At 31.7% G+C, this 115,343-nt stretch carries 109 protein-coding genes, 1 tRNA gene, 1 pseudogene, 2 riboswitches and 1 other annotated feature (1 of these 114 running past the window's edge); of the genes and pseudogenes, 38 read left to right on the top strand and 73 right to left on the bottom strand.

Translation table 11 applies throughout. The annotated features are described in order from the left end of the window. From GC105_RS08315 to GC105_RS08285, 7 genes are all read right to left on the bottom strand, one after another. Nucleotides 1-3,303, bottom strand: part of the annotated coding region (locus GC105_RS08315; protein ID WP_152803598.1) for an Ig-like domain-containing protein (this coding region is incomplete at its 3' end). Its footprint begins 3,283 nt before the window's first position; 3,303 of its 6,586 annotated nt are in view. A gap of 823 nt (nt 3,304-4,126) precedes the next feature. Further along, nucleotides 4,127-4,888 carry a hypothetical protein gene (locus tag GC105_RS08310; RefSeq protein ID WP_207706961.1) on the bottom strand — a complete coding sequence of 254 codons (762 nt, stop codon included), beginning with the start codon at nt 4,886-4,888 and terminating at the stop codon, nt 4,127-4,129. A gap of 467 nt (nt 4,889-5,355) precedes the next feature. Continuing rightward, on the bottom strand, nt 5,356-5,505 hold the full coding sequence (locus GC105_RS08305; protein ID WP_152803595.1) for a DUF2292 domain-containing protein: 150 nt from the start codon (nt 5,503-5,505) through the stop codon (nt 5,356-5,358). A gap of 621 nt (nt 5,506-6,126) precedes the next feature. Further along, nucleotides 6,127-6,258, bottom strand: a riboswitch (cobalamin riboswitch). Nucleotides 6,259-6,649: 391 nt separating this feature from the next. Next, nucleotides 6,650-7,405 (bottom strand): ABC transporter ATP-binding protein, encoded by a 756-nt coding sequence (locus GC105_RS08300; RefSeq protein WP_152803593.1) that lies wholly within the window; start codon nt 7,403-7,405, stop codon nt 6,650-6,652. Continuing rightward, nucleotides 7,392-8,474 carry a FecCD family ABC transporter permease gene (locus tag GC105_RS08295; protein ID WP_152803592.1) on the bottom strand — a complete coding sequence of 361 codons (1,083 nt, stop codon included), beginning with the start codon at nt 8,472-8,474 and terminating at the stop codon, nt 7,392-7,394. Before GC105_RS08295 ends, GC105_RS08300 begins: the two co-directional genes overlap by 14 nt. A gap of 4 nt (nt 8,475-8,478) precedes the next feature. After that, nucleotides 8,479-9,558 (bottom strand): iron ABC transporter substrate-binding protein, encoded by a 1,080-nt coding sequence (locus GC105_RS08290; protein WP_152803590.1) that lies wholly within the window; start codon nt 9,556-9,558, stop codon nt 8,479-8,481. A 100-nt stretch (nt 9,559-9,658) separates the two neighbouring features. Further along, entirely contained in the window at nt 9,659-10,186 is a 528-nt protein-coding gene (locus tag GC105_RS08285; RefSeq protein WP_152803588.1) for an FmdE family protein, read from the bottom strand. A 682-nt stretch (nt 10,187-10,868) separates the two neighbouring features. Here GC105_RS08285 and GC105_RS08280 point away from each other — a divergent pair. From GC105_RS08280 to GC105_RS08255, 6 genes are all read left to right on the top strand, one after another. Further along, a complete protein-coding gene (locus GC105_RS08280) occupies nt 10,869-11,696 on the top strand; it encodes a metallophosphoesterase (protein ID WP_152803586.1) in 828 nt (275 codons plus the stop codon). 137 nt (nt 11,697-11,833) lie between these two features. Continuing rightward, a complete protein-coding gene (locus GC105_RS08275; RefSeq protein ID WP_152803584.1) occupies nt 11,834-12,688 on the top strand; it encodes an ABC transporter ATP-binding protein in 855 nt (284 codons plus the stop codon). After that, complete coding sequence (locus GC105_RS08270) at nt 12,685-13,374, top strand: fluoroquinolone export ABC transporter permease subunit (RefSeq protein WP_425481522.1); 690 nt, start codon at nt 12,685-12,687, stop codon at nt 13,372-13,374. Before GC105_RS08275 ends, GC105_RS08270 begins: the two co-directional genes overlap by 4 nt. A 1-nt stretch (nt 13,375) precedes the next feature. After that, the gene (locus GC105_RS08265) at nt 13,376-14,080 is read left to right on the top strand and encodes a hypothetical protein (RefSeq protein WP_152803580.1); all 705 of its coding nucleotides are present in this window, start codon (nt 13,376-13,378) and stop codon (nt 14,078-14,080) included. Between the two features lie 270 nt (nt 14,081-14,350). Beyond that, complete coding sequence (locus GC105_RS08260; RefSeq protein ID WP_152803578.1) at nt 14,351-14,611, top strand: type II toxin-antitoxin system prevent-host-death family antitoxin; 261 nt, start codon at nt 14,351-14,353, stop codon at nt 14,609-14,611. Next, nucleotides 14,601-14,918, top strand: a complete 318-nt coding sequence (locus GC105_RS08255; RefSeq protein WP_152803576.1) for a type II toxin-antitoxin system RelE/ParE family toxin — start codon at nt 14,601-14,603, stop codon at nt 14,916-14,918. The genes GC105_RS08260 and GC105_RS08255 overlap by 11 nt, the downstream gene beginning before the upstream one ends. Before the next feature lie 239 nt (nt 14,919-15,157). On the opposite strand, the gene GC105_RS08250 is transcribed toward GC105_RS08255, so the two are convergent. After that, nucleotides 15,158-15,655, bottom strand: a complete 498-nt coding sequence (locus tag GC105_RS08250) for a TetR/AcrR family transcriptional regulator (RefSeq protein ID WP_193708333.1) — start codon at nt 15,653-15,655, stop codon at nt 15,158-15,160. On the opposite strand from GC105_RS08250, the pseudogene GC105_RS08245 reads away from it, so the two are divergent. Further along, a pseudogene (locus tag GC105_RS08245) lies at nt 15,650-16,018 on the top strand (alpha/beta fold hydrolase); the annotation flags it as partial. The gene GC105_RS08250 and the pseudogene GC105_RS08245 sit on opposite strands and share 6 nt — an antisense overlap. A gap of 83 nt (nt 16,019-16,101) precedes the next feature. On the opposite strand, the gene GC105_RS08240 reads toward GC105_RS08245, so the two are convergent. The 3 genes from GC105_RS08240 to GC105_RS08230 all read right to left on the bottom strand — a co-directional run bounded on the left by GC105_RS08240 (nt 16,102) and on the right by GC105_RS08230 (nt 20,886). After that, nucleotides 16,102-16,989, bottom strand: a complete 888-nt coding sequence (locus GC105_RS08240; RefSeq protein ID WP_152803572.1) for an SPL family radical SAM protein — start codon at nt 16,987-16,989, stop codon at nt 16,102-16,104. Between the two features lie 437 nt (nt 16,990-17,426). Further along, nucleotides 17,427-19,154, bottom strand: a complete 1,728-nt coding sequence (locus tag GC105_RS08235; RefSeq protein ID WP_152803570.1) for an ATP-dependent metallopeptidase FtsH/Yme1/Tma family protein — start codon at nt 19,152-19,154, stop codon at nt 17,427-17,429. A gap of 151 nt (nt 19,155-19,305) precedes the next feature. Further along, nucleotides 19,306-20,886: a nitrite/sulfite reductase gene (locus GC105_RS08230; RefSeq protein WP_152803568.1), complete on the bottom strand. Its 1,581-nt coding sequence runs from the start codon at nt 20,884-20,886 to the stop codon at nt 19,306-19,308. A 235-nt stretch (nt 20,887-21,121) separates the two neighbouring features. On the opposite strand from GC105_RS08230, the gene GC105_RS08225 reads away from it, so the two are divergent. Then, nucleotides 21,122-21,331 (top strand): DUF3892 domain-containing protein, encoded by a 210-nt coding sequence (locus tag GC105_RS08225; protein WP_152803566.1) that lies wholly within the window; start codon nt 21,122-21,124, stop codon nt 21,329-21,331. 140 nt (nt 21,332-21,471) lie between these two features. On the opposite strand, the gene GC105_RS08220 is transcribed toward GC105_RS08225, so the two are convergent. From GC105_RS08220 to GC105_RS08175, 10 genes are all read right to left on the bottom strand, one after another. After that, nucleotides 21,472-21,984, bottom strand: coding sequence for a hypothetical protein (locus tag GC105_RS08220; RefSeq protein ID WP_152803564.1), 513 nt, complete (start codon nt 21,982-21,984; stop codon nt 21,472-21,474). 133 nt (nt 21,985-22,117) lie between these two features. Beyond that, nucleotides 22,118-22,552 carry an RrF2 family transcriptional regulator gene (locus GC105_RS08215; RefSeq protein ID WP_343029990.1) on the bottom strand — a complete coding sequence of 145 codons (435 nt, stop codon included), beginning with the start codon at nt 22,550-22,552 and terminating at the stop codon, nt 22,118-22,120. A gap of 411 nt (nt 22,553-22,963) precedes the next feature. After that, a complete protein-coding gene (locus GC105_RS08210; RefSeq protein WP_152803561.1) occupies nt 22,964-23,128 on the bottom strand; it encodes a lmo0937 family membrane protein in 165 nt (54 codons plus the stop codon). A gap of 139 nt (nt 23,129-23,267) precedes the next feature. Further along, nucleotides 23,268-23,804 (bottom strand): flavoprotein, encoded by a 537-nt coding sequence (locus GC105_RS08205; protein ID WP_152803559.1) that lies wholly within the window; start codon nt 23,802-23,804, stop codon nt 23,268-23,270. A gap of 6 nt (nt 23,805-23,810) precedes the next feature. Beyond that, nucleotides 23,811-24,575 carry a phosphopantothenoylcysteine decarboxylase domain-containing protein gene (locus tag GC105_RS08200; protein WP_152803557.1) on the bottom strand — a complete coding sequence of 255 codons (765 nt, stop codon included), beginning with the start codon at nt 24,573-24,575 and terminating at the stop codon, nt 23,811-23,813. A 17-nt stretch (nt 24,576-24,592) separates the two neighbouring features. Next, entirely contained in the window at nt 24,593-24,976 is a 384-nt protein-coding gene (panD, locus tag GC105_RS08195; RefSeq protein WP_152803555.1) for an aspartate 1-decarboxylase, read from the bottom strand. 4 nt (nt 24,977-24,980) lie between these two features. Next, nucleotides 24,981-25,832 carry a pantoate--beta-alanine ligase gene (panC, locus tag GC105_RS08190; protein WP_152803553.1) on the bottom strand — a complete coding sequence of 284 codons (852 nt, stop codon included), beginning with the start codon at nt 25,830-25,832 and terminating at the stop codon, nt 24,981-24,983. Further along, nucleotides 25,833-26,663 carry a 3-methyl-2-oxobutanoate hydroxymethyltransferase gene (gene panB, locus GC105_RS08185; protein WP_152803551.1) on the bottom strand — a complete coding sequence of 277 codons (831 nt, stop codon included), beginning with the start codon at nt 26,661-26,663 and terminating at the stop codon, nt 25,833-25,835. A 4-nt stretch (nt 26,664-26,667) separates the two neighbouring features. Then, entirely contained in the window at nt 26,668-27,525 is an 858-nt protein-coding gene (locus GC105_RS08180; RefSeq protein ID WP_152803549.1) for a Rossmann-like and DUF2520 domain-containing protein, read from the bottom strand. Between the two features lie 351 nt (nt 27,526-27,876). Then, complete coding sequence (locus GC105_RS08175) at nt 27,877-28,782, bottom strand: diacylglycerol/lipid kinase family protein (protein WP_193708331.1); 906 nt, start codon at nt 28,780-28,782, stop codon at nt 27,877-27,879. A 524-nt stretch (nt 28,783-29,306) separates the two neighbouring features. Between GC105_RS08175 and GC105_RS08170 the strand changes: the two genes are divergently transcribed. Continuing rightward, nucleotides 29,307-29,843: a phosphatase PAP2 family protein gene (locus GC105_RS08170; protein WP_152803544.1), complete on the top strand. Its 537-nt coding sequence runs from the start codon at nt 29,307-29,309 to the stop codon at nt 29,841-29,843. A gap of 21 nt (nt 29,844-29,864) precedes the next feature. Here the strand turns inward: GC105_RS08170 and GC105_RS08165 are convergent, their stop codons facing one another. Next, a complete protein-coding gene (locus tag GC105_RS08165; protein WP_246169782.1) occupies nt 29,865-30,689 on the bottom strand; it encodes a HesA/MoeB/ThiF family protein in 825 nt (274 codons plus the stop codon). A gap of 43 nt (nt 30,690-30,732) precedes the next feature. Next, on the bottom strand, nt 30,733-31,119 hold the full coding sequence (locus GC105_RS17230; RefSeq protein ID WP_152803540.1) for a NifB/NifX family molybdenum-iron cluster-binding protein: 387 nt from the start codon (nt 31,117-31,119) through the stop codon (nt 30,733-30,735). 431 nt (nt 31,120-31,550) lie between these two features. On the opposite strand from GC105_RS17230, the gene GC105_RS08155 reads away from it, so the two are divergent. Further along, entirely contained in the window at nt 31,551-31,793 is a 243-nt protein-coding gene (locus GC105_RS08155) for a hypothetical protein (RefSeq protein WP_152803538.1), read from the top strand. Nucleotides 31,794-31,803: 10 nt separating this feature from the next. Beyond that, entirely contained in the window at nt 31,804-32,004 is a 201-nt protein-coding gene (locus GC105_RS08150) for a YwbE family protein (protein ID WP_152803536.1), read from the top strand. Nucleotides 32,005-32,097: 93 nt separating this feature from the next. On the opposite strand, the gene GC105_RS08145 is transcribed toward GC105_RS08150, so the two are convergent. The 4 genes from GC105_RS08145 to GC105_RS08130 form a co-directional block, all read right to left on the bottom strand. After that, a complete protein-coding gene (locus tag GC105_RS08145; RefSeq protein ID WP_152803533.1) occupies nt 32,098-32,706 on the bottom strand; it encodes a TetR family transcriptional regulator in 609 nt (202 codons plus the stop codon). Nucleotide 32,707: 1 nt separating this feature from the next. Next, the gene (locus tag GC105_RS08140; protein WP_152803531.1) at nt 32,708-36,406 is read right to left on the bottom strand and encodes an efflux RND transporter permease subunit; all 3,699 of its coding nucleotides are present in this window, start codon (nt 36,404-36,406) and stop codon (nt 32,708-32,710) included. Nucleotides 36,407-36,526: 120 nt separating this feature from the next. After that, complete coding sequence (locus GC105_RS08135; protein WP_152803530.1) at nt 36,527-37,858, bottom strand: hexokinase family protein; 1,332 nt, start codon at nt 37,856-37,858, stop codon at nt 36,527-36,529. A 145-nt stretch (nt 37,859-38,003) separates the two neighbouring features. Then, nucleotides 38,004-39,200: an aldo/keto reductase gene (locus GC105_RS08130; RefSeq protein WP_152803528.1), complete on the bottom strand. Its 1,197-nt coding sequence runs from the start codon at nt 39,198-39,200 to the stop codon at nt 38,004-38,006. Between the two features lie 157 nt (nt 39,201-39,357). After that, nucleotides 39,358-39,444: riboswitch (cyclic di-GMP riboswitch) on the top strand. Nucleotides 39,445-39,513: 69 nt separating this feature from the next. On the opposite strand from GC105_RS08130, the gene GC105_RS08125 reads away from it, so the two are divergent. Continuing rightward, nucleotides 39,514-41,379, top strand: a complete 1,866-nt coding sequence (locus tag GC105_RS08125) for a FapA family protein (protein ID WP_152803526.1) — start codon at nt 39,514-39,516, stop codon at nt 41,377-41,379. 204 nt (nt 41,380-41,583) lie between these two features. Here the strand turns inward: GC105_RS08125 and ansA are convergent, their stop codons facing one another. The 10 genes from ansA to GC105_RS08075 all read right to left on the bottom strand — a co-directional run bounded on the left by ansA (nt 41,584) and on the right by GC105_RS08075 (nt 47,793). Beyond that, nucleotides 41,584-42,591 (bottom strand): asparaginase, encoded by a 1,008-nt coding sequence (gene ansA, locus GC105_RS08120; RefSeq protein ID WP_343029989.1) that lies wholly within the window; start codon nt 42,589-42,591, stop codon nt 41,584-41,586. A 197-nt stretch (nt 42,592-42,788) separates the two neighbouring features. Further along, complete coding sequence (locus tag GC105_RS08115) at nt 42,789-44,387, bottom strand: complex I subunit 5 family protein (RefSeq protein ID WP_152803524.1); 1,599 nt, start codon at nt 44,385-44,387, stop codon at nt 42,789-42,791. After that, on the bottom strand, nt 44,388-44,735 hold the full coding sequence (locus tag GC105_RS08110) for a sodium:proton antiporter (protein WP_246169781.1): 348 nt from the start codon (nt 44,733-44,735) through the stop codon (nt 44,388-44,390). It lies immediately after the preceding gene. Further along, nucleotides 44,732-45,121 (bottom strand): MnhB domain-containing protein, encoded by a 390-nt coding sequence (locus GC105_RS08105; protein ID WP_152803520.1) that lies wholly within the window; start codon nt 45,119-45,121, stop codon nt 44,732-44,734. The genes GC105_RS08110 and GC105_RS08105 overlap by 4 nt, the downstream gene beginning before the upstream one ends. Then, a complete protein-coding gene (locus GC105_RS08100) occupies nt 45,111-45,377 on the bottom strand; it encodes a Na(+)/H(+) antiporter subunit B (protein ID WP_152803517.1) in 267 nt (88 codons plus the stop codon). Before GC105_RS08100 ends, GC105_RS08105 begins: the two co-directional genes overlap by 11 nt. Further along, nucleotides 45,367-45,921 (bottom strand): Na(+)/H(+) antiporter subunit B, encoded by a 555-nt coding sequence (locus GC105_RS08095; protein WP_152803515.1) that lies wholly within the window; start codon nt 45,919-45,921, stop codon nt 45,367-45,369. Before GC105_RS08095 ends, GC105_RS08100 begins: the two co-directional genes overlap by 11 nt. Before the next feature lie 4 nt (nt 45,922-45,925). After that, a complete protein-coding gene (mnhG, locus tag GC105_RS08090) occupies nt 45,926-46,225 on the bottom strand; it encodes a monovalent cation/H(+) antiporter subunit G (RefSeq protein ID WP_343029988.1) in 300 nt (99 codons plus the stop codon). Then, on the bottom strand, nt 46,222-46,482 hold the full coding sequence (locus GC105_RS08085) for an MrpF/PhaF family protein (protein WP_152803513.1): 261 nt from the start codon (nt 46,480-46,482) through the stop codon (nt 46,222-46,224). Before GC105_RS08085 ends, mnhG begins: the two co-directional genes overlap by 4 nt. Then, nucleotides 46,482-46,970: a Na+/H+ antiporter subunit E gene (locus tag GC105_RS08080; protein WP_152803511.1), complete on the bottom strand. Its 489-nt coding sequence runs from the start codon at nt 46,968-46,970 to the stop codon at nt 46,482-46,484. Before GC105_RS08080 ends, GC105_RS08085 begins: the two co-directional genes overlap by 1 nt. A gap of 187 nt (nt 46,971-47,157) precedes the next feature. Further along, nucleotides 47,158-47,793, bottom strand: coding sequence for a flavodoxin family protein (locus GC105_RS08075; RefSeq protein WP_152803509.1), 636 nt, complete (start codon nt 47,791-47,793; stop codon nt 47,158-47,160). Nucleotides 47,794-47,974: 181 nt separating this feature from the next. On the opposite strand from GC105_RS08075, the gene ytaF reads away from it, so the two are divergent. Next, entirely contained in the window at nt 47,975-48,595 is a 621-nt protein-coding gene (gene ytaF / locus GC105_RS08070; protein ID WP_152803507.1) for a sporulation membrane protein YtaF, read from the top strand. Nucleotides 48,596-48,674: 79 nt separating this feature from the next. Here the strand turns inward: ytaF and GC105_RS08065 are convergent, their stop codons facing one another. The 5 genes from GC105_RS08065 to GC105_RS08045 form a co-directional block, all read right to left on the bottom strand. Continuing rightward, on the bottom strand, nt 48,675-50,423 hold the full coding sequence (locus GC105_RS08065) for an NADH-dependent [FeFe] hydrogenase, group A6 (protein WP_152803505.1): 1,749 nt from the start codon (nt 50,421-50,423) through the stop codon (nt 48,675-48,677). Beyond that, a complete protein-coding gene (locus GC105_RS08060; protein WP_152803503.1) occupies nt 50,420-51,679 on the bottom strand; it encodes a complex I 51 kDa subunit family protein in 1,260 nt (419 codons plus the stop codon). Before GC105_RS08060 ends, GC105_RS08065 begins: the two co-directional genes overlap by 4 nt. Continuing rightward, nucleotides 51,676-52,197, bottom strand: a complete 522-nt coding sequence (locus GC105_RS08055; protein WP_152803501.1) for an NADH-quinone oxidoreductase subunit NuoE family protein — start codon at nt 52,195-52,197, stop codon at nt 51,676-51,678. The genes GC105_RS08060 and GC105_RS08055 overlap by 4 nt, the downstream gene beginning before the upstream one ends. 645 nt (nt 52,198-52,842) lie before the next feature. Further along, nucleotides 52,843-55,401 carry a PEP/pyruvate-binding domain-containing protein gene (locus GC105_RS08050; RefSeq protein ID WP_152803499.1) on the bottom strand — a complete coding sequence of 853 codons (2,559 nt, stop codon included), beginning with the start codon at nt 55,399-55,401 and terminating at the stop codon, nt 52,843-52,845. A gap of 135 nt (nt 55,402-55,536) precedes the next feature. After that, on the bottom strand, nt 55,537-56,124 hold the full coding sequence (locus tag GC105_RS08045) for an HD domain-containing protein (RefSeq protein ID WP_152803497.1): 588 nt from the start codon (nt 56,122-56,124) through the stop codon (nt 55,537-55,539). A 404-nt stretch (nt 56,125-56,528) separates the two neighbouring features. On the opposite strand from GC105_RS08045, the gene GC105_RS08040 reads away from it, so the two are divergent. Further along, nucleotides 56,529-57,737, top strand: a complete 1,209-nt coding sequence (locus tag GC105_RS08040) for an EAL and HDOD domain-containing protein (RefSeq protein ID WP_152803495.1) — start codon at nt 56,529-56,531, stop codon at nt 57,735-57,737. A 58-nt stretch (nt 57,738-57,795) separates the two neighbouring features. On the opposite strand, the gene GC105_RS08035 is transcribed toward GC105_RS08040, so the two are convergent. After that, nucleotides 57,796-58,719, bottom strand: coding sequence for a LysR family transcriptional regulator (locus GC105_RS08035; RefSeq protein ID WP_152803493.1), 924 nt, complete (start codon nt 58,717-58,719; stop codon nt 57,796-57,798). Nucleotides 58,720-58,909: 190 nt separating this feature from the next. On the opposite strand from GC105_RS08035, the gene GC105_RS08030 reads away from it, so the two are divergent. The 4 genes from GC105_RS08030 (at nt 58,910) to GC105_RS08015 (ending at nt 61,934) form a co-directional block, all read left to right on the top strand. Next, on the top strand, nt 58,910-59,158 hold the full coding sequence (locus tag GC105_RS08030; protein WP_152803491.1) for a Sec-independent protein translocase subunit TatA/TatB: 249 nt from the start codon (nt 58,910-58,912) through the stop codon (nt 59,156-59,158). A gap of 24 nt (nt 59,159-59,182) precedes the next feature. Beyond that, complete coding sequence (gene tatA, locus GC105_RS08025) at nt 59,183-59,347, top strand: twin-arginine translocase TatA/TatE family subunit (RefSeq protein ID WP_343029987.1); 165 nt, start codon at nt 59,183-59,185, stop codon at nt 59,345-59,347. A 39-nt stretch (nt 59,348-59,386) separates the two neighbouring features. Continuing rightward, complete coding sequence (gene tatC, locus GC105_RS08020; RefSeq protein WP_152803489.1) at nt 59,387-60,169, top strand: twin-arginine translocase subunit TatC; 783 nt, start codon at nt 59,387-59,389, stop codon at nt 60,167-60,169. A 61-nt stretch (nt 60,170-60,230) separates the two neighbouring features. Further along, nucleotides 60,231-61,934 (top strand): FAD-dependent oxidoreductase, encoded by a 1,704-nt coding sequence (locus GC105_RS08015; RefSeq protein ID WP_152803487.1) that lies wholly within the window; start codon nt 60,231-60,233, stop codon nt 61,932-61,934. A gap of 211 nt (nt 61,935-62,145) precedes the next feature. Here GC105_RS08015 and larE read toward each other — a convergent pair whose 3' ends face one another. The 3 genes from larE to GC105_RS08000 all read right to left on the bottom strand — a co-directional run bounded on the left by larE (nt 62,146) and on the right by GC105_RS08000 (nt 64,946). Beyond that, nucleotides 62,146-62,970, bottom strand: coding sequence for an ATP-dependent sacrificial sulfur transferase LarE (gene larE, locus GC105_RS08010; RefSeq protein ID WP_152803486.1), 825 nt, complete (start codon nt 62,968-62,970; stop codon nt 62,146-62,148). A 192-nt stretch (nt 62,971-63,162) separates the two neighbouring features. Then, entirely contained in the window at nt 63,163-63,786 is a 624-nt protein-coding gene (locus GC105_RS08005; protein WP_152803484.1) for a response regulator transcription factor, read from the bottom strand. After that, the gene (locus tag GC105_RS08000; RefSeq protein WP_152803482.1) at nt 63,783-64,946 is read right to left on the bottom strand and encodes a sensor histidine kinase; all 1,164 of its coding nucleotides are present in this window, start codon (nt 64,944-64,946) and stop codon (nt 63,783-63,785) included. Before GC105_RS08000 ends, GC105_RS08005 begins: the two co-directional genes overlap by 4 nt. Nucleotides 64,947-65,214: 268 nt before the next feature. Between GC105_RS08000 and GC105_RS07995 the strand changes: the two genes are divergently transcribed. The 5 genes from GC105_RS07995 to GC105_RS07975 all read left to right on the top strand — a co-directional run bounded on the left by GC105_RS07995 (nt 65,215) and on the right by GC105_RS07975 (nt 70,899). Further along, entirely contained in the window at nt 65,215-66,147 is a 933-nt protein-coding gene (locus GC105_RS07995; protein ID WP_152803480.1) for an ABC transporter ATP-binding protein, read from the top strand. A 13-nt stretch (nt 66,148-66,160) separates the two neighbouring features. Then, entirely contained in the window at nt 66,161-67,306 is a 1,146-nt protein-coding gene (locus tag GC105_RS07990; protein WP_152803478.1) for an ABC transporter permease, read from the top strand. After that, nucleotides 67,293-68,459 carry an ABC transporter permease gene (locus GC105_RS07985; protein ID WP_152803476.1) on the top strand — a complete coding sequence of 389 codons (1,167 nt, stop codon included), beginning with the start codon at nt 67,293-67,295 and terminating at the stop codon, nt 68,457-68,459. The genes GC105_RS07990 and GC105_RS07985 overlap by 14 nt, the downstream gene beginning before the upstream one ends. Nucleotides 68,460-68,803: 344 nt before the next feature. Continuing rightward, complete coding sequence (locus tag GC105_RS07980) at nt 68,804-69,031, top strand: hypothetical protein (protein ID WP_152803474.1); 228 nt, start codon at nt 68,804-68,806, stop codon at nt 69,029-69,031. A gap of 107 nt (nt 69,032-69,138) precedes the next feature. Then, nucleotides 69,139-69,380, top strand: a binding site (T-box leader). A 151-nt stretch (nt 69,381-69,531) separates the two neighbouring features. Then, complete coding sequence (locus tag GC105_RS07975) at nt 69,532-70,899, top strand: TrpB-like pyridoxal phosphate-dependent enzyme (RefSeq protein ID WP_152803472.1); 1,368 nt, start codon at nt 69,532-69,534, stop codon at nt 70,897-70,899. Between the two features lie 48 nt (nt 70,900-70,947). On the opposite strand, the gene uvsE is transcribed toward GC105_RS07975, so the two are convergent. After that, nucleotides 70,948-72,207, bottom strand: coding sequence for a UV DNA damage repair endonuclease UvsE (uvsE, locus tag GC105_RS07970; RefSeq protein WP_152803470.1), 1,260 nt, complete (start codon nt 72,205-72,207; stop codon nt 70,948-70,950). A gap of 166 nt (nt 72,208-72,373) precedes the next feature. Between uvsE and GC105_RS07965 the strand changes: the two genes are divergently transcribed. The 4 genes from GC105_RS07965 (at nt 72,374) to GC105_RS07950 (ending at nt 75,669) form a co-directional block, all read left to right on the top strand. Beyond that, nucleotides 72,374-72,727, top strand: a complete 354-nt coding sequence (locus GC105_RS07965) for a LapA family protein (RefSeq protein WP_152803468.1) — start codon at nt 72,374-72,376, stop codon at nt 72,725-72,727. Between the two features lie 302 nt (nt 72,728-73,029). Further along, a complete protein-coding gene (gene selD, locus GC105_RS07960) occupies nt 73,030-74,061 on the top strand; it encodes a selenide, water dikinase SelD (RefSeq protein ID WP_152803466.1) in 1,032 nt (343 codons plus the stop codon). 3 nt (nt 74,062-74,064) lie between these two features. After that, a complete protein-coding gene (mnmH, locus tag GC105_RS07955; RefSeq protein WP_246169779.1) occupies nt 74,065-75,171 on the top strand; it encodes a tRNA 2-selenouridine(34) synthase MnmH in 1,107 nt (368 codons plus the stop codon). Nucleotides 75,172-75,210: 39 nt separating this feature from the next. Further along, nucleotides 75,211-75,669 carry an acyl-CoA thioesterase gene (locus GC105_RS07950; protein ID WP_152803464.1) on the top strand — a complete coding sequence of 153 codons (459 nt, stop codon included), beginning with the start codon at nt 75,211-75,213 and terminating at the stop codon, nt 75,667-75,669. A 113-nt stretch (nt 75,670-75,782) separates the two neighbouring features. On the opposite strand, the gene GC105_RS07945 is transcribed toward GC105_RS07950, so the two are convergent. Then, nucleotides 75,783-77,561, bottom strand: coding sequence for a YhgE/Pip domain-containing protein (locus GC105_RS07945; protein ID WP_152803462.1), 1,779 nt, complete (start codon nt 77,559-77,561; stop codon nt 75,783-75,785). Nucleotides 77,562-77,575: 14 nt separating this feature from the next. Further along, nucleotides 77,576-79,654, bottom strand: coding sequence for an MMPL family transporter (locus tag GC105_RS07940; protein WP_207706960.1), 2,079 nt, complete (start codon nt 79,652-79,654; stop codon nt 77,576-77,578). Between the two features lie 212 nt (nt 79,655-79,866). On the opposite strand from GC105_RS07940, the gene GC105_RS07935 reads away from it, so the two are divergent. After that, on the top strand, nt 79,867-80,442 hold the full coding sequence (locus GC105_RS07935; protein ID WP_193708330.1) for a TetR/AcrR family transcriptional regulator: 576 nt from the start codon (nt 79,867-79,869) through the stop codon (nt 80,440-80,442). A gap of 275 nt (nt 80,443-80,717) precedes the next feature. Here the strand turns inward: GC105_RS07935 and GC105_RS07930 are convergent, their stop codons facing one another. From GC105_RS07930 to tkt, 4 genes are all read right to left on the bottom strand, one after another. Then, nucleotides 80,718-81,722, bottom strand: coding sequence for a uroporphyrinogen decarboxylase family protein (locus GC105_RS07930; protein ID WP_152803458.1), 1,005 nt, complete (start codon nt 81,720-81,722; stop codon nt 80,718-80,720). A 163-nt stretch (nt 81,723-81,885) separates the two neighbouring features. Then, a tRNA-Ala gene (locus GC105_RS07925) sits at nt 81,886-81,961 on the bottom strand. 336 nt (nt 81,962-82,297) lie between these two features. After that, on the bottom strand, nt 82,298-84,178 hold the full coding sequence (htpG, locus tag GC105_RS07920) for a molecular chaperone HtpG (protein ID WP_281350096.1): 1,881 nt from the start codon (nt 84,176-84,178) through the stop codon (nt 82,298-82,300). 328 nt (nt 84,179-84,506) lie between these two features. Next, nucleotides 84,507-86,471, bottom strand: coding sequence for a transketolase (gene tkt / locus GC105_RS07915; RefSeq protein WP_152803456.1), 1,965 nt, complete (start codon nt 86,469-86,471; stop codon nt 84,507-84,509). A 194-nt stretch (nt 86,472-86,665) separates the two neighbouring features. Here tkt and GC105_RS07910 point away from each other — a divergent pair, with 194 nt between their 5' ends. Together GC105_RS07910 and GC105_RS07905 are read left to right on the top strand one after the other, a co-directional pair. Beyond that, the gene (locus GC105_RS07910; RefSeq protein ID WP_152803454.1) at nt 86,666-87,361 is read left to right on the top strand and encodes an AzlC family ABC transporter permease; all 696 of its coding nucleotides are present in this window, start codon (nt 86,666-86,668) and stop codon (nt 87,359-87,361) included. Further along, nucleotides 87,355-87,687 carry a branched-chain amino acid transporter permease gene (locus tag GC105_RS07905; protein ID WP_152803452.1) on the top strand — a complete coding sequence of 111 codons (333 nt, stop codon included), beginning with the start codon at nt 87,355-87,357 and terminating at the stop codon, nt 87,685-87,687. The genes GC105_RS07910 and GC105_RS07905 overlap by 7 nt, the downstream gene beginning before the upstream one ends. Nucleotides 87,688-87,721: 34 nt before the next feature. On the opposite strand, the gene GC105_RS17225 is transcribed toward GC105_RS07905, so the two are convergent. Then, nucleotides 87,722-88,024 carry an OsmC family protein gene (locus tag GC105_RS17225; RefSeq protein WP_343029992.1) on the bottom strand — a complete coding sequence of 101 codons (303 nt, stop codon included), beginning with the start codon at nt 88,022-88,024 and terminating at the stop codon, nt 87,722-87,724. A 305-nt stretch (nt 88,025-88,329) separates the two neighbouring features. Between GC105_RS17225 and GC105_RS07895 the strand changes: the two genes are divergently transcribed. Together GC105_RS07895 and GC105_RS07890 are read left to right on the top strand one after the other, a co-directional pair. After that, a complete protein-coding gene (locus GC105_RS07895; protein ID WP_152803450.1) occupies nt 88,330-88,938 on the top strand; it encodes a flavin reductase in 609 nt (202 codons plus the stop codon). 196 nt (nt 88,939-89,134) lie between these two features. Then, a complete protein-coding gene (locus GC105_RS07890; protein WP_152803448.1) occupies nt 89,135-90,847 on the top strand; it encodes a methyl-accepting chemotaxis protein in 1,713 nt (570 codons plus the stop codon). A 168-nt stretch (nt 90,848-91,015) separates the two neighbouring features. Here the strand turns inward: GC105_RS07890 and GC105_RS07885 are convergent, their stop codons facing one another. From GC105_RS07885 to GC105_RS07860, 6 genes are all read right to left on the bottom strand, one after another. Further along, nucleotides 91,016-91,678: a rhomboid family protein gene (locus tag GC105_RS07885; RefSeq protein ID WP_152803446.1), complete on the bottom strand. Its 663-nt coding sequence runs from the start codon at nt 91,676-91,678 to the stop codon at nt 91,016-91,018. 118 nt (nt 91,679-91,796) lie between these two features. Continuing rightward, a complete protein-coding gene (locus GC105_RS07880) occupies nt 91,797-92,222 on the bottom strand; it encodes a CBS domain-containing protein (RefSeq protein WP_152803444.1) in 426 nt (141 codons plus the stop codon). A 107-nt stretch (nt 92,223-92,329) separates the two neighbouring features. Then, nucleotides 92,330-93,499: an NAD(P)-dependent malic enzyme gene (locus GC105_RS07875; RefSeq protein ID WP_152803441.1), complete on the bottom strand. Its 1,170-nt coding sequence runs from the start codon at nt 93,497-93,499 to the stop codon at nt 92,330-92,332. Nucleotides 93,500-93,582: 83 nt separating this feature from the next. Further along, on the bottom strand, nt 93,583-94,404 hold the full coding sequence (locus tag GC105_RS07870) for a Cof-type HAD-IIB family hydrolase (protein ID WP_152803439.1): 822 nt from the start codon (nt 94,402-94,404) through the stop codon (nt 93,583-93,585). Nucleotides 94,405-94,455: 51 nt separating this feature from the next. After that, the gene (locus GC105_RS07865; RefSeq protein WP_152803437.1) at nt 94,456-94,728 is read right to left on the bottom strand and encodes a cysteine-rich small domain-containing protein; all 273 of its coding nucleotides are present in this window, start codon (nt 94,726-94,728) and stop codon (nt 94,456-94,458) included. A 183-nt stretch (nt 94,729-94,911) separates the two neighbouring features. Continuing rightward, complete coding sequence (locus GC105_RS07860) at nt 94,912-96,573, bottom strand: M23 family metallopeptidase (RefSeq protein ID WP_152803435.1); 1,662 nt, start codon at nt 96,571-96,573, stop codon at nt 94,912-94,914. 233 nt (nt 96,574-96,806) lie between these two features. Between GC105_RS07860 and GC105_RS07855 the strand changes: the two genes are divergently transcribed. Together GC105_RS07855 and GC105_RS07850 are read left to right on the top strand one after the other, a co-directional pair. Then, nucleotides 96,807-97,781 (top strand): ArsR/SmtB family transcription factor, encoded by a 975-nt coding sequence (locus GC105_RS07855; RefSeq protein WP_152803433.1) that lies wholly within the window; start codon nt 96,807-96,809, stop codon nt 97,779-97,781. 64 nt (nt 97,782-97,845) lie between these two features. After that, nucleotides 97,846-98,988, top strand: coding sequence for a 1-deoxy-D-xylulose-5-phosphate reductoisomerase (locus GC105_RS07850; RefSeq protein WP_152803431.1), 1,143 nt, complete (start codon nt 97,846-97,848; stop codon nt 98,986-98,988). A 150-nt stretch (nt 98,989-99,138) separates the two neighbouring features. Here GC105_RS07850 and GC105_RS07845 read toward each other — a convergent pair whose 3' ends face one another. From GC105_RS07845 to GC105_RS07825, 5 genes are all read right to left on the bottom strand, one after another. After that, a complete protein-coding gene (locus tag GC105_RS07845; protein WP_152803429.1) occupies nt 99,139-99,729 on the bottom strand; it encodes a hypothetical protein in 591 nt (196 codons plus the stop codon). A gap of 372 nt (nt 99,730-100,101) precedes the next feature. Continuing rightward, nucleotides 100,102-101,130, bottom strand: coding sequence for a 3-deoxy-7-phosphoheptulonate synthase (locus tag GC105_RS07840; RefSeq protein WP_152803427.1), 1,029 nt, complete (start codon nt 101,128-101,130; stop codon nt 100,102-100,104). A 147-nt stretch (nt 101,131-101,277) separates the two neighbouring features. Then, on the bottom strand, nt 101,278-102,033 hold the full coding sequence (locus GC105_RS07835) for a tRNA threonylcarbamoyladenosine dehydratase (protein ID WP_152803424.1): 756 nt from the start codon (nt 102,031-102,033) through the stop codon (nt 101,278-101,280). A gap of 155 nt (nt 102,034-102,188) precedes the next feature. Beyond that, entirely contained in the window at nt 102,189-102,548 is a 360-nt protein-coding gene (locus GC105_RS07830; RefSeq protein ID WP_193708329.1) for a TraR/DksA C4-type zinc finger protein, read from the bottom strand. Nucleotides 102,549-102,756: 208 nt separating this feature from the next. Beyond that, complete coding sequence (locus tag GC105_RS07825; protein WP_152803420.1) at nt 102,757-104,193, bottom strand: diguanylate cyclase domain-containing protein; 1,437 nt, start codon at nt 104,191-104,193, stop codon at nt 102,757-102,759. Nucleotides 104,194-104,661: 468 nt separating this feature from the next. On the opposite strand from GC105_RS07825, the gene GC105_RS07820 reads away from it, so the two are divergent. Continuing rightward, the gene (locus GC105_RS07820; protein ID WP_152803418.1) at nt 104,662-104,850 is read left to right on the top strand and encodes an alpha/beta-type small acid-soluble spore protein; all 189 of its coding nucleotides are present in this window, start codon (nt 104,662-104,664) and stop codon (nt 104,848-104,850) included. A gap of 60 nt (nt 104,851-104,910) precedes the next feature. On the opposite strand, the gene GC105_RS07815 is transcribed toward GC105_RS07820, so the two are convergent. Then, nucleotides 104,911-105,174 (bottom strand): B12-binding domain-containing protein, encoded by a 264-nt coding sequence (locus GC105_RS07815; RefSeq protein WP_152803416.1) that lies wholly within the window; start codon nt 105,172-105,174, stop codon nt 104,911-104,913. Between the two features lie 299 nt (nt 105,175-105,473). Here GC105_RS07815 and GC105_RS07810 point away from each other — a divergent pair, with 299 nt between their 5' ends. The 3 genes from GC105_RS07810 (at nt 105,474) to GC105_RS07800 (ending at nt 108,752) form a co-directional block, all read left to right on the top strand. Continuing rightward, nucleotides 105,474-106,238 carry a threonine/serine exporter family protein gene (locus GC105_RS07810; protein WP_152803414.1) on the top strand — a complete coding sequence of 255 codons (765 nt, stop codon included), beginning with the start codon at nt 105,474-105,476 and terminating at the stop codon, nt 106,236-106,238. Between the two features lie 52 nt (nt 106,239-106,290). Next, nucleotides 106,291-106,731, top strand: a complete 441-nt coding sequence (locus GC105_RS07805; RefSeq protein WP_193708328.1) for a threonine/serine exporter family protein — start codon at nt 106,291-106,293, stop codon at nt 106,729-106,731. A gap of 311 nt (nt 106,732-107,042) precedes the next feature. Then, a complete protein-coding gene (locus tag GC105_RS07800; RefSeq protein WP_152803410.1) occupies nt 107,043-108,752 on the top strand; it encodes a glutamine--tRNA ligase/YqeY domain fusion protein in 1,710 nt (569 codons plus the stop codon). Between the two features lie 89 nt (nt 108,753-108,841). Here GC105_RS07800 and GC105_RS07795 read toward each other — a convergent pair whose 3' ends face one another. The 7 genes from GC105_RS07795 to GC105_RS07765 all read right to left on the bottom strand — a co-directional run. Then, nucleotides 108,842-109,654, bottom strand: coding sequence for a hypothetical protein (locus GC105_RS07795; RefSeq protein WP_207706959.1), 813 nt, complete (start codon nt 109,652-109,654; stop codon nt 108,842-108,844). Between the two features lie 285 nt (nt 109,655-109,939). Continuing rightward, nucleotides 109,940-111,007: a butyrate kinase gene (gene buk, locus GC105_RS07790; RefSeq protein WP_152803405.1), complete on the bottom strand. Its 1,068-nt coding sequence runs from the start codon at nt 111,005-111,007 to the stop codon at nt 109,940-109,942. Beyond that, entirely contained in the window at nt 111,000-111,704 is a 705-nt protein-coding gene (locus GC105_RS07785) for a hypothetical protein (protein WP_152803403.1), read from the bottom strand. Before GC105_RS07785 ends, buk begins: the two co-directional genes overlap by 8 nt. After that, a complete protein-coding gene (locus tag GC105_RS07780; protein ID WP_152803402.1) occupies nt 111,701-112,270 on the bottom strand; it encodes an indolepyruvate oxidoreductase subunit beta in 570 nt (189 codons plus the stop codon). The genes GC105_RS07785 and GC105_RS07780 overlap by 4 nt, the downstream gene beginning before the upstream one ends. Beyond that, a complete protein-coding gene (gene iorA / locus GC105_RS07775; protein ID WP_152803400.1) occupies nt 112,271-114,052 on the bottom strand; it encodes an indolepyruvate ferredoxin oxidoreductase subunit alpha in 1,782 nt (593 codons plus the stop codon). It abuts the gene before it with no gap. Continuing rightward, entirely contained in the window at nt 114,049-114,975 is a 927-nt protein-coding gene (locus GC105_RS07770) for a bifunctional enoyl-CoA hydratase/phosphate acetyltransferase (RefSeq protein WP_152803398.1), read from the bottom strand. The genes iorA and GC105_RS07770 overlap by 4 nt, the downstream gene beginning before the upstream one ends. 154 nt (nt 114,976-115,129) lie before the next feature. Next, the coding region (locus GC105_RS07765; RefSeq protein ID WP_152803396.1) for a helix-turn-helix domain-containing protein at nt 115,130-115,343 on the bottom strand (214 nt) is incomplete at its 5' end.

The raw sequence follows: 115,343 nt of genomic DNA, 5'->3' as shown, positions 1-115,343 counted from the left end.
GGCGATGGATTCATCAGAGCTGATCCAGGTGACTCCTTCTAGGTTGTATATCTCATTGTACTGATTTCCTGTTTTTAGGGTCAGAGAACCTGGCAGGGTCATAATGCTTTCCTTAGGCAGTACACTGCTAAACTTGGCTTCCCGTTTTTCCACAGTGACCTGTACGGAGTTGTCTGCCTGCATAAAATAGTCGTCGTTTACGTTTAGCTCGGCGGTGATAGTGGCAGTTCCCGTGCTAATTGGAGTGAACTCATTTCCTGTAAAGCGAGCCATGCTGGCTGAGAAATAGCCTTTTTCATCAGGCATTACCTTTCCGTACTGGTCTTTGACTACAGTATCAAAGGTACAAGGCTGGTTTAACTCGATTTTGCTTCCAGGAACCCTTACGTCTACATCAGAAGAGACGATTTCCATAGAGGAAGGCACAGAAGGCTTATTTACCACCTGTACTGTGGTACTGTCGCTGATGGAAGTCCCCTCTAAAGTGACGGTCAGGGTGGCGCTGCCTAGCTCTTTGCAGTTGAAAGTTCCGTCGGCGTTTACTTCTACCACCTGAGGATTAGAACTAGACCACTGTAATTTTTGTCCCATAATGGCTTCGCCTTGAGGATTTTTTACCACTACCCCTAAGCTTTCCTTCAGATATACGCCCAACTCTTTGTTTTTTTCTAATATTTCAATACTGCTAGGCGTATCTGCAATCTTTCGCTGGATTTCATAGACCCGCACGTCCCCAGCTTTTTTCCTTGCACCCATAAATACATTGCCATATACCTTCATGGTGTTATATGACGCCAAACTGCTAATGGTGACGGGTATGGTCTCTACCTGATTTCCATAGGGATTGATTACGTGCACAGCAAAGCCTTCAGCTACTAGCTTTTGCAGATACACATAACCCTCGTCATCTACAGCGTAGAGTCTCAAATGATCGCTTTCATAGGTATACCTCCGGGTTCCATCAGGGTTTAATGCAATAATAGCACCTATGGTTCCCTTCGATCCGGTATAGTATGCCAGGGCATAGAGTGTATCCTTTCCATCCATTAACAACTCGCCCAAACTGGCATTCTTCTCGGTCAAGGTGTATCCATTTAAGGGATCTTCAGAAATGACTGCCCCTGTAGCTGGGTTCAAAACTCGTATTTCCTCTTTATTGTAGTTAATATACATCTTGCTATTGTCACTGTTAAATGCTGGAGCGAGTTTAACACTATTATTTGATCCTATATCATAGCTCCATTTTTCAGTACCGGTCATGCCTATTGCTTGAATATTGTCCTTTCTTAACAAATATAGATTTGTCCCATCTGTAACTGGACTATCTGTACTACTATAAGCATAGCTCCAATTTTCACTGCCTTTGTTATTGATATTTAGACTATGTACTTTGCTTTGGGTGGTAATAATCAATTGATTGCCTATAATTAGTGGCTCTACCTTATAAATTGAGTTCTCCTTAATCTCTTTGCTCCACAGAATCTTTCCCTGAGGAGAAATGGCATAGACTAGCGTTCTTCCCTTTAGGTCAACCAATTGTGCGTAAATGGTGCCATCTTGACCAAAAGCGGGGAGAATACTGCCACTGGTGACACTTAATGTTCTCCCAATCTCTATAGGGATACTCCACAATTCGTGACCATACAGATCAAAAGCGTAGATTTTGTAGAGATTGTGATTCGGGTTGTCAGTAGGAAACTGACTACCTACAGCTGTCTCATGGATCCCATAAATCACCCCATTGTTCATAGCAGCTCCTAGGAAGGCATCGCTAAAGGTCATTCTCCTTGAATAGGTCTGGGAGGAAGCAAAACTAAAGGTTCCTGGATCTCCCACAGTTATTTCCAAAGTGCCCTTTACATTTTCATTGGAATCTAGAGTGGCAGTGATGATGCTTTTACCTAATTCCACGGATGTTACTTTTCCAGTATTATCTACCGTCGCTACACTAGGATTTTGAGAAGTCCATGTGATGGTTTCTCCCGAAATGGAAATGCCCTTATCATCTTTTACCGTAGCAGTCAAAGTTTTTGACTGTCCTCGTTGAATCTGGGTATCTCCTGTCATTTCGATGATGGCTGCTTCTCCTGCTTGGGCAATGGTATCCCATTTCCAGGTAGGTAATACAACGATTTTTTCCTCAACATTGGCAACTGCAGTAATTACGATGCCTGTTCCGTAAGAGGTCAAGGTATAGCTTTTTTCAGATACTATATCTGCTCCGCTGATTTTTTCAAATTTCCATCGTGTCTCGTCTTCTCCGTCAGGTACGAACTTGCCATATGTAAATTTGTTGTCATTGCTTGTTATGGTCACATGCCTTGATTCACTGGGATTTACATTGGATATGGTGACGGATTTATTAAATTGAAGGCTAATCTCCTGGGTGATATCCACGCCCTTTGCCCCATTTTCTGGAGTGAATGTGGTGATGGCTAAGGGATCCGTAGTCTCGCCGGAAGTAGTTGCCTTTTGGGTCTCTTTCTTTTCTTCTACGGTAATTTCCTTAGCTGCCTTTACGGAATCCATCTTCGTGGATGTAGCTGTAATAGAGACCTTTCCCCCAGCGACGCCTGTGACTTCTCCGCTTCCCTTCTCCACAACTGCTATCTTTTCATCAGTAGTGGTCCATTGAAGGGATTCCTTCAATAGGGCATTGCTGTGCTGATTTTTTACAGTAGCTTTTAAGGAGATACTTTCTCCCTGGATGACCTTGTCTTCTCCAGTTATGGCTATGGAGGTAATTTCATTGTGGGTTTCTGTGTCAAATATCCAGGTATCTTGTTCTTCTGTAAGTCCTAATCCTGCAAAGGTCTCCTCATGGTCTGTAGCCTTGATCACCTCGTAGATGTTCAGCTGGTAAACATGATCCTCTTGCAGTAAATTTTCTTCTAGGTATGTGAGATCGACTAAGACTTTGTTGGGATCTTTTTCATCTATGGAAAGTATTTCAGCATACTCGCCTTTATCTCCCCCTATGCCGTCATGAGGTTCTACTGGGTCTTGTCCTTCTTCTGGCTCTTCTTGTACTAATACCGGGTCATTGGGTTTGCCATCTCCTTCTTTATCATACAAGAGTTGGATTTGCTTGCCTTCTAGTATGGTTACGCGCTGGTTGAAGGTAAGGCTTAGCTCTTCCTCTACGCCCTCTAGACTGACCTTTGTCTCTGGCGTCAGTGTCTCTAATTTTAGCGGTGTGGTCTCTCCTTCCTTTGCCGATACTGGTATTGTTCCCACAGGCGATAGGATGGAGAACAGCATGACCATGGTTAGCAGGATGCTGATGTGTCTTTTGTACTTCATTTTTTGGTTGCCCCCTTTTTTGGAAAGTTGGTAAGTTGGAATGTTGGACAGTTGGAAAGGAAAGGATTGTCTTTTACCTATTCTTTCAGATCCATTATCTAGATTCCATCTCGTTGGTATTTTTGTTTCATACGGCAGGTTATGATCCTTTCCACTTTTCGATGTTTTTTTTCATCTTATGGTCCTCCATTTTTTGTGACTAGGAGAAAACACGCTTCGCGGATTTCTCTTTACGCGGCCACTCGCCAAATGTAAGCTGCGCTTTCATTTCGTATCCATATACCGAACCAACCTAGTTTTGCCACTTCAGAAATTCGCTTTGCGACTTTCTAAAGTCGCACCACTCGCCAAATGTAAGCTACGCTTCCATTTCGTATCCATATACCGAACCAACCTAGTTTTGCCACTTCAGAAATTCGCTTTGCGACTTTCTAAAGTCGCGCCACTCACCAAATGTAAGCTGCGCTTCCATTTCGTATCCATATACCGAACCAACCAAATTAGCAAGCTATTTGGTTGGTTCGGTATATGGATACTGCGAAAACTTCGCTTTCGCTTGGCTCGTTGGTACACGAAAAGAGGCACGAATCAATGCTCCACTCTTAGTTTTTTAACTAGTGTGGTACATTGATTCGCGCCTCTGGTTGTCCAGTCAGCATATTGGTTCTTAGTTGTTAGCAAATACGAAGATTTCCGTAGATAACAAAATAAGACATCATTATTTTATCCCATTATGATATGGATTTCAAGGTTTATATTTTTAGGCAGAGACAAAGAAAATCCCCTAAGGAAAATTCCTCAAGGGATTTCTTATGAGTTTCTACTACCAAGAATAAACGTCAAAGAACCAAAGTACGCTGTCATCATCTTCTAAAGGTGTTACAGAAGCTGCACGTCCTGGGTCTAATGTGTTTACCCTGTACTGCCATCCATAGAAATCCCAGCCTATGGTTATATCTTCATCATCTTCTATTCTACTGATATATCCGCCATCATGATCAATGGTCACATTCGCTCTTACCCAATTCCAGTCGAAACTACCGATAGGGGTAGCTGTGGTTTCAGTGCTATTTTCAATTTCTAATGCATATAATACAGCATGGGTAGCTGATGGTGTGTTTTTAAGAACGTCTTCAAAAGTACCATCAAAAACATCTTTTAAATCAAATAATGGTACATCGTAAGTATCGTTCAAACCAGAGAAAGTATCTCCAACAATTTCGACATTGACATCTTCTACTTGAGATACAACTGTTGTGCCTTCGACTACCACATATGTAGTAACAGAAGTAGTTGTAGTGTCAGGTTGGGTATAGGTCATGTTGATGGTAGCCGTACCTTCTCCCTTAACTTCAAAGGTAGCTGTATCGGAATCCGTTCCGCCGGATACAATGTCAATGACATCAGTATCTTCATCTATAGACCACTCCATTTGCAATTTTTCATCAGCGGTCAAAGAGTCGTAACCTGGCAATGAATACTGGTATCCTTGTACGGTAATAGCAAAGTTGCTACCGCCAGTATCTGTGACCACGGTATAGTCGTCAGGTGAAATGAAATCAAATTGCCTTTCCCCTGCCGCCATAGCTGAGGTAGCGAACATGCCCATAATCAATGTGGTGGTTACTAAACTTGCTAAAATTTTCTTACTAATTTTTCTTCTTACCATTATAAAGCCTCCTAAGTTTTTTTCCCTATTCAGGGTGTTTGTTGATTTGCTTCATACAAGTTGTGCCTTATGTAATATTTTCTCTTTCTTTTAAATGCCCAATGGAATCATCTCCTTTCTTTTTTGGTATATATAGTAACCTTCCAAAATGGAGGGGTTTTACTGCTAGCTTTTCGGGAATAAAAAGAGCACTACTGTATAAGACCTTCCCTGTCGGGATGATTTTATAAGGTAGTGCCTCCGGTTTTCCGGTCAGCTATTTAGTTGTTAGTTGTTAGTAAATACGTAGTTCCTTCGACTGCGCTCAGTATGACAAGGAGGAAATTAGGTCTTAGGTCTTAGGTCTTAGGTCTTAGGTCTTAGCTCTAGTTGCTTGTATTTAATCATAGTTCAATTGACTTGACGAATTGTTCTACTCGTATGGGGTTGGAATCTTGGATCATAACTTTTATTTCTCCAAATTTCATATTATGTATAAGTTCTAATAGATTCTTTTCCTGAATACTAACTGCTATTGTTATTGGATTTTTCATTTTCTTACACCTTCTATAAATTATTTGTTATAGCATTTACTATTTTAAATTATTTTGGTTAACTTTTGTTTTAATGATGTTCAAATTTGAAAACAAGAATAAGGTTAAATACGTTTTTTAGTCAATTGAAATTAAGTGTCTATTGTCGAACACAGTTCGACCCTACGCGTGGATGGTACATGTTGACGATATTTTACACCCAGGAATTGAAATGCACAATTCCTGGGTCGTGGACATTCGCCAAATGAAAGCTCGCTTTCATTTACGGATTACTTCCCTAATACAGTCAAATTAGCAAGCTATTTGACTTCCTCAGGGGATGGCGCATGTTGGCGTTCTTTCATAGTTTCTACACCCTGGAATTGAAATGCACAATTCCTGGGTCGCGGACATTCGCCAAATGAAAGCGCGCTTTCATTTACGGATTACTTCCCTAATACAGTCAAATTAGCAAGCTATTTGACTTCCTCAGGGTAGTAATCCTACGAAAACAAGTTTTCGCTTGGCTCATTATCATCACGCAAAAAACTCGATTCCGTAAAGAAATCGAGGATATACTTAGCCATATGTTGTGATATATAATATGTATGTCATTGGCATATCTCCTTTCTTCGGAAGGCTGATGCGTTTTTTTGCAAGGTGGTGTCTGACTTGTGGAGTTTGTCCACTTACAGTGACCGGATCGTTTTGGATTTTCACCAAATTCCCTTTATCTTTGAACTTAATCAAAGAACCTTTACAATTTAACTAATATAGTGCATTTGATGTATATGTATTATATAAATTATTTTACACTATTTTCTTATATTTTACAATAGCAATTTATTGTTCTGTAATGTAAAATATTATAAATAATTCAAAAAAATTTTTATTAATCTCTTACTTAGTTAAGTAGGTACATATGATTGAAATAATGGTTGGACATGCAGCTTCTATCACATCATTAACTGTAAACTATTTTAACAACTTCGTAAAAGTTATAATTTCTAAAACCGGATTAATATTTATAAGCTTAATTCCATCTATAACGACTTGAAAAATTATTTTAATAATATCTAAATCTATAGTCTCATCATGCACTTAACAGAACAATATGGTTATCTATTAGAGTAATTACAACTTAATATACTTGAAAGCTACCTGTTTATGTAAGTGGAATCACCACTCGTTGATTGTGGTAGCTCTCAACGGCTACGGGTACTTGGTAAACGGCTCCAATATTTTCAGGTGTCATTACATCTATCCCTCCATAACAATAGATAGAATTGTCTTTTAAAAACAAAAATCTATCACAATATCTCAGTGCTAAGTTTAAATCGTGAATTACAATCACCACAGCAATTTGTTTTTCTTTAGTGATCTCTTGAATGAGCTTTAAAACTTCTAACTGATTTTTTAAATCTAAACAACTAGTAGGCTCATCTAATAATAATACCTTTGGTTCTTGAGCTAAGGCTCTTGCTATCATTACTTTTTGCAACTCTCCTCCACTTAATTCATCAATATATCGTAATGATAACTCTTCAAGATTTAAGCCTTCAATAATGTCTTCCACAATTTCATAATCTCGTTTTGTAGGTGAAATTTTTATATATGGTTTTCTACCAAGCAAAATAGCATCGTACACGGTTATTTGATTTCCCTCATTTTTTTGAGCCACATAAGCTGTATTCTTAGCAATTTCTAGACGACTTAGTTTGAGAAGATCGATTCCGTTTACAGATACTGTGCCTTTTTGAGGTGACATTATCTTATTTAGGCATTTTAACATGGTGCTTTTTCCTGCACCATTATTCCCTAAAATCGCAACACATTCTCCCTTTGTAACATCAAATTTAATTTTATCTAAAATCTTTTTGTTTGATCGATAACTAAATTGCAATGCGTCAATTTTTAGCATTTTGACCAACTCCTTTAAATATTAGATACAAGAATAATGGAGCACCTAAAAACGATGTAATAGCACCAATAGGTAGTATAACCGGCGATATAATCATTCTGGCAAAGGTATCGCTGACTAACAATAACAGAGCTCCCATTATAGCAGAAGAAGGTAATAAAAACCGGTAATCATTCCCCACAAAACGGCGCATAATATGAGGAGCAATCAAACCAATGAAATTAATAATTCCCACAAAGGACACGATAGTAGCTGCACTTACAGATGCAATAGTCATTCCTAACAAACGCACCTTAGGTACATTTACTCCAAGTCCTGTTGCAGTATGTTCTCCAGATTCTAATGCATTGTAGTTCCAACGATTAAAAATAAAATAAATAAATGATAAACCGGTAACAAAAGTTACTACTCCAATTTCTTTCATACTTACTCTTCCTAAATCTCCAAATGTCCAAAATACAATAGCTGCCATCTGTACATCTGAAGAGAAATACTGTAATAATGCTGTTGCTCCTGAAAATAGAGAACTTAGAGCAACTCCGGCTAAAATCATAGTCTCAGGAGTAACATTGCGATACTTTGATAAACCTAGTATCACAAAGGTTACAATCATTGCACCAATAAATGCACAAATAGTCGTTAGATAAGGATTAGAGATTGCCACTGCACCTGAGGTATTGCTCATAATTTGTCCCGCACCTAAGTATGTAATGGCAATAGCTGCACCAAATGCCGCCCCTTGTGATATCCCCAATGTTGATGCTGATGCTAGGGGATTTTTAAGTATACTTTGCATGATACATCCTGCCATGGCAAGACCAATCCCAGATATGATTGCCATTATAACTCTTGGTAATCGAATACCCACTGTTACTATTACGCTTTTTTCTGTACCTAATCCCAATAGGGCTTTTACTACTTCAATAACAGGAATGTCCGCTGAACCAGAACATAATGCGTATAAAGCAACTACTAATGTCATCATAGCTAAAATGATGATCACCAAAACTTTTCGTTTAACATAATGATTATAATCTTCTCTGCAAGCAGTATTTTTTATACTATTCATTTTTTTAATTTCCAATAGTCAGCTGTCCAAAACCTTGTCCTGCTGATACAAAATCTGAATATATTTCTTTTCCAAGTAAAAATTTGAAAATCTCATCTGCTTTTTTTTCAGCATCAATATCTTTAAATTGTTCTGGATAAATAACCGTTCCCGCGTAATAAGCATCAGCCAACGCAATCTCTACATTGGTGTAGTTATTATTATAAGCTAATTGGGTGTACACTCTACCTTCTTTAACTGCATCTAAGGAATTAAAAAAGCCTGGATTCTTTTTATACTGTTCATTTACAAGATCCATATTCTCCGGGTTTAAGAAAATAATATCAGGATTCCATTCCAACACCTGTTCTAAATCTACGGTAAATGCACCACTTTGACCAGTTTGATCTACTACATTATTGGCATTAATTGACATAAACGGTCCGTATTCTGCGCTAGTACCGTCAAAGCCATGTTTTCCTCTGAAATTTAGTCCTCCATTATAAACCGTTGGTTTACTTTCAATATCTTTTGTGCGATCTTTTAAATCCTTTTGCGCCTCATCCATAAATGTATTAATCTCTGTAGCTCGATCTTCTTTACCTAATACTTCACCAATAATTTCAATTGAATCATTCATAATACTATCAAACAATCCAGGATTTGCGATGGCTACAACAGGTATCCCTATTTTAGACGACAATTCATCACATCCATCGTAATCAGAAACAACAAAAATTACATCAGGTTCTAACTTAATAATTTCCTCATCAAAAGGAACAATTCCACCTGCTCCCCCTTGTCCAATAACAGCTAAATCTTTATATTCTGGGTGTACGTATGTATAAGGTCGTGTTAATTCACTAACATTATCCATATCTGTGGCGCCTTTTACCAAATCACTTGCTTCCATATACGTTAATAATCGCATAACTCCTAATGATCCAATACTTTCTATTTTTGCAGGAACCTCAACTTCTCGTCCTAGGCTATCTGTTACTACTTTAGTTTCTGGAGTTTCACCAGTTGATGTAGTTGCAGTACCACAAGCAGTAAAAGTCACAATCATTACCAAACTCAACATTAGTATTGTAATTTTTTTCATTATTCTATTCTCCCTTGTTAACTTTTTATACTTTCCAGCAAATAGTAGTAATTGTTGTATCTACTTTTTTAGGAAATAGATAGTAGATAGTCGGGAATCTTCACTCCCAACCTCTTGTATAGGATTCATAGCAATTTAAACATAACTTTTGTCCATCCGTTAACCTAATCTTATGTTCTGGAGCACCTTCTTGGCATTTTTCACAAATAATTGTTTGAAAAATTCTTGCCTCTTGTGGATCATCAATTAGAGGATAAGTCACTTTAAATATATCTTGATAATTTGATTCCAGTAAAGATTTTTGCCTCTGATCACGATCCATATCTTTGTGAAATTGATTGAGCATTAACCGGACACTTTTCTTTCCTTTACGCTCATAAAAAGTAAACGCCATTTTGCCAGTTCCTTTGTATAGTAGATTACCTTTTCCCATGGTACATCCTGTGATCACCTGAACTGCATCTACTCCACAGGCATCGTTTTCAGTAATACAAACCACTTCTTCATCTTGTGAAAAAGTTAGTTTTAATTCCTCCATTGCCCCTAGTGCCGCCTTAAATCCAATGGCAAGACCTGGGCACTCATGGCCATGAAAGGCAACACATTTTTCCCATAATTCCTGATTCATCTCTTCTCCTCCTATTAATAACCACAAGAAACACGCTTCGCGAGTTTCTTGTGGTTACGCGGACAGTCGCCAAATGTCTACGTCTTCGACGTATTATTATCATAAGATTTCTAGTTTGACTCAGCAAGCTGGCCAAACTTTAAATCCTATGAAAATACGTCTGCAACGTAGCCGCTTGGCTCATTGTCTTCGCGATAAATGTTCTACGTCTTCGACGTATTATTTTCATAAGATTTAAAGTTAAACTCAGCAAGCTGGCCAAACTTTAAATCCTATGAAAATACGTCTGCAAGCAGCCGCTTGGCTCATTGTCTTCGCGATAAATAAAAAACCCACGAAAAATTATCGGAAGACCGACAACCCTTCATGGGTAATATTATAAGATACACAAGTTTTCATAACTTAAATACACATTATCATATTGACATATTATAGTCAAGTACATTAAATGCTGTTCTCACGGGAATCGTATTAAGAGTCATTTATATCGCGCTTTTCAGTTTTGTTTTTTATAAAGTGCAATAATTGCTTGCATAATATTCTATTGAAGAAATTAGATTTTCTAGCTAGATGAAAACAAAACTCAATCCAAGGTAAACATTAGGAACCGTTATTTGTTGTATACTTTCTATAAATATGACATAATTATACCCAAACAAAGGGAAAAACAGGAGATTTATGGATGAAAAAAAAATGTTGCGTTATTGGTGGTGCGCTATTAGGGTTTTTATGGTTGCACTTTGAGAATAATCATATTACTAGGACAAATATCAAATATACCAACGATAAATTACCATCTCTCTTCGATGGGTATACTGTTCTTCATGTGTCTGATTTGCATAATAAAGAATTTGGTCATAATCAATCTAAACTGATAGATAAAACGAAGTCCATTAAACCAGATATAATTGTCATTACAGGAGATTTCATCGATAGTAACAGACCTAATATGGATATTTCTATGACTTATATAAGAGAGGCTATAAAAATCGCTCCCATATATTACGTGCCTGGCAATCACGAAAGCCGCTTTGAGCATTATGAAATTTTGGTCAATAAACTCCATAGTCTAGGCGTCAATGTTTTAGATAATATAAGTATTCCTATCTACAAAGAAGATCAAAACATTTTTATAGCAGGAATACAAGATCCCTCTTTTGTCTCGGAAAACACTACACAATTCGATATGATATTGGATTGTCTTAAGACAACAAAAAAGAACTTCTCTATACTTCTGTCTCATCGGCCAGAAAAATTTAATGTATATGTGAAGCATAATTTTGATTTGGTATTCACAGGGCATGCCCACGGAGGTCAAGTTCGGTTGCCTTTTGTAGGGGGGTTGCTTTCACCCAATCAAGGATTTTTGCCTAAATACACAAGTGGAATCTATCAAAAATTCAAAACCTCTATGATTGTAAGCAGAGGCTTAGGAAATAGCTCGTTTCCCTTTAGAGTATTTAATACTCCTGAATTAGTAGTCGTTACACTGGAATCACCACTTAAATAATAGTATTGACTGATTAAATTCCCAGTAATATAATCTAAAAAGTACTTACTTTTTAACTTCTATATCTTTTTTAAATGATTGGCTATGGGAATTTGCACAAATAATTATATATTAGCTTATATCAGGAGATGAAAACTATGATTACTGTTAACAATTTATCTTTTTCCTATAATAAAAAACAACCAAAAGTAATAAAAGGAATTGATTTCTCAGTAGATAAGGGAGAAATCTTTGGTTTTTTGGGTCCTAGTGGTGCAGGAAAAACGACCACTCAGCGAGCAATCATCGGATTATTAAGAGGCTATGAAGGAAGCATTCAAATCATGGGACGCGAGAGATCTGAATGGAATAATGAAATATTCGAACGTATTGGCGTTGCTTTTGACTCTCCTAATCTTTATATCAAACTAACAGCTATAGAAAATCTAGAGCTAATGGCTTCTTATTATCAAACAAAACCTCGAGATATTCTTAAATTATTAAAAAGAGTGCAGTTATATGAAGCTAAAGATAAAAAGGTTGAAAGTTATTCTAGAGGTATGAAAATGAGGCTTAATTTTATACGTGCCATACTACATAATCCTACTCTTATCTTTCTCGATGAACCTACTGCAGGTCTTGATCCAGTCAACGCAAAAATTATTAAAGATATGATTGTAGAATTAAAACATCAAGGAAAGACCATATTTTTAACTACACACAACATGGAAGTTGCTGACGTCTTATGTGATACTATTGCATTTATTGTAGATGGCTCAATTCCTCTCATTGATTCTCCTAAGAATTTGAAGTTAACCTATGGTAGTCATAAAGTCATAGTTGAATTTATGGAAAGGCAACAAATCACCTCTAGGGAATTTGATTTTCAAGAGATTAAACATAGTAAAGAGTTTCTCGACATTTTACAAAATAAAGAAATAAAAACCATACATAGTCAAGAGGCAACTCTAGAGGATATCTTTATTCAGATTACAGGGAGGGAACTTTCATGAGATTTCTTAATGCATTGAAATCTGATATAATTTTTCAGTTTAAACATGGATTTTATGCAATCTATTCAGTTTTAACCCTTTTCTATGTCTTAATCCTTACTTATATTCCCAAAGAGTTTTCTGACATTATTGCACCTTTGATCATAGTAAGCGACCCATCTTTACTTGGTTTTTTTTTCATAGGAGGAATATTGATGTTAGAAAAAACCCAAGGTATTTTAGATTATCTATTGGTTTCACCACTTCACATCTTTGAGTATCTCTTAGCAAAAATGACTTCTCTAACTTTAATTGCCCTTTTTTCCAGTTTAATTATAGCCTATAGTAGCGGTCTATCGTTTAATCCTTTTGTATTGACCTTAATTATCATTATAATCTCTTCTTTTTTTACCTTACTAGGATTTATTGTTGCACTACAATGCGAAACAATAAATCAATACTTTGTTAAAATAATTCCCTCAATTATTCTTCTTATTGTTCCTTGTATGTTGCTCTTTGTTGTTAATGATCTTTTGATTATAAAGCTAATTCCCAGTGTAGCTAGCATCTATCTTATACTTGGTGTTTTTCAAGGTATCTACTTATGGGAATTTCTAATTTATAGCACTAGCTTAATAATTTTTATAATTTTATGTTTTTCCTACATAAAAAAATATATATTCAAAATTTTATATGGAGGAAAGTAAAATGAAAAATATAAAAATTATACTCGTGGATCTAAAGATTCTATCTCGTGACCCTATCATGATTTTACTATTTGCTATGCCTCTTTTATATTTTTTTATAGTAAAAGTCATATTAAATGTTGCTACGCCTCTAATTTACGACAATTGGAATATTGATATTTTAAATTATAAAAGTTACATTTTAGCTCTATCATTTATTATGATCCCAGGAATGCTCGGAACTGTTACAGCTTTTCTCATGATAGACGATAGAGATGCTAAAATATATGAATTATTATCCGTGACACCTATTGGCTATAAAGGTTATTTATTTAATCGGATGTTGCTCCCATTTATATTTTCTATCCTTTACGCCCTACTAGGAAATTTTTTCCTAGATATAATTCATCTAAACACACTTATTTTACTGTCACTCTTATTATTTCTACCTATAGAAAGTATCTCTATTGGTATGCTACTATTTATCCTTTCAGAAGATAAAGTAAAAGGATTGACTTACGCGAAAGGACTAGGTCTATTGTATATCACATCTCTAGCTCAATTAGTAAAACATCCTATAATTATTGGCACTTCAAGTTTGCTCCCATTTTACTGGATTTGGATGATAATAGATCAACCTTCCATTCTAAATATAAGTACAGGTTTTCTTGTTCATTTATTTTGGCTATTGATTACTTATATCTTAATGAATAAAAAAATAAGATAATAAAGCGAAACTTTATTCAGTAGTTGGTAATTATTATCTCGGAAAAGAATGTATATTAATTTACTAGTCAGAGCTGAAGCAACACTGAAAAACTTGGTTTAAATAACATTTCGTGCGATTGCTGTGGAAATAAAAGTTAGTGAAGATTAATTTCTTGAAAAAGGTATGCTAGAATTTGCTTTTGCATATCAGAAATAACAGATTGCAAGCATGATATAATAATGGTATAGTAATGGTATAATTAAGCCATAATTTAAGGAGGTCCATATTATGCCACACATTATTCCAATTAAAGATTTAAAAAATACAGCAGAAATCTCGGAGCTGTGCCATGTTGCAGAAGAACCAATCTATATTACTAAGAATGGTTATGGAGATATGGTTATTATGAGTGTAGAAGTGTACGAAACTACAATGAAGAGATTAAACATGTATCGTGAACTAGAACTTTCTGAGCGACAGATTGAATCAGGAAAAACGAAAGATTCAAAACAATCTCTTGGTAAGTTAAGAGAAAAATATGAAATATAAACTTACCATTACGGAAAGAGCAGAGGAACTGTTGGATCATATTTTGAATTATATTGTAAATCAGTTGAAAAATCCGCAGGCCGCAAGTAATTTGATGAATGAGATAGAACACATATTTGATAATTTGGAATGTAGCCCAGAGATGTATGCATACTCGGAAGATATTTTTTTGAAATCCAGAGAATATCGAAAGGTAGTAGTTCCACATTATGATTATGTAATTATATTTCGTATTGATGATGATAGTAGAACAGTATACATTGTGGGATTTTTTCATGATTTAGAGCTATATAAAAACAAATTATAAGAAACTAAATTGGGTAGCTTTAAAAAGCTGTTTTGTCGAAGAACATTCATAGGAAGGCGTCTCTATACCAACAATCTAAGTAAATAACAGGTCAAAATAAAGCAAAACTTTATTCAGTAGGGGTTTTCTTCATCCCCTACTAAATATTAGTTCTAGTGAAACATCGAGCCAAGCGAAAACCTCTATGCCGTTCTTCAGTTAAATCTGTAATCGATACAAAAATTCCTGACCCTAGTGTTTTAGTAACAATATAATATTTTTTCAATAGCCTCAATGACTATAGTTTTCATTATGGCGTAATTCATATAAGGATGCTTATGATACACAACTTCATGACAGTAATTTTCAATTATATTGGTAATAATATGAATTTTTTCATGAGCATTAATAATATCTAGCCCTAATGCTGGAAGCAAATCACAAATTCGTTCTGTAACATTCTCTTCTGATTCATAGAAATACTTTGCCACATCTGGGTCAGAGTGGGACATTGCAAGCATTTCTTCATGGGCAAACTTAGATACATTATGTCTCTCTACAAAAGTATCAATAATTTTTTCTAAAAAAACACTAATATTAATAGGTACCGTTAAAGTTCTCAGTTCAACAAATAGAGTATCATAAAAAGTTGATGAATAAAGGTCTAGAGAAGCGATGAAAATATCTTTCTTATCTTCAAAATAGCGGTAGACAATTCCGGTAGAAACACTAGCCTCTTTTGCAATTTCAACATACAACAAACATATTCAAATCGCCCCAAAATGCTCCAGACATTTAATGACATGTTTTTCTTCCAATTTGTAACTCCTGGACTTGCAGATTGGTTCTTGTCCTTGGGAATGCAAGCAGCAAGTTGGTCAACGGCAGCATGTCTAGTGACATTAAAAGATGATACTTTATTTTCTAATCTAAAAAAAATAACAGTTCCTACACTAATTCTTCATGGTATTCATGACAAAGTTTGCTTATTCCCATTAGCCATTGCACAAAAAAATGGTATAAAAAATGCTACACTCATCCCTTTTGAATATAGTGGTCATGGTTTATTCTATGAGCAGAAAGATAAATTTAACAAAGAATTAACACAATTCATCGGTTGATTATTTTCAATTTCCAAAAATGTGCACTAAAAATACAGAAGCAATAGGGGCGGTTCAACCGTCCCTATTGCTTGGTATTTTCATTAACTAAAAAATGATAACTGTACCCCTCCGTAACCTTGCTTATAGTTTTTTATAATATCTTCCATTTTATAAGTAATACCATAACTCCTGCATTCACTTGTAAATAGATTCCACAACTCTTTAGCATTTGGCGAAGGACATTCGTAGGCGTTTCTATATTCTTTAATATACTTGGCTTTCATATTTGGAAATAGTTTTTCCAATTTACTATAATACCATTCTCTTTGATTTTGACGAAGGGTTACCCCAAAACCTGGGTAGATGAATTTTGCACCGCTTTCATGTGAAAGTTTAATGATATTGCTTATATTTTCATCATTATCTTCTATAAATGGAAGTACTGGCATTAACAAAACACCTGCAAAAATGCCCTGTTCTGCTAGTTTATTTATTGCAGCAAATCGTTTTGAGGCTGGAACCACATTGGGTTCGATCTTTTTACACAGTTTATCGTCGGCTGTAGTAATTGTCATTTTGATTAGGACTGGTGAATGTCGTGCTATTTTCTTTAGTAAATCAAGATCTCTTGTAATTAAATCACTCTTAGTGGCAATAGAAACGCCAAACCCATAGCGATCAATTAGTTCCAATGCACCTCTAGTTAACTTATACTCTTTTTCAAAGGGATTATAGGGATCACTCATTGCACCTGTGCCTATGACACCAGTTTTTCGTTTTGATTTAAGATCTCGTGCAATTAAGGCAAGTGCATTTTCTTTTGCCCTCACCTGATCAAAATTTTCTATATGATAACATTCACTGCGGCTATCGCAATAAATGCAGCCGTGATTACAGCCCTTGTAAATGTTCATATTATAGTTGATTCCAAACCAGGGATTGTTAGGTGCATACCCTGAAATAATTGTTTTTGCTTGTATAAATTCCATTTTACATTCCTTCTTCTTGTTTTTGTGCAAAATATATCTATAGATCTTCAAATTAGTATCTTCTATCTTTAGCGAATACGAAAGATCAGTAACTTGAGAGATTCTATCATATGAATTTTCTTTTCAATTCATATCTATTTCTCAAAAGTTTGGATTTATTTAATAGTTGTCTATATTAAGCATTTAACAGCATAATAATACTACCATTTCTTCTGCAGTTATGTATTAACGTCAATTATATAATATCATAGTCAACTCACGACTATATAATATTATTTTAAATGTACAGAACCACAAGAAACACGCTTTGCGAGTTTCTCTCGGTTACGCGGTAGTCGCTAAATGTCTGCAAGGAGCCACTTGGCTCATTACTTCGTGATAATTAGAAAGAGATAGATGCCGAGCATCTATCTCCTTACTTTATTATATGATTGAACTTATGCACTTTTTTTGTTGCTAAATAGTATATCTATATCTGATTCATTCAATGTTTCTTTTAATATTAATTCTTGTGCTATCTGATTTAATAAATCAATATTATTTTCAATGACTTTTTTAGTTTCTTCGTATAATTTTTTCATCTGCTCTCTACATTTTTCCATAACTGCTGAGTCTGCATTCATATTTGCAGCGTCGTGATTAAACAATCCAAAGTCATAATCCATACCAAACTTAATAACATATTCTTTTATTAATCGAGAAGCTTTTTCAATATCATTAGACGCACCTGTCGTAATATTATCTGCTCCAAAAATCAACTCTTCTGCTACTCTTCCTGCTAACATCACTTTGATGTCGCTAAGGATATCTTGTTTGCTCTTATATAATCTATCCTTTGGAATACTCATACTAAAACCACCAAATCCTTTTGTGCTTGGTATAATAGTCACTTTGCTTACTGTATTTTCAGGAAGTAATAACTTGGTTGCTAGAGCATGACCACTTTCATGATAAGCAGTAATCCTGCAATCATCTTTACAAATAGTACTCCTATCCTTTTTAGCTGAGCCTGCAATTACATTGTAAAAAGCTACTTCAAAATTGTCTTGAATAATTTCAGTGCTATTTGAATTTGCTGCTATAATGGCAGCCTCATTAGCTAAACTCTCAAGCATTGCGCCACTAAAATAAACCGTTTCTTTTGCAACTTTATCCATATTAACTGCACTATGTATTGGCTTATCTTTTATATGTAAATCTAAAATTCTTCGTCGTGCATTTATATCTGGAAGACCTATTTCTATTAAACGATCAAATCTACCTGGCCTTATAAGAGCATCATCTAGTGTGTCTAATCTATTTGTAGCAGCTATTACTACTACTCCACTATTATTATTAAATCCTGACATTTCTGTTAATAGTGCATTCAATGTCTGATCCTTTTCATCACTATTTGAGTTAGGACCATTGGCACGTTTTTTTCCTATGGCATCAATCTCATCTATAAATATAACCGCTTTTGTAGATTGTTTTGCTTTTTTAAATAACTGACGAATTCTACTAGCACCAACACCTACATACATTTGTACAAAGTCCGAACCAGATACTGCATAAAATGGCACTCCTGACTCTCCAGCAATTGCTTTTGCCATAAGAGTCTTACCTGTTCCTGGTGGTCCATATAATAATATTCCCTTTGGCATCTTAGCTCCAAGCTTAGAGTATTTATCAGGATCCTTGATAAAGTCAATAATATCTTTTACTAAATCTTTTGCTTCTTCATTTCCAGCCACATTATTAAAAGAATGTACTGATGATTCATCATTTTTTTGTCCATTTGCATTTACAAGTTGAAGTTTATCTTTACTAAAACCTTTTTTCCTGTAAATAAAAAAGATAATCCCAATCAAAGCAACGCTACCAATGGGTAAAATAGCTTCTTGTATCAATCTATTATTTGTAATAGCAACTCCATTTAGCAAAAAATACTCTTTCATTGATTCTTTCTGTGGATTATCTACACGATATACCTTATCATCATTCATAGTTACTTGTAGTATTTCATCGTTTTTAATATTTATTTCTTTCACTTGCTCTGCCTCTAAATAAGAAACAAATGTATTGTAATCTAATTCTTCTATTTTGGGTTGTGTATAAATATACCCTATTCCTAAGGTAATTAAAGTCATCACTACTATGAAAATTATTATATATTGTCGCTTCATAAATTACCTCCTAAGGTTCTTAAGTCTATACTCTATTATAACAAGGGAAGCTCGTAGAATATAGTGACAATATATAGCAGTAGTGTTTATAACTTCCGTAATTTTAAAGACGAAGAAATAATACAATACATGAAATCAGATAGTTATGTACTTATACGATATACTTTTCGAGCATAGTTTCAAACTCATGTTTTTCTGTACTTATATAGTCTATAAACTTTTTATTACTCCATTCCAAGTTAATCGCTAAATCGACTAAGAATTTTGGTATTTCTGTGGCTAATAAATCTCCATACTCTTTTGCTATACAGGTATCATATTGACCTATTTTTCCTCCTATATGAAGAGTATAGACATCTTCTACTTGCCCTTTCACACGTTTTTTCTTTCCATGAAATCCAATTTCACTGACTGGATGTCTTGAACATGAATTGAGACATCCGGAAATATGAAGTGCAGGCAAAACATCTTTTACTAATCCTAGCTCTTGGAAACTATTAAGAATACTCGTTAGAAGTGATTGACTATCTTGAATTCCTATTTGACATGTTGGTATTCCTATACAACATATACTTCTACTAAGTCTTGTGGTCTTTCTTAGTCCTACTGTAATTTCTAATAGTTCTTCTGCTTCTATTGCAGTTAAATTACGTATGTACATACTTTCTTCCATAGATAGCCTAATTTGCACCTGAGAAATATTTTCTAAGAAATCAACTATACGATTAAGGTCTTCTGTTTTTAATAATCCACCTTTTGGATGTAGAACAACAGTATATAAGCCATCTTGTTTTTGAGGGATTACATTTTCCTGTTCTATTATTTCCTTATCTTTTTCTTTACTATCTTTTTTCTCATCATTTTTCAATTCAAACTGGTGATTTTGTGTTTCTTTAACTTTTGCAAGGTGCTTTTTATAACAGTTGAGAAATCCTTCTTCTCCCAGACGTTTTATTATAAAACGCATTCTTGCTTTTCCTTTGTTTTCAAAGTCTCCTTCATCTACAAATAAAGATAATATAGCTTCTACATGAAGCAAAACATCTGTTGGCTCAATTAAATCATCATATTGCACACTAATTCCACTATTTGCTCCTAAACTTCCTCCGATATATAGTTTAAACATTTCCTTATGGCCATTTTTCACAGCAATAAAACCTAGATCAGCAATAGATGCATTTGCCGTATCATTTGAATTGTTTGAAAAAGCAACTTTAAATTTCCTAGGCAGCTTATAAGTATTCATTCTTGAGATAAAATATTTATTTACTAATAATGCATATGGTGATACATCAAAGGCTTCATCTTTTTCTACTCCAGAAAGTGGTGATAATGCTACATTACGAGGGAAATTGCCTCCCCCTCCACGAGTGTACAAATCATTTTCTAAACTTTTGTCCATAATCGAAATAATCTCATCAAATTGTAGATCATGTAATTGGATGGCTTGACGAGTAGTTAAATGTATAGATTTAAGGGAATGATCATTTGCCATATCTTTAATTAATTTCAAAGTCTTGAAATCTAAGATTCCACATAAAATCCTCAAACGTATCATAAATTCTTTTCCTCCACGTTGTGCGTATACCCCCATGCCACCGGATGCCGCTTTAAACTCTCCACTAGCAATAATTCCTTCAACAAATTTATTACCTATCTTTTGAAATGCTCTAATATCACTATTGAAAATTTCCTTTTGCTCAACTATTTTTCTCTCAATTATCTCTTCCATTTTCTACTCCTTATTCATCAGCATTTGATTATTTATACTATTATATTTCCACTTTTTACTTGTGTATTTATATATGTTTAGTATATTTATTATAACTTACTTTGTCAATATGTTTTATATGCTTTTGCTCTCGTTGTCTTCTCTAAAGTTTAATATCAGAAAGTATATTTAAATTTGTATATCTGATTATGTAATTGCTAATAATAAGTGATAATAATGTAGGGAGGGTGAAACTATGGGTGAAAGTAAAAAATTGCAAGTTATAGAAGAAGGCGATGGAGGTAGAAATAAAAGATTCAAAGATATTGAAACTGGCAAAGTTCTCACTGTAGACCAGATAGCAAATAATATCGAAAATTATCCTGGATATCACGTTGTCCATAGAGATGGACAACTATTTATACGATCAAACCCTGATGGAGATAAAAATAATAATTTAGAATAACTATTTACCGTAAATTTTACTTCTAAGTATAAAATGCTTTTAGGCCTAGACCTAAAAGCATTTTATATCAATATATATGTAATCCCAAAATACCACAATACTTACAGACTAAAAACTGAAAAGATTTGATTTAGGCTAAATTATCCAACTACGAGTATTTCTTGTAATATTTGTTCGTAAAAAATAAGATAACATTGGTATCCACGATATTGGTACAGAATATACTCAGGAAATTCATTGGAAACCATTATATTTTCTTCAGATAAATCCAAATTCTTAATCACTTCATTTACAGTAGCATTTATTTTTATTCCATCAGTAAGTTCTCCATCATATATCAATACGGAGGAAACCTCGTCTCCATCAATGCCAAAGGCTATAGAAATATCTTCATAATATAAAATATCTCCACCGTATAATGTACTCTCAAACTTTGGATTCCCATATTTTGATATTAATAATGAGCTAGGTTTGTCTATCAAATTTATATAATTATCTATAGTATTCTCTTGAACACTTACTGCTCTGTTTGCTTCTTTAATTTCTGCTATGTCACCATCCTGATGACTTTGCGTTTTATAAGATATTGTCGTACATCCAAACATAAATGAAAACAAGAATAAGATAAAAGCAAGTGTTAGTAATTTTTTCATCTTTATCACACCTTTTAAATCAACTGTTATCATTATATGCGAATATATATGCGAATATGCTAGTTTTTTGTATAGTACATAATATAACAAAATTATTTAATATACTACATTCGAATAAAAAAATTCGTCAAACTTATATAAAATACATTAATGACTCCTTGTCTTTCTTATACTCGTTAATTAGATCTTCAAGAGACATATTATCTATAACAATATTTATTTGTTGATCAATCTTATCCCAAATATTTTTCTTAATACATTTTTCTATTCTGTTTGTCTCAATTTGTGTTCCTTCACCTACTACAGATAAGTTACCTTCTAATGCTCTTAATATGTCACCTACAAATATTGATGAAGCTTTTTTTGCTAAAACATAACCACCTTGTGCACCCTTAACACTTTTAACTATACCAGCTTTTCTTAAAGTAGAGAAAACTTGTTCTAAATAATTTTTTGATATATCTTGCCTTTCAGCAATATTTATTAAAGATACATGTTCTCCATTTGAATGCAAAACTAAATCTATAACTGCCCTTAGTCCGTATCGACCTTTTGTAGATATTTTCACATTTACACCTCCACATAAACCTAGTTACCATATCTGCTTAATATAATTAATATACCCAAAGGCGGTACTAAAGTCAAGTCATTTGAATTATGTTCTGGTCCTTTAAGAATAATGATATTCTTTATTATATAAAGAGGAGGTTTTAAAGTATATTATATGGAAATATAACCACAATATACTACGTGTCATCACGTACAAATCAAACTAGTATAAACCATTAATGGTTTATACTAGTTTGATCAAAAGTATTAACTATAAAGTGAAACTTTATTCAGTAGGGGTTATCTTCATCCCCTACTGAATATTAGTTGAACAAATCGGGCTTTTACAGGCACTTTATCCCCCACTTATCTTTTTTTATCTTGAAATCTTGAATGGGAATCTTAGTACCTGTTAATGCGGGATAAATTTTTAATCAGTACCTTTACTTTTGTTTTTTCCACTGATCCAATCAACTATAAACACTATAGCAGCTACAATAAGCAGTAGATTTATCAAACCTCCTCCAATTCTGAAAACCAGCCCAAGGAGCCAGAAAAACACAACAACAGCACCAATCCATTTTAAAATTGTCAACAGTATAACCTCCTTTAAATAAAAAAATAATTTCTTATCCTAGTATACCCATTGTTTTCTTTTATATAAAAAAACCTATGATTTCATTTCATAGGTGAATTCATATAGTACGAGGAACAAGTAATTATTAAGAATCTACTTACTTAAGCCGTTCGACTATATTTTCTACGATTTTTTGCCATTCTAAGAGTTTTCCACTTCCTACATCACCACATGCTAACTTCCCTGTTCCAGTTTCTAAAATATTATATCCGTACATTTCTAATTTTCTTATATTATCTTGTAGAATTGGATTTTCCCACATAGCTGTATTCATAGCTGGAGCTATTACCACCTGGGCTTTTGTTGCCATTAATGTAGTAAGAAGCATATCATCTGCTATTCCATTAGCTAGTTTCCCTATAAAATTAGCAGTAGCTGGTACTATAGCAAACAAATTTGTTTTTTTAGCAATGGATATATGCTCTGTATCCCATTTGTCCACTTTATCAAACATTTCAGTTATTACTTTATTTTTAGACAGGGTTTGAAATGTAAGAGGTGTGATAAATTCAGTAGCATTATTTGTCATCATTACATTTACTTCATAGCCTCGTTTTACTAGTTCATTAACTACTTCTACTGCCTTGTAACATGCTATACCTCCAGTTACTCCAATTGTGATATTTTTCTTCATATACTCTCACCTCCTAAATATTTCAGCTATTAACCCTTTAGCTATTTCTTCCTTTGTATTGAAGATATTTCGTGATATTCCACCTTTAATTAAGTGAGCTATATGATTTTTCTCACTGATATCTCTAATATCATTTGCTACAACAATATTACATTGATTCTCTTCCTCTAACTTTGCCGCTGCACTAATCAATTGTTCTTTAGAAACATGGCTTAACAGCTTAAATCCTACTAAAAAAACCTCTTTATCGTATTTTTTAATTGTAGATATTATTTTTGGAGTTCTCTTTAAGTTTATAATGATATCATTTTTTGAAGAGATTTTATGATTTTTGTCTATGGTATTCATAGGCATCTGTAGTATACTCGTCACTTTTTTTCTAAAATCTCTATCCGTAGTATTTCTTATCTCATTAACTAATTCATTAACTAATTGTTCCACTTGTATAGAGTAAGAAGCAGTAAAATCTGAAACTGCCATAGAGTGAATAAAACAATCTATTTTATACTTTTGAAAAAGATAGTCTACTATTTTAATTACACTATCCGTATCTGTGACTTTATAATATTTGATTTTATCCGGTACAACTAGTGGAATCTCCGCATTTGTAGATAATATATAGTGAATTTGCAAGTCTTCATCTATATCTTTATATCTGACTATTTCATTGCATATAATACTCCCAAGCTTACCAGTACTGGTATTAGTAAGCTTTCTAACTTCATCTATATTTTCAATCGTCCCGCCAGCCGTAATTATAATATTTTTCATACCTTACTCCTTACTTCTTATTCCATTTGTCCATGAATTTCTTTTGATTTTACAGAAATTATTTTGTTTCCTTCTCCTATTTGAAGGATCTTAGGTTCATAAATCTTTGCATCTTCTCTACTAATCATTATATAACTAATTATAATAACCATATCTTTTGGTTGTACTAATCTTGCCGCAGCACCATTTACGCAAATTACACCACTTCCTGCTTCGCCTTCTATAGTATATGTCTCAAATCTCTGTCCATTGTTAATATTTACGACCTGAACCTTTTCTCCTGGTAGTATATCAGCACTTTCTAGTAGTTCTTTATCTATAGTGATACTCCCAACATAATCAATATTTGCCTCTGTTATAGTTGCTCTATGTAATTTTGATTTAAGCATTGTCAAGTACATTTCTCTACTCCTTTTCTATTATGACATTATCAATTAGTCTTGTGCTCCCAAATTTCACTGCGACTAAAGCTATTGCTCTCCTATCTATGACATTGATAGTTTCAAAATTTTCTATCCCTAAAATTTCAATATACTCTATCTGTGCTAAATTACTCTTTTGAATTATATTTCTAATAGTTTCTTTTATAGTTTTCACATCATTTATTCCATTGTCAAATACAAGTTTAGCTTGCACAAGAGATTTATAAAGTAATATAGATTGCTCTCTTTCTTTTTTATTTAAATATGTATTCCTAGAGCTCAGTGCGAGTCCATCAAACTCTCTAATTATTGGACATACTACTACATTTATATCAATATGCAAGTCAGAGACCATTTTCTTTATTACCATACATTGCTGAGCATCTTTTTGTCCAAAATAAACATTATCTGGTTTCACTATATTAAACAGCTTATTTACTACTGTAGTTACACCTTTAAAATGAGATGGTCTTGAATGAGCACATAATTTCATAACTATACTTCCTTCTACTTCTACAAAAGTAGATGCACCTTCAGGGTATATTTCCTCTACACTAGGGTAAAACACCACATCTGCTCCAGCAATCATAGCCAGTTTATAGTCATTTTCAATGTTTCTAGGATAATTTTCATAATCTTCACCTGGTGAAAATTGAGTGGGATTTACAAATACACTTACTACTACAAATGTATTATCTACTTTAGCCTTGTTAATTAATGATAAATGACCTTCATGTAAATATCCCATAGTAGGCACAAAACCAATTCTAGACTCACTAGTTGATTTATGTTTTATTAAAATTTCTCTCAGATTTTTTATACTCTCTACTAACATCTATTCATCCCTCAGTATTTTTAATAAATCTTCATTTATATCAAAAGTATGTTTTTCTTCAGGAAAACTTCCTTGTTTTACTTCATTTACATATTGACCTATAAAAGTAGTTATCTCTCTACTTAAGTTACCATACCTCTTAGCAAACTTTGGTGTAAAGTCTGAGTACATTCCTAATAAATCATTCAAAACTAAAACTTGACCATCACAATGTTTGCCTGCTCCAATACCTATTGTAGGTATCGCAATTTTTTCTGATATAAGTTTTGCTAGTTTACCTGGTATTGCTTCAAGTACAATTGCAAATGCACCTGCTTTCTCAAGTGCTATAGCATCGGCAATTACTTTTCTTGCTCTTTGTACTTCATTACCCTGCACTTTAAAACCACCAAACATATTTACTGACTGAGGCGTTAAACCAATATGACCCATAACAGGTATTTGTGCATTAATAATTGCTTTAACTTTATCCGCAATTTCTACTCCACCTTCTAATTTAACACCGTGAACTTTACCCTCTTGAATCAGTCTACCAGCATTTCTAATAGCATCTTCTGTACTTATATGGTAAGACATAAAAGGTAAATCCCCTACGACAAAAGCATTCTTAGTCCCTCTTCTAACAGCCCTACAATGATAAATCATGTCTTCCATAGTTACCTCTAATGTGGATTCATAACCTTGAACAACCATACCTAATGAATCTCCAACTAATATACTATCTATACTTGATCCATCCACAATTTTTGCCATAGAATAATCATAAGCAGTTAGCATTGTTATTTTTTCACCTTTTATTTTTGATTCCATAAATGAATTTACTGTAAACATACTATTACCCCTCCATCAACATATTCTTTATTTCTTTTTTTTTCTCGTCTAAACTATTTACCATCTCTATCATATCTAATGTTTTAAGACCCATATATTTGTAGAATTCAAGATTCACATTAAATTCTAAAGCATTTAAATGTTTTGCAATTGTATTTATATCTCCTCTATTTATTGGACCAGTTAGAGATTTTTTAGTATCTCTATTCTCTATATTATCAAGAGTACTAAGTATTAATGGAGCAAAAGCTGAGTAGATATCCTCTCTAGGATATCCAGCACTTTCTATTAAATCAAATCCCATGTTCAATAAGGTCACTAAGTAATTAGATATTACACAAGCACCTGCATGATATATTTCATTTTTATCTTTTTCTATAATATTATATGGATTTTTTATTACTTCCAGTAAATCTATTATATTTGCCATATTAATTCCATTACCTTCTATAGTAAAATGAGTATTGCTAATGTGTTTTATAGCTTCTTTAGAATCAGCAAAAGCTTGTAATGGATGCATTGAGTAGAGTCCACACCCAAATTGTTTTAGTACTTGAAATGCCTCAGTGGAATGAACGCCACTGGTATGAATAAAAATATGATTTTTTCTAATTGTTTTTATGTCTGCAATATCACTTGCAACTTCCACTATAGAGTCATCATTTGTAGTAATAAAGATTATGTCTACTTCATTAATTATCTGCTCAATATGCGTAAAAACAGTACCATTTATTCTGTTTGCACCATCTATTGCTGAATTAATATTTCTACTATAGTATCCTACCACATTAAGTTTATTATTTTTAAAGTATTGGCCCAATGTCATTCCAACAACACCAGATCCTATAAATCCGATTTTCATTAAATCACCTCCAAAAACAATAAGAAATATACTTCACTTTTTTTCTTCTGGTTAGGCAGACAGTAGCTAAATGTCTGCATGCAGATATTCACTTCTTTATAAATAGAAAAAACCTCTTTTGTGGATAACACAAAAAAGGTATACTTTACATATCACGCATACAGTCTTTGTCTCACAGATCAAAGCTTTTTTATTTAAATAATTTTAAAATCATATATTTTACCATTGTACAACTCCAATTAGGATATTGTCATTAGTATTACAATACATAATTTAATTATAAAAATCAAGTTATTTAAACAAATATTATCATTTTTTTACTGAGGACTCACCTATAATTTCCTTTATTATTTACTGTTTTGGTGGTAATATCATTTTGATACGACTTGGAATTACACTCATTTTTAATGGCATCTGTGGTCCCTCTTCTCCATCCATATCTGTAAGTAAATCAAATGTATCTTCCATATTTTCTATGCTTATGTTTTCGCTTTTTAAATGTAGTACATTTTTATTTGTTGTATGAGTACCTGTTAGTACTTTTGCAAAAATTATTGGCAATTCATTTAGAGGACAAGCTTTTACTGCTATTAAATCAAAGAGTCCATCATTCATTGAGGCCTCAGGAGCTAATTTATGAAATCCACCAGCTCCTTTTCCATTCATAACTATGAAAAAGTAAAACTCATCTTCTATAACTTTTTCATCAGTTGTTATCCTTATTCTCCACTTTTTAAATTTAGGTAATTCTTTAATTCCAGTGAGTAAATATGCAGCCCTACCCATTACATTTTTAAGTTGTCTATCAGTATTTTGTGATACCTCCATAAATAAACCTGCACCACAAGTATTTAAGAAATACTTATCATTAGTTAATCCTATATCAACTTTTTCCATATGCATTAATGAAAGAGAATCTATTGCTTCTACAATATCTAAAGACATACCCATGTTATAGCAAATATCATTCATAGTTCCAGCTGGTATTACTCCTAATGGTATATCTATATTAAGTTCAATTAAACAATTTAATACGAAATTAATAGAACCATCGCCTCCGGCAACAATCAAAGCGTCATATATTTTCATATCTCTACTCTGCAAAGCCTTTGAGAAATCTTCTTCACAGCTAGTTCTATATATATGAATTTCGTATCCCTTATTCTGAAAAGTTTCAAAGAAATAATCTAAGTTCTCACAAAAGCTCTTGTTTCCAGATACAGGATTATAAATCAAAAAAATGTATTTAGTATCCATAATGTATACCTCCCAATTTTGATTCCACATTAATCAATAGTTTATATATGGTTAATTTTACAGTTTTGAGTAATAAGTACCAATTATATCAATAATAGAATACCCAAATATAAAAAAAACAATCAACTTTTTATCCCTATTTAGTATTGAATATTTTTTGACCATAATTTATCATATAATTATTAATCTTTTTTTATTACTTAAATCTTAGTATTACTTATATGTTCTCAATTAAATTTAAAAAATCGCCTTTAGCAAAAAAATTAATACTGTTATATTAACTCTATTTAGAACATATTAATTACTGATGTCGATTAAACATTTTACCTGCAGCAGATTGGCTTGCAGAATTCAGTCATTTTCCGTGCTTGTACGAGCAAAGGCAATGAATTCTATGAACAAGTGCCAACGCCCGAGATCCCAAAGGGGTTGAGGATAATCTGCGTAGGATAAAGTAGCCACTAAGTACTACCACCAGAATTTATGATATAAATCATATTAATCTAAAATAAAGGAGACCTACGATGACTTATCTACAAGGTATAGATGTTAAACTAATTTTATTTATCCATGACAATTTTCACTTTCCTATACTTGACCAAATTATGATATTTGCTTCTTATATTGGAAATAACGGAGCAATATGGGTAATTATAACACTACTACTTATGTCGATTAAAAAATACAGGCATATAGGTATTATGATTTTTTGTTCCCTATTACTCTGCATAATTATTGGTAATATTACGTTAAAACCTCTTATAGCAAGGATACGTCCTTTTAATGTATTTCCTCAAGTTATACTTCTCATCTCAAGCCCAACAGATTTTTCATTTCCTTCAGGACATACTATGACATCCTTCGCATCTGCAACTGTCCTTTACTTGACAAATAAGAAATGGGGAGTAGCGGCCTTAATATTAGCTACATTAATTGCCTTTTCACGGGTTTATTTATTTGTACATTATCCCTCTGATATAGTAGGTGGAGTAATAATTGGAGTTCTCATAGCATTACTATCAGTAAAATTTATTACTTCATTATATAATAAAACTAAGTAATATTGTTTATCAGAATATTATTTATTCTTTATCTACTATTTTCATCTTACATTTAATTTCATATTGTTCTAATTCCAGTATAGTCGGATTCTTACCACAAATAGGACAGTTTTCCGTTTTTTCATATTCGAATTCTTGTAACTCAAGAAAATTGCCATCAAAGTATACCATTCTGCCGTATAATGGTTTTCCAAATCCAACTATTACTTTAATTACTTCTAATGCTTGTATTGAACCAATAACTCCAGTAATCATACCTAACACCCCAATATCACTACAAGAAGGTGTAATTCCGTCTGCAGGAGGAACTGGTTGTAAACATCTATAACAGGGTGTAACATCTGGTACTATAGTAGTAGCTGTTCCGTATGTAGAAACTGCAGCACCTTCAAATAAAATCTTCTTTTGAAAATAACAAGCATCACTCAATAAATATCTTGCAGAAAAATTATCAAGAGCATCCACTATAAAATCATACTCTTTAATAAGCTCTTCTATATTATCTACATCTATTCTAACTGAATAAGTATTAATAGTAACATCTTCGTTTAATTTTACTAGAGTCTCTTTTGCTGCTTGAACCTTCTTCTTGCCAACATCTTCTGTTCTGTATAGAGTTTGTCTATTTAAATTTGACAGACCAACACTATCAAAATCTACAATACCAATAGTCCCCACACCAGCACCTACAAGATATGTGAGAACTGGACAGCCTAATCCCCCTGCACCTACTACAAGGACCTTTGCCTGAAACAGCTTTTCTTGACCTTCTTTACCTATCTCATCCATAATTATTTGTCTTGAGTATCTAATATTATGTCTTGTATTAGCGTTTGAATTTAGCAATGTATCCACCACCATATCTACTTTTTTTATATAATCTATACCATTAAATACTTAATGCTACTTTTTCTATTTCCTCTTCAATTAATCCATATGTTTCAATTACTATCTTTCCTTCTTCTTCTAACACACTTTTAGGATGATTTCCTATTCTCATAATCATTACAAATTTACATTTATCAATAGCTCTTAAAATTGCGCGGAGCTTTTTTTCTGCATCATCACATTCCCCTGGGCCATTACAAAAACTGCTGACTTCTACTTTCTCTATTTCTTGAATACTACCATTATTATATTCATAAATACCAAATCTGGTAGCATGCCCAAAATGTTGATTGATAATCCTATCATCTTTTGTCGCTACTGCTACTAAGAATTTTTTATTCTTTTTTCTTTTTTCTATATTAATTTCTTCTTCTATTATTGTAACCACTCCAATATATATTTTATATGTTATCTATTCTTATTTTATTATTAGTTAACGACAACAGTCAATCCTATATAATTAAAAATATAAAGCGAAACTTTATTCAGTAGGGGTTTTCTTCATCCCCTACTGAATATTAGTTTTCGCGAAACAACGAGCCAAGCGAAAATATATTTTCGTATCACCTTAATGACGGAGCAGTTAAATAGCTTGCTAATTTAACTGTGTAGTTATTAATGTACGTCGATGAAAGTTTACGTTCATTTGGCGAGTGTCGCGGCTTTTACAGGCACTTAATCGCCCACTTTCTTTTTTCTTCTTAAAATCTTGAAGTGAGAATCTTAGTGCATGTTAATGCGGGATAAAACCTATCACTATAAAATAAGAAACAAATAGTGTATACTATTAGTAATTCATAATTAAAAGGTGGTATTAATATGGATGATTTTAATAAGATAAATATACCAAATGATGTCAATCATAAAGATAAATCTAGTGCAGAAGAATTTAAAAATTTGATAAAATCTATTGCTATACTTGAAACCAAAAGTGGGATAGCAAAATTAAAATTAGCAAAACTTGTAATTGTTAAAGGAAGTAATACGATAAAAAAAAATGCAATAAAACTGAGCGAATTTGTAGAAAAATCAAAACAAGAAAACAAAAATACTAAAACATAGGAGTATCCATTTGAAAGGACAAAATAGAAGTGATATTAAGGTTGGTTTATTAGTAGATATTGTATTAAAAAAAGATCAAAATACAGGAAAGTTAACAAGAGGTTATATTAAAAAAATACTTACAAACAGCAATACACACCCTCACGGTATAAAAGTAATGTTAGACAGAGATAATCTAGTTGGAAGAGTAAAAGATATTATAAAAGAATAAACACCAAATATAAAAGATCAAACAAGTGTTGTTTGATCTTTTATATTTGATGGGTAGTATATGGTAGTGTAATAAATTTGGAGTTGTTACTACCTAATTTAATGACTTAATTACTATTTTGTAGGCAGCGTCCATAGCTTCTTTTACACTAGTTTCCTTATATATCATTTGCATAGACATATAATTTGTAAATGAAAATAATGAACTTTTTATTACCATATTTTGATAGTATTGACTTTCTATCTTTTTAATTATTCCCTCTTTATATCCACTAACTAACAAATCATCTATTATGGCTTGTATTCTTAGTATATGTTTATTAAATTCACAGCTATCTTGCTTTTCGCTGATATGAAATTCAGGTAGTTTTCCTAATGTCATTAAGATATTCACTGTAGAAAACTTGTTTTGCAAGTTTTCTACAATTGAATTAAATATTTCATAATATTTTTCTTTAAATCCTTTCTTTGTTGCAATTTTTTTATAGAAGTAATCTATTTCATTATTGAAATTAAACAGTATGGCTTTTTTAATTACTTCTTCTTTCGATTCAAAATAATCGTAGATTGTTCCCTTACCAACTCCTGCTGATGCGGCAATTTCAGAAACAGTTATCAAATATGGATTTGCTCCACCTTTAATTAAATTGATCACTCCATTAAAAATTAATATATCTTTTTGAGAGTATTCTATTGACCTCACCTTATTTACCCTCTATTTGTTTATTTTTTTTATCTTTAACAAAAATATCATACATAACTGGCACAATAAACAAGGTAAGTAAAGTTGCATATATTAATCCACCTATAGCTACTATTGCTAAAGGCTGTAACATCTCAGCACCGGTTCCTACACCAATTGCTAGAGTTGTTAATCCGAGTATTGTTGTAATAGCAGTCATTAAAATTGGTCTTAAACGAACTTTGCCCGTTTCTATTAGGGCTTCTTTTTTGCCTATTCCCTGTTCTCTTAGTTGATTTGTATAGTCGACAAATACTATCCCATTATTAACTACTACACCACTTAACACAAGGAAACCTAGCATTGAAATGATACTTATATCGCTTCCTGTAATAAGTAAGGCCAGTAGTCCACCTGTAACAGCAAGAGGAATAGTAAACATTACTATAAATGGTGATAACAAGGATTGAAATTGTGCTACCATTATTAAATAAATAAATACTATGGCCAACAAAATCATTTTTAATAAATCGAATAATGTTTCATTTATCGTTTCAGTCTCACCAGAAATCTTAACACTATAACCCGATGGCACATCGTATTTAGCAAGCTTTGATTCAAAATCTCTACTCACTATACCAATATTATGTTCATTATCAATATTAGCTAAAACAGAAACATATCTTTCTTGGGCATCTCTTTTAATGGATGGCAATCCTTGTGCTTCAATTACCTCAGCAATATCTCCAATCCTAATTTCCTCTTCTTCACCCTCTACTTCTATAGTTATTTTCATATTTTCTATATCATCTTTAGCAGGTATTTGTTTACTACTATTTACAACTATTATAGGGTATTCTTTGTTATCTACATTAATAGTAGTTGCAGTTTGGCCATCTGAAATTATTTCCCTTACACTATTATACACTTGTACTACAGTAAGTCCTTCTTCCATAGCTTTTTCTTTATCTACTTTAATTCTCAACTCCACTGCATTTTCTTCAAATCCAGTTTTAACATCAACAGTTCCTTCTGTATCCGTTAGAATAAGCGCTATATCATTAGAAATTTCTCTGAGTTTATCAATGTCATTTCCTTTTATAATAATCTCCATACCATCTCCAGCTATAGCACTAATATCCATACTAGAACCAATAGATATATTTACATCTAGATCTTCTGTTCTACTTTTAATTGCTCTTTCAATTTGTCGGTTAGAAATAGGTTTATCTTCATCTAACAAAACATATAGTGACATATTATTTGTAGAAGCACCCATACCCATTCCACCATTACCTTCATTAGAAAAAGCTCCTATTGAGTCAATTCCATCAATATCCATGATTCTATCTACAATAGTGTCGGTCATTTCAATTTTCTCTTCAAATGTACTATCTTTATCCATTTCTAAATTTACTGATAACTCTGTTCCATCCATTTCTGGTATAAAAGATGTCCCCATTGAAAATGTCGAAGCAACTGTGATTCCAAGTAAAACTACTACAAAAGCCATCATAATTATTTTATGTCTCAATGCTTTATTAAGTAATCTTTCATAGACACTTATTATCTTATCAAATGTTTTGTGTTCTTTTTCATTAAGATTATTAAATATTTTAGAAGTCAACACTGGAACTAATGTCAGGGCAATTATTAGACTAGCTAGCAAAGAGTATGCAATTGTTAATCCCATGTCAGTAAATATCTGTCTTGATATACCCTCTGTAAATACTATGGGAAGAAATACAGATACAGTCGTTAATGTTGATGCAATCAACGCTCCTGCAACTTGCCTTGCACCTTTAATTGAAGCTTCGCGAGACGACAATCCCTCATTTTTTAATCTATATACATTTTCTATTACTACCACAGAGTTGTCTACTAGCATACCGACGCCAAGAGCTAAGCCACCTAAAGAAATTATATTTATAGTTACACCAGTGAAATACATCATAGCAATAGCGAAAACTAAACTTATTGGTATAGATAACGCGATAATTAGTGTTGGCTTCACGTCCTTTAAGAAAACTAATAATATTAGTATAGCTAATATTGCACCATAGATTAAATTTTTCATTACTGAATCTACAATAATATCAATATATACTCCTTGATCCATTAGAGTAGTAATTGTTATACTTTCGTCATTTGTTGTGATTTGATCAATTTTATCTCTTATACTATTACTTACTTCTGCTGTTGAGTAATTGCTCTGCTTTTGAAAAGATAAAAGTACAACATCTCTACCATTAACTTTAGCATAAGACTCTTCAGAATTATCTGTCATATCAATTTCAGCTACATCATTTAGATATATTTTTCCAATGCCATCTATCTTAGTATCAAATAGAAGGAGCTTACCTACTTCAGCTTCGTCTTCTATCTTATCACCAACTTTTATTAAATAATCTACACCTTGATCTGTTATATATCCAGCTGGCATAGAGAAATTTTGAGCTGTTAATATACCAGATATCATAGTGTCAGTTATTATTCCTTCCAGATTAGCGTTTTTAAATGCTTCTTCCTTTGAATTTTTAAGTTCAGCTAATGTTTTATTTACAGTAGCTTCCCCTTCCTTTAACTGTGATCTAGCATTGTTAATTTCTGTATGTAATAATGTTTTACCTTGCTCTATCTGTTTTTCTTGTTCTAATACTTCATCTTTATTAGAAATAAGTGTATTTTTTTGTGTTCTAATTTCATTTAAACTTGCATTTATAACTGTCAAACTATCAGTTAAATTTTTCTTTTCTGGTTGTAAACTCGAGATACTATTTCGAATAATCTCTAATTCTTGTTTTTCTTGTTCTGTTATTTCGTCACCTAAATTTTTTAATTCCTCTTGCCTTTTTATCAGTTGATTTTCTCCTAATACTAAAGTGTTAAGAGCTAATTCAACTTGATTTTTATTACTTTGCAACTCAGTTTCTGCTGAATCTAACTGTGTTAATGCAGAATCTAACTCAGATTTTGCTTGTGATATAGCTATTTCACCTTCAGCTAATTGTGCAGTTTGTTTTTCATTTTCTGACTCTAATTGAACTAGACCATTGTTGATCTCTTTCTTCGCTTTTTCTAGTTCATTTTCAGCCTTTGAAAGTTCACTATCAATATTATTTAGTATCTTTTTGTTTAAGCTTTCTATCTTATCTGGACTTAACTCTACTTTTATACTGTCCTGTACAAAACCTATGCCTGTTACAGAAGCAACACCTTCTACGCTTTCTAGTTCATGCATAATTTTCTCACTTACTATTTTAGAAAGCTCTGCTACATCCATTCCTTCTATGTCTACTGCAGTCATCATAACTGGAAGCATATCAGGATTCATCTTAATCACTGTAGGGGTTCCTACACTATCGCTCCAGGCAGCCTTTATCAAGTCTATATTTCCATTTATTTCTATAATAGCCGAATCCATATTAGCACCGTCATTGAACTCTAATATTACCATAGACGAATTTTCATTTGAGATGGAGCTCACATTTTTAATATTACTTGTAGTAGCTAAAGTTTGTTCGATTGGCCTTGTTATTACTGTCTCAACTTCTTCAGGACTTGCCCCTGGATAAGGTGTAACTACTACCACATATGGTAAATCTAAACTAGGTAATAAATCTGTTTTTAAATTCATAAAAGAGATTACACCTAGAATAAGTATCAAAATCACAGCAACAAATACTGTATATGGTTTTCTTACACTAAATTTTGACAACATTCTTTCCTACCTCCTTCACCCGACCGACCGGTCAGTCATATAGTATAATATAGTATATGACTACGCCCTTCATGTCAATACTCTTCTATTAATTTAAATTTATCCTATATTATATATGCATTATCGGTTATCCTTACTAATCAATACACTTTTTGCTGCACCAATTAAAATACCATCTTCAACTTTAATACGTTTTACATAGTAACCTTCGTTATTAATATACTTTTTAACATAATAATCAAACTTGCTCATAAATAATTGAGAACCATAAAATGCAGAACCATCAACGCTTATACAAACTGGCTGACATGGATTTCTTCCTGCATTTGTGTGTTTTATTATTGCTTTGATATTTATCACTAGTAATTTTGCAGCTCTCTCTATTAGAAAATCTATTAAATAAAACATCTTTATTCTATCTTCTTCTGTACCATACATATCTAGAAGCTCACTAATAACATTGTCCTTTGAGTAAGGACTATTGTGAAAATCAGAGACATCTTTAGATGATATGTTTAGTATATTTTTTATTCCTTGATAAAATTCTTTTGATATATAACCATCCTCTCCAGCTTTTTTGATACTTTCGAAGATTAAAATGCCTTGATATGCTCCTGAAATCATTTTTTCGAACTGCTGTTCATTTGGATTATTGCTTTTGTTATCTAGTATCTTATCTATTATTCCTCGATTAACTCCATTGTAACCACCAGATTCAATATTAATAATGGTCTTTCCCTTTTTCTTTAATATTAATTGATCTTTTAAAATATTATTATTCTCCTCTTGATAACATGTATTAGTTCCTGTTCCTAATATAAGTCCAATATATGAATGATACCTTGTTTTTGAAGATATACTCATTCCACTGAGTAAAACAGCTGTAGTATCGTTTAAAATTACAACCTTTTTATTTTCTTTATACCCGTACTTCTTAATGTGTTCAAGTAATGTTTCTCCTAATTTTACATTCTCTATATCTTTTACTTTTACTTCTTTTGATAGTGACAAAACTTTACCATCTGCATTCGGTAAAATTTCAACAGGATAAGAAAAACAAAACCCAATTTCAGTACTCTTATTTAATAAAGGTTCTATATATTTCACAATTGTATCAAAGAATTCTGTTTTTGTTATTTCACCTTTGCTACCTGGCATTGAAAAAGTTTGAAATTCTTCGATAATTACTTCATCTTCCTTAAAGCTTACTAATGCCCTTCTAAAATTTGTTCCTCCAGCATCTATAACAATTATTGGTTCAACAAATTTAATTTCTCTATTAAGATCAATATAAGTTGGTATCATTTTTAAATCTAAATTGTTTTTTGCCAATCCATTTTCCATATGTTTTATAAATATATTAGTTTCTTCTTCAAAATCTATTTCACGATAATCCATGCCCATATCCTCTAAGAACATTATCATTTCTTCTTTTAATTTTACTATTTCCACTTAAAAAACTCCTAACTAAATAATATTTATTCCAAAGAAAGCGTCTTAGACGCGTTATTCTAGTATAATAGCAAAGTTTTGATTTCAGCAAACTAGGTTGATTATTCTAATCATAAAATAAAGACTCGTGATCGTAAGAAAGAAATTATTTTGTATTCATTCTCTTTTTAATATTAAAATATAATTTAGCAACTTTAACTAAAGATTTCATAATATATCCTTCCATATCTTTTGAAACATCTTTGAGATTTTGGCGTATAGGTAAATTCTGTGGACAATGTTGCTCGCATTTACCACACTCTACACATAACGATGCATAGGTTGGATTACCTCCTGTAATACCTGTCGTATTAGTCATATACATAGAAAAACCTCCAAACATATGTTTCTCATTATAGAACTCGAAGCAAGAAGGAATATCTACGCCTACAGGACACGGCATACAATAACCACATCCTGTACAACCGATTTTCATGCTTTTATCAAATACATTTTTAGCATTTTCCACTAATTTTAATTCATCTTTTGTAAGGGATAATGGCGTAGCGACTTGAGCAATTTTTATATTTTCTTCTATATGTGCTTCTACATTCATTCCTGATAGTACAGTTGTAACTTGCGGATGGTTCCATATCCATTTTAAAGCCCACTCTGCTGGAGTTCGTTTTACGACACTACAATCCCATATCTTTTGCACTTCATCAGGCATTTTTTTTACTAACATTCCACCTCTTAGAGGTTCCATAATTATGATACCTAAGCCTTTTTGAGATGCATATTCCATCCCCTCCCTGCCTGCTTGATAGTTTTCATCTAAGTAATTATACTGTATTTGACAAAATATCCATGGGTAGTCATCTACAATTTTTTTAAAATTTTTTACATTACCATGAAATGAAAAACCTACATGTTTTACTTTGCCAGAAGCTTGAGCTTCTATCAAAAATTCTAATCCACCTAAATCTTTGAATCTAACCCAACTTTCCATATCAGGTAGAGCATGTATTAAATAATAATCGATGTAATCTGTCCTTAGGCGTATTAACTCTGCTTCTAAAATCTTGTCCATATCTTTTCTAGAGTGTACTAGATAAGGTGGTAACTTTGTAGCAATCTTTACCTTGTCTCTGTACCCTTTTTCAAGTATCTTACCTAATACCTTTTCACTTCCAGGATAAATATAAGCTGTGTCAAAATAATTCACACCGCTTTCTATAGCCTTAATTACTTGCTTCTCAGCTCTCTCTTCATCAATTTTTCCATTCTTTCTAGGGAATCTCATACATCCATATCCCAAAATAGATATTTTTTCGTCTGTATTGCCCATATTTCGGTATAACAAAGCTTCACCTTCTTGTAATAATATTTTTTATTAACCTATTATGATTATATTATATTAAATAATTAAAATCAGTACTCACGGTAAATTAAAGTATATAACCATTTTCAACCACAAAATTACAATCTATTGTTTACGTATCTATTAAAAACTGTTAATATATATATATGGGCAAAACTATTGAAAAATGGTGACGCAAAGCTACGAGTCTAAGTCGAAATTACGATATGATCGTCGAGCTACTAACAATAAAATCGCTTGCGAGGGTGCCCTTAAGGTACCCTCATTTTTTGATAAATTATAAAAGGGGTGTAACATGAAGATAAAAGCCAGTAGTGAAAAAGAAGCAATAGAAATTGCTAAAACTAAGATGACTTTACTAGATGGAAATTACACAATTAAAACTATACAAAGTCCTAAGAAAAAATGGTTGTCTAAAAATATGGGGGTTTACGAAATTTCATTATTAGACAATGATCCTGCTATAAACGAACCACAGCAAAGGCAAGAACCAGCTCTGCAATACGATGAATCGTCTTCCTATGTATCTATCAAAGATGGTAAAATAACTGTACATAACCCCTCAGAAGATGACAACTCGCCTCTTTTATATGTAAATAACGAACATGTCACTTTAACTGTAAATGATAAGGTAGTCTCTTCTCGTATTGCTTTAAAAGAAAATGACATTATCGACATTACTTTTCATCATATAGAACCTATTAATCATGTTACACTGTCTTTTTCGGAAGATAGAATGGTTGCTACTTTAAATGTAGTCCATAAAAAAGGAAAAACTTTTTATTTGAAAGATATTGAAAAAACGAATCATGGTTTTATAGAAGTAGGTTTTAATGAGATTGCACCTCAAGAAATCACAGTTCAACAATGTTTAGATTTATTAGAAAATGCTAATATAAAAGAAAATTTTATCGATCTTGATAGTATTAAGACTTTTGTCTCTGATTCAAATAGCTCTAGTTTAATTGTTGCACGAGGGATTGAGTTAGTACAAAGTCAACCAGCAGAAGTTACATATTCCCCTTCCTTATTAGAAAAAACCATCACTGATGGTATGGAGCCTATTGTGAATAAAGGAGAAGTACTAGCACATAAAAAACAAGCTGCTATAATGGGTACTGTTGGTGTTACTTTGACAGGCCAAGAAGTAAAACCTAAAAATGTAAAAGACATAATTCTTCAAGCTGGAGAAGGTGCATATTTAGATGAAGATGATACAAAGGTTATCTCATCAATAAAAGGTAGACCTTATCTAAAAAAAGGTATAATTACTGTAGTTCCAGTACTATATGTAAATGGTGACTTAAGTAAAGAAATGGGTAATATAAACTTTGAAGGAGATGTAGTAGCAAAAGGTAATGTTTTAGATGAGATATCAATTCGTGCAACTGGAAATATTGAAATAGCTGGTTCAGCTTATAATGCTGAAATTTTTGCAGAAAATTCTGTTCAAATCCATGGAAAAGCTATTAGTTGTAAAATACAGGCAGGAATAGAACAAAGCAAACTTTATTTAGCTAGTCCTTATTTTATTGAAATTAACCAAAATATTATGACTATGATTAGAAAAATTAAAGCTAATACATCAAATAATCCACAAGATAAAATAAATATTATATGTCAATATAAAGAAAGTATTGAGAATAAAATAAAGAGTATAAATGAACTTTCTTCATTACTTGACAAAAATGACTGCTTTAAGATTGATAATCTAATTAAAAACTTAAAAAACTCTCTTATACAGATATCTTTATTAAAGGAAGTGGGCTTTAAAATGTTATTATCTTTTTATAATGAGTTGGCAGAATTTTTAGATGAAATTGTAGTGTTACCAGAAGAAACTATTAACCTGACTATAGCTTATGCTCAAAGTTGTGATTTAAATTCCTGTGGGGATATAATTATTACTGGCAAAGGTTCATATCAAACTAATATGGTTGCACAAAATGAAATAAACTATACAAATCCTGTAGGTGTTGTTAAAGGCGGAACTATAATTGCTGGTTCAAAAATTAAAGCAGGGATTGTTGGTACTACTGGTGAAATATATACAGAATGTAAAGTACTTAAAGAAGATGGAATTGTAGAAGGAAACTTTTATCCAGGAGCAGTTGTCTATATAAACAACGTAAAACAAGATATTGTTACTATTCGAAATTAATCTATAATAATCTTCACATGAGAGGACATATAAAAAATCATATACGTTCTCTCTTTAATTGATCGATATTTATTTTATTGTATTTACTTTTAACTTTATTTCTTATTAAAGCTTGTAATCAATCCTCTCAAAATCGGAGTAATATCTATTAACAATTAACTTAAGGCAAGACTATGACTATTAATTAGTGAAAGTACTAATAGATTAATTTTCTAATTCACCTCTTAAATTTTTGCCCATGAGTTCCTTAACAGTATTTAAATCACAATTCAAGCTCAGTAAATAGTCAAGTTTTGTCACAGCTGCCTCTATAGTCATATCATATCCACTAACAGTTCCTGCTTTTGATAATCCATTGCTTGATTCATATTGACCCATTGTAGCTGAACCTCTTAAACATTCTGTACAAACGACAATTACTGTTTTGTTTTCCATTGCCTTTTTTAATATACCATCTAGAACGCCACCAATCTTAGGTATATTTCCTGCACCAAAAGTTTCAATAACAATACCCTTAAGATTTGGCGTCATAATGTTATTAAATACTTCTAATTCAATACCAGGGAATATTTTTAATACTGCAATTTGATGTTTCTCAAATGTGCATACTTTTAAGCTATTACCAGGTTTTCGGATAAGTTTTTCATTTAAGTTTATATTCACTCCAACTTCTGCAAGAGGAGAATAATTAGGCGAGTCGAAAGCAAATAATTCATCCGCGCTTACTTTAGTAGTACGATTTCCTCTAAATAACTTGTTTTCAAAAAATATGCATACTTCAGGAATATCGTAATTTGCCGCTAAAATTAATGCAGTTATAAGATTATCTCTTCCATCATTTCTTATCTCAGATAAAGGTATCTGCGCTCCAGTAAAAATAATTGGTTTAGACAACCCATCTAACATAAATGAAAGAGCAGATGCTGTATATGCCATAGTATCAGTTCCGTGTAAAATAACAAAACCATGGTACATATCGTATCTTTCTTCAATATCACGAGCTATTTTCATCCATACTTTTACGGTAATATTAGTAGAGTCTAGTAAAGGATCGTACTCAATTAAATCATATTCTGGCATTTCTTTAGAATTTAAATCGTGAATTTTTGAAAGAGCTGTTTCCATAAATCCCTTTTGGGGCGTATAACCATTTTCTGACATTGTCATTCCAATTGTTCCACCCGTATGAATTATACAAATCTTTTTTCTCACAGCTTCACCTTTCCTTTTACATTAATATCGTTATTATTTACTATACACTATAGAATTCACTTTAATTGATCAGTTTATACTATAGATATTATTGTTAAATAACCCTAAAAAAGCGCCTTTCACGAGTTTGCTTTTGATAACTCAGATACTATATATACCAATTTGTTTTTAGATATAGATTATGATATTAATATAACTTATTGAGTTATTTTTAAATATACAAGAGTGAATGAAAAAAATAAAGTCAAAGTTAGGCAAACTTCATTAAAACTTAATTCAAACTTATTTAATTTACTCAAAAACTTACTATTTATTAGGAAACCATGATATATCAAAATACCAATAAATAAAGTTATAATAAAGATAATAGCTTTTGTACCATATAGAAGAGGGTCTACAGGCATTTTTACATCAAAAAGAAATTCTATGGATTTTTCGCCAAATATTCCACCTATGAAACATATAATTCCTAATACGAAAACTACTGTATTTCTATAAAAATCACTTCTACATCTTATACCTGTATCTAATCCGAAAAACATTTGTGAGTACTTAACAATATATATAATAGTACCTAAATTTATAAACAATAAACCATACTCAGCCCAACTTCCACTAGTGCCATATGCTATTAAATATTTTGATATGCTGCCGTTAAAGAGAGGCGCCCCTGTAACTCCCAAAATAGCAAATATAGAAGCAATCGATACAATAGGCATTCTCTTAAAAACGCCTCTTATTTTATAAACATCTCTAGTTTTATATTCATCTATAATCATTCCTGCTGTGAGGAAAAGCGCAGACTTAAAAAAAGCATGATTCACAATATGATAAATTGCTCCCCACGTTGTCTCAATATGGTTCATGTTGAGGCCCATCATAATAAGCCCAATCTGAGATACTGTACCATAAGCTAAAATTAGTTTTATATCCTTCTGAGCAGTTGCAAGGATAAATCCTACTACCGCAGTTATAAAACCCATTATCAAAAAATACTCAGATGTGTCGATCTGAGAAGCAAATGCGTCTTGAATTCTTATAAATAAATAGATGCCACTTTTTACATACAGTCCAGAAAGTACTGCTGATATTACCGATGGAGCACTAGGTGTTCCGTGTGCTCTAGGTAACCAACTAAATAAAGGCATTAATGCAGCTTTAAGACTCACTGCTGTTATTATAAAAGCATAAGGCAGTATAATACTATCAGCACTATCTAAGCGGCTTACAGCAGACTCTATACCGAATAGATCAATCACACCTAATGCCTTGTACAACATACCTACTCCTAATAAGAAAAAAGACATGGCAACAACATTTATAAGTAGATATAGCATACCATCATATATTGACTGACTATCTTTTTTAAACATAATTAGTACGCTAATTACAACTGTTGCAACCTCAATCAATACAAATACATTAAATAAATCATTTGATAAGAATAATGCTATAATTAATCCTTCTAATACGCTAAACAAAAATAGGAATAAGTTATTTAAGTATTTTTGTTTAGTGTTATACAAGACCATTGCTAAAAATAAAATCACCGTTAATAGTACCATTACAGTAGCAAGTAAATCAGCTCTTAATGTGATTGATACATTACTAGGCCAATCACCTATACTTTGTAATACTATTCCATTAACTCTTACATAAGCAAAATTGATAAATGCAATGATTACCAAACATATCTGCATAATGACTATTATGTACTTTGATAACTTTATAGGTAGTATCATAGAAAAAGCTGCTATGATAATAGGAAGTAAAATAATCCATAATAAATCAATCATCTATTTTAACCTTTTTCTTCTTAATTTCAACCAGCTACTAGTACCATATTTGTGAAAGATATGTATAAACATGGTTAAACTCGCTGCAGTAATGCCTACCCCAATAACAATTTCTGTAATCATTAACGCTTGTGGAAGCGGATCAGCTACTGGGCCAGAAGACAAGTCCCCCATGGGTGGAATACTTCCTGCTATGTAATTTGCAGAAATAAAATACAATATTATAGACGCCTGCATAATGCCTATTGAAATTATTGATTTAATAATATTTCTTTTAGCAATTAAGCCGTATATACCTATAAAAAACAATAGTATACTTACAGTTTCACCATTAATAAAATCCATCATTTCTCACCTTCATAAAATACAAATCTAAAAAATATTATTGTTAATCCAAAACAAACTTTAAAACCAATAAGAAGATTCATACCTATTAAATAGTAACTATTAGCTTGCCCAGCACTGTAATTAAATCCAGTAAATAAAAACAATATGGGAATCATTATAATAGAAAAAAATAATAACTTTTCGGCGAGCTGTAGGGATTTAATTTTTATGTCTTCAAAAGGATACACTAAATATCTACTAATAAAAACTGATGCAAGTACAGCTCCTCCTTGAAAGCCTCCACCAGGGGTTATGTGTCCATTCAGAATAATATAAACCCCAAATATTATTATAAAAGGATATAATAGACCTGTTATCCTTGCAATTATCTCTGAATTATTGTTCATTATCTTTCCTCCAAGATAGATTGATAACAGCTGTAACACTTATGAGGAGCATTAAAGTTTCAAATATGCTGTCAAAAATCCTGTAGTTTAAATAAATAGATGCAACTGCATTACCTGCCCAGGTATCTACTACAAAATTATTAATATAATACTGTGTTAAAAAATCACCAGATTGAGTATGTGTATCTAGATATATCCATATTACAAATAAAGCTAAAGAAATTGAAAACAACATTGCACATACTTTACGCATCATTGTATTCACCTTCTTTACATCTGATAATATTAATATCAAGATTTCCATGATCTTCATTCATAAAATATCCTTCTATTGCATCTAGCTGATAATCTTTTTCAAAACCATAAATATAAAAATCACTATGTTTTTGATATATCAATAGATCATAATTTTTAGTTTTAAGTATATGTTTGAAGTTTTCTGTAGTATAGATAATTTGAGGCTCCATTTCTCTATCTACATAAAATTTCTCTATATCTTTAAGTATTTGTCCCCGCCTTACTGTAACATGATCATAGTTAATTTCATTGTAATCGTAGTTGGTATAATATATAGTAAATACTTGAAACTTTTTTAGTGCAACTAAATATAGAATGGTAGACAAGGCACTTCCAATTATAGCTTCAGCTATGGCTACATCAGGAGCACTATATAATAAATATGTAAATGAAATCACTAATGAAAATAATCCTAAATATATGACAGCTCTTCTTAGCTTAGTAGTGCTAATAGATATAATCGCTAATACAACTGTTAAAATAAGAAATACTTTTTCAAGCATAGCGCTATTTCTCCTCTTTTATCTTAAAACCACTAATCAATGCAGATCTTGCAATCGCATGTGTTGATAATGGATTGGTAATAACTACCACTAAACAAATCAATAAAATCTTTAAACTAAAATACGTGAAACCATACTTAATTACTACCCCCGCCATAAGTGTGATAAACCCTACTGTCTCAACCTTTGATGAAATTAGAATTCTGGAGTAGAAATCTTTGAATCTAAAAATACCTATAACGCCGAATAACATAAATACTAAACCTATGGATATTAAAATTACCGTTAGGGCTTCTCTAATCACAGATTACCTCTCCTTTCTATAAATCTTGCAATAAAAACGGTTCCCACAAAACCAAGAAAAGCGTAAACAAGTGCTATGTCAAGTAAAAATGAACTATCTTGTATTATAGCTAAAATAACAATAGACATAATGATTTTAGCTGAAACCATATTGAGCCCTAATAAACGATCCCAAATTGTAGGTCCCATTATAACCCTAATAATTACCATCGCTGTAAAAAAAGCGATAACAAGTAGAACTATTTGATAAAAACTCATTATTTCCTTCCTTTCAATATTTGTTCAAATTTTGAACAAACTTCTACATCAAATGCGTCTTTAATCTCATTATTTCCTTCAAAACAAAGTATCTTGAGGGCATTTCCTTTTTTATCAATTGTAACAGTACCAGGAGTTAAAGTTATTGCATTTGCTAAAAGGCATATTGACAACTCATCATTTAGACACGATTCGTACTCAATTATTATGACTTTGCTATCTCCTCTTATAATTTGGCCTATAGAGGATATTCCTGATTTATAAATCTGAAATATTAAATAGATTAAATACTTTATTAACACAAAAGTCTTTACATAATAATATGCTATATAGTCATCTAGTAGTAGATATGAATTTGTAAAGTATATGGCAATAATAGAAACAATAATACCAATCAGAATTTGAAATAGTGTGGCACTCTCATTCAGTATGACCCATAGAATTGTAAATATAACAATCATTGTTGTGTAATTTATAACTTTTTTCATATTAATCTCCCAACAATCATACAATTTATATATTTTAAAGATACATTTTTAGTATATCATCAAAAATTATAATTTATCAAATGTGTATATTTATTATTATTCACATTATATTTAATTAAATATAATATTTATCCTTATCTTAATTAAAAAGCGGAGGTCAGGTCTAACTGGCTTCCGCTTCATATTCTCACCTAATAAAATTCATAAATGATTTTTGTTCCATTTCTGGCTCAACTACTATTCCCTTACCATTTTCAACTAGTTTAAGAAGCCATGCCATATTTTTTCCCAGAATCCTCATGATTTGAACGCCCTCTTCGTCACTAAGCACCTCGCCAGGCCTAGCTCCATGTATTACATTCCAATAATTTGAACTTGGAATAAGCATTTCGGAAAATGTAAGGTAATGATATAGATCATCAAGTGCGGGGATCCCTCCAGAACGTCTCACTGCAGTAAATGCAGTTCCTACTTTATGCCTATATAAATTTTTATTGGCTCCAGCTACAAAAAAAGCTCTATCTAAAAACGACTTCATAGTAGCGCTTATAGATGAATAATGAACAGGTGAACCTAGTATAATTCCATCTGCTTCTTTCATCTTCTGAATCCATATATTTACGTCATCACCAGGTAATACACATTTTTCATCTTTATTTTTACCACACTGATTACATGCAATACAACCACTTATAGTTTTGCTGCCAATATGAATAATTTCAGTTTGAATGCCTTCTCTTTCAAGTTCATCACTTATTATCTTAACTGAATGATATGTATTTCCTTCAGATTTAGGACTTCCATTAAAAGCTACTACCTTCATACTTTTGCCTCCTTATAAAATATATTACTATTATTTTATCACATTAAGTAGGTTTTAGGCAGTCAAGTATATCAAGAATTAAGTACTATTTAATATATACATACTAATATAACTGTAACCTAATGAACGCTCAAATCATAATTATATAAATAAATAATATTAGTTAAGAGGAGGTTACACAATGCTTATTATATCCCCCCTATTTTTTGCCCTTTCTTCAAATAGTGATGCACTTGTCATAGGCATAAGTTATGGGGCTAAAAAAATTCACTTTAATACTGTAAGTAATATTATAATCGCACTCATAGCAGGAGGTGGTACATTTTGTTCTATGCTATTTGGTCAAATTATCAATTCATATATTTCTCCACAATTAGGTAGCTTAATAGGAGGCTTGTCACTTATTTTATTCGGCATCTATATGCTCATAGATACTATAAGGAAAAAAACAGAAAATTCAAACACGACAATAGCAGACGTGCCTGAAACTAACTATTTTAATAAAGTGTTAAATCATCCTGAAATTATAGATACAAACAATTCAGATATTATTGAATTCAAAGAAGCTTTTGTATTAGGTGGATTATTGTGTTTAAACAATCTAGGAATGGGAATAGGCGCAAGTATAGCTGGTTTGAATATTTATATTACTTCATTTTTTTCATTTTTATTTAGCATTGGGTTTTTACATATTGGTTGTTATATGGGTCAAAAGCTTCTCTCAACTAAATTTTCCACAGGGTCTGAATTTATCTCCGCAAGTATAATTATTTTACTTGGAGTATCTGTACTAATTACATAATAGTTGAAGAATATAAACTCAAAACTCTTATTTGTAATTAATTATTAGAAATAAGAGTTTTGTATTTTTTATATCTAAATTACTTTAACAATTCTTCAAAATTATATTTCATATCTCTTGAGTGGTAATGAGTGTGCAAAAGTTCGTGGGATTTCTCACCTAATGGTTCTCCTAAATATCTTTCGTATAACTCAGTAATACTTGGATTTTTATGAGATTTTCTAAGTGGTAAATCCTCGTCTATCTTATATATAGACTCTATACGCTTAGCTTTTACATCCATTGTTGACTGGATTGGCTGACCTCCACCACCTATGCATCCTCCTGGACATGCCATTACCTCTATAAAGGCATAGGGAGACTCACCTCTTTCAATTTGCTTTAATAATAATTTTGCATTTCCAAGACCGTGAACAACAGCGACCTTAACCTCAAGTCCGTTAATGTCTATAGAAGACTCTTTAAAACCATCTAACCCTCGTACATCACTGAATTTTAGTGTTGGAAGTCCTTTTCCTGTAAGAACTTCATAAACAGTTCTCAATGCTGCTTCCATAACACCTCCTGTAGCTCCAAATATCGCACCTGCTCCTGTTCCAATACCAAATGGATTGTCAAACTGATCCTCTTCTAAACCGTCAAATTCAATGCCTGCAGATTGTATCATTCGTGCAAGCTCTCTAGTTGTAAGTACTACATCTACTTCTTTCACGCCATTAGTAACCATTTCTGGCCTTTGTGCCTCATATTTTTTTGCTGTGCAAGGCATAATAGATACTGTAAAAACATCCTTTGGCTTAATATCATTTATTTCCGCATAATACGATTTAGAAAGAGCTCCAAACATCTGTTGTGGCGATTTGCATGATGAAAGATTATCTAGTAAATGGTCATATCTCCCTTCAATAAAGTTAATCCATCCAGGTGAACAAGAAGTGATCATTGGCAGTACTCCATCATTAGTAATCCTATCTATCAGCTCACTTCCTTCTTCCATAATCGTTAAATCTGCTGTAAAGTTAGTATCAAAAATTTTACTAAAGCCTAATCTTCTTAATGCTGCTACCATTTTACCAGTAATAATAGAACCTTTTTCTAGATTAAAAGCATCACCTAAAGCGACTCTAACAGCAGGAGCAACTTGAACGATGACATGCTTATTTTTGTCGTATATTGCATCCCACACTTTAGATGTATCGTCTTTTTCTACAATAGCACCTACAGGGCAAACAGCAGCACATTGACCACAAAATACGCAAAATGTCTGTTCTAAAGGCATTTCATATGCAGGTGTTATATTATAATGTATCGATCTATGAGAATGTGTAAGCACGTGAACTTCCTGTCCCTTTTGACATGCATCCACACATCTATTGCATTTAATACATTTAGCTGAATCTCTAACTAAACTAGGATTAGTATTATCCATTGGTAATGCGTCAACAGAATCTTCTAAGTTTGTCTTCGATATATTAAATCTTTGGCATAATGCTTGTAATTCACAATTACCATTCCTAAGACATTTTAGACAGTCTTGATCATGATTAGCGAGTATGAGCTCCAGAACACCTTTTTGCATATCTCTAACTTTTTTTGTATTTGTCTCTACTTCCATTCCTTCAAATACATAAGAAGAACATGCAGGGGTAAGCTTTCTGCTTCCAGCAACTTCAACAACGCACAGTCTGCAATTTGCTTTGATAGCTTGATCTGGATGGTAACAAAGATGTGGTATACTAATATTTGCTTTTCTAGCTGCCTCTAATATAGTAGTACCTTCTGGAACAATCAAATTTATATTATCTACCTTTATCTTAATATTTTTCATTTGCCAACCGCCTCCAATCTTTTAAATTCATCAGGAAAAATCTTAATAGCGGATAACAAAACATTTTGTGCCGTTTCACCTAGACCACAGAAAGAACAGTTCTTCATAATGTTAGCAAAACGTTCAGCTGTATCAAGATCGTTCACACCTGAAGTTCCTTGGACAAATCTATCTATAATTTTAGCTATTTGCCTGTTTCCTTCACGACAAGGAGTACATTTTCCACAGCTTTCATGTATAAAAAAATCTTGGATGGATTTTACAAAGTCAATAACTCTAGTTCTATCGTCAACTACTAGTATTCCACCAGATCCTACTATAAGACCTACTTTTTCCAAATCTTCATATGTATAAGGTGTATCTAGAATAGAATCAGAACCAATTGTGCCAGAAGCACCGCCAAGTTGACATAGCTTTAACTTATTGTTATCAACAACGCCTCCACCAATATCATAAATTATCTCTCTTAAAGTAATACCAAAAGGTATTTCATAAGTACCTGGTTTATTTACATTACCAGCAAGGCTAATGATTTTTGTACCTGGTGACAACTTAGTACCATACTTTATATAATCATCTGTTCCATTTTGAATAAAAGCCGTAACAGCAGCTAAAGTTTCTACATTGTTTACAAGTGTAGGAAGTTGAAAAAGTCCACATTCTTTAATATAGGGAGGTTTAATTCTAGGTCTACCACTTTTACCTTCAATAGATTCAATAAGAGTTGATCCTTCTCCACACACATAAGCACCAGCACCAGAATGAAGGTGAATATGAAAACTAAAATTTGTTCCGAGTATATTTTTACCGAGAAACCCTTTTTCCATAGTTTCTTTAATAGCATTTTTAATTAATGACTTAAGATGTCTGTATTCTTCTCGTAAATAGATGTAGCCATTTTGAGCTCCAACGGTATAACCTGCAATAATCATACCTTCAATGAGACGAAATGGATCTTTTGACAGTATACTTCTATCCTTAAATGTACATGGTTCGCCTTCATCAGCATTACAAATTACTACCTTATTATCTCCTTGTACAGCTGCAGCTTGACCCCACTTTCTTCCTGTATCATATGCTGCACCACCTCTTCCCTTAATAGTGGCAGATTTTGCTATGTTTATAATTTCTCCAGATGATAGAGTCGTTATTGCCTTTCTAACAGCCGTAAAACCATTAATATTAAGATAAGAATCTATAGAATTCGGGTCATACTTATCAAAATTTTCAGTAATAAAACTAACTGTTTTTGTCATACCATCACACTCCCCTCATTATACTTATCGAGGACAGCCTTAACACTTTCCGAGGTAGTTAAGTGACCATATACCTTACCATTAATTCTCATAGCAGGTGAAATGTCACATGCTCCAAAACAGGGAGTACTTTCTATCCAATACTTCCCATCAGATGTAGATTCATTTTCTTTTATTCCTAATAATGTAGTTATAGTGTCCTGAAGAAACGAATTACCTGTTACTTTGCAGACTACACTATCACATAGTTGTATTACGTAGTCTGCTCTCGGTATGTCACATAGGGCACCATAAAATGAGATAACATCGTAAACCTTACTAAGTGGAATATTCATTTTTTCACTTACATAGGTCGCCACCTCTCGAGGGATATACTGCTTGGGGATGATATCCTGAATATCTAGTAGGATACCGACTAATCTAGTCGAGTTACTTCCAAAATTATTAATAATTGTATCAATTTTGCAAGCCAAATCTTTTGTCAATACTTCAAAGCTTTTTGTTTTAGTACTATTCATTTTTAAATCTCCTTCCAGCCCTTGAATTTCTACTTTAATTCATTTTTAGGCATATATTTATAACACCAAAAACACCTTCAGTAAACGTTTACATGGATGATTAAAGTTATCGTGATATAGATTAAGCCACTGTAAAAGTCAATAGATGTTATTTGAGTATTATCCTAAGAGTTATGTGCTATTAAAAATGAGAGAGTTTATGTGAACTAGTAGAAAAGCATAGCATTTTAAAATACTATATTCTACATTGAAGATAAGTACAAATGAAAGATAATAATATTAAACCAAAACACCTCCAGTAACGTAGTAAGATTTTATTAATATATGTTAATAATGTAACCATATTATAATTATATAACTCTGATATAGATTTATCAAGTACTGCTTATACATTATTAGTAATTCTCTAAAAAAGTTGCACTTCAGATCGTATCAACTCAATCTAAAGTGCAACTTTTTTACATGACTATAAGATTATCCTAATGATTTTTATTGTAGTTTAAATAGACTTAAATTAACATTTGTATGTTAAGATTTCAACGGTAAGACATCAACCTTCTACAGTTACGTAACTATTATCATATAATTTAGCCACTCTATTCGAAAATATAAATCAATACATGTTAAATGTTTATCTTAAATTTTCTACTTGCATATTACTCTTTGCGAAACGATATCGGAGTATATCTCTAACCCATCTATCTTTGCGATATGAATAACTCCGTCAATAGATTCATTAGGACTAATAATGTGTTCAAGATGATTTTCTGTATTTGTTAAATACTCAGGATTATAAATAACATTTTCATATCCATCAAAAATTGCAGCGTAGAAGATATCCGATTCCACTAAATCCTGAAAGAAGTGACTTCCAAATGAGAGTTCAGGCATGAGACCACCGAGATTATATGCCACCTCACAAATAATAGACATATTACATAATTCAGCAAAACTTACAGGTACGCCAAGTGAAGGAGTTGTAGTTCCCCATCTTCCAGGTCCTATTAACATAACTTGTGAATCTTTTAAAGCTGAATTTATAGCGCCAATGTGTCTTGCGACAGTGTATTTTTCTGATTGTGGTAACTCTATATAGGATTTTGAATCGACAATAACTGCATAATCGATGGGTAATCGAACATTCCCTCCCATAAAATTACCAGTAAAATTAAACAAACAATCTGATGGATCTAATAATTCCGGCATTTCTACAGCATTACCAAGCCCTTTAGTCTGCAATGGCCTGCACTGAACTAGGTTAATTTTATAATCACCATCTTGTGTAAAGTTGGCTGTAAACTCAATATCAACAGGATAATCGTATTTCTCTGAAAGTACTGATAACATTGCTTTCATATCTGAGGGAAATTCACTATTACTTAATAGTTCTTTAAATCCAAGTATATATGCATTTCTATTTTTAATACCTAATTCTTTCATTCGTTTTATAGTTTTATAATCTTTCTTTACAAACATTTCTTTATTAGTACCAATATCTAATTCCATTATATCTTCTAGTGCTCGATCTGTTAGCACATTATCTTTCAAACATAATACGTCTACCCTGCTTTGAGAAAACTTTGCTTCATCATCATAATAAACTAAAGGAGTTTGTTCTGGATTATCAAGAGATACAAGTCTTGGGTAATCGCCCATTATTCTATCAACTGCACGTGTTCCCATGCCAAAAACTAATCTTAACATTCCTGCTTCTACATCCATACTTTTATCCCACACATAGATATTAGAAGAGTTACCTACCCCTGCGATATGAGGGAAAAAATAGTCACCATGATAATCTCCAGAAACTCGCTGTACGAGAAGTGCCATTTGCTCATCACGATCAAATAAACCACGCTTTAAACGGTATGCCAGAGCATCATCACTCAATGTACTTGCATAAACTATCCTTACAGCCTTTGCAAATTCCTCATATCTTTGTTGAGGAGTTCCTTGATTTACACAAAAAACACTTTCATATTTTCCAGCAAATGCATTTCCAAAATTATCCTCTAGGAGCGAGCTAGATCTTACAATTATAGGAGACTGTCCAAAGTACTCTAACATCTGTTGGAATTTTTCTCGAATAATTTCAGGAAACTTACCATTAAGGATTTTTTGTCTCATTTCACTTGCATATTTAAAATAACCTGACATTTTTTTTTGTTTTGTACGTAGTTTCCATAAGCGATTTTGAACTATATAAGTATAAAATATATCAGATCCTAAATAAAAAGAATCGTGTTGTTCAAGAATTTTGGTAAACCTATCTCCTCCATCTGTTTCAAGAACTTTTCTAGCTAATAACATACCTACCGACTTTCCTCCAATAAATCCTGTACCGATTTGTCTCGCATGTATATTGATCAAGTCAGATAAAGTAAAATACTTGTTTGAGAGAGTTGTAATACGACGTCCTCTGCCAATTAATAAACTTATTAGTAGATTTTTTGCTTCCTCTTGCTCTTTTATAGAAAGAAATAAAGTATCTCTTGCATCGTCAAATATTCTATCCCAATAATCTTTTCTTTCTTCTTGTATGCTAGTATTCACAAATAAAGCTGCTAAATCTGAACTTGAAGTAACTGCACTAAATTCTCCATTTTTAGATCTATGTGGAATAAACATAGTTGGCGAATATCTTTCCCATACTTTTAATGGATGTACATAATACTCATTTTTAATTTGATACAAATCCAGCAATACTTGAGTAGTTTCACGTATTCTAGCAATAGTTGAATAAGTATGAGTATTTCTCATAATTGCAAAATATGCTACCGTATTTAATTCATAAAGATAAGGGCATGTAATTTTAAAAAAATTCCCAATCATAAGATCTGAATGCCAATACCTCAAAAGTTCACTAAGACAATCAAATACATAAAAAGTTTCTAAGCCTTCTTCTGTAATAATATCGTGTACCTTTGTACCAAATGATTCAAATCCTTCATCAGCATTTAAGTCGTATACCCTTATTCCATATGTATCATCAATCAAAGATATATGGCAGCCAAAGCGCATATATACAATTTTTCTCTTATCCAGTCTTGCTTGCTTAATATAATGATTAACAAAGTGTCTATAGTTATCAACTGAATCCACTTGCCATACTACATTGTCACCTAGCCTTAGCATATCTATAGTCTTATCAAAACCATTAATTCCTGTACTTACTCTATCGTATAACACGCAACTTTTTTCCATTGTATTCCTCCATATACCTCTACTTAGTTTTTTCAAAAGCAGAAATAAAACACTCTAACAAATTTGTTGCTATTCAACCTGTATTATCCAGTATTTTATACTTAATATAAATATATTTAGTTGACTTATAATAAGTTATTTTTCTAAAAGTCCCTTTGCATAAGCGTCTTCTATCATAAATTTAATGTAATCCCATATTTGATCAGATGATTTTTTAACTGGAGCAATTCTATTATAAACCTGTGACCTCGTTACTTTATACTTTTTCCAAGTACCACCATCACTATGGTAATTATTTAACATAGGCTGTAATCGATCCATAGATGCTGCAAACAAAGATTCTGGAGTATTCATCTCTTCAAATTCATCCCATAAGGCTCTTAATTCCTTTCGCTTATCATCTTGTAACATTCCATATATCTTATCAGCAGCCGCTATCTCTCTGTCTCTCTTACCCAAGTTACCTTCTTTATCATAACAAAAAGTATCACCTGCATATATTTCTACTAAATCGTGAATCAGCACCATTTTTATTACTTTACCTATATCTATTTTATCATTTGCATATTCACATAAAATCATAGCCATAACAGCTATATGCCAAGAGTGTTCTGCATCATCTTCACGTCTATTTTCTCCAATAATTTTTGTTTGTCTTAAAATAGATTTCATTTTATCTATCTCAACTATAAATTCTATATCTTTTAAAATCCTATTATTCATTATGATCACTCCCGTTATATTTATATCCTTTTGACCTATTTTTCAAAGGTTTTATTCATTCTGATAATACTGCAATCTTTTAAGATATTCTTAAATATCTATAGACACATGCTTTAGTTTCATTATAAATAAATATACCCTACATAGCAAATAAATTAATATTCTATTCATAATGGTTTACTTTAACCAACTTTAAAATAGAAACTTTTTCCATATTGTGTTGAATTAATAATACGTTTTGGTATAATGATTAATAAGTAAAAAGAATATAAGAATTATAGGATTTATATTTAATGAAATTAAACTGTACATCTTTTTTTATCTTATATAGTAACCTGTTACAACTTAACTAATTGACTATAATATATTTTTATTTGTTTAACAGACAAAAGTGAGGGAAAATTATGGAGATTTATGTAGCACGTCAACCTATTTTCGATCGTAAATTGAGTATCTTTGGTTACGAATTACTTTATCGTAGGAGTTTGAATAATTTTTATGAAGGAAATGATCCTGATCAGTCAACTGCTGAATTAATAAATAATTCTTTTTTATCTATGGAGTTAAATACACTTACTGGTGGAACAAGAGCATTTATTAATTTTACAGAAGACACACTATATAATGAAATACCTCTTCTATTACCAAAAGAGTCCATTGTTGTAGAAATTTTAGAGTCTGTAAAAGTTACGGAAAGAATAATAGAAGTCTGCAAGAAACTAAAACAACTTGGGTATTTATTAGCACTTGATGACTTCGTATTTCATGAAAGACTTCTACCATTAATTGAAATTGCAGATATAGTAAAAATTGAATTTACTTCTATCTCCTTTAAAAAGCAGCGCCAAATAATAAAACAGTATAAGCATAACACGAAGTTTCTAGCAGAAAAAATTGAAACTAGAGAAGAATACCACTTGGCTTTAGATATGGGATTTGATTATTTTCAGGGATATTTTTTTTGTAAACCTGTTATTATTGTTGGTAATAAAATAGGAGGACTCAATAATAATCTCATTAAAATTCTAATAGAATTAAATAAAGAAGATCCTATTTTTAAAAATGTTTCTGAAATTATTAAAAGAGATATAAGCCTATCTTATAAACTTTTAAAATTAGCTAATACCCAATTTTATCTATCACGAAATAAAATAACTAGTGTTGAACAAGGTATAGTTAGATTAGGTATTAATGAAATTAAAAAATTGATCTACTTGTTAATGCTTAGAGAAGTAGAAACTATTGAGAATGAAGAATTAATAAAAACTTGTTTACTAAGAGGTAAATTTTTAGAGCTACTGGCAAATGAAATAGATTTAAAGAATAAGTCTCTTGATTTTTTTATGGTAGGGATGTTTTCATCAATTGATGTTTTGTTAAATCGTAAAATGGAAAGTATTTTAGATGAACTTCCCTTAAATGGTGATATAAGAGAAGCACTCATGGGTAACTGTGACAATTATATTAGAAAATCTCTAAATCTACTCTTAAATTACGAGATGTCCGATTGGCATAATGTAGATAAAGCTATTATACATTTCCCAATTCCTCACGAAAGACTTCTTGAACTATATATTGTTACATTAAGATGGGTATTAGAATTAGATTACTAATCCTATTGTAATATCCAATCTAACTTTTTTATTAAATAATTTATGTTGATACGCCCACCTATATGTTATTAAAATAATTTTCATGAGAACCATTCGAAACAAGTTTATTAGAAAATCTTTTTTCTATATAGTTCTTGAAGTCAACTTCAGCAGTAGAAATATTCCTACCTTTGGGAATTCCCAGTACGATATGTCCTGATAAGTCTTCTTCAATATTTATGACTTTTAGATCCTTTAAATCTACTCCATTAAGAAGATTTTTCCATATTATAGATACTCCTACATTATCCCTTACTAAAGATAATATGGTATTTGAATTAGTATAACCTGACATGATTTTTGGAGCAGATCTCAAATAAGGTAAAAGGAAATCTGTTAAGCCTGTAATTTTGTCTAATAAAATTAACGTCTCAAATTTAATCTTAGATAATGATATCTTATCGAATTTAGATAATTCACTTTTGCTAGATACTATAAACACCAAACGATCCTTAATTAAAGGTATTTCTAAAAACTCTTCTTTATTTAAAAGTCTCTCTCCAATAAACACTAAATTAAGTTCTCCATTTTCCATTAATTTTACTAAATCTTGGACATTTGGCAACTCAATAATATTAATATTGTAGTTTAAGTGTTCACTCATAAAACACGATATTTCATCACATATTTTGTATTCGCTCATTATTGGCATAGTTCCTATATTTATTGTATTTGATGATTTAGAGGAAACTTCTTCTAACTTATTTACTAGTATATTATGTCTTTTCATAATATCTAAAGCAAATTTTTTGAATATAATACCTTCTTCAGTTAACTCGCATCCCTTCATTGTACGCTCAATCAACTTGTAATTAAGCTCCTTTTCTAATGCTTTAATTTGTTTAGATAAAGATGATTGTGACAAATGTAACTCATTAGCTGTTTCAGTAAAATACTTATATTTTGTCAATGCTAAAAAATATCTTAGTTGATTAAAGTCCATTGAGACCTCCTTATATCACGAAATTCTTAATTAGAATAGGTAGTTTCTTATTATGAATTGCGTTTATTTGTCGAATTATCTATATTATTAGTATAGTTATTTACTTAACAAGATGCAAGTAAATAACTAAATATACTTAATATAACAATTTCTAATGAATTTACAATCTAATTTCGAAAGGAGAGATTATATGTCAAAAATTGGAACGACAGAGTTATTAGTTATTCTTGCATTAGCACTAATCATTTTTGGTCCATCTAGGCTTCCTACACTTGGAAGAATGGCAGGAAAAACAATAGGTCAATTAAAAGGATATGTTAGTCAAATGACTGAAGACCTAACTGAAGTAGAAGAAGACCTTAAAACATCTACAGCAAAACCAAAAAAAGAAGAATCGAAAGATAAAGGCAAAGACAAGGATGAGATTTTTGAAGTCTAGAAAATAAATGAAAGGAGTGATAGTGTGGGAAAATTGGGAACAACAGAAATACTTGTTATTTTATCAATAGCATTGTTAATTTTTGGACCTTCTAAGTTACCAGAGCTTGGCAAGTCGATAGGTAAGACAATCAAAAATTTTAAAAAAGGTATAAATGACATCGAAGAAATTAATGAAGAAAATGCTTAATTTCAAGTAAAATCTTAGTACACAATTGGAGGATCATCTGTGAGCACAGTGCAAAATAGGCGTAGACGAAAAAAAAATACAGATTTAGATAAGATGTCATTAATTGAACATTTAACTGATTTACGTAAATGTCTCATAATAGTTATCATTTGTTTCTTTATAGCTTCACTTATAAGTTTTAATTTTGTTCAATTCTTTATAGATCAATTAATAAGTCTAGCCGTAGGTTATAATTTTGTATACATCTCTCCTTCTGAGCTTATTATGCAATATATTAAAGTAGCGTTACTAGTAGCAATTGTAGCAACCTCACCTATAATACTCTATCAGATATGGAAATTTGTATGCCCTGGATTAAAGACACGTGAAAAAGTTACAATGTTTTTTGCATTTTTAAGTGGATTTGTTTTTTTCTGTATTGGATTAGCATTTTCATTTTTTATTGTAATTCCTATTATGCTACAATTCTTTCTCACCATAGATACAACCCATGTAATTGAACCTATGATCACTATTGCTAACTATATTAGTTTTATTTCATCAAATTTAATAATTTTTGGAGCTATTTTTGAAATGCCAATTATCACCATAGTTTTAACTCAATTAGGCTTGTTAAAACCTCAATGGTTAGTAAAAAGTCGTGCAATTGTAGCTGTTGTTATATTTGTTATTGGAGCAATTATTACTCCTCCAGATGTCGTATCTCAAATTTTGGTTGCAATACCTATGCTCATTTTATACGAATTAAGCGTTGTGGTTTGTAAACTACTAGAACATAGAAAGCGCAAGAGAAAAAAGAAATTAGACTTAGATGATGATTAAAAATAATGACATACACATATGTTTTAAACATATTGGTATATATACTAAATTGGAGGTAACTATGAAAAAAGAAAAAGATATAATCGAAGAAGAAAAAAGAGGAATATCTAGAAGAGATTTTATTAAGGGTGCTGCAGCAGGTGCTGTAGGTATTGCCACTATGGGTATCTTAGGTGCTTGCTCAAGTGATGATGGTGGAGATGCAGGTACAGGTGCTACAGAAAACCCTGATGGTACTGGTTCAGCAATCCCGTCGTATTCTGTTAATGGAGAAAAACCATCTTGGTTTACTGCTCCAGCTGCTATTCCAGATAGTGAGATAATTGATACTATCGACACAGAAGTTTTAGTTATTGGTGCAGGTTATGCAGGTGTTGCTACAGCATGCTCAGCTGCTGAAAGAGGTGCAAAAGTTGTTGTTGTAGAAAAATCAGGCAATTGGAATGGCCGTGGTGGTGGTTCAGGTGTAGCTGACTCTAAATTCATGCGTGAACAAGGTTTGACTATTGATAAAGCAAAAGCACAAGCAGAATGGGTTCGTACTTGCGGAAGTCGTGTTGATGAATCTTTAGTATCCTTATTCTTTAATCGTTCTGGAGACGCTATGGATTGGCTAATAGATAAAGCAGTTGCAGAAAATTGCTTCATAATGATATGGGGTGGATACTCTAGAAGCGAACAATTACCTGATGAACCAGGTTATCATATGATTTTTGGTGGAGATAATATTAAAGAAGGTGAATTTGCTAGTGTAGCATTACTTTATAACGATTCCTTGAAAGCTGGCGCTGAGTATGTATTCAACGCACCTGCAGAACAATTAGTAAAAGAAGGCGATAAAGTTGTTGGCGCAGTAGTTAAAACAGCAGATGGATACGTAAGATACAACGCATCTAAAGGTGTTGTAATTGCAACAGGAGATATTGCAGCAGACGGAGAAATGGTTAGTTATTATGCACCTATAGCATTAAAAGCAGTCGAATCTCAATATACACCTGTAGGTGTAAATACTGGCGATGGACATAAGATGGGATTGTGGGCAGGCGCTGCTATGCAAGAAGGACCTTTTCCAACTATGATTCATCCTCAAGCCTATGCTTGGTTCCACGGACCATTTATGTTTGTTAATAACGATGGGCAAAGATTCTTTAATGAAGCAACTTGGGTACAAGCTAAATCTCTTAATATAATGAATCAAAAATCTGGTAATGTTGCTTACTCAGTCTTTGATTCTAACTGGTCACAAGATTTACTTAAAGGGCTTCCACAGGGTGGCGGTATGTTCTGGGATAGTTTCCGAGGCGTTGGCGCAGAATTTGATGTAGAAGCACAACAAAAAACTATAGATGAATACATCGAACAAGGGCTTGCTTTTAAAGCAGATACAATTGAAGCGCTTGCTGATCAAATTGGCGTTAATAAAGATAATTTCCTCGCAGAGGTTAAACATTATAATAAAATGTGTGAGGAAGGTACAGATAAGGACTTCTATAAACCAGAAGTATTTATGACTCCTATAAAAAAAGGTCCTTTCTACGCAACAAAAGTTGGTCCAGCACTACTTAATATTGTCGGTGGTCTTGAAATCAATGACGATTTACAATGCCTTAATGAAAATAAAGAGCCAATTGAAGGTCTATACGCTGTAGGAAATTCTTCTGGTAGTGTATATGCGGTTGATTATCCAATAAATATACCAGGAAATTCACATGGACGTTGTTTAACTTGGGGATATGTATTAGGCGAAAAATTGACTCAATCATAAAATTTCAGTCTAAATATTGTTTTACATAATCCATTAGTTATATATCTAAATTTCAGATCGTCAAGAAAGCGTCTTCGACGAGTTTCAAGTAAGATATGAAAATTTGGATTTTAGAAGCTATCCAACTTAAAACAAAACCACAGAGAAACTCACTTCACTAGTTTCTCTGTGGTTTTTATTTGATTAACTACATTAAATTACAACCTTAATATTAAATATTTTTTTCTTCCATTGATAAAACCTCATTCATACTTCCAGTTCTATAGCCAATAATATCAAGAGTCACATATTTAAAACCTATTTTTTTGAATTCATTCCCTATCTTATCCATAATATCTAAATCAAAAAAACCTGATCTTTCATCTGGATCTACCTCTATTCTTGCAATTTCATCGTGGTGTCGAACTCTTAATTGTTTAAATCCCATATCTAATAGCAATTGTTCTGCTTTATCTACCATAGATAACTTTTCAATAGTTATTTCTTTTCCATAAGGAAACCTAGATGAAAGACATGCAAATGCCGGCTTATTCCATGTTGGCACATCTAACATTTTTGAAAGTGTTCTAATATCATTTTTTGTTAATTGAGCAATTTTTAGTGGACTAATTACGCCTTGTTCCTTTGCAGCCTTTATCCCTGGTCTAAAGTCTCCATCATCATCTAAATTCGATCCATCAAATACGTATTTAACACCATACTTATCGGCTTCTGCTTTTACTTTTGAAAAGAGTTCGGTTTTACAGAAATAACAACGATTCACAGGATTCTTAGAAAACCCTTCTATATCTAATTCCTCGGATACTATACTTATATGTTTTGCACCTAATTGTTCTATATATTCTTTTGCTTCATTATATTCTCTTTCAGGGTAAGTTGATGATTTTGCTGTAACTGCAATAATATTTTCTCCAAGCAAGTCATAGGCAACTTTTAGTAAAAAGGTACTATCTACTCCACCTGAATATGCAATAGCTCCACTCCCAGCTTTCTTTAGTACTTCCTTTAATGTATCAAACTTTTCTTGTAATTCCATAAGTAGCCTCCCTATATATATTCTTTAAACTTTATTATAACATGAAAGATATTTGACTGTGCTTAACACATAATACATTGTCAAATTGCCAACGTGGGCTTTATAACTGATCTTTAAAATTTTCCATATATTTTCTCATAATATCCTCTTTCACAAGGCGTTTAAAATGATAAAACCTTGTATGATTTCAATCTATTTTCTCTTATAATAATCAACTGCGATTTGTGTTCTATCCCTTAATTCTAACTTCTCTAAAATTGAACTAATAACGTTCCTTATAGTTCCTTCACTTAAATATAAATGTGCAGCTATTTCTTTATTAGAAAAACCTTCTGCAATTTGTAAAATAATATTGTGTTCCTTTTCTGTAATACCATAATCTATATACGTGTTACTTTTATTATTACGATTCATAAGAGTTGGTAGCTTTGAAATAATTTCGTTACCATAGACATTTTGACCCATATACACTGCTTTTAAAGCAGGAATAATACTGTTAAAGTCTTGTTTTAACATGTATCCTTTAGCTCCAATATTTAGAGCTTTTATAATATAATCATCGTCTAGGAAGGTTGTCAAAAAAAGAATTTTAGCTTCAGAATTATTACTTAAAATAATCTCTCCTGCTTCTAATCCAGAAACACTCCCCATTCGAATATCCATAAGCAAAATATCTGGATTATATCTCTCATACCCTTTAATAGCCTCATCTCCACTTGTGCCTGTAGCTACTACAAAAATTTCGGGATCTTCCTCTAATATTATTTTTAGTGAAGAACTCACTATCTTATCATCATCGACAATAAAAACTTTCATAATACTTCCTCCTGAGCTTTTTTAATGGGTATTGTAATAAATATCTTAAATCCGTTTTCTCCTGATAATCGAATAATTCCATCAAGACCATATACTCTTTCTATCATATTCTGAAGTCCCATTCCTTCACATCTTAAAATCGATTGATTAATTTCTTCTATTTTCTTTTTTTCTAAATTTGATATTGTACCATTATCTTGAATAATTAATTGATACATAATAGGGTGCTCTGCTAATATAATAGAAACACTGGTTGCTTTAGAGTGTTTAATTATATTAGACAAAGCCTCTTTTATTGTCCATATAAAAAAGTACTTCAAAGAAAGTGGTGGAGAAGAAATCAGATTATAATTTAAATTAACTAAACAAAAACTAAAATCACTTACTAAATTGTTTATGGTACTATATAAATCTATAGATTCATCATGGATATTGTGAATACAATGGCGAATACTATCCATACCTTCAGATAGAGAATTTTGCAACACCTTTAAACCTTCTTTTGTGTCATCTTCTTTACTAATAGTAAGTAATGCTCCTATGTGTATTAGAGAACGAGAAATCAAATGCCCTATATTGTCGTGGATTTCTTTAGAAATTCGGTTTCTTTCATTTAAAGTAGCTATATGAATTTCATTATCTTGTTTTTCTAAAAGTTTGTAGTTTTTATCTTCTAGTAAATTTTTTAATTCCTTCGAACTATCCTGATATGTATGGTATTCCTTAAGTAAATTATTAATTTTGGAAGTTTTGTACTTAGATAAATAAGATAAAATTATAAATACAACAAGCAATGATAATATATAAGTATCATAGTTAAATATATATATAACAATGGGCAATAGAAATGCAATACTGAATTTCCAATCATCTGTATTAAAAATATCATATATTATAACTGGCAGGAATAATAACATTCTTGGAGAAATAATACATAAAGCAGTAAATAAAATTACTGATATTCTATTGATCTTCTTATTTTCGAAATAAGAACAAATACAGCTCAAAATAATAACAATAAGCATAGGTACAGGAATATTTCCTGTATCAACACCTTTAATATATAAAATGGAACAGCATATGAAAATCAATAATTTATCTATAATTCCAAGCATAAATTTCACCATTACTGAGGAACGATCCCCATCTTTCTTTTTCAAATATATCACTATTTTTTTATAATCACAACTGAAATACTTTGTAATTCGCTGCCTAATAGCTTTTGTTTAAAACTAGCCTCCTACAATTATACAATATTTTAATATAGTTATTGCAATGTACTCGCAACTACAGTCTAATATGTAGAAACAATATTAGCATATGACATCTGTCACAAAAGATAATGACTCTCTTCACTACCCTTTTTGCACTCATTCTTATATAGTAAAATTATAAAAAAAATATGTACTAATTTAAAGGAGTAAAATTATGCTAGTAAAAGTTAATAACTTAGTGAAAAGGTATGATCAATTAGTTGCTATTGACCACCTAAATTTAGAAATAAAAGAAGGTGAAATATTTGGGTTACTTGGACCAAATGGCTCAGGAAAGTCGACATTTATTAATTGTATATTATCTTTGTTAAAGTATGACAAAGGAAGTATCTACATCTTTAATAAACCAATGACACCTGATGCTTATGATATTAAACGTGATATAGGTGTAATATTTCAAAACGTTGCAGTATTTGATGAATTGACAGTCTACGAGAACATTGCTTATTTTTGTAGTCTCTATGTAAAGGATAAAAGCGAAGTTAAAAGACTAACTCATGAGGCAATATCTTTTGTTTCCTTAGAAGAATATATAAAGCATTATCCTAAAAAACTTAGTGGCGGATTATTACGAAGGTTAAATATTGCTTGTGGTATTGCACATAAGCCAAAGTTAATCATCTTAGATGAACCTACTGTAGCTGTTGATCCACAGAGTAGAAATAAAATTTTAGAAGGAATTAAAGAATTGAATAAACAAGGCGCTACAGTAATCTATACTACCCACTACATGGAAGAGGCTGAGCAACTTTGTAACAGGATTGCTATTATGGATAAAGGTAAAATCCTTGCTTTGGGATCAAAAGAAGAACTAAAAGAAATGATATCTATTGGAGAAAAAATTACTATTGAAGTCTTTGAATTAAATAATATAAGAATTCAAGAAATAAAAAGACTACCTAATGTTTTATCCGTTGAATATCAAGATACTATCTTAACTATTAAATCAATCAAGGGAAAAAATAATCTAGTTCATATCATAGAATATTTATCATCACATGAAATTATTTTTCATCAAGTAATTACAGAACAACCTTCATTAAATGATGTATTCTTAGAAATAACCGGCAAAGAGTTGAGAGATTAAAGGAGGATTTTCCATGATTCAATTGTATTTAACTAGACTAAAATGTCTAATAAAAAACAAAGAGAATATTACTTGGACCTTCCTATTCCCCATTATACTCTCTACCTTTTTTTATATGGCATTTACTAATATTTATAGTTCACTAGATTTTCAATCTATAAAAATTGCCCTTGTTGACGATCAAGATTACTTATATTCAAAAGAATTTCACCAAGCCTTAACTACTGCTTCAACATCAGATGCAGAAGATAGCATCAAACTTTTTGAAGTAATAGAATGCGATCGAAGTGAGGCACAATCGTTACTAGATGACAATGAAATTATCGGTTATATATTACAAGGTAAAGATATGGAACTAGTAGTAAAATCTTCAGGCTTTAATCAAACAATTATAAAATCATTCTTAGAAAGTTATACCCAGACAATGAGTACCTTACAAACTATAGGCGTGTCACAACCTGATTCTTATCCACAATTAATTGAAGATATAAGTAATCCGTTAAAATATATAGAAGATACATCAATAAATACCACCTCATCAGATATAGTTTTGAATTACTATTATGCACTATTAGCTATGGCAACTTTATTTGGTTCTTATTGGGGCCTAAATGAAATTATCAATATACAAAGCAATTTTTCTTGGAAAGGAGCTAGAGTCAATGTTGCACCAGTAAGTAAGATGAAATTACTACTTTGTAATATGATGGCAGCTTTAACTGTTCATTTTATTGGCATCTTACTTTTAATTGGATATTTAACTTTTGTACTCAATGTTGATTTTGGAAATAATTTTGGATATGTGATTTTAACTTGTTTTATGTCTTGTATCTTGGGACTATCATTTGGAACTATGGTTACAGCTATAACTAAAAATAGCGAGAACTTTAAACGCTCTGTTCTTTCAGCAATTGTAATGTTTTCTTGCTTTTTATCGGGTTTAATGGTGGTACAGATGAAATACATTGTAGCTACAAAAGTACCCTTTATGCAGTACATTAATCCTGCTCATATCATTACAGATGCATTTTATAGCTTATATTATTATGATACCTATGAAAGGTTTAACATGAATGTCAGCTTAATGATCGGTTACACTTTGTGTTTCAGTTTAATTACCTATTTTGCTATTAGGAGGAAAACACATGCAAGTCTTTAAATTGTATATAAAGTTATTTACAAAGGCTCTTCCAACCATTGCAATCTATATTGGAGTCTTTCTAGCTATAGTTGTTTTATCTACTTTAAATAATAATGATACAAATAGCACCATTTTTGAGGAATCAAAAGTAAGAATTGCCTATATCAATCGCGATGAAGAAAGCATATTGTTACAAGGATTTAAAAATCATCTAGGCAATAGTAGTGTTTTTGTAGACATTGAAGATACTGATGAAGGATTAAAAGATGCGTTATTCTTTAGAGACGCAACTTATATTCTTATAATACCAGAAGGATTTACTAGAGATTTTCTTAGTGGTAATGAACCCATCCTCAACAAAATTCACTTGCCAGATTTTATGGATGCCACTATAGACTTAGCTGTAAATAATTATTTTAATACTGCAAGAACGTATTTAAACCATATAGAAAATTTATCAGAAAAAGAAATTGTAGAAAAAGTTACAAGAGATTTAAATACTAAAGTTGAGGTTAATATTTATTCAGGTAAAGTAGACCAAGTAGATAGTAGCAGTACTATTTTCTATTACGATTACTTAGTCTATGTTATTTTATCTGTAATGATTTTAGGAATTGGTTCTATTATGATTACATTTTCAAATTTAGATATAAAAAGAAGAAATCTTGCTTCGCCTATATCATTAGTTAATTATCAATTTCAACAGATTCTAGCTTATCTTTTCTTTGCTGTTATTTGTCTAGTAATATTTATTTCTATAGGACTTCTTCTTACTAGTCAATCACTGTTTCAGATAACTTCACTGCTCCTTATATTAAATGTAATTTCATTTACTACATGTGCTCTTAGTATTGCATATCTTGTAGGTTCTCTTGTAAAAAGCAGAGGCTCTACAGACATGATTGCTAATGTAATAGGCTTAGGTATGTCTTTTATTGGTGGAGTATTTGTTCCTATTGAGTTCTTAGGCGAGACTGTAATACAAGTTTCTAAATTTACTCCAGCTTATTGGTATACAACGGCAAATGGAGCAATCGCAAACTTAACTAATTTTACGTGGAATAATTTATCTAGTATTTTTAGTCATATGCTCATACAATTAGGTTTCACTATTGCGATATTCGCTGTAGCTTTGGTTATTAATAAAAATAAAAGTACTGAAGCTGTTTGATTTTCAATTCAATTATTCCTATTAAGAATAATTGAATTCTAATTGTGAATTGCGTTTGCATAGTAAATTATCTATAGTATTAATATAGTTATTAACTAAGAACTTTAAAGATGCAAAAATAATTATGAAACTCTCTTCTTAGTTTATAACATTATAAAAGAATATAAGCAAATTACTTACTAAATTTGAAACTATATAGAGGCGTGCCCTCCATGCCTCTATATAGATGTATTAAATTTTATTTTTCTTGACTATGCTCACAAATTTTCACTAAACTACTCTAACTTTCTTATTATAAAATAATAACTAAAGGATATACTATTTTATAAAAGGAGTTTTTAATTTTGTTCGAGTACACATTTGAAGCAAATGAAGATATTAAACTATTAACTTCACATAATCTACAACAAGTTAATAAAAAAGTTATAACTTATGAAAATTTCACTTCTACTTTTCTTACTTATGCCGATGGTTTTTCTGTAGAAATGAAAGAGTATACAGATAAAGTTATAATAAAATCTAATAGAGAATTAGTAGAAAATGGTGACGGTACGTTAGACGTATTAATTTAATAATCTATAATTTTTTGATTGTCTCTTATCCAGTTGAATTGATTAACGATATTAAACAATAAAAAATAATATTGACAAAATATATAGAGTATAAGATAATTACATTAATTAAACTATTGATAGAGAGAAGTATGCTTAACACTATACTTATAGAGATCTGCAGACGGTGAAATTGCAGAAGTAAAAGATTAGTTGAATGGACTCTTGAGGGTAACTGCGAAATATTTAAAGTAGTGGTTAACGGAAACTTCTACCGTTATTTGAGGAGTGCACATGATTGTGTGTAATAGAGAGGATCTTTTAGGTCAATTCGGGTGGTACCGCAGAAGTTTAAACTTTTGTCCCAATTTTGGGATGAAGGTTTTTTTTATGCTTAAAATGTTTTACTGTTACTAGGTTAGACTATTAATACTAGATAATAAAGTAAATATTAATATCTTACCTGTCATTATAAAAACCCGGAAACACAAGTTTCTGAGGTATCTAAAGGAGATTTGTATATGAAAAAAATACCTTACAAAACTTATCTAACCGAAGATGAAATGCCAAGGCAATGGTATAATATTCGAGCAGATATGAAAGAACAACATGCACCACTTTTAAACCCTGGAACCTTAGAACCTCTTACTACAGAAGAACTTTATCCTATTTTTTGTGAGCAACTGTGTAAACAAGAAATGGACACTTCGACTCGCTACGTTGATATACCTGATGAGGTATTAGATTTTTATAAGATGTTTAGACCTTCACCTCTAATTAGAGCCTATAATTTAGAAAAGGCTTTAGCTACCCCAGCAAAGATTTACTATAAGTTTGAAGGTAATAACACTTCTGGCAGTCACAAACTAAATGCTGCTGCTGCAATGGCATATTATGCGAAAGAACAAGGTATTACTTCATTTACTACTGAAACCGGTGCTGGTCAATGGGGTACCGCTTTAGCCCTTGCTTGCTCGCATTTTGGCCTTGATCTTACAGTATTTATGGTGAAAACTTCATTTGAACAAAAACCTTTTAGGAAAGCAGTTATAGAGACTTATGGAGCAAATATAATTCCAAGTCCGTCTACTACTACTGAAGTAGGAAAAGCAATTTTAGAGCAAAATCCAGATACTGGAGGTAGTCTTGGGTGTGCTATATCTGAAGCAATAGAGCAATCTATGAAACAAGAAAACACTAGATATGCCTTAGGCTCTGTTCTTAATCAAGTACTTCTTCACCAATCTATTATCGGGCTTGAAAGTAAAATTGCTATGGAAAAATTAGGAGAGTACCCAGATGTTATAGTTGGTTGTGCAGGTGGCGGTTCAAATCTTGGTGGACTTATGGCTCCATTTATGCAAGATAAACTTACAGGTAAAGCCAACCCAAGGATTGTTGCAGTAGAACCTTCCTCTTGCCCTTCCCTTACCCGTGGTAAATATGCTTATGACTTTTGTGACACTGGTAAAATTACTCCACTTGCTAAAATGTATACATTAGGTAGTGGTTTCATGCCTTCACCTAATCACGCAGGTGGTCTACGTTATCATGGAATGTCTCCCATTGTATCTAAGCTATACCATGATGGGTATATGGAAGCAGTTTCTGTTGATCAAACTACAGTTTTTGATGCAGCTGTTAAATTTGCTCAAATAGAACAAATACTTCCTGCCCCTGAATCTTCACATGCAATTTATGGTGCTATTCGTGAAGCTCTTAAATGTAAGGAAACTGGAGAAGAAAAAACTATTTTATTCGGTCTAACAGGAACAGGGTATTTTGATATGAATGCATATGATCAATATAATAAGAAAGCTATGAATGATTATATACCTACAGATGCAGATTTACAAAGAGGTTTCGATAGTCTTCCAAATGCAGAATAAGAGATTGTATACACAAAAGCAAACCACTTACTAGTGGTTTGCTTTTAACTATACTATAAAATAGTAAGAATCCATAAGATAGGTTTGATTATATTTTTGTGTCAATTTCCATAATAAATTTTTAATAGTCTTTAATGTTACTTTCCCTTTTTCATAATTTTCTAAACTTTTAAAAAAACTACTCCTTTCTTTTTCCAAGGCAATGTCTTTAAAATAACCCCAAATATGTTGTGCTGCATTTATTGAATGATTTATATTAATTTCTTTTTGTAATGCATTTTCAATTAAATTATAAAAAGAAATGACAGGGTAACTATCCTTATCATTAAGCAACTTTCTAATTTGTAAATAATTTGTAGGTGCTTTTTCTAATACAAGGTATTTGTATCGGGTCCACTCAAGTTCAAGAGCTGAAATTTTTCTATTATTTGTGGTACAATTTATACATTTGATTGCAGAAAGATTTTTATCTTTTACTTCAAGCATTATATCGAGATCTTGTCTCCCCTCTAGAGTTTCGTAATAATCTAAGAATCCATTGACATTTATTGTTGTAGAGTGTGATCCAATTCTTTTTAAAACATCTTGCTGGGAATAATGTACTTTTTGAAAACCATCTTTCTCTTTCCACGTTTCCCTACATAACTCTATCCAATGAAAATCCTTTTTTTCTTTATCAAAAGGATTAATTTGACTATGAAGGTTATCGTATATCACAGGTACTTTTATTGTTTTACTAATATCTAGCACATCACCTATATTGTATAATTTATCATCATTTTCTATTACGATTCTGCTTTTTACACTTTCATCTAACTTATAATAATTCGTAATAAATCTTGTTATTGCTTCTTCCTTATTATTATAAATTCCTCCGATATGTAAGACAATTTTATGTTGTGTTCCTACATCAAAGCTATCCAAAAAACGGTTATGGTATTTTAAATCTTCAATAGCTCTATAAACTACATCTTCATTTGGTGAATTTAAAACCGTATACTGCCCAGGATGCATAGATATTCTAATACCATTAGAATTAACTTTATTACCCATTGCTGAAAATCTGTTAGAAAACAAATCCCACCATGGAAGTGTATTTATAGGACTTGATCCAAAAGGAATAACATCTGAACTGAGTCTAAATAGCTTAATATTATTCTTTATATTATAATCAATTATATTCTCTAAGGAATTTAAATTATGAGATATTAATTCTAGTAATTTGCTCTCACTAAAATTTTTCATAATGCAACTTTTAAAATTAGTATTTGGTACACCTACAGTAAGACATGCATATCCTATGCTCATATTTAACTCCTTTCAAATCTACAAGATAAAGTTTCACTTTATTTTATACCTAAGTTAATAAAATATCCAGTCACATATAAAAAATCAAATCCTTTTGTTTAGTTTCCTTCTATATTCTTATATGTTATAATTTAGATATAAACTAATGAAAATGAGGTGTTTGTAAATGAGTTGGAAATTCGTTCTTACATTATTTTTTGCTTTAATTGTTGCTATATTCGCTATCCAAAATGCTACACCTGTAGATGTAGATTTTTTGTTTTGGAATATATACGTCTCACAAGCATTGGTTATACTCATTTCTGCAATTTTTGGGGCTATTATTACTATGTTGCTTAGCCTTATAAAACAATTTAGATCAAATACAATAATAAAAAATGAAAGAAATACTGTTACAGCACTAGAAACTGAAAACAAATCACTAAAGGAAAAACTTGAAATACAGATTACTGATAATCCAGATAGTGTAAAATGTTCAGATAGTACAGATAATAACAATGATTCAGGAAATATAGAATAAAGCAAAAGTTTATTCAGTGGTTTTTTTATCCCATACTGAAATATTAGTAGAACCAAACGGGATAAATACTGTGGGTTCAAGCGAGAATTCACCAAATATCGTCAATAGCCCGATCAAATCATTGTCTTGGCTATAAAAGAAGAACATTACTTTTTAAATTAACGTAATGCTCTTTTTTATATCCATACTGTTTAAATTTTGTTACATAGATATACTATACGTTAAAACATTTAATATTGCCCTTTTCTATTATGTTATAATGTATAAAATCTTACCATACTAAAAAGAAAGAAGATGTTTGCATGGAAACTTTTAATTTAACCGAATATAGTCATGGCGCTGGTTGTGGTTGTAAAATATCTCCTGATATATTAGAAACTATATTAAAATCAACTGGAAATCAACAGAACTACCCCAATCTCCTAGTGGGCAATCAAAGTAAGGATGATGCAGCTGCATATGACTTAGGTAATGGGACAGCTATATTAAGTACTACAGATTTCTTTATGCCAATTGTAGATGATCCATTTACCTTTGGGAAAATCGCAGCTACTAATGCACTTAGCGACATCTATGCAATGGGTGGCAAACCACTTATGGCTATTGCTATTCTAGGTTGGCCTATTAAAATATTACCCCCTGAAATTGCTAGTGAAGTTATAAATGGTGGTCGGTCTGCCTGTGAATCTGCTGGCATCCCTTTAGCAGGAGGACATTCTATTGACTCACCTGAGCCTATCTTTGGACTTGCTGTTACTGGTATCGTTGAAAATAGTAAAATAAAACAAAATAATAAAGCTTTAGCAGGTTGCGAAATTTTTCTTACAAAACCCCTTGGTATTGGTATTTTAACAACTGCTCAAAAACGGAAAAAGATTGAAGATAATCATATAGATGCTGCTATTGAGGCTATGTGTACATTAAATAAGATAGGTAGTAAAGTGTCTGCCTTATCAGGTGTAGTTGCTCTAACAGATGTAACAGGATTTGGCTTATTAGGTCATCTAAGCGAAATCTGTGAAGGAAGTGGTATTTCTGCAAAAGTAGTGTATGATCAAGTACCTTTACTTCCAAATACTAAGAAATACTTAGCAATGGATTGTGTATCCGGTGGGACAAAAAATAACTTCAAAAGTTATGGTCATAAAATCGGTGCAATGACTGAAGAACAAAAATATATTTTATGCGATGCCCAAACTTCTGGAGGTCTCTTAGCTATTGTCAGAGAAGATACAGTATCTAAATTCCAAGAGCTTACAAAAGCTGCAGGTTTAACATTAACCTCTATTGGTCATACATGTGATTCTGGAGAAAAATTAGTGGAGATTATATAAATCATGAAGGATATGTGTAACGAAACTTTTGAAGACTTCCATCAAATAGTAATGAATAAAATACCTTTAATAGATGTAAGAGCCCCTATTGAGTACAACAAAGGCGCTTTCAAAAATGCAATTAATTTGCCCCTTATGAATAATGAAGATCGCCATGAAGTTGGTATTTGTTATAAAGAAAAGGGAAATGAAGAAGCAGTAAAATTAGGCCATAGATTAGTATCAGGCAAAACGAAGGAAAGTAGAATTGAAGCGTGGGTATCTTATCTAACATTATATCCTGAAAGCTTGCTCTATTGTTTTCGTGGTGGACAAAGATCTCAAATTAGCCAACAGTGGATTTTAGATAATACAGGGATTGTTATTCCAAGACTCAAGGGCGGTTATAAATCATTCAGAAATTATTTAATAGATGCCTTAAGACCTGCTGCTCAAAAGAGCAAACCAATCATACTTGGTGGTTATACAGGCTCAGGTAAAACCATATTGCTAAAAAAGTTGAAGAATTCTATTGATCTAGAAGATATTGCCAATCATAGAGGGTCTTCTTTTGGAAAATTCACCTCACCTCAACCTACTCAAATTAACTTCGAAAACAATTTAGCTTATGCTCTTATTCAACATAAAAGCAGTGAATATAGGCATATGATTCTCGAGGATGAAGGTCGTAACATTGGAAAATGTTTTTTTCCCAAAGATTTAGCAGAACATTTTAATTCTGGTCCAGTTATAGTCTTAGAAGCTCCATTACAAGAACGTATTAAACTGACATTGGATGAATATGTTTTACAAGCTCAGAGTCAATTTTTAGAAATCTTTGGACATGATACTGGTTTAGAAAAATGGCATTTGTCTATCAGCAAAAGTATAAATAAAATAAAAAAAAGGCTTGGCCTTGAACGCTACAGTGCAGTAGTTACTGCTTTAAACTCTGCTTATGCAGATCAATTAAACACAGGAAAGCATGATAAACATAATGCCTGGATAAAAATTTTGTTACAAGGGTACTATGATCCTATGTATCTGCATCAGCTAGAAAAAAAGAGTAATAAAATTGCATTTAAAGGCAATGCTTTAGAAGTGTTGCAGTATCTAAATAATTATCTCTAATACAATTACAAACATAGATAGAGTAAATAAGGAGCAATCATGAATAATAAAATAACTTTCGCTAGTGCAGAAACTTGCATGATAATGGATCCTATCCACAGCAATTCATTAGGTAATGTACATGGTGGTGAACTAATGAAAATCATGGATAATATTGCAGGCATCGTATGTGTGAAACATACAAAAGGTACTGTTGTAACGGCAAGAGTAGATGAAATAGAGTTCCACAAACCTGTTCATGTAGGAAATATTGTCACCTGCACTGGTCAGTTAGCTTATGTGGGAACTTCCTCTATGCAAGTAATGGTAAATGTTGTGGTAGACAGATTAGATGAGTCTTCAGATCAAGAACCAGCATTAACTGCCTTTTTTACTATGGTTCACCTTGTAGATGGAAAACCTTCAAAAGTACCTAAATTAGTTATTAATACAAAAGAAGAAGAAGAGCTTTATAAATTAGGCGAGAAAAAATATAAGGAAATAAAATTAAAATTATAGTGTAATCCTAACAAGAAATACAGAACCCCTTTGTTTTCTAAATGGGTTCTGATATATCTATTTGGACTTATATTTGGTTAATCTACTATTAAGTGTAATTTATAGGCATAGCTCTAATATAAACCAAACAAGTTTAATAGTTTTTGCCAAAAGGTTAACATTTCAGGCTCTGTGTCAGGTGATTTTAGTTCTTCGGACAGTTCTATGGGAGCAGTTTTTAATACAAATTGCACAAGGGTTACGTCAGTGTTTTTGTCAGATACAAAGGATTTAGGAGTAAAATCAGACCGATCATAATTTTTTGTCATTTCTTCTATTTCCACCTGTATAGTATCAGGAATATCAGCCACCGCGTCGTTTAATTTGCTTGTGCCCTCATTTAAGTCTTTAGCTCCCATGCTTAAATCTCCAATACCCTTCGTAAGCGAGTTGATACCTGTATGTACCTCGTCGTATCCTCCGGAAATGCTCTTAACTCCACTCGTGTATACACTAAGGCCTGTATGGAATTGATAATAGCTATTTGATAACTTAGACATTCCATCTTTCAGCTGTTGAATTTGCTCTCCAACATCTATTCCATGTAAAGATTGCTCTATTTCATTTGCCATTTTCGAAAGAATCTCAGCAATTATATCGATAGATTTTGCTATAGTATCAAGGCTACTATCAACTGCTTCAAAAGCTTCCTTTACTGAAGCATAAGTACCTTTGACCGTCTTACCTGCTACATAATACTCCATTAGCTTGTCAAGTGAGGCGCTCAATTGATCGTTACCGTGTACCTCTGTGTAGAGTTCAGTAGGGTCTATATCCGTATCCGGTATGGTCGATATTGTTGAATCAAGGGCTGAATAGGCAGTGTTATACCCACTTTTCAAGGTTTGCATACCATCGGTTATTTCTCTTAATCCGCCTTCAAGTTGCCTTAATCCATCAGGTAACGCGGCTAGGTCACCTAAATCAAATTCACCAGTGCTTTCTCCATCAATATTCTTTGCAATATCTGACAGAGCACCTTTAATCTGAGTCGATGCATTAATCAATTCCCCCGAATTATTACTAAGTTTCAATAATCCATCAGCAAATTCCGAAGATCCATCATCTAATTTTTGCGCTCCCAAATAGGTTTGTGTAATGCCATTTGACAACTGATTTACACCTTTATTCAGATTGCTCACAGCATCTGACATACTAATCATATCTTCAACCAAACTGTCGGTATCAGGCATTTCAATGTTCATGGAAATCGGCATAGCGGATATTTCAATCCCACTCATTGTAAAATCCTGAACATTTGCCGTTATTGTTATCTCCCCGATTTCTCCTGGCATAACCGTATGTGTGATCACCTTGTTTTTACCTGCATTAGCAATGGTGGCATTGGGCGATACTATATCTGTACACTTATCTGAATCGAAAGTCAAGGATACTTGAAGTATATAATTTTCGTAGAATACAGGATTTATAGATTCATTTTGCGTAATAGATATTGTAATTGATAAGGCGCCGTTTTTCCCTGCAAGCTCTGAAGGCGAAATTTCGTCTTTGTCCAGTTGATAATCTGCGGAAACTTTCCAGGGCAACTCTTTGGATTCAAGAGTTCCCTGATAATAAAAACTGTCATCTGTGGTATTAATTGTAATCATATCGTTAGTTTGTGTCAGCTTTTCCGACGATGTCATATTTCTCACGGTGCTATAACTACCGTAATCAGTTATCATTCCACCCTTAAAGCTATTAACTACATAAATGCTATTTACACTTCCCTCCAAACCTAATGTACCATAAACTACCTCCTCTTTTTGTGTAGGTGGCTCTGCTGCAATGACCGGTACAGTCACAGTAAAAATAAAAATTACCGTTAGAAATATAGATAGAAACTTTTTCATTTTTAAACTCCTTTTCAAATAGAATTATCTGTATTGTCGATATAGAAGTCGTTTTTCAACGTTGTTTTTTCAATAACCTTGTCAAAAATAACAAGTAGAGCAGGCAATACACAAACTACCATGACAAAGGATAAAGCCGTTCCCCTGCCAAGCAATATACCAAGTTCTGAAATAATTGGGTTACTTGATGTTGCCCCAAGAGTAAAACCTGCTGTGGCAAGAATACACGCAGATACGAGAATCGCTACTAAATTGTCAGAAAGTGTTTTCAACATGGCGTCGTTTTTTGGTAGTATTTTCCTCTCAATCAAGTATCTGTTAGTCAATAGAATGGCATAGTCCACAGTCGCACCAAGTTGTACGGTACTGATTATAAGATATCCTATAAAACTCAATGTACTATCAGTAAAATATCCAAAAGAAAGGTTTATCCATATTGCCGTTTCTATGCTAAACACCAAAAATATTGGAATTGTTAGCGAGCGGAATGTAATCAGCAAAACTACAAAGATCCCCAAAACAGCCACTAGATTGACAATACCTGTGTCAACCTCAACCACGTCCTTCATATCAAACAGTGTTGCACTTTGTCCGGTCAGATAATAGGTGTCATAATGCAGTGCGGCGGTGTCCATCACTGATAGAACAGTATCGAAGGATTGCTCGCCCTCCTCCGGATTATCAGTATTTAAAATAATACGCGAGTAATTTTGAGAGTAAAATTGATTGAGAGCTTCTTCAGGAACATACTGTGGAGGTATCTCAGCACCTACAGCTGTTACAAAGGAAACTACACTCGTCACATTTGGAATAGAAGAAAGCTCGTCGCAAAGCTCGGTTTCCCTACCTGGATTTCCCTTTGGTACCAAAAGTACAAGGGGATTTTCTTTCCCAAACTCCCCTTCAATCAATGCTGCGTCTCTACCAACGCGAGAACTTTCAGCTATACCATCCATACCGTACATAAAGCCTGTGCTAGATTGAGCAAGAAATGACGGTATCACTACAATAAGAGCCAATATAAGGAAAATCACTCTTGCTTTCATAAGTCCTTTGCCAATTCTATAGAAGCTAGGAACAAAGTTTTTATGCTGTGTTTTGTCAATAAGTTTATAGCTCACTAGTGTTAAAGCTGGTAAAAAAATCATTACGGACAGAAAACTCAGAATAACACCTTTCACCAGATTAATACCTAGATCCGATCCTATACCGAAGCGCATAAACATCAATGCTGAAAAACCAATAACTGTCGTAGCTGCGCTTCCTGCCACCGTTGGTAGTGCCCTCTTCATAGCAAGTTGCATGGCCTTATCAGGCTCATGTGATTCTCGGTAATCGTTAAAACTATGTAGTAGGAAAATGGCATAATCTAAAGAAACGGCAAGTTGTAAAATCGGGCTGACCGTTTGTGTTATAAAAGATATTTCACCAAAAAACACATTAGTGCCCATATTAATAATCACAGCTATTCCAATGGTAAATAAAAATAACAGTGGCTCTATCCACGACGTGGTGGAAAGGATCAGAATGATAATTATAGTAGGCAACAGAATAATCATGGCGTTTAAAACCTCTGATACTGCCATATCTTGCGTAGCAGAAGCATTAGCAGCATCGCCTGCCACAGCATCGTTTTCACCGATTAGGTCGTAGATTGATTCCATCACCGCTGATTCTTTTCCACTTTCGATAGATACACTTAACAAAGCATTGCCATTTTTGTAGTAGTTGTCAGTAATTGAAGCATCTAAAAACTCCAGTGGCGTTGCTAACAGTATATTCTTACCAAGAACGTCATCCAGCCAACTTACCGAAGTGACTCCAGGTATAGCTAAAATACTCTTTTTATAGTCGAGTGCCTCCAGTATTGCGACATCCATAAGCATGACCCTCGAGTTGGGTACGTCTCCGCTAAATTCTTCCTCCATAATAGAAATGGCTATGGTGGACTGAGCATCCTGTGGTAGATAATCTACCATGTCATAGTTAACCGAAACAAGTGTAGTAAATACTGCACTAATCAATGCCAGCGTAAGAAATACAGAAAATACGATTCTTTTATGTCTTGTTACCAGTCCCGAAATTCTCCTCACTGTCTATCCTCCTTAAAATCAAGTGCAAAGAATCATGTCTCTACACAAACACTTTGGTTTTAATTGAACACTATGTTGATAATTGTATCTATATATAGTATAATGACATTGTGTTTAATAATCAACAATCATATACTTAAATAGTGTAAGTTAATAAACATATATAATAATTATGTACGATATTTGCATATTTTGAAGAATGGGAGAACATGATGAAGGGCAAAAAAGACGATAGAAGAGTCATTTATACAAAGATGGTACTAAGAGAGAGTTTAATTAAGCTACTTGAAAAAAAGAACATCTCGCAAATTTATGTAAAAGAAATATGCGAAATTGCCGACATCAATCGTGGCACCTTCTATGCCCATTATAATGACCAATTTGATTTATTAAACAAAATACAAGATGATTTATTCGAAAATATAAAAATGCATCTTTCCGCCTATACTAATGATGATATACATACTCCCCCAGTTGACATGGTCGAGAAGATATTTGAATATATCAAAGAAAACTCTAAGCTGTGCAAGCTCTTACTTAGTGATGGAGGAGATTTGAAATTCCAAAAACGTGTACTCACTCTAGTATATGAAAAAAGCATCAATGAAATTACAAAGAACAGTTCAATATCTAAGGAAGACGCAGAATATATACACGCATTTCAACTTACAGGTTGCCTCGGAATTATACAAAAATGGCTAGATGATGATATGAAAAAGTCGCCATATTTCATTGCAGAAACGATTATAAAATTGACTACTGGCTTGACAGAACTGATCAGGCACTAGTGCTATTATTGGTGTACGGTTACTTTACCCTCAAAAACTCTGAAACCCACTAGTATCAGTGAGTTTCTATTTGTGTCAAATATTTAACTTCTCTCTCTGTATTTCCCTTTTCTGTATTTCCCTTTTCTGTATTTCCCTTTTCTGAATTTACTCACAAACTCACAAATACCACCAAGTAGTTTAATGCGAATGACTAATCAAGGTTACCATAAATTTCTTACCTCTTTTTGAATTCAGCCAAGTGCCAAAGTTGAAAGTCTCATAAAGAATAGCATTTAAACTTGATTCTGCATCTTAACAGGGTGTTCCTCAGCAAACATTTTTCCATAAGACTTTAATTCATCAAAATAGATTTCATTATTCCATTCTCTAAAACATACTCCATTAGGTATAGAAGGGAAAAAACGTCCGCCCGGACAATAGGTATCGATTGCACGTCTAACTTCTGCTCTAATCTCTTCTTCTGTTATGTTCTCAATATCGATTTTGGGTCCATCAATGCCACCAATCATAGCTAATTTTCCTTCAGTAATTCGTTGAATTTCTACAATATCATTTTGTGGGATAACTCCTTGCCAAATATCGACTCCAATTTCAACCATATCTTTCACTATTGGCTGACATATACAATCCGCATGGTGCATATATATCATTCCACATTCATGAATCGCATCTGAAATCTCCTTTTGAAGGGGTTTAATGATCTCTCTCCATACAGATGGAGGAAGAAAAAGATTTTGCTTTGTACCCCAGTCATCATGATAGAAGATAATATCTGGTTGACATTCCTTAGCAATTCTTTTAATATATTCTATTTTATGATCTGCAATGACTCGGAGCAATGCTTTCATTTCATCTGGATATTCCAGATAGCTGATCAACGCATTTTCAACTCCCATTAGAAAATGGCTACGTTCAAAAATCCCTGCTGGACAAAAAAAACATACTAATTTTTCATCTCTATTTATAGCATCTACTTGCTGTTTTAATTCAGAGTAGTCAAAATCTTCGATAGAAGGTACTATAAGCTGTTCTTGCCACTTTTCAATATCCTTAATCACTATGTTTTCAGGAGTTAAATGAGGATGCGGTCCTGGTGATCCTGGCAAAAACATTTTCACTGTTCCCCATGAATCTTTGTATTCTTTTCCATCCTGTGGAATAATAGAATCCTTTAAAAATTGTGGATCAGTAATAAACTCCACTGCCGCCATCAAATCTCCATAGTAATCAGGTTGCTCACCATTGTAGATTGCCATAACATTCTCTCTTAAATTCATAATAACCTCCTATTTAAGTTATGTATTTGTAATTATTATTTATATTACAAATTATATTCTTTTGGAAACTTTAAGTCAATATAAATTGTTAAAATAATACTTAAAAAATGCTGAAACCCACTAGTATAAGTGGGTTTCTAAATATAATATATATTCTATTATTTGGTGGAGACAAGGGGATTCGAACCCCTGACCTTCTGACTGCCAGTCAGACGCGCTCCCAGCTGCGCCATGCCCCCATGTAAAAAACTGTGGTCTAAATAAAACTAATTTGTTCTTTAATTATTTTTGTAGCTGTATAAGCTTCTTAGCTACTCCTATCTATGCTATACCCTTTTATATTGAACTGAATTATTCTTCATATAAAAATATAACACAGTTTTAATGGCTTATCTAGTACTATTTATAATATATTTTTTGTCACCTTTCAGTAAAATATCCGTATGATAATATTGAAACACAGTTTCTTTGCCTCCTCTTTTTAAATAGAAACTTTATACGTGTGACATTTTAGATCTCTTGTACAATAAACCGGTTATTTTTTAAATAACCGGTTTATAATTTATAACTTCCTATTACATCATTACTTTACATATATTGTTAGTGAACTCTACTGGGTCGCTAATTGGCAAGCCTTCAATAAGAAGTGCTTGATTGTATAATAAATTGGTATATAAATCTAGTTTATCACTATCGTTCTCTAAAGCATTTTTTAATTTTTCAAACACTTCGTGATTTGCATTAATTTCTAATACTTTTTCTGCCTTTACATCTTGATTATTGGGCATAGAATTAAGTATTTTCTCCATTTCAATAGTAAGATCACCTTCGTTTGCAAGGCAAACCGGATGGTTCTTTAATCGTTTAGAGATTTTTACGTCTTTTACTTTGTCTTTTAAGATATCTTTCATAGAATCAAGTAACGCTTTATTCTCTTCTTGAGTATCAGCGCTTTCTTCCTTTTCTTCTGTTTCAATTCCTAAGTCTCCACTTGAGACTGATCTAAATTCTTTTTCTTTGTACATATTTATCATTCTTATTGCAAATTCGTCTATATCATCTGTGAAGTATAAAATTTCATACCCTTTATCAGATACTAATTCTGTTTGAGGAAGTTTCTCTATACGCTCTATTGATTCCCCTGATGCATAATAAATATACTTTTGTTCTTCAGGCATTCTTTCTACATATTCGTTTAATGTTACCATCTTTTTCTCTGTTGATGAATAGAACATAATCAAATCTTGTAGGTCTTCTTTATGATTGCCATAATCACTGTAAACCCCGAATTTCAATTGTCTTCCGAATGAATTATAAAATCCATCATACTTTTCTCGTTCATTAGTTAAGATATTTTGAAGTTCATTTTTTATTTTATTCTTTATGTTCTTAGCAATTAATTTGAGTTGTCTATCATGTTGTAATATTTCTCTGGATATATTAAGAGATAAGTCTTCAGAATCAACCATTCCTTTTACAAAACTAAAATAATCAGGTAATAATTCTTGGCATTTATCCATTATTAAAACTCCACTTGAATATAACTCTAATCCTTTTTCATATTCTTTTGTATAATAATCGAAAGGTATGCTTTCTGGAATGTATAAAATAGAATTATAGCTTACCACTCCGTCAACACTAACATGGATATGTTTTATAGGCTTATCGAATCCATAATGTTTTTCCGAGTAAAAATTCTCATAATCTTCATCCGATAATTCATTTTTATTTTTTCTCCAAATAGGTACCATACTATTAATAATTTGTTCTTCTGAATATTCTTCATATTCTCCTTCAACACCCTCTTTTGGCTTTGATTGTGTTATATCCATTTTTATTGGGTATCTAATAAAATCTGAGTATTTTTTTATAATACTTTTTATTCTATATTCTTCTATATACTCATCATAGTTTTCATCTTCTGTATTTTCTTTAATTTTTAAAATAATATCTGTACCGACGGTTTCTTTGGTAGCAGGTTCAATAGTATATCCATCTGCTCCCTGAGATTCCCATTTATATCCTTGATCACTTTCTTGAGTTCTACTAAGCACTGTAACATTTTCAGCAACCATAAATGCTGAATAAAAACCAACACCAAACTGCCCAATAATATCGTATCCATCTTTAATCTCATTGTCTTTTTTGAAAGCAAGAGATCCACTTTTTGCAATCACACCAAGATTTTCTTCCATGTCTTCTTTACTCATTCCAATACCAGTATCAGAAAGAGTCAAAGTTCTATTATCTTTATCGATGCTAAGTTTTATAAAGTAATTCTCTTTTTCAAAGCTAACTGAACTGTCATTTAGCCCCTTATAATATGTTTTATCAATAGCGTCACTAGCGTTAGATATTAGCTCCCTCAAGAAAATCTCTCTGTGAGTATAAATTGAGTTAATCATCATATCTAAAAGTCTTTTAGATTCTGCTTGGAATTGTTTTTTTGCAGTCAATTTTTATCTCTCCCATCATTTGTATATAATACTTATTAGCACTCTTCTATACTGAGTGCTAATATATTTATTTTCACATATTTTAATTTTGATGTCAAGGATTATCTTGGATATTTGTTTATATCTACTTACTAATTTTAACCTCTTAAAGCATCTATAATCTAAAATAACAGTCTGTCGAGAAAGTTAAAGGTCAAGGAATAAAAAAGTCTAACGGACGCAGCGTATACAAACATACGTAAACGTGTTGGACTTTTACAATGACGCAGAGATTGAGATTTGTCGTCAGTCTAAAAGCTCTGCTTTATGAGCAGAGCTTTATATTTTACTATAATTCTTTGACTAATTTAACTAAATTTTCTACAGTAAAACCATATTTCTCGATTACTTCACCACCAGGTGCACTTGCTCCAAATTTATCTATGGTTAAGGTTTTACCTTCTAATCCTATATATTTATGCCATCCAAAAGAAGATCCCATTTCTATAGCTACCCTTTTTTTAATATTTGCTGGTATTATAGTATTCTTGTACTTTTCATCTTGTTCTTCAAATCTTTTAAATGAAGGCAATGATACTACTCTTGTATCTATCCCATCCTCAAGTAATACTTTTTGAGCTTCGATAGCTAATGACACTTCACTACCTGTTGCAATTAAAATAGCATCTATGTTTTTTTGTTCCTTTGATATTATATATCCTCCATTTTTAACTTCTTCTCTTTTAGAATTCTCTAAAGTTGGAAGATCCTGTCTAGTTAGTAAAATAGATGTTGGTCCAGTCGTTGAGGTAATAGCAAGTTCCCAAGCACCCATTACTTCATTTGTGTCGGCTGGTCTTATTACATCCATATTTGGAACTGCTCTAAGTCCTGCTAATTGCTCAATAGGCTCATGTGTAGGTCCATCTTCTCCAACTGCTATAGAATCATGGGTAAATGCAAATATTGACGGAATCCCCATTAATGCAGCTAACCTCATTGCTGGTTTCATATAATCACTAAATATAAAAAATCCACCTGAAAACCCTTTTAAACCATGAAGGACTAATCCATTTACTATAGCAGCCATAGCGTGTTCTCTAACTCCAAAGTTTATATTCCTTCCACCTGGATTATCTATACTAAAATCTCCATTAATTCCTTTTATTTTTGTAGAAGACGATAAGTCAGCACTTCCTCCTATAAGTAATGGACTTTCTTTTTGAAGTAGTGTTAGTATTTCTCCTGAGGATACTCTAGTAGCTACTGATGACTTAGGCTTGTATGAGTTGAATACATTATCAAAATCAATATCTATTACTCCATTGTTAGTAATCTGTTTTATAATTTTACCGAGTTCAGGATATTTCTTGGTGTATTCTTGCAATAGACTATTCCAATTTTCGTATGCAACGATACCTTTTTCTTTATTTTCTTCTGTAAAATGATTATATATCTCTTGTGAGATGTCGAATGGTTCGTGTTTCCAACTTAGATTTTGTCTTGTTATTACAGTATTTTCTTCACCTAATGGCGCACCATGAGTAGCACTTTTACCAGCATGAGGAGAAGCGTGTCCTATTATTGTTTTTACCTCTATTAAAGTAGGTTTTGTATGATTATTCTTAGCTTTCTCAATAGCCAAATTTATATTATTGGGTTCTTCTGGTTCATCAACTTTTATATAATTCCAGTTCATTGACTCAAATTTATCTTTAATATTTTCTGAACTTGCCATATTGACTGGCCCATCAAGCTGAATATCATTTGAATCAAATAAGATTATAAGTTTAGATAAAGCAAGATGACCTGCTAAACTTATAGCTTCTAGGGATATACCCTCTTGTAGATCTCCATCTCCACATAGAACATAAGTATAATGATCCACAATTTTTTTATCATCTTTATTAAATACTGCACCAAGATATTTTTCTGAAATTGCCATTCCTACAGCTGACGCGATACCTTGACCCAAAGGACCAGTGGTAACATCTACTCCCGGCGTATGTCCATATTCTGGGTGTCCAGGAGTTTTAGATCCCCATTGCCTAAAATTTTTTAGTTCTTTCATAGGTATATCATATCCATTTAAATGTAGTGTAGCGTAAAGTAATGCTGACCCATGACCTGCAGATAACACAAATCTATCCCTATTAAACCAATTAGGTTCTTTTGGATTGAATGCAAGTTGCTTAGAAAATAATGTGTACATAATTGGTGCAGCACCTAATACAATACCAGGATGTCCGCTGTTTGCCTTATTAACCATGTCAACACCTAGAAATCTTATAGCATTGATTGAAGTTTTGTCCATGTTTATTTCACCTCATAAATTATTTATAGTAATTAAATTATTTATACCCTTTTATATACGTAATATGCTCTTAATTACTTTTTATTTTGAGTTTAGACCCATAACATTTTTACCATGATAGATAGCTTCTTGATAGCTAATAAATTTTGATATATAATATATTTCTATGTAATATATGAAGGAGCAAAGTACATATGAAGTTAAAGGCTTTTAAAGCAGCATTTCCGTATACTATCCCAGTACTAATGGGATATCTGTTCTTGGGGATAGCATTTGGCATACTATTATCTAGCAATGGCTATCATTACATATGGGCTATCCTTATGAGTGTTTTTATTTATGCAGGATCTATGCAATTTGTTGCAGTAGGTTTGTTGACAAGTATATTTGATCCTTTGGGAACCATGTTACTAACCTTAATGGTAAATGCAAGACATCTTTTTTATGGTTTATCTATGATAACAAAATTTAATGATATGGGAATAAAAAAATTTTATATGATCTTTTCATTAAGCGATGAGACTTATTCTTTGCTTTGTTCTACTAAATCACCTAAAAATTTAGATAAGAATTGGTTTTATTTTTTTATTGCACTGCTAAATCAAAGCTATTGGATATTAGGCTCTGCTATTGGTGGAATAATAGGATCTCTATTTACTTTTAATTCTAAAGGGGTCGATTTTGCTATGACAGCTTTATTTGTAGTCATTTTTATTAATCAATGGCAATCAAATACTAATCATACGCCTGCCCTAATTGGCGTTTTTGCTTCGTTATTATGCCTTATTATTTTTGGTGCAAATAATTTTATCATACCATCAATGATAGCAATTTTATTTACCCTTACCGTAAAAAATAAACCGGCAAAAGAAAGGGATCCTCAATGTTAACAAACTCTAATTTAATCATAACAATAATTATTATGGCAACCACGACTTTTTTCACTAGATTAGTTCCATTTATTATTTTTCCTTCAAATAAAGAAACACCTAAATACATCTTATATTTAGGTGATGTACTTCCTTATTCAATTATTGGGATGCTTATAATTTATTGTCTTAAAAATATCTCATTACTTACTTTTCCATATGGAATGGGCGAGATTATAGCTATACTTTTCGTCATTATAGTTCATGTATGGAAAAAAAACACCCTTCTTAGTATTTGTGGTGGAACTATACTATACATGTTTTTAGTACAAACTATTTTTATCTAACTTTAAATACCTGAACACCTACCAAATTAGATATCTAAGCTAATTCAATTTTAACAGGTGTTATATTCATAATATTGTCACTCACTGGGCATCTATTTTCAACTGTTTTAAGCCATTTTGACAGTAATATTTCGTCAGCACTAGTTTCTGGTTTTATGAAAACAGTAATTTCTTTAAAACCACTTCTTTCTTTATCAGACTTTCCCATAAAATTATTCGGATTTAAATTCGCTTGTATATCAATTTCCAGTGCATTTAATTCTATACCCATTTCTTTTGCAACTACATGACACACTACATTTAAACATCCTGAAAATGCTGCTAATAAGTATTCTATTGGTGTTGCTCCTTGATTTGTTCCACCTACATTTTCAGGTTCGTCAATTATTATGCTAAACCTCTTGTTTTCACCATAGTTTTTGTCTTACTCTGACTCACTGCCTTAATATTACTAATTAAATCAGCCATTTTAATCCTCCTAAATATATTATAGTATTAGTATTGCTCCCTGATAAATATATCTTCACTGATATACGGTGTGAGATAAAATTTATAAGTATAAACTTTATTATTAACATATAGTTTAATTTTTATCATGTCTGGGTAATAATAGTTATGATATTTTTGAAAGGGAGATTGTAAATGAAAAAGTGGAAATGTAAAGTGTGTCAATATATTCATGAAGGAGAATTGCCACCAGATATATGCCCTGTATGCGGTGCTAGTTCTGAGGCATTTGAATTATTAACAGAAGAAATACAGGTATCCGAAGATGAAAAACAAGCAACTCAACAAATATTATTTAATTGCACATATGGTTTATATATTATCACATCTTTTAGTGGCGAAAAAATAAATGGTATGACTTCAAATAGTTTTGTTCAAATGACTGACACACCGTTACAAGGAGCAGTTGGAATAAACAAGAATCATTTAACTAGTGAGTATATTTTAGATTCTGGAGTATTTGCAGTGAATTTCCTAGGAAATAATAACCATAACGAGGTTAAAAGATTTGGATACAATTCAGGTAGAAATATTGACAAATTTAAGGGAATCGACTATACAACTTCTGAGAAATTAAATTTACCTGTATTAACTAATACAATTGGTTATGTAGAATGTGAAGTTCAAAGAGATAAATGTATAGATTTAGGTACACATACCCTTTATATTGTTAGTATTGTAGGTGGTAAAAACATAAATAAAATAGAACCTATGACATATGCGTATTATCGAGCCACTAAATAGTATACGGCCTCCTTATATGGGGGCTTTTTTTTATAAAATTATATAAGTATACATTATGAAACATTTACCAATACTAGGGTTTAATATTTACATTGAATTAAAAATTATTCTAGTATATTATTATGTCTTAAAGAATTGACAATTATTTCTCAACTAATCTATGTTGTAAATAATATACATAATAAAGGAGATCGACATGAAAAAGAAAAAAAACAGCTTAATTTTGACTTTACTTAGTATGTCAGTTATTCCTGTACTTATTTTAGGTACTATAGTAACCTGGTATGCTTCTATAACTTTAACACATGGTATGCAATATGAGGTAGAAGAAGGTTTAAAAAGTATAACGGTCTCTCTTGCTAGCGCCTATGAACATAGTTTTAAAGGTGACTATACTCTAGACGAAAATGGCAACTTGCTTAAAGGTCAAGGTATGATCAGTGGCGATTATCAAATTATAGATCAGCTAAAAAAGGATGCAGGAGTTGATTCAACTATCTTTTTTCAAGATACTAGGATTATAACATCAATTGTAGATAGTGAACGTAATAGACTAATTGGAACAAAAGCTTCAAATGAAGTATTAGAAAACGTCTATAAACAAGGGAAACAATATTTCGACACAGATGTAATTATAAATGAGGTTCCCTATTATGGATACTATTCTCCATTAAAAAATAGCGACGGAACAATTATTGGTATGGTTTTTGCGGGTAAACCAAGTACAGTTGTTTCATCAACAATTAATAGTGAAATTTTAAAGATAGCTTCCATAGCACTTATTATTATGATATTATCGATGATTATTTGTATTTTAATCGCAAGAAGTATAATCAAATCTTTACATAGTGTTACAAACTCTCTTAGTGAAGTTGCACTGGGAAATCTTAATCATATAGTAGAAGAAAAGGTATTGAACCGAAAAGATGAAATAGGTACTATAGGTAAATCAGTTGTAATTCTGCGGGATTCTTTAGTAAACGTAATAGGTAATATTGTGAGTTCTATTGATACCTTAGCTCGTTCAGCAGATAACCTTGATGAAACAGCTTCACAAACTAGCTCCACTACAGACGAAGTTAGCAAGGCCATTGAAGATATAGCAAGGGGAGCAATGTCACAAGCAGATGAAACACAAACAGCTTCTATTAATATTGTTACTATTGGCGAATTGATTCAACAGATAGTAAAAGATGTTGAACTACTTAACTCAATTGGCTCAACAATGGATTGTGCAGGCAAGGATGCTGCTATTATTATTGATGAACTAAACGATTCCAATGACTCTACAATCGATGCCGTTACGAGAGTTGCTAAACAGACTGATACTACAAATGAATCTGCTCAAGAAATTAAGCAGGCCGTTGAGATTATTACTTCTATAGCAGGCGAAACCAATTTACTTTCTCTAAATGCTAGCATAGAAGCAGCACGTGCTGGAGAAGCTGGAAGGGGTTTTGCAGTAGTAGCTAATCAAATCCAAAAACTTGCTGAACAATCTAACGAATCCGCACATAAGATTAAAGATATTATTGGAACTTTATTAACAGATTCTCAAAAAACCGTAGAAATTATGGAAGATGTAAAATCAACCGTCGCAGAGCAACAAAATAAACTAAATGAAACAAAAAATAAATTTTTAGAAGTAAGTGATGGGATTAGTGCATCTATGGATGGTATTTTAGGAATCCAGAGCAAAACTCACACTCTTGACAGTTCAAGAGAAACTATTGTAGATGCAATTCAAAATCTCTCTGCTATTTCTGAAGAAAATGCAGCATCTACTCAAGAAACTACAGCGTCTACTCAAGAATTAAACGCTACAATTGTTGAACTAGCTAATTCTGCTAAGTCATTAAAAGATCTATCAGTAAATCTAGAAAAGGAAATCAGTATTTTTAAACTATAGTAGATTTGAATTTTTGTAATGAGCCAAGTGACTGCTTGCAGACATTTGGCGACTACCTCGAGAAACTCTCAAAGCATGTTTCTTGAGGTTCATCATCTGATTTATCCCGAATTAACAGGCACTAAGACTCCCACTTCAAGGTCTCAACATAGTGAATAAAGTTTCACTCTATTTTCTTTTTTTAAATTCCCTAATTTGAGCATTATAATTTCGACGATTGTTGTATACTTTTCTTTTTTGTGACATTCCTCCAAAAAAATCTTTATAGAAGAATAAGAAAAAGTTTAGTAGCGATACAAGAGCAAACACTTTTTCTGGAAAGGCACCTGTAATTATTGTAACTGCATAAAAAAACCAATTTAAATAACCTAAGTATTTAATTTTTACAGGTATAATAAAAAATAATAAAATCTGATAATCTGGATAGTAATGCGCAAAAGCTAAGAACAGTGATAAATTAATGTATATTGGTATAGCGGGGGAACTTGTGAGTATTGATGCAATTATTGTTGCAACCATTCCAAATAAATAATAAATATTAAATTTTGAAGTACCCCATTCATTTTCTAGAGATGAGCCTATCATATAATAAAAATACAAAACTATGATAGCAAAAATTCCAGATGCTGGAGGTATAAATATAAAAGTAATTATTCTCCAGATTTCTCCTTGTAAAAACAAAGATAAATCAAAATACAAGTAGTATCTAAACCCAGGCATAATTAAAACTTCAATTAAATAAACGCCTAAATTAATAGCCGCTATATACATCATTAAATTTCGTATAGCAAATTTATCAAATACTCGTTCTAATTTCCATAACCATTTCAATAATAACACCTCTTTTAAATTCGTAGTTATATTTTACAAAAAATCAAGAGGAATTGCAAGGTTCTATGTTACAGCATAATAATACAAAAGAGGATTCCTTAGGAATCCTCTTTTGTATTTATTGCAACCCTGGTTTACTTGTAATATCTTTCAGCGCACTACCAGCTTCACGTTTTTGACCTTTAGTTTGTGCTAAATCTCCTAATGATACCATACCAACCATATGTTCTTGTTCAACTATTGGCACTCTTTTGACTTGTCTTTCAGACATTATTTGTGATATTTCATCCACACTAGATTCAGGTGAAGCTGTAGCTACATTACTAGTCATAATATCACCACATTTTGATTGCCCAGGTGTTTGATTTTCAGCTACATCTCTAAGTACTATGTCTCTATCTGAAATAATACCTACAATTTTTCCTTGATCTTCAACTGCAACTGTTCCCACACCAGTTTGTTTCATTTTTTTTGCTGCATCTACAATCATATCGTCTTTTTGAACTACTACTATTTTATTTGTCATAATTGATTTTGCTTTCATATTTATCACAACTCCTTTCAAAGTTTATTATGTACTTAAAGGAGATTATAATGACAAGTAATTATTTCAAAATTTTTTTATAAAAAATAATCGCATAATATTAAATATTAAATATTTTCTCCTGTTTTCAATGCCGCATCTTTTACCGCTTGGGATACTGACTCAACTACTCTTTTATCGAATATTTTAGGTATAATATACTCTGCATCTAGTTCATCTTTGTCTATAATATTTGCGATAGCAACAGCAGCCGCTATTTTCATATCTTCATTTATTTTTTTAGCTCTAATTTCCAAGGCGCCTTTAAAAATTCCCGGAAACACCAACACATTATTGATTTGATTATTGAAATCAGATCTTCCTGTGCCAATAATAGCGGCACCAGCTGCTATGGCTTCATCTGGCATTATTTCTGGTACTGGATTTGCCATAGCAAATATGATAGGGTGCTTTGCCATAGTATATATATACTCTTTTTTTAGTGCCCCTGCAACTGAAACACCTACAAAAACATCTGCGTCCTCTAAGGCAACTTCTAGATTACCAGATATATCGTTTTTATTCGTTAATTTTAGTATATCAATTTTATATTTAGACAAGTCATCTCTATTTTTGCTAATAATCCCCTTGCTATCGCAAAGTAATATTTCTTTTACTCCAAATTTATCCATTAGTTTAGCAATAGCTACTCCTGCTGCACCTGCACCATTGATAACTACTTTTACATTTGAAACATCCTTATTAACAACTTTTAAAGAGTTAATAAGAGCTGCCAATGTAACTATCGCAGTTCCATGTTGATCATCATGAAAAACTGGAATATCTAACTTTTCTATTAATTTTTTTTCAACTTCAAAACATCTAGGAGCAGATATATCTTCTAGATTAATTCCTCCAAAGCCAGGTGCAATATTTATAACAGTATTTACTATCTCATCAACACTTTGAGTAGATAAACAGATTGGGAAAGCATTTACGCCTCCAAATTCTTTAAAGAGTATAGCTTTTCCTTCCATAACAGGCATCGAAGCTAATCCACCAATATTTCCTAGACCTAAAACAGCAGAACCATCTGAAACCACTGCAACCATATTTCCCTTAGATGTGTATTTATACGCATCTTCTTCATTATCTCTAATTGCCAAACATGGTTTTGAAACTCCAGGTGTATATGCTAAAGATAGATCTTCATAACTTTCCACTGACACTTTAGACTCAACACTAATTTTACCTTTATTTTTTTCATGCATTTTTAATGATTCTAAATAATAATCCATTTTTTCCTCCTTGGTCGATAGTCTCACCTATAAAGTTTCATTAGGGTAAACATCTCTATAAATGTATAAACTCAATATTTCTATTAAAGCACAAACTTCTCTATAGCTATAGCCACACCATCTTCTAGATTTGATTTTGTTATATAATCTGCACTATCTTTTACAGGTTGTTCAGCATTCTCCATAGCGACCCCTAATCCTGCATATTCAATCATCTCTAAATCATTATAATTATCACCTATTGCCATGATGTTTTCTGAATTAATACTATATTGATCTGCTAAGTACTTAAGTGCATTTCCTTTATTAACATCCCTATTTATAACATCCACAGAATTCTGTAAGGATGACACACAATATATACCATTAATTTGATTCATCTCACTTACCAGTTGATCAAATCGTTCCTTTAGAACCCCAGTTTGTAATAAAAACATCTTCAACAGCTCATCTGGTTCATCTATCATATCCATAGGGTTATTCATAATTTTAATACTTACTCTATCATCTATATTCTGATCTTCGTTCCATTTTCGATATTGTCTAACTGTTTCACTTTCTTCTTTTGCGTAATAAGTTTGTTCACTATATAACTGATAATAAACATCATTGTATTCCAATAATTTGGATAGTGCATTTTTAAGTGAATACTGTGGAATAGGACATTTGTAAATCAATCTATTTTCTTCTTTAATCAAAGCTCCATTACAAGTTATTATTGGTGTTTCAATACCCATCAATCTAGTATAATACCTAGCAGAAGTATAAATCCGGCCAGTAGATAAAACAATTTTTACACCTTTTTTAGCTGCGGCAATAACAGCATTTTTAACTCTATTAGTAATCTCATGTCTCGAGTATAAAAGAGTTCCATCCATATCTATTGCAATCATTCTTACGTCCAACTCAATACTCCTTTCAACAACTAGCTCTAAAAATTTATTAATTAATTCTTGCTATTTTTTCTTAGCTATCTCTAGTATCCCACCCATTTTATCAATAATTCTATCATAGCACTCTCTTTTATGAGGAATTGAACACTTTGAACAATTTTTAATTCCTTTTTCAGTATAAGAAAAATCACCACCACATTGATCTCCAAGAGCATAAAGAGGACAATAACAAAATAGACAGTTGAAATTTTCTAATAAGTCAGTTTTGTGACAAGGAAAGTATTCACATTTGCTATTGTTAAAAAATTTAAAATTTTCTGTTTTATTTTTTTTCATTTTGTACCTTTCCAACAAATCGACATAATAGTCGTTGTTTACGTTTATAATCTTAATTTCGGATATAATTACACATAGTTTCATACTATTATAATAATAATTTAAAATTTAAACAATAGAAATAGAACTTTTGGATATTGTATAAAAAAAAGCCGTATATTTTCAACGGCTTTTTCTGCTATCTTATGGAGAGACAGTTCTTCCTCTAGATAAATTAAAATAATTAGTAATTTTTTGCCTTGATCCATTTTTAATTACTTCAAAATGCAAATGACTTCCAGAACTATTGCCAGTACTACCCATGCCACCAATATTTTGACCTCTAGAGACTCTATTTCCTACAGATACTCTTATAGAACTTAAATGAGCATATAGTGTTGAATAACCATTTCCATGATCTATTACAATGTAATTGCCATATCCATTACCTCTGTTAGTTGCTAGTGTAACTTTACCACTGTCTGCAGCATATATATTGGTTCCAACCCTATTAGCAATGTCAACTGCTCTACCACCGCTATGACTCCCTGGTTTGTTAATAGCGGTAATTCTTCCAGATGTAGGTAATCTAAAGCTTCCTTTTGCTTGTCCTGGAGGTAATGCTTTTGTGCCCTTTGCTATAACTTTATCTTGTGCTTCTTTTATAACTTTTTCATCAATAATTTCTGCAGAAATTTGATTATTATTTTCATATTCTACTATCGAAGTTATTTGTTTAATACCTTGTACACCTTCTGATATTACTTTTGTCTTACCAATATATATAGATGAATCTTTTTTGTAGACTGTTTCATAGTTAATTTTTTCTTCTTTAACCTCTTCTTTAACAGTTTCTATAGTTAAATATGGCTTTTCCACTGCAAGATTTATAAGCTCTCCGTCTCTAAGACTGGTTATATCTTTTTCAGGATTAGCATCTTCTATATCTTTGATATTTACACCACGATTTACTGCAATATCCCAAGATGTATCACCACTTTTAACTTTATATTGATTAATTTCTTCTGTCCCTTGACTTATAAGAGCGATAGCTTGATTTACTTCTTTAATACTACCATAGTTAACTAGCTTCTCTTCAATGGTATAATCTTCATGTATTACGGGATCTTCTATAAGTTTTGATTTATTATTTTCTTTAACATAAGGTGATAAGACTCCATCTATTACGCGTTGTGCATCTTCTTTACTACTAAAGCTAGCTATTTCTTCACCTTCAATAATAATAACTGCACCTTCTAAAGCTAAATCAATATTTGTATCATAGACTGCTTTTAAACTCTCATCAATATTTGATAATAATTTATCTTTTCTAATAAAAGTCTTTTCGAAAGCAATATCTTGTTGAAATACAATGTTATTGCCATACCAACTTGATAACTCTCTATTCACTCTACCAACTGCCTGAGCAAATACTTTTTGTTCTTTTACAATTCCAATATCTTGACCATTAAAACTAACTTGATAACCTATATTCGCATCATATATAGATACCCCTAAAACTAATACAATAATTAATAAACTAGTTACTATACATTGCTTCTTATATTTAGCTATAATACACATAGCGTTATGGCAACTATTAAGTGATGATTCTTTAAACTTTAATAATTTAAATTCATAAAATATTTGAAATTTGTGCTTTACAGTTCCAACAAAACGATCATATCTAAACGCAATTTCATTTATAGCTAATTTAGGGTTCATTAAGATATGAATAAATTTAATTAGTTTTAATTTAAAGTTAATAACTATATTGGACTTGTTAATTGGACTGATTTGTTTTAAAAATTTGATTCCCTTGAGATCCTGGTCATTTTCTTCATTAGTTAAATGAGTATTTTCCAATCTTACACCTCCAAGATCATTTACATATTAGATACAATAGTAAACTTCTTGTTACATTTTTTTTACACTAACCAGTCTACCATAACTTCATGAGAATAGAAACACTTTTTTTATACATTTAACATTAGTAATAAACTAACTTTATACTCGAAATTATGATATATTTATATATACTGATTGATAAAAAAATATACTATGCAATATGAGATGCAATTTAAGGAGAACGAACTAAAATGGATAAATTTGTTACTCACGACATTTTTAAATATGAATTAATTGCCCAAGCCTTATCAAATTATAATAGATTGAAGATTCTAGATTTGCTAAAAGATGGTGATTATAATATAAATCATATATCTAAAACATTAAAAATGCCTATGCCTACTGTAACGGTTAATATTCAAAAACTTGAAGAAAGTGGTCTAATTATTTGTACATCAAAATCAGGTAAACACGGTAAACAAAAGATATGTTCTCTAAAGTATCGGGAGTTAACCCTAAAGTTTTTTGATGAAGAAACTGAAACTTATAATATTGTGGATACAGACTTTTTCCCATCAATAGAAAAAAATCCTAGTACTGATTTACAGTTAACCGAGAAAATTATTGACGTTAAATTAGGTAGTTATAATAGTTTCAAAGTTAGTTCCTCTTATGGAATGGCATCAGCAAATGAACTTATTGAAAAAGGAAATGCCTTATGCTCATTTTCATCTGACGAAAAAAACAAATGTGAAGTTCTTTGGTTTAACGATGGTTTCATAACTTATGATATTCCAATAGATATTGGTGATAATATCTTAGATTCATTGAATGTTTCTTTTGAAATGTGTTCTGAACATATGTTTTTTAACAATAATTGGCCCTCTGATATTAGTCTTTGGATTAATAGTGTAGAATTAGGCACATATACAAGCGAAGGTTACTTTGGCGATAAAGGTATATTAACACCATCATGGTGGCCTATAGACAAACCTCAACATGGCGAATTAATTAGTTTTAAAGTTGATAACATTGGAACATATATTAATGAAAAAATCTTTAGTGCTCTAAAAATTAAAGAATTAATAGTAAGTGACAATACTATATCGATTAAAATCGGTATAAAGAAGCATGCTAAAAATTCTAGAGGTATAATGATTTTTGGAGAACAATTTGGAAACCACAAACAAAATATAAATGTTCATGTAGTATATAAGACCTTATAGATAATATAAAATTAATTTAAAAAAACTATGCAATAATTAATAAAAATGTAAGGAGTGTTTAATTATGAAATACGTTAGTATATTAGGTTCTACCGGCTCTATAGGGACACAGACTTTAGAAATAGTAACTGATAATCCCGACAAATTAAAAGTTGTAGGTTTAACTACAAATGAAAACATTGATTTATTAGAAAAGCAAATTAAAATATTTCAACCAAAAGTTGTTGCTGTAATGAATCCTGATAAAGCATATGAACTTCAGAAGCGCTTAGGTAAAAGAATAGAAGTCTTATCTGGATTAAATGGATTATGTGATGTTGCTTCTCTGTATGATGCAGATATTACTTTAACAGCTGTGCCCGGTATGGTCGGTCTTCTCCCTACATTAGAAGCAATTGACAAACGCAAAGATATTGCTTTAGCCAATAAAGAAACCTTAGTATCTGGTGGTCATATAGTAATGGAAAAAGCCAGAGAAAAAAACATTAAAATATATCCCGTAGATAGTGAACATAGTGCGATCTTTCAGTGTCTGATGGGTAATAGAGAAAAAGATATTCATAAGATTATTCTCACAGCCTCGGGAGGCCCTTTTAGAGGCAAAAGTCTAACGGAGTTAAAAGATGTTACCGTAGAGAAAGCTTTAAAACATCCAAATTGGTCTATGGGCAAAAAAGTAACGATTGATTCTGCTACTCTTATGAATAAGGGGCTAGAAGTAATTGAAGCAAAATGGCTGTTTGAACTAGACCCCGAACAGATTGAAGTAGTAGTACATCCTCAGAGCATTATACATTCCTTAGTAGAATATGTAGACCATAGTACATTAGCACAATTAGGATATCCTGATATGAAAATTCCTATCCAGTTAGCAATGTTTTATCCAGCTCGAATAAACAATAAGATTAAATCTTTAAACCTTGCAGAAATCGGTTCTTTAACCTTTGAAAAGCCAAATACTGAAGCATTTAGGTGTCTAGCTTTGGCCTTCGAATCGATAAAATTAGGAGGAAGTATGCCTACTGTATTGAATGCTGCAAATGAAATAGTAGTTGAAAACTTTTTAAAGAAGAAAATTGATTTTATACAAATTCCACAAATTGTTGAAAGGGTTATGGAAAAGCACGATATAATTTACAATTTAGACTTAGATAAATTACTACAAATCGATGAGTGGGCTAGGGCTACTGCTTCAACTATCTGCTAAATAGAAGATTGTATCCTTAAACTTAAGTATGTAATTATCCTTTATCTATAAATAATATATAGTAGTTTTAATTCATTACTAAATTTAAGGGCAATTATCTGCAAATGCCCTTAAATAATTTTGTTCTTGACCATGCTGATACTATAATTTCTAATCAAACTCAATCCAAAGTACAATAAGCTGACCTTCTTCATTTTCATACCAAGTAACTTCAATCAAATCATTACTGTCTATATCTAAACTTTCGATTTTATCTTCTGCTGATAAATATCTAAGGGCTATGTTTTCGTCGTCGCTTATAACTTCAAAACTATTTCTATCAATTAATCCAACATAATTAACATTTTTGGTAACCAAGTTAATTTCTTGGTCCACTTGGCTTAATACTTCCACTTTTTCTACATGGTTTTGTTCTTTTTCTCTTTTGTAAATTGTTTTAATTCGATCACCAGCATTTAGATTTAAACTGCTATAATCTTCATAGGCTCCATTCTTATAGAACACTATATAACCATTTTGATCATCAATAACCTCAAAGGAATTATTATCAGCAAAACCGACAAATGTACCACTTGAAGTAATCCTATCATCATTTGGTTTATCATTATTGTTTTCATCTACTGGCTGATCAATTATATCTTCATCTACTCCATCAATAATTTCTTCAGTATCAGGAGTACATCCTATTATGGTGACACTTATTATTAAAGTCATAAATAATAGTAATACGATCTTTTTCATTTTAACAACTCCATATTTATTGTATTTTTCAATCCTTAATATTTTATACCCCTAATTTAATTTTTATATCTATTATTTTTCATATTTTTATAAAAGTGTATGTTGTAGCAAATCTACTTTAAGTAATTGTATTCGCAAGTATCTTTTGTTATGTGTTTAGTTATGGTCCACTATCTTTCCTACACAAAAGAGAAATATTAATAAAATAATATTTCTCTTTAATATGCTATATTATGAAATCAAACTAATTACCAATTATTACATCAAACTTCACCTGAAATTGTTTACTCTTTTAGTACGTAGTTAATTATTGCATTTTACAAAGCTATATACCACCATAAGACTAGTTTTAGATAATACGCTTCCTATACCCTATAGTTTCTCAGCTATGTCAAATACAAGCCTCTCTGTGGCCTCCCAGCCTAGACATGCATCAGTTATAGATTTTCCGTATTTGCAACCGTCTATACCTTGGTTTCCTTCTTCTATATAACTTTCTATCATCAATCCTTTTATCATTTTTTTCAATAGAGGATTATAATTCATATTTAATAAAATTTCCATGGTAATTCTTGGTTGTTCATAATACTTTTTCATAGAGTTTGCATGATTTGTATCAACAATAATTGCTGGATTTGCTAAGTTTAACTTTTCGTATTCTTTAGCTATGTATGCTAAATCTTCATAGTGATAATTTGGTATATTTCTTCCGTAAGAATCAACGGCTCCTCGTAAAATGGCATGACTATGAGGGTTTCCTGAAGTTTCAACTTCCCAACCATTAAATATAAAATTATGACTCGATTGTGCAGCTAATATTGAATTAAACATCACAGAAAAATCGCCACTAGTGGGATTTTTCATTCCTACAGGTACATCTACACCACTAACTGTAAGCCTATGTTGTTGATTCTCAACTGAACGTGCACCTATTGCAATATATCCTAACACATCTGTTAAATATGTATAGTTCTCAGGATAAAGCATTTCATCTGCTGCAGACATATGAAATTCAGTTAACGATCGAATATGTAATTTACGTATTGCCTTAATACCTTCAAGCAAATCTGGATCTTTTTGTGGATCAGGCTGATGAACCATGCCCTTGTAGCCAATCCCAGTAGTTCTAGGTTTATTAGTATATATTCTAGGTATAATAAGGATCTTATCATTCACTTTTTCTTGAACTTGTGCAAGTCTTTTAATATACTCGCATACAGAATCTTCATTATCAGCAGAACAAGGCCCAATAATTAAAATAAATCTATCATCTTTACTTTCAAATATATTAGTAATTTCAATATCCCTTTTTTGTTTTATCTCTTTAATATGATTAGGCAAAGGTGTCCGTTCAAGAATCTCTTCAATAGATGGTATTTTTTTAATATAATTCATTCTCATAATATATTCTCCTCAAATACTTATTTTGCTCCCTAGTTGTTATCAATAATTTTCTTAATATTATACAATATTAAACATCAGAAAAGAAGCACTTTCTCATTAATTGTAAAATATTTGATTTAATTAATCTATGTTAAATTAAAATAATCATAATTTAATTAGGTCTTTAACTACTTCTCCAGCAATAATTAATCCAACTACTGATGGTACAAAAGATATACTTCCTGGTATTTGGTGTTTAGTTGTACATTTTCTAGTTGTGCCTGATGGACAGATGCAACCTACTGCACAACTTGCATCCTCATTACCTGTTGGTTTAATCGGTATTTCTTTAGAGTATACAACTTTAAGAGATGATATTTCTCTTCTTTTTAGTTCTCTGCGCATAACCTTTGCAAGTGGACATACAGATGTATTATATATATCTGATACCTCAAATGCTGTTGGATCTAATTTGTTTCCAGCTCCCATTGAACTTATAATTTTTATGTTCCGATTTTTAGCATTGACTACTAAATCTAATTTTCCAGTAACTGTATCTATTGCATCAACTATGTAATCATAATCGTCAAATATTAACTTTTCTCCTTGACCTGGCAAATAAAACTCCTGATATGTAGCAATTTCGGCTTTTGGATTAATCTCTAAAATTCTATCTTTCATAGCATCTACTTTAGGCTTACCAATAGTTTTTTTTGTAGCATGTAATTGTCTATTAAGATTAGTTAAGCAAATACTATCGTCGTCAATAAGAACAAATTTCCCTATACCAGAACGAACTAATCCTTCAACCACGAAAGAACCTACACCACCTACACCAAATATAGCTACTTTACTATTTCTCAATTTTTCCATATTTTCTTTTCCTATTATTAATTCAGTCCTAGAAAATTCATGTAACATGTAAATTCACCTTTCAAATGTAATTTGTATTATAGTATATCCTATAAAAGAGTACATTGCCATATTCTTTATCAGAATAAACATTTACATGCAGTAAGTATACATAGGACGCAAAAAATGCGCCTATGTATTTATTTAGTTACTATATATTACTATTAGTTTGTTTGACAATTTACGCAGGTTGTAGCATAAGGAATTAAATCTAATCTTTCCTCAGAAATTGTCTTACCACACTCTTTACAAAAGCCATAAGTATTTTCATCAATTGCATGTAGTGCTTCATCAACTTTTCTTAATATACTTATCTCATTATCTTTTATATAAGCTCCTCTTTCAATGTCACTACGAATCGTGCCTAAATCACCAGGATGATTGTCAAATGTAGAGAGCTCTTGATCCATTTCGTCATACATATCAGATACTCTATTTTCTTTCATTTTTTCCATTAGTTTATGGACTCTATCTTTTTCAGCTACAAGTTTATCTCTATATATTTTTAATTTTTCTTGTTTCACATAATATCTCCTCTTTTTTAAAAGTATGACCTTAGTTTTTTCAAAGAATTCATTTTCATTCATACAAATCAATGTTTAGAATTAAATAAAAAAAATATCTTCCACATTTATATGGAAGATATAAGTAAGTAACTTTATTTCTCTTGCCTTTCAGGCAAGGTAAATTGGGTATTGCTCCCGCTTCAAGATTTAAGATGTAAATGGGAGATTAAGTGCCTGTAAAAGCGCGATTTTCTGAAATTGCACATGTATCTAAAAAAACATTAACTAAATAAGGATCGAATTGAGATCCAGCTCCCTCTAATAGTTTGCTAATGGCTTCTTCTTTGTTAAAAGCTCTTCGATAAGGTCTCACGCTTATCATTGCATCATATGCATTCACAATAGATATTATTCTAGATAACTGTGGTATCCTTTCACCTCTTAATCCATGTGGATAACCTTTACCATCCCATCTTTCGTGATGGTACAATATGTAATCTGCGATATTATTTAATTCAGGTGACGCTTTTGCAATTCTATATCCTATCTCTGTATGTTTTCTTATTTCATCCCATTCTTCTGTACTCAACTTTTCTTTTTTATTAATAATGCTCTCCTGTAAAGTAATATATCCAATATCTGCAAACATAACTAATGATTTCAGTATCACTAACTCATCTTCAGTTAAACTAAGTTTGCTACCCATTTTTTTAACCAATTCATATTTAGCATCATTATATAAATGATATTTAGGATTTTTTGCTGTAATAGTGTCTTTAAATGACTTAATCATCTTAGCGTTAAAAGATTTGCTTTGTTCTAATTTATGCTTATACATCCATTCTTCTGCTCTTCTAATTGTGCTGTCAATATTTTCATCATCATTTTCTTTTGTATGATATCCTAATGAAACACTTATAGGTATATTATTAAATATATGATCTAGACATGAACTTTGGATTCTTTTATATATACTCTTCGCTAATTCTCTTGAAGTCTTAGGTAGTAGTATATAAAATTCATCTCCGCCCCATCTAGCAATAATATCTTCCTTCCTACAAAATTGCTTTAAAACATTTGCTACTTCTACTATAATTTTATCGCCTATATGATGTCCAAATACGTCGTTTGTCATCTTTAAGCTATTTACATCTCCTACAACTACTGAGATTGGTAATTGCCTTTTAGTATCTAATCTTCTTATCTCTTCTTTAAAAAATCTCTTATTATATAAACCTGTCATTTCATCATGATAACTTAAATATATAATTTCTTCATATCTTTTTATATGGTTTATCGCATTTTGAATCTTTAGACAAAATAGTTTTTCTAATATCTCATCATCTTTAGGTGTAACAAGGTAATCATATGCTCCAAGTGTTAGAGTTTGTTCCATAATATCAACATTCAAATTTTCACTACAAATAATAATAGGCAAGTCCATAACATGAGGATTTTCTTTTATTTCTTGGAGTACTTTAACATCACTCTTATCATTAATATATAAAAGACATACTTGAATATTATTAATTATTAATTCACTAATCAGATTATCTAGATATTCAAGATTAAAAATTGCTATTTCTTTTAACCTATCCTCTAATATATCCTTTATTAATAATTTTTCTTTGTAATTGTTGACAATCATAATATTACTAGCCATGACTACACTCCTTCATCAATACTAGCTATTTAAAACTACTGATATTATATCTATAATATACCAATTTAATATACTAAAATCATTAATATTTAATATTATAATATAAATTATCATTATGACATACAATTTTATTCATATTTTTACCAATATTAATATTTATTATTATGTTATATGAAATAATAGAGAAAATTTGTCAAATTTTGAAACTTGTACACTTTTAATTATAAATTATATCTAGTTTTACAAGGACCAATCCTATAAAAATAATTTATTCTAACTATTTATGCAACCACAAGAAACACGCTTTGCGATTTTCTCGCGGTTACGCGGTAGTCGCCAAATGTCTGCAAACAGCCACTTGGCTCATTACTTCGCGATAATTAGAAAATTATAGTGCAAATACTATAATTTACATGATTATTATGTTCGATTTATTACAAACTATTATTATACAAAGGAGGTGCAATCATGAGTAGAAGATCACAAAAATCTGGTTTACAACAATTTAAAGTTGAATGTGCAAGAGATCTTGATATCAACTTAAAAGAAGGTTATAACGGTGAATTGACTTCAAAACAAGCTGGCTCCATAGGTGGAGAAATGGTCAAACGTATGATACTTTCTTATGAAGATAAAGCTAAAAATAACAATATGTAATAACTTTTTTTCACAAGACATTGTTAATTAACAATGTCTTGTGTGTTTAAATTTCTGAATTTAACTTTCCACTGCATGCATCTTAGGTAATATCATATCCATTATTTGAGATAATATTTCTTTTGCATATATGAGTTCGCCAACAGAATACTTTCTCATTTCGAATTGCTCTGCTACTGTATCTATACCATTTTGTGCTGCTTTCATAAATAATTTTTCTTCTTCTTCATTTGGATCGCTATTAATAAACTCATGTGCAAGTCTTAAAGCTTCCTCCTCATGCAATTTACCTAAAGCCTTACTAAAACCCTCGTAATCAATCATTCATATTCCTCCTAATGCACTAATATATAGATTATGTGAAGAATTTGTGATTTTTATACATTTGTAGAATTTTATATTTTTTATCTAACTATCTATTTTAATTTTCTTATTCATACAATCATTTAAGTAGATTCTTAACCTTTTGCTATTCAATTTATTAAATATTGTAGACCTTATTTTCATATAATATAGACATAATTATCATAATATCTTGTGTTTTCTTAAATTGTGAATGGTACTAGTAACTTGCCATATACTAACTATATAGATTATGTCATATTAGATACTGGAGATAACTGATGAAGAATATTATTAATATTATTGAAGTATCCAACCTCTCAAAACTTTGTGCACAAATCATACTTGAAAATGGTGGAGAAACTTACAGGGCTGAGGAGACAGTTTCTTTAATTGGTCAATCACTTGGTCTTGAAACAGATATAATAGCTATACCTACTGGTATATTTATTAGTGTTACAAATAATAATGGTCAAGTAAATACAGTAATTAAACGAATTAGAAATCGAACTGTCAACTTGGCTGCAATTCATAATGTAAATGATGTATCGAGAAAACTAGTCAAAGGTCAACTAAATATTCAAGAGTCAATAGAGAGGCTAGAGCAGTTACATAATGCAGAAAATCATAATAAATTTATTTATATTTTAGCAGCTGCAGTTTCCTCCGGTTTTTTCGCACTACTATTACAAGGAACTATATTTGATCTGTTTGCAGCGGCTTTTTGTGGCATATTCGTTCATTTAGTATTTAATTTGATTGAAATTAATGATATATTTAATTTTGCAATTAGTATCATTGGTGGGGCTATAATCTCTATTTGCTCTATAGCATTAACTTCTTTTTTTAAGATAGGTAATATTGATATAATTATTATAGGGGCTATGACACCATTATTACCCGGTTTAGCTATGACAACTGCAATTAGAGATGCAATGCGTGGCGATTTATTGTCTGGTGTTGCTAGAGCTGCTGAAGCTTTAACAGTAGCTATTGCCTTAGCTTTCGGTGTTGGTGCAATTCTTTCTATTTATTATGGACTCTAATATTTAATTATATATATCTTAAATATTTCTGATTAAGAAAGGAGTCAATATCTTGATAAGAGAATTTTTTATTTGTGTAGTAGCAGTTATTTTTACTGCTATCTTGTTTAGAGCACCTATGAGAGGTATATTACTTAGTTCTCTTTTAGGTGGAGTAGGTTATATACTATTTAAAATACTTTCTTCAGATTCAAAAAGTCCAATAATCGCCTATTTTACTGCAACATTTTTCATTACTGTATTTAGCGAAATATTTGCGCGACTCTTGAAAATGCCCGCTACTATTTTTACTGTACCTGCTATTATCCCTTTAGTACCAGGGATAGGTTTATATCGTACAATGTTGAATTTAGTACAAAATAATGGTAGAGCATCTGAATCTGGATCTATTACTATACTAGCTATTGTAAGTATAGCAATGGCTATGGTTATGACTTCTCTATTGACTAAAATAATTAATACTCTTGTAAATACTTCTTATAAGAAATTGTAACTTTAAAGATAAAATATTAGTAGATTATTCACCAATATGTTAAAATAATGATTAGCCCTTAGGGAACCCTAATGTTGCATTCAAAAGGCTTTATAATCAAGTATCTTTAACTAAATACGATTGGAAAATGTTTTTTATTTAATTTTATCCTATATTTTTGATAATTTAAGTTCAACTATCGTGGTTTTTTTTATAATTAAATATACATCTCAGACATTATCATTAGTACAAATATCAATGAAGCTTTTTGTTAGAGACTTTATACAAATCTATTAAATTGTTAAGTCTATTTTAAAAATATAAAATATAATATGTTATATAAAAGGAGTGATTCTGTGAGTGAACCAACTGGAACTAATTTCATAAACAACATAATAGACGAAGATATAAGGAATAATATATATCAGAATAATAAGGTTCTGACGCGTTTTCCTCCTGAACCAAATGGATACCTTCACATTGGACATGCCAAATCTATACTATTAAATTACAATACTTCTTTAAGGTATAATGGCAAGTTTAATTTGCGTTTTGATGATACCAATCCTGTCAAGGAAGATGAAGAGTATGTGCAATCTATCAAAGAAGATATTAAGTGGCTTGGTGCTGACTGGGAAGATAGATTATTCTTTGCCTCAAACTATTTTGACAAAATGTTTCTTTACGCCTTAGAACTTATTAAAAAAGATTTAGCATATGTAGACGATCTATCTCCTGATGAAATAAGACAATACCGCGGAACTCTATTTTCTCCTGGTAAAAACAGCCCCTATAGAAATAGAAGTATAGAAGAAAATTTAGAGCTATTCACTAGAATGAAAGATGGGAAATTTATAGATGGTTCAAAAGTATTGCGTGCAAAAATTGATATGTCTAGTCCTAATATCAATATGAGAGATCCTATTATATATCGAATCTTACACACTCACCATCACAATACAGGCGATACCTGGTGTATTTACCCTATGTATGACTATGCACATCCTATTGAAGACGGAATAGAGGGCATCACTCATTCCATTTGCACTTTAGAATTTGAAGATCATAGACCTTTTTACAACTGGTTACTTGAAAATTTAGATGATTTTAAGATTCAACGACCTAAACAAATTGAATTTGCTAAGTTGCAATTAAGTAGAACAATTATAGGCAAAAGGTTTATAAAAACTTTAGTAGATAAGGGCATTGTAGATGGTTGGGATGATCCACGTTTAATGACTATCTCTGGTATGAGAAGACGAGGAATTACTCCAGAGGCCATTCAAAATTTCTGTGATGAAATTGGGGTAGCAAGATCCAATAGTATCGTTGACATTGCAATGTTTGAACACTTTGTTAGAGATGATTTAAAGTTAAAAACACCAAGACTCATGGCTATTTTAGATCCCATTAAAATAGTTATTACAAATTATCCTGAAGATAAAATAGAATGGTTAGATATGCACAATAATCAAGATAATGAAAGCCTTGGAATAAGAAAGATACCTTTCGGCAGAGAAATCTACATTGAAAAGGAAGATTTTATGGAAGTGCCTATTAAAAAATACTTTAGGCTATTCCCTGGAAATGAAGTAAGATTAATGGGAGCATACTTTATCAAATGTAATGAAGTTATAAAAAATGCTAATGGAGAGATTATACAACTTAACTGCACATATGACCCTGAGACGAAATCAGGTAGTGGTTTTACAGGTAGAAAGGTTAAAGGGACTTTACATTGGGTATGTGCACAAAACTGCATTGAATCAGAAATCAGGCTATACGACTATCTTTTAAATGATAATAATGATATTGATGATGATGAAGATAACCCAGATCCTTTAAACAATATAAATCCAGATTCACTAAAAGTAATAAAAGGATATTTAGAACCTGAATTAGCAAACGCAAATTCAGGAGATAAGTTTCAGTTCGTGAGAAATGGTTACTTTGTAGTGGACTCAAAAGACAGCACTAAAAATAACCTAGTATTTAATTTGACTTTAAACTTAAAGAGTTCTTGGAAACCATCTAATAGCTAAAATTTTCCAACAACTCTATAAAGGAACCTAATTTATTTTAGGTTCCTTTATACTATAATAATAACTCTAGTTTTGATATCTTATGTATATTACGTTAACACCTTGAAAATGACGTATAATAATAAAATTGAAATAATAATCGCTCTCCAGTTATATCTACTAAACACACTATATATTAATGATTTATTACTGTATCCATGTAATGATGACAAGTAAGGCAAGTGATATAGTATCCTTTCAAGATTGCTATTGCCTAAATATGCAAAACCTAATAATGGAACATATATAATTATTGCCTTAGCTTGCTTATCAATGAGTATAAATTCATCCATTAATCCCTTAAAATTATTCATAGAATTAGAATTTTTATTCATTAGTTTATTAAAGCTTAAATCACTTAATTTTTCATTACTTTCTTTTCCGTTAATAAGAATATAAGACTTGATATTGTTCATTATCTTAATATTTAACTCTTTCACAGGAGGATCTGATTTTGAAGGATTTACTAGGTCTAATGCCTCTTTATAAGAGATAAACTCTTTCATGTTTTTAATAGATATTACATTTCCATCCTTTAGGAATATTTCCAACGAATTATCATCTCTAATATTAATATTTTCAATTACTACCTGAGGCTTCCCTTGAATAAAATTTTTAATAAATTCGATACTACTTCCTTTTATCTCTTGAGAAGTATGATCAATTTTTATAGTATCTATTATTTTTCCTGACACACTACTAATATCTAATAATTCATCTGTATTTTTAGATATGGTTTTTTGACTTAGCAGAAATGAAGTATTATTCTTAAAGGCTTCAACATCGTTATTGCTTTTTATTGTAAGATTAGTCTTATATTCAGTACTAATTTTATCTACCTTTATTTTAACCACACCTTTCATCTTATGTTAAACCTTTTAAGATATATCGGCAATAATTTATATATTTATAGTTTTATATTTATAATGAATATAAAACTTAGATTAATGCATGAAAACCTTCACACAATTGTATTACAAAGCAATCAATTATCAAATGATTTATCAACCTTTATTTAACATGTAGTTCTTCGACATGACTTCATTTGGTTCTTTTACTTAATCTATAATAATGAGGATGAGCAAAAAGGTAAAGGAATCTGAAAAGACTACTTCAGATCCCTTAGTATATTTTTTTCTAATTATTCTTTATATCTCAATATATTCCTTGGCCTGTTCTTCTCCTCTAAGAACTCGAATTGTACCGAGTGCTAATGATTCCATTTCATTCTCACCTGGCATAATTTCAACCTTACTTATGTATTTCACTCTATTTAATATCCAGTTTGTTAACATCTCTGAATAAGCGATCCCTCCTGTGATAACAATATAATCTACCTCGCCAGACAATACAGTAGCCATGTCTCCTATTCCCTTTGATATCTGATATGCCATGGCTTCATATACTAATCTTGCTTTTTCATTCCCATTTTTAATTAATATTTCCACTTCCCTTGCATCACTGGTATTGAGATAAGCTTTTAGCCCACCGTTTCCTCTAAGTTTTTTATGGATCGTTTCTTTATCGTATTTGCCTGAATAACACAGGTCAATCAAATCTTTACAGGGTACCCTCCCTGCTCTCTCAGGAGAAAATGGACCCTCATCATCTGCCATTATATCTACAATTTTACCTTTCTCGTGAACAGAAAGGCTAATACCTCCACCTAGATGCGCTACCACAAAATTAAGATCTTTATATCTTTTTTCATATTTTTGAGCCACCTTCATTGCCATAGCTCTAGAATTGAGTGCGTGGCAGGTACTGGTCCTAGGGATTTCTGGCATGCCAGAAATCCTTGCTACATCATTCATTTCGTCTACTCTCACACTATCATAGATGTAAGCATTTACTCCTATATATTTTGAAATTTCGTAGGCAAGTATAGCACCTAAGTTTGATGCGTGTTCATATGTTGGATTATTTTTTAATCTATCTACCATAGTTTCATTTACTACATAAGCTCCAGATTTAACAGAGGGCAACATGCCACCTCTACCAGTTATTGCATTAAAATCCATCAATTTGTATCCTCTTTGATTGAGCTCTTGAATAATGCTGTTTTTTCTCATATGGTATTGTGATATTGTGTTTGAATATTTTTCAAGTTCCTCAATCTTATGTTCAATATTTACAACTAATTCTTGAACAGTATCGTTGTATACTGCAATCTTTGTAGATGTAGAACCAGGATTAATTATTAATAGTTTACTCAATAGCTACTCCTCCTACACTAGACTTTTGTTTTTTACTCACTGCAAGTAATAAACCTAATGCAATTGATAAAAATGCCGAAACCACAACTCTATATACACCAGGCAATAAAAATACTATGGTATGACAGGGTATCCAAAACAATGGTATGGTTTTAAAGAAAGAAAAACTGATCATATTGTAAAAGTCTATTCTTTCAATAACGCTTTTTATAGAAATTTTTCCCTCTTTAAAAACCACCCTCATATCAATATACGTATCACAAAACTTATGAAACAGAAACATAATAGGTCCAAAGGTAAGATTCATAATTACACTTGTAAGTAGTGCAGTCAGAAACATGGAGCCTTCTCCTGGTAGTTTAGATGCGGCTTGTGCTGCTATTACACCACCATTAAAAATGGTGAATACAAGAACGATCATTATACCAATGATCCCCCAAATAATACCCTTTAAGAGTGTTCCCGTGTTAACTGCCCATGTTTCATTGATAATTCTATTTCCTGCCAAATCACCTAATGTAGCTAATATTAAAAACTTTATAAAGCCACTTATATATGGATGAATAGACGTAAATTCTATGAATATGTTTCTAGATACTGGTACTAATAACATGAACACCCAAAGAGCAAGTATGATAGTCCAGATAATCTCTCCTGTATAAGACTTACTAATTTTTATAACGTATCTTGAAATCATACCAAATCTATCCCCACTTTAAGCGCTTTCATATTAAGATCAATAAATTGTGCTTTTACATTTTCTTCTAGTATTTTATCCCAGTTTATTTCTTCTAGATTCATAAGTTTTATTATCGACCCAAGCATTATCACATTCATAACTTTTGCATTTCCAAGTTCTATTGCTTTATTGGCTGCATCTACGATAGCAGTACTTACTTTACTTTCAATTTCTTTAATTATATCTTTAGAATAATCAGATTTGCCTGAAAGAACTGGCATTGGATTTATTTCGTAGTTATTAACTACAACTCTTCCATCTGGCTTTAAGTACGATAACCATCTCAAGGCTTCCATTTTTTCGAATGATACTAATATATCAGCCCCTCCAAGTTCAATTACTGGTGATTCTACCTTATCTCCATATCGAATTTGTGATGATACAGAACCTCCCCTTTGACTCATTCCGTGAATTTCATTCATTTTTACATCATAGCCAGCTTCCATTAATCCCAATGTCAACAATTTACTAGCTAGTATTGTTCCTTGACCGCCTACTCCAACTAATAATATATTTTTAGTCATTTATTCTTCCACCCTTCTAATCGCTTCAACTGGACAAACCTGCACGCAAACTCCACAACCAACACATTGTACATTATCGATTTTAGATTTTTTGATATTCTTATCATAAGCTATTGCAGGACAACCAGTCTTAATACATTTCTTGCATCCAATACATCTTTCTTGATCAATTTTGTATTTAGTTGAAAATGCTCCTGGAAATTCTTCTTTATCTTCTATAGAGAATTTTTTTAATGCGCAAGGCCATCTTGTAATAATCACAGATGGTTCGGCTATGCCTAAAGCCCAATTAAAAGACTCTTTAGTCTCTTGCAAATTATTCGGATCGATGACTTTAATGTGTTTTATCCCACACGATACTACTAATCCTTCAATATCAATAACTTGTGTTGGCTCCCCTTGCAAGGTATATCCAGATCCAGGATTTTCTTGATGTCCAGTCATGCCTGTGATTCTATTGTCTAATATTAAATTTACTGTTTTGCTTTTATTGTAGACTGTATTAATTAGCCCATTTATTCCAGTATGAAAAAACGTTGAATCTCCTAGCACGGTAACAACTCTCTTATTATGTTCATCTTGCATATCAAATACTTGTTGTGCTCCATGTCCTGAACTAAACGCACTCCCCATACATACATTAAAATCCATTGCATTGTACGGTTCTGCAAAGCCTAAAGAGTAGCAACCAATATCTCCAGCAATAACGATATCTTTTCTTTTTCCTAGCTCATAGAAAACTCCTCTATGGGGGCATCCTGCACAAAGTGTAGGTGCTCTATTTACAATAAGGTCTTGGTTGTATTCAATTAAATCCTTGGTTTTACCATCAATTGATTTTCTTAAAATATCAGGTGTCATTTCTCCATATGAAGGAAATATATCCTTACCAATACATTTTATGCCTAACACCTTTACAAAATTTTCTATAATCGGATCATTTTCTTCTATTATGTATATGGTTTCAACTTTTGACGCAAACTCCTTAATTCTCTCGTCTGGAAGTGGATATCCAAATCCAATTTTTAAATAAGATGCATTTTCCCCAAACATTTCTTTTGCATAGTGATAACAAACTCCTGAAGCAATCACACCAACTTTAGTATCATTGATTTCAATAAAATTGAGATCTGTAGCATTTGAATATTTCTTTAACTCATGCATCCTTTGTTCAACTACTACTCTTCTTTTTCTTGCAAAAGCTGGTACAGTTACATATTTTTCTAGCTTTTTTTCATACTTTATAATTGGTTTTTCTACTCTCTCTACACAATCAACAATATCTTTAGAGTGACAGACTCTTGTAGTCATCCTAACTAATACAGGTGTATCGTATTGCTCACTGACCTCAAAAGCAATTTTAATCATATCTTTACATTCTTGGCTATTTGCAGGCTCAAACAACGGTATTTTGGCAAATGGAGCATAATTTCTATTATCTTGTTCATCCTGTGAGGAATGTTGTCCTGGTTCGTCTGCTGTAACTAGTACTATGCCTCCGTTTACACCTGTATAAGCTTGTGTAAAAAGTGCATCTGATGCGACATTTACGCCTACATGTTTCATCGCTGCTATAGCTCTAGCTCCAGCAATAGATGCTCCACAAACAGCCTCAAGTGCGACTTTTTCATTTGTCGCCCACTCTGCTTTCATATCACTATATAGTGCAATGTTTTCTAGTATTTCAGTACTTGGTGTACCTGCATAAGCAGAAGCATATAAAACACCTGCTTCGTAGGCTCCTCTTGCTATAGCTTCGTTTCCCGTCATTAATTTTTTCATATTTTAGTACCTCCATTTTTATTAACAGCAGAAGCTGATATGACTAAAGATAAAAACTTTTCCTCTGAACTAGCACCTCTAGACGTTAATACAATAGGTACTTTTGCCCCAAGTATAATTCCGGCCATTTTAGCACCTGCAGAATATACCAAAGATTTTCCAAGTATGTTACCTGCTGTCATGTTTGGTACTACTAAGATATCAGCATCTTCTGATACTTCACTTTTGTAGCCCTTTAATTTAGCTGACTCTTTGCTCATGGCTAAATCATAGGATATAGGTCCTTCAATGGTACAATTCTGTATTTCATTCGCTTCACTCATTTTCTTGAGTTCGTTTGCATCAATTGTCTCAGACATTTTGGGATTCACGTTTTCTACTGCACATAGTACTGCAACCTTTGGGTTTTCATACCCCATAGAACGTAAAGAATCTACTGCATTTTCAACAATTTGTTTCTTTTCCTCTAGATTAGGATTAAGGTTCATCCCACCATCAGTTACAGCCAAAAGTTTATGATAAGATTTCATCTCGTGTAACACCATAAGGGACATAACTCGATTTGCTCTTAATCCATCTTCTTTGTTTACAATAGCTTTCATTAAATCTGCTGTTTGTATTTTTCCCTTCATGATAAAATCAGCTTTATTCTCATGAACAAGTTTTACTGCTATTTGTGCAGCCTTCTTTGGATCATTTTCATCAATTACAGATATTAAGTCAGCATTTTCTAAAAAAGACTCTAATATTTCTACTATTTTTTTCTTACTACCTATTAAGATTGGTTCTACTACTCCAGATTTTTTTGCTCTGATAACTGCTTCTAGTGTATGCTCGTCGTCTGCAGACACTACCGCTACTATTTTTTTTTCATTACAATTTTGAATCCTCTTAATTAATTCATCAAATGATTGAATAGACATATTTTTACCCCCTTTATACTTTATTTATAGCAATAATCATGCCAAGTAGTAAATCCTTGCAATATCAATGTTTTTTGACATATAAAGAAACACCATGTTTATATTTCTAAACATGGTGTTTCTTTTAGTTAACACTTCTTTTTAGTTTGTATTTTTAGTTTGTATTTTTAGTTCGTATTTTTTTCCACAATGCAGTTCTACTTATTCCAAGACTTTTCGCTATCTCCGTTTTATTCATTCCACTTGCTTCTAACATTTTAATTATATTTTCTTCTACTAATTTATTTATTTCTTTTAAGTTAATATTGATTTCTTTCGAATTAGTGGATAATATTTTTTCCTCTTCTACGTCAAAATCTAGATTTTTA

Source organism: Alkalibaculum sporogenes, from assembly GCF_009362815.1.
Lineage (GTDB): Bacteria > Bacillota > Clostridia > Eubacteriales > Alkalibacteraceae > Alkalibaculum_A > Alkalibaculum_A sporogenes.
Note: the sequence above shows the minus strand (reverse complement) of the source record. Positions and strands in the feature narration are given on the sequence as shown.

Excerpts from the sequence above, each read along its gene's own strand:
- GC105_RS07935 (WP_193708330.1), top strand. The coding sequence starts at position 79,867 with ATGAAGGGCAAAAAAGACGATAGAAGAGTCATTTATACAAAGATGGTA.
- GC105_RS08050 (WP_152803499.1), bottom strand. The coding sequence starts at position 55,401 with ATGGAAAAAAGTTGCGTGTTATACGATAGAGTAAGTACAGGAATTAAT.
- GC105_RS07875 (WP_152803441.1), bottom strand. The coding sequence starts at position 93,499 with ATGGATTATTATTTAGAATCATTAAAAATGCATGAAAAAAATAAAGGT.
- GC105_RS08275 (WP_152803584.1), top strand. The coding sequence starts at position 11,834 with ATGATTACTGTTAACAATTTATCTTTTTCCTATAATAAAAAACAACCA.
- GC105_RS08220 (WP_152803564.1), bottom strand. The coding sequence starts at position 21,984 with ATGAAAAAATTACTAACACTTGCTTTTATCTTATTCTTGTTTTCATTT.
- GC105_RS08080 (WP_152803511.1), bottom strand. The coding sequence starts at position 46,970 with ATGAAAAAAGTTATAAATTACACAACAATGATTGTTATATTTACAATT.
- GC105_RS08055 (WP_152803501.1), bottom strand. The coding sequence starts at position 52,197 with ATGAATAGTACTAAAACAAAAAGCTTTGAAGTATTGACAAAAGATTTG.
- GC105_RS07810 (WP_152803414.1), top strand. The coding sequence starts at position 105,474 with ATGAAGAATATTATTAATATTATTGAAGTATCCAACCTCTCAAAACTT.
- GC105_RS07815 (WP_152803416.1), bottom strand. The coding sequence starts at position 105,174 with ATGATTGATTACGAGGGTTTTAGTAAGGCTTTAGGTAAATTGCATGAG.
- GC105_RS07770 (WP_152803398.1), bottom strand. The coding sequence starts at position 114,975 with ATGTCTATTCAATCATTTGATGAATTAATTAAGAGGATTCAAAATTGT.
- GC105_RS08100 (WP_152803517.1), bottom strand. The coding sequence starts at position 45,377 with ATGATGCGTAAAGTATGTGCAATGTTGTTTTCAATTTCTTTAGCTTTA.
- GC105_RS08065 (WP_152803505.1), bottom strand. The coding sequence starts at position 50,423 with ATGAAAAATATTAAGATAAAGGTAGATAATATAAATTTGATTGTTCCA.
- mnmH (WP_246169779.1), top strand. The coding sequence starts at position 74,065 with ATGAAGGATATGTGTAACGAAACTTTTGAAGACTTCCATCAAATAGTA.
- GC105_RS08305 (WP_152803595.1), bottom strand. The coding sequence starts at position 5,505 with ATGAAAAATCCAATAACAATAGCAGTTAGTATTCAGGAAAAGAATCTA.
- GC105_RS07800 (WP_152803410.1), top strand. The coding sequence starts at position 107,043 with ATGTTATATAAAAGGAGTGATTCTGTGAGTGAACCAACTGGAACTAAT.
- GC105_RS08170 (WP_152803544.1), top strand. The coding sequence starts at position 29,307 with ATGACTTATCTACAAGGTATAGATGTTAAACTAATTTTATTTATCCAT.
- GC105_RS08265 (WP_152803580.1), top strand. The coding sequence starts at position 13,376 with ATGAAAAATATAAAAATTATACTCGTGGATCTAAAGATTCTATCTCGT.
- GC105_RS08230 (WP_152803568.1), bottom strand. The coding sequence starts at position 20,886 with ATGGAAGAGATAATTGAGAGAAAAATAGTTGAGCAAAAGGAAATTTTC.
- GC105_RS07945 (WP_152803462.1), bottom strand. The coding sequence starts at position 77,561 with ATGAAAAAGTTTCTATCTATATTTCTAACGGTAATTTTTATTTTTACT.
- iorA (WP_152803400.1), bottom strand. The coding sequence starts at position 114,052 with ATGAAAAAATTAATGACGGGAAACGAAGCTATAGCAAGAGGAGCCTAC.
- GC105_RS08075 (WP_152803509.1), bottom strand. The coding sequence starts at position 47,793 with ATGAAGGTAGTAGCTTTTAATGGAAGTCCTAAATCTGAAGGAAATACA.
- GC105_RS08225 (WP_152803566.1), top strand. The coding sequence starts at position 21,122 with ATGGGTGAAAGTAAAAAATTGCAAGTTATAGAAGAAGGCGATGGAGGT.
- GC105_RS07840 (WP_152803427.1), bottom strand. The coding sequence starts at position 101,130 with ATGAGAATGAATTATATTAAAAAAATACCATCTATTGAAGAGATTCTT.
- GC105_RS08115 (WP_152803524.1), bottom strand. The coding sequence starts at position 44,387 with ATGATTGATTTATTATGGATTATTTTACTTCCTATTATCATAGCAGCT.
- GC105_RS07845 (WP_152803429.1), bottom strand. The coding sequence starts at position 99,729 with ATGAAAAAGATCGTATTACTATTATTTATGACTTTAATAATAAGTGTC.
- GC105_RS07905 (WP_152803452.1), top strand. The coding sequence starts at position 87,355 with ATGTTAACAAACTCTAATTTAATCATAACAATAATTATTATGGCAACC.
- GC105_RS08175 (WP_193708331.1), bottom strand. The coding sequence starts at position 28,782 with ATGGATACTAAATACATTTTTTTGATTTATAATCCTGTATCTGGAAAC.
- GC105_RS07780 (WP_152803402.1), bottom strand. The coding sequence starts at position 112,270 with ATGACTAAAAATATATTATTAGTTGGAGTAGGCGGTCAAGGAACAATA.
- GC105_RS08035 (WP_152803493.1), bottom strand. The coding sequence starts at position 58,719 with ATGGACTTTAATCAACTAAGATATTTTTTAGCATTGACAAAATATAAG.
- larE (WP_152803486.1), bottom strand. The coding sequence starts at position 62,970 with ATGGAATTACAAGAAAAGTTTGATACATTAAAGGAAGTACTAAAGAAA.
- GC105_RS08180 (WP_152803549.1), bottom strand. The coding sequence starts at position 27,525 with ATGAAAATCGGATTTATAGGATCTGGTGTTGTTGGAATGACATTGGGC.
- GC105_RS07820 (WP_152803418.1), top strand. The coding sequence starts at position 104,662 with ATGAGTAGAAGATCACAAAAATCTGGTTTACAACAATTTAAAGTTGAA.
- GC105_RS07825 (WP_152803420.1), bottom strand. The coding sequence starts at position 104,193 with ATGGCTAGTAATATTATGATTGTCAACAATTACAAAGAAAAATTATTA.
- GC105_RS07850 (WP_152803431.1), top strand. The coding sequence starts at position 97,846 with ATGAAATACGTTAGTATATTAGGTTCTACCGGCTCTATAGGGACACAG.
- GC105_RS08200 (WP_152803557.1), bottom strand. The coding sequence starts at position 24,575 with ATGAAAAATATTATAATTACGGCTGGCGGGACGATTGAAAATATAGAT.
- GC105_RS07950 (WP_152803464.1), top strand. The coding sequence starts at position 75,211 with ATGAATAATAAAATAACTTTCGCTAGTGCAGAAACTTGCATGATAATG.
- GC105_RS08255 (WP_152803576.1), top strand. The coding sequence starts at position 14,601 with ATGAAATATAAACTTACCATTACGGAAAGAGCAGAGGAACTGTTGGAT.
- GC105_RS07785 (WP_152803403.1), bottom strand. The coding sequence starts at position 111,704 with ATGATTTCAAGATACGTTATAAAAATTAGTAAGTCTTATACAGGAGAG.
- GC105_RS07855 (WP_152803433.1), top strand. The coding sequence starts at position 96,807 with ATGGATAAATTTGTTACTCACGACATTTTTAAATATGAATTAATTGCC.
- GC105_RS08300 (WP_152803593.1), bottom strand. The coding sequence starts at position 7,405 with ATGCTAAAAATTGACGCATTGCAATTTAGTTATCGATCAAACAAAAAG.
- GC105_RS08280 (WP_152803586.1), top strand. The coding sequence starts at position 10,869 with ATGAAAAAAAAATGTTGCGTTATTGGTGGTGCGCTATTAGGGTTTTTA.
- panC (WP_152803553.1), bottom strand. The coding sequence starts at position 25,832 with ATGTTAGTAGAGAGTATAAAAAATCTGAGAGAAATTTTAATAAAACAT.
- GC105_RS08030 (WP_152803491.1), top strand. The coding sequence starts at position 58,910 with ATGTCAAAAATTGGAACGACAGAGTTATTAGTTATTCTTGCATTAGCA.
- GC105_RS08105 (WP_152803520.1), bottom strand. The coding sequence starts at position 45,121 with ATGAACAATAATTCAGAGATAATTGCAAGGATAACAGGTCTATTATAT.
- selD (WP_152803466.1), top strand. The coding sequence starts at position 73,030 with ATGGAAACTTTTAATTTAACCGAATATAGTCATGGCGCTGGTTGTGGT.
- GC105_RS08270 (WP_425481522.1), top strand. The coding sequence starts at position 12,685 with ATGAGATTTCTTAATGCATTGAAATCTGATATAATTTTTCAGTTTAAA.
- GC105_RS07930 (WP_152803458.1), bottom strand. The coding sequence starts at position 81,722 with ATGAATTTAAGAGAGAATGTTATGGCAATCTACAATGGTGAGCAACCT.
- GC105_RS07975 (WP_152803472.1), top strand. The coding sequence starts at position 69,532 with ATGAAAAAAATACCTTACAAAACTTATCTAACCGAAGATGAAATGCCA.
- tkt (WP_152803456.1), bottom strand. The coding sequence starts at position 86,471 with ATGGACAAAACTTCAATCAATGCTATAAGATTTCTAGGTGTTGACATG.
- GC105_RS07890 (WP_152803448.1), top strand. The coding sequence starts at position 89,135 with ATGAAAAAGAAAAAAAACAGCTTAATTTTGACTTTACTTAGTATGTCA.
- GC105_RS08110 (WP_246169781.1), bottom strand. The coding sequence starts at position 44,735 with ATGATGGATTTTATTAATGGTGAAACTGTAAGTATACTATTGTTTTTT.
- GC105_RS08235 (WP_152803570.1), bottom strand. The coding sequence starts at position 19,154 with ATGAAGCGACAATATATAATAATTTTCATAGTAGTGATGACTTTAATT.
- GC105_RS08005 (WP_152803484.1), bottom strand. The coding sequence starts at position 63,786 with ATGAAAGTTTTTATTGTCGATGATGATAAGATAGTGAGTTCTTCACTA.
- GC105_RS08040 (WP_152803495.1), top strand. The coding sequence starts at position 56,529 with ATGGAGATTTATGTAGCACGTCAACCTATTTTCGATCGTAAATTGAGT.
- GC105_RS08310 (WP_207706961.1), bottom strand. The coding sequence starts at position 4,888 with ATGGCGGCAGGGGAAAGGCAATTTGATTTCATTTCACCTGACGACTAT.
- GC105_RS07865 (WP_152803437.1), bottom strand. The coding sequence starts at position 94,728 with ATGAAAAAAAATAAAACAGAAAATTTTAAATTTTTTAACAATAGCAAA.
- GC105_RS08060 (WP_152803503.1), bottom strand. The coding sequence starts at position 51,679 with ATGACAAAAACAGTTAGTTTTATTACTGAAAATTTTGATAAGTATGAC.
- GC105_RS07965 (WP_152803468.1), top strand. The coding sequence starts at position 72,374 with ATGAGTTGGAAATTCGTTCTTACATTATTTTTTGCTTTAATTGTTGCT.
- GC105_RS07985 (WP_152803476.1), top strand. The coding sequence starts at position 67,293 with ATGCAAGTCTTTAAATTGTATATAAAGTTATTTACAAAGGCTCTTCCA.
- GC105_RS07895 (WP_152803450.1), top strand. The coding sequence starts at position 88,330 with ATGAAAAAGTGGAAATGTAAAGTGTGTCAATATATTCATGAAGGAGAA.
- GC105_RS08205 (WP_152803559.1), bottom strand. The coding sequence starts at position 23,804 with ATGAAGAAAAATATCACAATTGGAGTAACTGGAGGTATAGCATGTTAC.
- GC105_RS08290 (WP_152803590.1), bottom strand. The coding sequence starts at position 9,558 with ATGAAAAAAATTACAATACTAATGTTGAGTTTGGTAATGATTGTGACT.
- GC105_RS07995 (WP_152803480.1), top strand. The coding sequence starts at position 65,215 with ATGCTAGTAAAAGTTAATAACTTAGTGAAAAGGTATGATCAATTAGTT.
- GC105_RS07880 (WP_152803444.1), bottom strand. The coding sequence starts at position 92,222 with ATGAAAGCAAAATCAATTATGACAAATAAAATAGTAGTAGTTCAAAAA.
- GC105_RS08140 (WP_152803531.1), bottom strand. The coding sequence starts at position 36,406 with ATGTTGTCAAAATTTAGTGTAAGAAAACCATATACAGTATTTGTTGCT.
- GC105_RS08125 (WP_152803526.1), top strand. The coding sequence starts at position 39,514 with ATGAAGATAAAAGCCAGTAGTGAAAAAGAAGCAATAGAAATTGCTAAA.
- GC105_RS08285 (WP_152803588.1), bottom strand. The coding sequence starts at position 10,186 with ATGAATCAGGAATTATGGGAAAAATGTGTTGCCTTTCATGGCCATGAG.
- GC105_RS08095 (WP_152803515.1), bottom strand. The coding sequence starts at position 45,921 with ATGCTTGAAAAAGTATTTCTTATTTTAACAGTTGTATTAGCGATTATA.
- ytaF (WP_152803507.1), top strand. The coding sequence starts at position 47,975 with ATGCTTATTATATCCCCCCTATTTTTTGCCCTTTCTTCAAATAGTGAT.
- GC105_RS08155 (WP_152803538.1), top strand. The coding sequence starts at position 31,551 with ATGGATGATTTTAATAAGATAAATATACCAAATGATGTCAATCATAAA.
- GC105_RS07990 (WP_152803478.1), top strand. The coding sequence starts at position 66,161 with ATGATTCAATTGTATTTAACTAGACTAAAATGTCTAATAAAAAACAAA.
- GC105_RS08015 (WP_152803487.1), top strand. The coding sequence starts at position 60,231 with ATGAAAAAAGAAAAAGATATAATCGAAGAAGAAAAAAGAGGAATATCT.
- GC105_RS08045 (WP_152803497.1), bottom strand. The coding sequence starts at position 56,124 with ATGAATAATAGGATTTTAAAAGATATAGAATTTATAGTTGAGATAGAT.
- GC105_RS07910 (WP_152803454.1), top strand. The coding sequence starts at position 86,666 with ATGAAGTTAAAGGCTTTTAAAGCAGCATTTCCGTATACTATCCCAGTA.
- GC105_RS08260 (WP_152803578.1), top strand. The coding sequence starts at position 14,351 with ATGCCACACATTATTCCAATTAAAGATTTAAAAAATACAGCAGAAATC.
- GC105_RS08085 (WP_152803513.1), bottom strand. The coding sequence starts at position 46,482 with ATGAGTTTTTATCAAATAGTTCTACTTGTTATCGCTTTTTTTACAGCG.
- GC105_RS08240 (WP_152803572.1), bottom strand. The coding sequence starts at position 16,989 with ATGGAATTTATACAAGCAAAAACAATTATTTCAGGGTATGCACCTAAC.
- uvsE (WP_152803470.1), bottom strand. The coding sequence starts at position 72,207 with ATGAGCATAGGATATGCATGTCTTACTGTAGGTGTACCAAATACTAAT.
- panB (WP_152803551.1), bottom strand. The coding sequence starts at position 26,663 with ATGTTTACAGTAAATTCATTTATGGAATCAAAAATAAAAGGTGAAAAA.
- panD (WP_152803555.1), bottom strand. The coding sequence starts at position 24,976 with ATGTACTTGACAATGCTTAAATCAAAATTACATAGAGCAACTATAACA.
- GC105_RS07795 (WP_207706959.1), bottom strand. The coding sequence starts at position 109,654 with ATGAAAGGTGTGGTTAAAATAAAGGTAGATAAAATTAGTACTGAATAT.
- GC105_RS08295 (WP_152803592.1), bottom strand. The coding sequence starts at position 8,474 with ATGAATAGTATAAAAAATACTGCTTGCAGAGAAGATTATAATCATTAT.
- GC105_RS07835 (WP_152803424.1), bottom strand. The coding sequence starts at position 102,033 with ATGTTACATGAATTTTCTAGGACTGAATTAATAATAGGAAAAGAAAAT.